Consider the following 111,168-nt stretch of genomic DNA (forward strand, 5'->3'; position numbering starts at 1 on the left):
GCGTGCCGCCTCGACGACGAGGGGGCACGCGGCGGGCGCCTGTGCGGCCAGATCGCGGGCCGCCTCGGCGCAGCCGGACGGCCCGAGGACCGTCGTGCGGGTCAGCGGCAGCGTCCCCGAGTCGACCACGGCCCAGTCCGCGAACCGCTCGTGCAGCACCCCGGCGGCCAGCGCAGGCACCGCCGTCCGGTCCCCGGCCGGGGCGCTCACCAGCGCGGTGGTCATCGCGTCCACCAGATCCATCAGCGCCGTGTGCCGCGTCGTCTCGGTGAGGGTCGGGATCGGGCCGGTCCCGCTGTCGCCCGACGGCACCCGGGTACCCGCAGGCGCCAGCACCACCAGGACGGCGTTGCGCTGCTCGCCACTGGGCCGCAGCGCGGCGAGCGTGGCCCGCACGGGCGAGGCGGGCCGCTGCTGGAGGTGGACCGTGAGGCTGCGGTCGCCCTCCCCGCGCGCGACCGCCGCGGCCTGGGAGCGGAACGCGGCCCGGTCGGCGTGCGCGAGGAACCCGGTCAGCGGACGCCCCGTCGCATACCCGGCGCGGACCCCGGTGAAGGAGGTCGCGGCGAAGTTCAGCCGACGTACGACCGTCTCGCGGTCCACCAGCGCCACCGGCACCGGCAGCCGCTGGAAGAGCGCCTTCAGCAGCTGCTGCTCCTGGCGGTCCTGGGGCGGGGAGACGCTGCCGGACGGACCGATCGAGGACAGCCGCTCGTACCACGGCCACAACTGGTCCGCCACATGGTCGAGTTCGAAGATCGCCGCGTCGAGCACGGTCGGGAGATCGTCGTTCGGTACGGACCGTGCGGCCTTGAGCTCTGCCACACGGCGCACGAAGTCCGCGAGTTCTTCACCGAATTCATCGGTCTGCGCCATGCGATGAACGTATCCCGAGCAGGGCATTCCCCGGGCGGCCGGGGTGGATCTCGTCGATGCCGTTTTCCGCGCTGTTTTCCGCGCAGGTGAAGGGGAAGGCGCATCCGGAAGGAGGAGTGAACCATGCCGGACACCCGACAACTCGGCCATCTGGGAACGCAGTCACCGGAATCAACCCTTCCAGTGAGGAGGCTGTCGGAACTCGCCCGACAGGCCGCCCGCTGCACCACCGACTGCTGCGGCGCCAGCAGCATGGTCGCGGGGAGCGAGGGCCCTGACGACCGGCCCGCCGCGGTGACCCACCCCGATCTGGCCGGGCTCGTCTCGGTCCAGCTCCGCTCCGGCGACGGACCCATCCCCAGCGCACTGGAACGCGGCGAGCCCGTCGAAGCGATGGACCTGCTGCGGGACGAGCGCTGGCCCGAGTACCGCGCCGTCGCGCTCGACTCGGGCGTGCGTTCCAGCATCACGATGCCCTTCCGACGCTCGGGCCTCACCGTGACCCTCAGCCTCTACAGCTTCCGGCCCGGCACCCTGGAGGACGTTGCGCACGGCCCGGCCCGCGCGCTCGGCGACCTCGCCGCGTCCTGTCTGGTCCGCGACCGCTCCTACCGCGCCGCGCTCACCGAGCTGGACCAGATGGAGGCCGCGCTGCGCTCACGGCCCATCGTCGACCAGGCGTGCGGCATGGTCATGCACGTCCTGGGCTGCGACGCGGACGAGGCGTTCGCGGTGCTGCGCAGGATCTCGCAGGGCACCAACCGCAAACTGTCCGACGTCGCCTGCGCCGTCGTGGACCGGCGCGGCCACGGCCTGAAGAAGGAACTGGTCTCCCTGCACAACTGACCCCGCTCCGCCCGTACGACCTCGGCCGGTGAACGGGCGGTGTCACCCGCTCGGGCGTCTGTGTCCCGCGAATGGTGCCCGGCCGCGCGCGCCGCGCCTCCGGGCGGGCTGTGATGGTCGGGGGAGTCGGACGGCTTCCCGCCGAGACCCCCGGGGCGCGACGGCCGTGCCCCTTGGCAGCGCCCGGCCGAAGGAGCCCAGCCCATGCGCCGTACCGCCCGTGTCCTGTCCGCCACCGCCCTGGCCGGTGCCGTCCTCGGCGTCGCCGCCCCGGCCGCGTCCGCGGATCCGGCCGCGGAGGTCAGGCCGAGCTCGGTCGCGCCGGGCGGTTCCGTCAGGGTCTCCGTCTCCTGCGACGCGACCGGCGGTGCCCCGCCCGACTTCATCGACGCCACCTCGCAGGGTTTCGCGGACGGCAAGGTCCGGCTGAACCGGGTGGCCGGCGACAACGGCACGGCGGGCGGGGCGTCGTACAGCGGCACCGCGCGGATTCCGCCCGGCGGACAGGACGTGGGCGCGGACGCGGGAGCGGACGGCGGGCCCGAAGCGGTGGGGCCGGACGCCGTGGGGCCCGACGCGGTGGGACCGGACGCGGTGGGGCCCGACGCGGTGGGGTCCGACGCGGGGCCGGACGGCGTCGGCCCCGAGGCCGTGGGGCCGGACGCGGTGGGGCCGGACGCCGTAGGGCCCGAAGCCGTGGGGCCCGGGGCCGAGTGGGGCGTCGACGGTGTCTGTCCCGTGGCGCCCGGCGGGAAGCCGAAGCAGTGGACCGCCTCGTACACCGTGGACCGCGGCTCAGGACCCTCTCGCGGCCCCGCGGAGCTTCCCGTGGAACCTCCCGTCGGCGTCCAGCACGGCGTCCGCGGCGGTGGGGGCGGCGCGTTCACACAGTCGCTCCCGGCGCTCATCACCGGAGGCGTCCTGGTGGCGGGCGCGTGCGGCGCCGCCGTGTACCGGGTACGGCGCAGGGGTCCCTCGGGCGACGGCTGACCCCGTGACGGGTACCACCCGGGCGGGCGCCCATGGCAGGGCGCATCGCGGGGTACTCGAAGCCCGAGAGCTTGATCGGCGCCGTACGACCCGGTGCGGACTCGGCACCGACAGCACGGTCGGCGGCACCGCCGGACACGCATGACAGGGCACGGCACCACGGACTGCGCGGAGGCGTGAATGCGGAGGACGGACAGCGAAGGGCACGGTCCGGTCCGCTACGGTCCCCCCTTCCCCGACCAGGGGCTGCCCGTCCTGCCCGACCTCGCCGCGGTGCTCGCCGCCACCGCGCACCGCACGGACCTCGCGCCCACCGGCGGCGGGTCCACGCTCCTCGACGCCGCCTGCGGCTACTGGGCCCGGCGCGGTCTGGCCGCCGAACCCGACCGCGTGGCCGCCGCGCCCGGCGCGCCCGTGCTGCTGCTCGCCCTGACCGGCGCCCTCGGGGGCGATGTCCTGGTGCCGCGCCCGTGCGCCGCGTGGTGGGCGCCGCAGGCACGCCTGTTGGGAAGATCCGTGTACCACGTGGCGACGCCCGCCGAGAGCGGCGGCATCCCGGACCCGTACGCCCTCCTGGAGACCGTCCGCCGGGTCCGCGCCGAGGGCGGCGACCCGCGTCTGCTCGTGCTCTCCGTCGCCGACGACCCCACCGCCACGGTCGCACCGCCCGAGCTGGTCCACGAGACGGTCGAGGTCGCCGCCGCCGAGGGGCTGCACCTGGTCAGTGACGAGACCTGGCGCGACACCCTGCACCGGCCGCACGACACCGTGCTGCTCAGCCCCGCCGAGATGCTCCCCGACCGGGTCACCGTCGTCACCGACCTCTCCGGGGCCTTCCTGCCGGCCGGCTGGCCCGCCGCGATCGCCCGCTTCCCCGCCACCGCGGACGGCACCCGGCTGCGCGCCCGCGTCCTCGACGTCCTCACCGTGCTCGGTGCCCGGCTCGCCGAGCCCGTCGCCGCGACCGCCGCGTACGCGCTCGACGAGCCCGACACGGTCACCGCGCGGCTCACGTCCGCCGTACGCCTGCACGCGCGCGTGGCCGACGCCGCGCACGGCGCGGTCCTCGCCGCGGGCGCTGTCGCCCGGCCCCCGCAGGCCGGGCGGCACCTCTACGTGGACCTCGGACCGCTGCGCCAGGCGCTCGCCGGGCACGGCGTCGGGGACGCGCAGGAACTGGAGGAGTTCCTCACCGCACGCCTGGGCATGCCCGCGCCAGGCGGCCACCGCTTCGGCGACGACCTGGAAGCGCTGCGGGTACGCCTGTCCACCGGCCCGCTGCTCGGCGACACGGCCGAGGAGCGGGCCGCATGCCTCGGTTCACCCGCACCGCTGGAACTGCCACATGCGCAACGCGCGTTGACCCTCTTGGGATCGGTCTTCGACGATCTCCGCGACGACGCTCGGCGATGGGAGCCTCCTCGATGACGCAGCAGTCCGAGTCGACCACGAGCACGACTACGAGCGCGAGCGCGAGCACGAGTACGAGCACGAGCACGAGTACGAGTACGAGTACGAGTACGAGTACGAGTACGAGTACGGGCATGAGCGGGGGTACGGCCACACGGGACGCCGACGATCCGGCGTTCTCGCCGGCCGCCCGCCTTCCCGCCCCTCGACCGCCTCGACCCGTTCGGCCCCGACACCGGGGTGGCCGAGCCCCGGCCGCTCGGTGAGCCCCGGCGGTGGCCGCGTTCGTTCGCCGGGCGGCTCACCGCACCGCTGCCCGGGGTCAAGGGCTTCGCGCGGTTCGCCCGGGAGGGCGCGGTGCGGCCGGGAGCCGAAGGGCTCGCCGACATCCCGCTGCTGCCCTTCGAGCCGGCGCCGCTGCCCCGGGTGGACGCGCGCACGGTTGCCGTCTCCTGGGCGGGGCACGCGAGCTGGGTGATCCGCATCGGCGGGCTCACCGTCCTCACCGACCCGGTGTGGTCGCGCCGGATCCTCGGCACACCGGCCCGGATCACCCCCGTGGGCGTGGCCTGGAGCGCGCTGCCGCGCGTCGACGCGGTCGTCATCAGCCACAACCACTACGACCACCTGGACGCGCCCACCCTGCGTCGACTCCCGCGCGACACCCCGGTGTTCGTGCCTGCCGGGCTCGCGCGCTGGTTCCGGCGGCGCCGCTTCACCCGGGTCACCGAGCTGGACTGGTGGGAGGGGGCCGAACTGGACGGCGTACGCCTGGACTTCGTTCCCGCGCACCACTGGTCCAAGCGGGGCCTCCTCGACACCTGCCGCACGCTGTGGGGCGGCTGGGTGCTGACCGCGCGCGACGGACAACGGGTGTACTTCGCGGGCGACACGGGCTACGGCCACTGGTTCTCGCGCATCGGCCGCCGGTACCCGGGGATCGACCTGGCGCTGCTGCCGATCGGCGCGTACGACCCGCGCTGGTGGCTCAGCGACGTGCACTGCGACCCCGAGGAGGCGGTCCGCGCCGCGCAGGACCTCGGCGCCCACCGGATGGCCCCCATGCACTGGGCCACGTTCGTGCTCTCCGCCGAGCCCGTGCTGGAACCGCTGATCCGGGTGCGGGCCGCCTGGGAGAAGGCGGGGCTCGCCCGCGAGGACCTGTGGGACCTGCCGGTGGGAGCGTCACGGATTCTGGAGTGAGGTGTTCCGGGCTCCTACGCGGCCGGCCTGCGCACCCTGCGCCACACGCTCGGCGCGATGCTGATCGCCAGGGTCAGCGCCACGGCCGCGACCACGCCCTCCCACGGCTCCTCGAAGAGGGAGCCGCCGAGGATGCCGATGAGCTGGTAGGTCACGGCCCAGGCCAGACAGGCGGGGACGTCGCCGCGGGCGAAGGTGCGCAGCGGCATCCTTGCCATCAGACAGGCCAGCATGACCGGGATACGGCCCGCGGGCACGAGCCGGGACAGCACGAGAACGGCGACGCCGTGGTCGCGCAGCTTGTCCTGCGCCTGGGTGAGCCGGTCCTCGGGCGCCCGGTCGCGAAGCCTCTCCAGCCAGCGCGAGCCGTTCCTGGACCGCATCCCGCGCTTCCCCAGCCAGTACAGGGTGACATCCCCGAGGAACGCGGCGAGCGAAGCGGTCGCAAAGACGAGCAGCAGAGAGAACGGCGCCGTCTGGTGAAACGCCACCACCGCCGCCGAACTGACCAGCGCCCCCGTCGGCACGACGGGCACCAGCGCCCCGATCAGCACCAGCACGAACAACGTCGGATACCCGATCGCCTGCTGAGTCGACTCCGGCGACACACTCGCCCCGGCGGCGGCCAGAAGATTCACCGGGCGGCCTCCGGACGGGCCGTCTCACCATGCGCGAGGCGGTGGACGGTGACCTCCGGGGCGTGTTCGGCGGCCAGGCGCACGAACTCGTCGCCCGGCGCGTGGAATTCGTGGGGGCGCACGGCGTCCATGCCGATCGGCCAGAACGTGCCGTAGTGCACCGGCACGGCGACGGCCGGCGCGAGTCGGGCGAGCGCCTGCGCGGCGCGGCCCGCGTCGAGGTGTCCCTCGCCGAGGTAGGGCCCCCACCCGCCCACCGGCAGCAGTGCCACGTCGACGGTCCCGACCTCCTCGGCCATCGACTCGAACAGCCCGGTGTCTCCGGCGAAGTACGTGCGCGCCTCGCCCTCGACGACGTACCCGAGGGCGGGTGAACGGTGCGGTCCGACCGGCAGCCGTCGCCCGTCGTGCCGCGCCGACACGGTGCGTACGACCAGGTCACCGACGTGTGTCCGGTCCCCGGGCGCCACCTCGGTGAACCGGAGATGCTCCAGCCGGCGCAGCCCCGGCACCGCGCGCAGGGCCCCGCGCGGCACCAGTACCCGGGTGCCCGGAGCGAGCTGTGCCAGTGACGGCAGATGCAGATGGTCGGCGTGCAGATGCGAGACGAGGGCGACATCGGCGACCGCGGCCTCGGGCGGGGGCGGCGCCCCCCGGCGCCGGCGCAGATGCGCGAGCCGGCGCGCGAAGAGCGGGTCCGTCAGCACGCGCGTGCCGGAGTCCTCGACCGTGCAGGTGGCGTGACCCCACCAGGTGATCTCCACCGGCACCTCTTTGCCTCCTTCGCGCGACTCCCCCCGAGCCTACGGGCAGGAGTAGGGTCGGCGGCGAAACCCGGAGGTGAGGGGGACGCCATGGGAAACGTGCGGAGTGCCTCCGGCATGCACAGCGCCGACTTCTCGGCCACGGTCGAAGCGGAGGGAGTCCCACCGGTGCGCGTCACGGCGATCGCCAGCCTGACGCCGCTGGAGGAGCTCGACGCCGACCCCTTCCTCGTCGACTCCCGCAGCCAGCACGCGATGTGCGCCCGCTGGGCCGCCGAGCGCGGCTACGTGATCACCCGGGAACTCCTCGTCCGGGGCCTGCGCCCCGACCACTGCGCCCTGTGGAACGACGTCGAGGCGGGTCTCGTCGACCTGTTCGTCGCGCCCAGCCGACGGGTCCTGGAGCGCGCCCTCGCCTCCGTCGACGAGTTCACCGCCGAGTGCGTACGCCGCGGCGTACGGATCGAGACGGTCGGCTCCGCGGAACCCTCGTACGACGCCCAGATGAAGGCCCGCGTCCACCGCCGTCTGTCGATGCCGACCGCGGGCTACGACGGCCGCTGAGCTCCCGTGCCGCCCCGGTGACGAAGGGCCTCGCCCACCCGTTGTGACAGGGTGGGAGCAGGCCGGACGGGCCGGGACGAGAGGTGTGCGGGGCGTGGGCGGAACGCGGTGGGGGACGATTCTGAGCGGGGTGTGGCGGAGCATCGCCGTGTGGGCGGTGTCCACGGTCACGATGCTCGTCCTCGCCGGCGCGCTGCCCGACTTCCAGATCCAGTCCGACGCCGGCGACAGCGCCACCCGCATCGCCGTCACGGCGGCGGCCGGCGCGGGTGTCTTCGGTCTGCTGTCCTCCCTGGTGTGGCCGCTCCTCGTCCGGGCCCTGCTCCTCGTACCGGCCCTGGTGCTCGGACTGCTCGTGTTCTTCCTCAACGGCTCCCTCCTGCTGATCGCCCTGCGCGTCAACCCGTCCGGCCGCGGTGAGGCCGCCCCCGAGACCGCCGTCGTGGTCGCCGCCGTCATGTCCGCCGTCGCCTCGGCCACCGGCGCCGCCCTGGCCGTACGGGACGACGACGCCTACCGGCGCAGGCTGTACCGGCTCGCGGACCGGCGGCGCAGACGCGACGCCGGGCGGCCCGGCCCCGCGACGCCGGGCGCCGTCTTCCTCCAGCTCGACGGCGTCGGCCACGACGTCCTGGAGGAGGCCGTGGCCAAGGGGCTGATGCCGACCGTGGCGGGCTGGCTGGAGGCGGGGCGCGACGGCGGCCGGGGGCCGACCCACCGGCTCACCCCCTGGCGCACCGACTGGTCCAGCCAGACCGGCGCGAGCCAGCTCGGCATCCTGCACGGCACCAACCACGACATCCCCGCCTTCCGCTGGTACGAGAAGGACACCCGGGAGGTCATGGTCTGCAACCGCCCCACCAGCGCAGCCGAACTGCAGCGCCGGGCCATCGAGCACACCGGCGACGGCGGCCTGCTCACCGTCGACGGCGCCAGCCGCGGCAACCTCTTCAGCGGCGGCGCCGACCAACTCGCCCTGGTGCTCTCCATCGCCGCGCGCAGGGGCCGGGAGAACCGCTCCCGGGCGGGCTACTTCGCGTACTTCTCCGACCCCGCCAACGCCGTGCGCACGGCCATGTCCTTCGTCGCGGAGGTCTTCCGGGAGATCGGCCAGTCCACCCGCTCCCGGCTCGGCAGACAGCGGCCGCGCATCAAACGCGGCGGCCTCTACCCCTTCATCAGGGCCTTCGCGACCGTCGTCGAGCGGGACGTCGTCGTCGCCGCGGTGATCGGGGACATGCTCGCTGGACGCAACGCCGTCTACGCCGACCTGGTCGCCTACGACGAGGTGGCGCACCACTCCGGGCCGCGCGGCCGGGACACCGAGAAGGTCCTCGAACGGCTCGACCGGTCGCTGGCACTGATCGCGAAGGTCGCCGAGCACGCCCCGCGCGCGTACCGGATCGTGGTGCTCTCCGACCACGGGCAGAGCCCCGGCGAGACCTTCCTGACCCGCTACGGACTGACCCTCGGCAACCTGGTCCGCGCGGGCTGCGGTCTGCCCGTGCCGCGCCGGGTGCGGCGCACCCACAGCGGCGCCGAGGCCCGCGCCGCGGTACGGGCCGCGCTGCGCAGGCCTGTCGAGGAGGGCGGCGAACACCACCGCCCCTCCCGCCGCAACTCGGAGCCCATCGTGCTGGCCTCCGGCAACCTCGGGCTCGTCTCCTTCCCCGACGTGCCGCACCGGATGAGCCGCGAGGAGATCGACCGGCGCCACCCCGCGCTGCTGACCACGCTCGCCAACCACCCCGGCGTCGGCTTCGTCCTCGTGCGCAGCGAGGAGCACGGCGGGCTCGTCCTCGGTGCGAACGGAGCGGAGGTGCCGGTGGACGAGGCGAGCGACGAACACCCGGGCCCGCTCGCCGACTTCGGGCCGGGCGCCGCCGACGCCGTACGCCGCACGCACGGCTTCCCGCACACCGCCGACATCATGGTCAACTCCTGGTACGACCCGGCGGAGGGCGAAGTCCTCGCCTTCGAGGAGCAGATCGGCTCGCACGGCGGGCTCGGCGGGGCGCAGGGGCGCCCCTTCCTGCTCTCCCCGGTGGCCTTCTCCGCGCCCGTCGAGGACGGCGCCGAACTGGCCGGAGCGGAGCAGGTGCACCGGGTGCTGCGGCGGTGGCTGCGCGAGTGCGACGGACCCCAGGTGCCGCTGGCGCCGCAGCTCCCGGACGAGAGCGAGCGGGCTGCCTGAGGAGGGGCCGCCCGAAAATCAGCTGCGCCCGCCGATCGTGACGCACACACTGTTCGCACCGGCCCCGCGCACCCGCGCGGCCTTCTCGAACACTGCGAACACTCCCAAGGAGCCCCTGCCTTGCAGGCTGCCGTCACCGTCACCCCCGCCCGTATACCGGAGCTGCTGCTCGGTCTCGCGACCGTGCGGCCGGTCTTCCTCTGGGGCGCCCCCGGCATCGGAAAGTCCTCCCTGGTCAGGGAGTTCGCCGAGTCGCTGGGCCTGGAGTGCGTGAGCCTGCTCGGGACGCAGCTGGCTCCCGAGGACCTCATCGGCGTCCCGCAGATCCGCGACGGGCGCTCGGTGTTCTGCCCGCCCGAGGCGATCGCCCGCGACGAGCCGTACTGCCTGTTCCTGGACGAGCTGAACGCGGCGACCCCGGATGTGCAGAAGGCGTTCTACTCGCTGATCCTGGACCGCCGCATCGGCAACTACGAGCTGCCGCACGGCTCGATCGTGATCGGCGCCGGCAACCGCGCGACGGACAACGCGCTGGCGCGCCCGATCGCCTCGGCGCTGGTCAACCGTCTCGCCCACGTCCACCTGGAGGCCTCGCCGACCGACTGGCTGGCCTGGGCCGGGGGCAACGGCATCCACCCCTGGATCACCGACTACCTCACCGACCGCCCCCACCACCTCTGGTCGAAGCCGCCCAAGACGGAGGAGCCCTTCTCCACGCCGCGCTCCTGGCACATGCTCTCCGACGCGCTGCACTCCTTCGGACCGACCCTCGACGAGGCGACCCTGAAGGTGATCGCGCACGGCACGCTGACCCCGGCGCACGCCGTGGCCTTCTGCGGCTACGTCAAGATCGTCCGCAGCCAGTACGGCATCGAGGCCATCCTCAAGGGCGACGCTCGCTGGCCGCACCGCGTCCAGGACCGCGACCTGCTCTACTACCTCGCCGAGTCCTTCCGCGGCCGCCTGGTCAAGGAGCTGCCCGCCGCCAAGGAGCACGCCTCGCCGTCCGTGCGGCAGACCGCGTACCGCGCCAAGTCGCTGCTGGTGCAGCTCGCCGAGATCTCCGTCGAGGTCGCCCAGACCGTCATCGCGGACGACCCCGACGGCAACCCGGTGCTGCCCGCCTGGTTCCTGATCGAGGCCGCCCGCGACATGCCGCGCCTGGTGGAAGCCCGCCAGTGAGCCGTACGAAGCACGGCAAGCAGGAGGCCAAGCCCGACCCGGCAACGGAGGCCTACCTCAAGGGACTTGCCATGGTGCACGGCAACCCCGCCCTCGACGCCCTGGAAGCCTCCTTCTGCCGCAACAGCTGCAAAACGGCGCCCCCGAACGGCTGGGCGTGCGTCGACTCCGACGGCTGGGTGCATGTCCACCCCACCCGCCGGGCCGAACCCGCCGAGTGGGCCTGGGCGTTGGCGCACTGCCTGCTCCACCTCGGCTTCGGACACGTCCCGGCGGCGAAGGGGCGCCGCACGCAGCCCGACCGCTTCGAACTCGCCGCCCGCTGCGTCGTCGTCCACCGCTTCCAGCAGACCTTCCCGGTCGGGCGCCCGCCGGACGGGCTGCCGCTCGCCTTCCCCGGCGGCGACGAGGAGCAACTGGCCGCGCGCTGGCGGCGCGACGGCATCCCGCCCGAGTACGAGCACTGCGGCGCCGGCGGCACCTCGACCGACCAGCTCCTGGAGCCGTGGCAGGAGTACCTCGGGCCGGTCAAGGACTGGCAGACCGTCTTCGCGCACGCCCTCACCCGCACCGTCTCGGCCGCCATGGACGTCGCGGGCGGCCGCCGCGAGGAACTCAAGGGCGCCCGAACGCAGTTGCGCCCCTGGGAGCGCGCCCTGAGCTGGTTCGTGTCCTCCTACCCGCTGCTCGGCGGCATCGCGGCCGGCATGACACTGGTCGCCGACGCCGAACTCGCCCGCGCCCACGACATCGCCGTGGCCGCCGTCAACGCCGAGGCGGGGGAGATCTACGTCAACCCGCTGCTGAGCCACACCGACGAGGAGTGGCGGTTCATCCTCGGCCACGAGATGCTGCACGCCGCGCTGCGGCACAGCGAGCGCCGCGGCCACCGTGACCCCTTCCTCTTCAACGTCGCAGCCGACTACGTGATCAACGGCTGGCTGCGCGAGATGCGAGTCGGCGAGATGCCCGAAGGGCTGCTGTACGACCCCGAGTTGAGCGGTCTGTCCACCGAGGAGGTCTACGACCGCATCGCCGGTGACCTGCGCCGGCAGCGCCGTCTCGCCACCCTGCGCGGCAAGGGCCGCGGCGACATTCTCGGCGAACCCCTGCCGCACAGCCGCGCCCCGGCCGGATACGTCGACCTCGACGAGTTCTACCGGCGCGGCCTGGTCCAGGGACAGGAGCTGCACTCCCGCCAGGACCGCGGCCTGCTGCCCGCCGGGCTGATCGAGGAGATCCGCGCCCTCGCCCACCCGCCCGTGCCGTGGGACGCCCAACTCGCGCGTTGGTTCGACGAGTTCGTGCCCCGCCCGGAGCCGGTGCGGACGTACGCGCGCCCGTCCCGCAGGCAGTCCTCCACCCCGGGCATCCCGCGCGCCGGACGGTACTTCCCGCCCGAGGAGATCGCCCGCTGCACGTTCGGCGTCGTCCTCGACACCTCCGGCTCCATGGGCCGGGTCCTGCTCGGCAAGGCGCTGGGCGCCATCGCCTCGTACGCCGAGGCACGTGACGTCCCGGCCGCGCGCGTCGTCTTCTGCGACGCCGCGCCGCACGACGCGGGCTATCTGCCGGTCACCGAGATCGCCGGACGCGTGCGGGTGCACGGGCGCGGCGGCACCGTCCTGCAGCCCGGCATCGACCTGCTGCTCCGCGCCGACGACTTCCCGCGCGGCGCACCCCTGCTGGTGATCACGGACGGTGACTGCGATGTGCTGCGGGTACGGCGCGAGCACGCCTATCTGATCCCGCAGGGCGCACGGCTGCCCTTCACCGCGCGTGGACCCGTCTTCCGGGTGCGCTGAGGCAAGGTGTGATCGGATGGGACCACGGACCCGGTCAACGGGCTCATACCGAAGGGATACATCGTGGCTACCACGCGCACCGCACACACGGTCTGGGAAGGCGAGCTCCTCAAGGGCAGCGGAACCGTCACCTTCGACTCCTCCGGCATCGGGTCGCAGCCGGTCTCGTGGCCCTCGCGAGCCGAGGCGGCGAACGGCAAGACCAGCCCCGAGGAGCTGATCGCGGGCGCCCACTCCAGCTGCTACTCCATGGCCCTGTCGCACGGCCTGACCGGTGCGGGCAACCCGCCGACCAGGCTGGAGACGAAGGCCGACGTCACCTTCCAGCCCGGCGAGGGCATCACCGGCATCCACCTCACCGTGCGCGGCGAGGTCCCCGGCCTGGACGCGGACGCCTTCCAGGCGGCGGCCGAGGACGCCAAGAAGAACTGCCCGGTGAGCCAGGCGCTCACCGGCACGACGATCACCCTCACGGCCGAGCTGGTCTGACGCCCGTAGGCGATCCGGTGCCGCGCCCCGCGGAAAGGGCGCGGCATCGTCATGTCCGGGCCCGCCGGGGGCACCCGTCCCATTGACAAGCAGGAACGCACGTTTTGTGCTGGAGAGCGGGAAGAGCCCTGGCGGAAGGGGACGGACATGGCACGTGCGGTCGGGATCGATCTCGGGACCACGAACTCGGTGGTGGCGGTCCTGGAAGGCGGTGACCCCACCGTCGTCGCCAACGCCGAGGGCGCGCGCACCACACCCTCCGTGGTCGCCTTCGCCAAGAACGGCGAGGTCCTCGTCGGTGAGGTCGCCAAACGGCAGGCCGTCACGAACATCGAGCGCACCGCCCGGTCCGTCAAGCGCCACATGGGCGACGGGCCCTGGCGCTTCCCCGAGGAGGGCTCGGTCGACGGCACGCGCTACCGCGCTCAGGAACTGTCGGCGCGGGTGCTGCAGAAGCTCAAGCGGGACGCCGAGTCGTACCTCGGCGAGGACGTCACGGACGCCGTGATCACCGTGCCCGCCTACTTCGACGACGCCCAGCGCCAGGCCACCAAGGAGGCCGGCGAGATCGCGGGCCTGAAGGTCCTCAGGATCATCAACGAGCCGACGGCCGCCGCCCTCGCCTACGGCCTCGACCGCGGCGAGGAGCAGACCGTGCTCGTCTTCGACCTGGGCGGCGGCACGTTCGACGTCTCGCTCCTGGAGATCGGCGACGGTGTCATCGAGGTCAAGGCGACCAACGGCGACACGCAACTCGGCGGCGACGACTGGGACCAGCGGATCGTCGACCACCTCGTGAAGGGCTTCAAGGGCTCGTACGGCATCGACCTCGCGGGCGACAAGATGGCGGTGCAGCGGCTGCGCGAGGGCGCCGAGAAGGCGAAGATCGAGCTGTCCAGCTCCTCCGAGACCACCGTCAACCTGCCCTACATCACCGCCACCGCCGAGGGCCCGCTGCACCTGGACGAGAAGCTGACGCGAGCTCAGTTCCAGGAGCTGACCCACGACTTGCTCGACCGCTGCAAGACCCCCTTCCACCAGGCGGTCAAGGACGCGGGCGTGAAGCTCTCCGACATCGACCATGTGATCCTGGTCGGCGGCTCCACCCGGATGCCCGCCGTCACCGAACTGGTGAAGGAACTCACCGGCAAGGACCCGCACAAGGGCGTGAACCCGGACGAGGTCGTGGCCGTCGGCGCGGCCCTCCAGGCGGGTGTCATCCGCGGAGACGTGAAGGACGTCCTGCTGCTCGACGTCACCCCGCTGTCCCTGGGCATCGAGACCAAGGGCGGCATCATGACGAAGCTCATCGAACGCAACACGACGATCCCGACCCGGCGTTCGGAGATCTTCACGACGGCCACCGACAACCAGCCCTCCGTCGGCATCCAGGTCTACCAGGGCGAGCGCGAGATCGCCGCGTACAACAAGAAGCTCGGCGTCTTCGACCTCACCGGGCTGCCGCCCGCCGCGCGCGGGGTGCCGCAGATCGAGGTCGCCTTCGACATCGACGCCAACGGGATCATGCATGTCTCGGCGAAGGACCTCGCGACCGGACGCGAGCAGAAGATGACCGTCACTGGCGGCTCGGCGCTGCCGAAGGACGACATCGACCGCATGATGCGGGAGGCCGAGCAGTACGCGGACGAGGACCGCAAACGCCGCGAGGCGGCCGAGACCCGCAACCAGGCCGAGCAACTCGTCTACCAGACCGAGAAGTTCGTCCGCGAGAACGGCGACAAGGTCGCACCGGAGACTAAGAGCGAGGTCGAGTCCGTCGTCGCCGGGCTGAAGACGCTCCTGGAGCAGAACGCCGAGACACCCGCCCTGCGCACCGGCGTCGACAAGCTGCTCTCCGTCAGCCAGCGGATGGGCCAGGAGATGTACGCCCAGGCACAGCAGTCACCCACGGCGGACGCCGGGCAGCACACCGCACCGCAGGACGAGCCGGCCGCCACCCCGCAGGACGAGGAGGGCGTCGTCGACGCGGAGATCGTCGACGACGACAAGGACGCGAAGGGCGGGGCGGCCTAGGACCCGGTCCGTTCCCAGCCCCGCCGCTCCGGCCGCGGCCCGAGCTGCTTCGGGTCGCGGCTGCGGTAGACCACGTACGGCCGGAACAGGTACTGCACGGGCGCGCTGAACATGTGCACCAGACGCGTGTACGGCACCAGCGCGATCAGCGCCATGCCGATCACCATGTGCACCTGGTAGAGCACGGGCACGCCGTCCATCAGCTCCGTCCTCGGACTGAGCCGAAAGAGGCTGCGGGCCCAAGGGGCGATGGAGTCACGGTAGTTGTAGCCGTCACCGGAGGCGTGTGTGAGCTTGGCGACCATGCCCATCACGATCGCGCCCACCAGCACCACGTACATGAGCTTGTCGTTGACCGTCGTCGCCCGGAACACCGGCGAGTTGGTCCGCCTGCGGTAGACGAGCAGCCCGATGCCGAGCACCGTGAGGACACCGGCCGCCGTGCCGCCGTACAGCGACAGCAGATGGTAGGCGTGCTCGCCGACACCGAGGGAGCGGGTCCACGACTCGGGGACGAACAGGCCGACCAGGTGGCCGGCGAGCACGAAGAGGAGACCGTAGTGGAAGGCGGGCGAGGCGATGTTCAGCAGCCTCGACTCGTAGATCTGCGAGGAGCGGGTGGTCCAGCCGAACTTGTCGTAGCGGCGGCGCCAGACGAGGCCCGCGACGAGCAGGGCGAGGGCGACGTACGGCAGGGCGCCCCACAGCAGTGTGCTCACGGCCGGTCTCCCGTCAGGGCGAAGGGTTCCAGGCCCACGTCCTCACGGGGCGGGCCGCTGCGGGCCAGCGCCAGTGCCTCGGCGCGGTCCTTCGGGGACGGACCGGGCAACGCCCCGCACACCACGTCCAGGACGCCGGCGTACGGCGTCCTGAAGTCGGTCAGCGCGAGCCGCAGCAGTTCGAGGCCGCCGCGGTGCTCCAGCAGGAGGCTCTGGTCGCCGCTCTGCGCGCAGAACTCCAGGACGGCCGGCAGGAAGTCCGGCAGCTCCTCGCCGGTGAACTCCAGGCCGTGCGCCCGGTACACCTCCTTGAAGCGGACCAGCGCCATCCCACGGCGCCGGGTGTCGCCGTCGCGCCACCAGCTCAGATAGAGGCTGTGCCGGTTCTTGAAGTCGAAGACCTGGACGTAGTGCGCGGCGAGGTCCGAAGGTTTCTGCGCGTCCGCGTGGTCGAGGAACTCCCGCAGTTCCGGGGCTGCTCGGCGCAGCAGGGGCAGCCGGGCGCGGAACTCCTCGTCCGGGTAGACGAGGCAGTGCGCGGCGGCCTGGAAGAGGACGTCGGGGTGCATCAGCCGTTCTCCTTCGTCTGGCGCTCGCGCAGCGCGTGAAAGGTCTCGACGGACACCAGCGGCAGCTGTCGGCGCCCCGAGTCCTGACCGAAGGGCCCGTCGCCGCCCATGCCGGGCCCGCCTTCGTGGTCGAGGCTGCACTCGTCGGGCAGCGCGGACTCCTCCAGTCGCCGGGCGTCGCCGACGGCGGCCGTCGGAATCACGTACCGGTCCTCGTACTTGGCGATGGCCAGCAGCCGGTACATCGCCTCGACCTCCGCGGCGTCCATGCCGACCGAGGCCGCGATCGCCGGGTCGGGCGGATCGCCGAGGTTGATCGCCCGCATGTGGGAGCGCATCGCGGCGAGCTTGGTGAGACAGTCGCGGACCGGCTCCACGTCACCCGCGGTGAACAGCTCCGCCAGGTACTCCAGCGGAATGCGCAGGGCGTCGATCGCGCCGAACAGGTTCTCCGCGTCCTCGCCGTCGAACCCGGTCTCCGTCAGCGCGTCCACCACCGGCGACAGCGGCGGGATGTACCAGACCATGGGCATCGTGCGGTACTCGGGATGCAGCGGCAGCGCCACCTTGTACTTGCTGATCAGCGCGTGCACGGGGGAGCGGCGTGCCGCCTCCATCCAGTCGTGCGGGATCCCGGCCTCCTCGGCCGCCCGCTGGACGGCGTGGTCCTCGGGGTCGAGGAAGACGCCCAACTGTGCCTCGTACAGGTCCTGTTCACCGGGTGTGGCGGCGGCCGCGGTCACCTTGTCGGCGTCGTAGAGGATGACACCGAGATAGCGCAGCCGGCCCACGCAGGTCTCCGAGCAGACGGTGGGCAGGCCCACCTCCAGGCGTGGATAGCACAGCGTGCACTTCTCGGCCTTGCCGGTGCGGTGGTTGAAGTAGACCTTCTTGTACGGGCATCCGGTCACGCACATCCGCCAGCCGCGGCAGGCGTCCTGGTCGACCAGCACGATGCCGTCCTCGGCCCGCTTGTACATCGCGCCGGAGGGGCAGGACGCCACGCACGCCGGGTTGAGGCAGTGCTCGCAGATCCGCGGCAGGTAGAACATGAAGGTCTGCTCGAACGCGAACTTCACCTTGTCGGCGGCCTGTCTGCGCGTTCGCTCGACCATGGGGTCGAGGTCGCCGTGCTCGGGGGCGCCCGCCAGGTTGTCGTCCCAGTTCGAGGACCACTCGATCTTCATCGGCTTTCCGGTGAGCTGCGAGACGGGTCGTGCCACCGGGAAGTCGTCGCCGAGCGGGGCGTCGGTGAGGTTCTTGTAGTCGTACGTCCAGGGCTCGTAGTAGTCCTTGATCTCCGGCAGCTTGGGGTTGGAGAAGATCCCGGCGAGCTTGCGGAAGCGCCCGCCGCCCTTGAGCTTCAGGGCACCCCGCTTGTTCAGCTCCCAGCCGCCGCGCCATTTCTCCTGGTCCTCGTAGCGGCGCGGATAGCCCTGGCCGGGCCGGGTCTCGACGTTGTTGAACCAGACGTATTCCATGCCGCTGCGGTTGGTCCACGCCTGCTTGCAGGTCACTGAACAGGTATGGCAGCCGATGCACTTGTCGAGGTTCATGACCATGGCGATCTGGGCCATCGGGCGCATCAGTACTCCACCTCCTGCGAGCGGCGGCGGATGACCGTCACCTCGTCGCGCTGGTTGCCCGTCGGGCCCAGGTAGTTGAACGCCCACGACAACTGGGCGTAGCCGCCGATGAGATGGGACGGTTTGAGGATGAGCCGGGTCAGCGAGTTGTGGATGCCGCCGCGCATTCCGGTCGTCTCCGCCTTCGGGACGTTCACCGTGCGCTCCTGGGCGTGGTGCATGTAGACCGTGCCCGCGGGCATCCGGTGCGAGACGACCGCCCGGGCGACCACCACGCCGTTGCGGTTGACCGCCTCGATCCAGTCGTTGTCCCTCACCTTGATCGCGTCCGCGTCCTCGGGGGACATCCAGATGTTCTGCCCTCCGCGGGACAGCGACAGCATGAACAGGTTGTCCTGGTACTCGGAGTGGATGGACCACTTGTTGTGCGGGGTCAGGTAACGGACCGTCACCTCCCGTTGCCCGTCCGGTCCGAGGCGCGGTTCGCCGAAGAGTCTGTTCATGTCGAGCGGCGGCCGGTAGACGGGCAGCGCCTCGCCCAGTTCATGGATCCAGTCGTGGTCGAGGAAGAAGTGCTGGCGCCCGGTGAGCGTGTGCCAGGGCTTGAGGTGCTCGGTGTTGAGGGTGAACGCGGTGTAGCGGCGCCCGCCCGACTCGCTGCCCGACCACTCCGGAGAGGTGATCACCGGCACCGGCGCGGCCTGCGTGTCCGCGTACGTGACCAGCTTGCCCTCGTGCTCGGCGGCCAGGTGGGCCATCTCCTGCCCGGTGCGCTCCTCCAGGGTGCGGAAACCCTGCGTCGCCAGGCGCCCGTTGGTGGTGCCCGACAGGGCGAGGATGGTGTTGGCGGCCTTCACCGCGGTGTCGAGCGCCGGACGCCCGTCGGCGGGACCGCCGCGCACCGCACCGTTGCGCTCACGGAGGGAATCGACCTCCACGTCGGGCCGCAGCGCGATCCCCTTGGCAGGCAGCCCGAGCTTTTCCACCAGCGGACCGAGCGCCGCGAACTTCGCCCCGATCGCCGTGTAGTCCCGCTCGACCACCGTCAGGTTCGGCAGCGTTGTGCCGGGCACGGGCGCGCAGTCGCCCCGCTTCCAGTCCAGGACGACACCGCCGGGCTGCGCGATCTCGCCCGGAGTGTCGTGCTGCAGGGCGGTGGCGACGAGGTCCTTGCGGACCCCGAGGTGCCCGACGGCGAGTTCGCTCAGCCGCTCGGCCAGCGCCTTGAAGGTGTCGAAGTCGGTGCGCGCCTGCCACGGCGGATCGACGGCCGGGGTGAAGGAGTGCACGTAGGGGTGCATGTCCGTGGTCGACAGATCGTGCTTCTCGTACCAGGTGGCGGCCGGCAGGACGACGTCCGACAGTAGCGTCGAGGAGGTCTGCCGGAAGTCCAGCGACAGCAGCAGGTCGAGCTTGCCCTCGGGCGCCTCCTCCCGCCAGGTCACGTCGCGCGGGCGCACCTCGGGTTCCGCCTCCTCGGCGCGCAGCGACGAGTGGGTGCCGAGGAGATGCTTGGTGAAGTACTCCGCGCCCTTCGCCGAGGAGCCGAGCAGATTGGCCCGCCACAGGGTCAGCACCCGTGGCCAGTTCTCCGGTGCGTCCGGGTCCTCGCACGCGAACTTCAGTGTCCCCGCCCGGAGTTCGGCCACCACCTTGGCGACGGGGTCGCCGAACGCCTCGCCCAGCTCCAGGGGGTTGCGGTCGAACGTCGGGTACGACGGCATCCATCCCGTCCGCGCCGACAGGGCCAGACAGTCCGCGCCCGTCATGCCCGCGAAGCGGCCCTCGCCCAGCGGTGAGGCGAGCACGTCGGCGGCGAAGCGGTCGTAGCGCCACTGGTCGGTGTTGAGGAACCAGTACGCGGTGCCGATCATCTGCCGTGGCGGCCGGCTCCAGTCGCCGGCGCCCGCGAGCGTCGCCCAGCCGGTGACCGGGCGGCACTTCTCCTGCCCGACGTAGTGCGCCCAGCCCCCGCCGTTGCGGCCCTGGCAGCCGGTGAGCTGAAGCAGGGCCAGGAAGGCGCGGTAGATCGTCTCGGAGTGGAACCAGTGGTTGGTCCCGGCGCCCATCAGGATCATGCAGCGGCCCCGCGACTTCTCCGCCGTCCGCGCGAACTCCCGGGCGATCTTCGTGCACGCGGCCGCGGGGACGGAGGTGTGCACCTGCTGCCAGGCGGGCGTGCCGGGCGCCTCGGCGTCGTCGTAGGAGGCGGGCCACTGCCCCGGGAGTCCGCCGCGTCCCACGCCGTACTGCGCGAGCAGCAGATCGAAGACGGTCGTCACCAGCGGTCCGTCCGCCCCGCCCGGACGCGTCGCCGGAACCCCACGTCGCAGGATGTCGCCGCGCCCCTGCCCGTGCTCCCCGCCCTCCGTGTCGAAGCGCGGCAGGAGCACCTCCACCCCGGCGGCGCCGTCACTGCCGTACAGGCTCAACCGCGGTTGTACGGCGCCGAGTTCGAGGTTCCACCTGCCCTTGCCCGATTCGGTCCAGCGGAAGCCCAGCGAGCCGTTGGGGACCACCGGGCGGCCGGTCGCGGAGTCCAGCACGACCGTCTTCCACTCCGCGCCCTCGCCGCCCTGGCCGAGATCGGACGCGCGCAGGAACTTGGCCGGGACGTACGCGCCGTCCCGCTCGGTGAGGGTCACCAGGAACGGCAGGTCGGTGAACCTGCGCACGTAGTCCGCGAAGAACGGGGTCTCGCGGTCGACGAAGAACTCCTTGAGGATCACGTGCCCCATCGCCAGGGCCAGCGCGCCGTCCGTGCCCGGGTGCGGATGCAGCCACTCGTCGGCGAACTTGGCGTTGTCCGCGTAGTCGGGGGCGACGACCACGACCTTCTGGCCGCGGTAGCGGGCCTCGGCCATCCAGTGCGCGTCCGGCGTCCGGGTCACCGGGACGTTCGAGCCCCACATCATCAGATACGCGGCGTCCCACCAGTCGCCCGACTCCGGCACGTCGGTCTGGTCGCCGAAGACCTGCGGTGAGGCGACCGGAAGGTCCGCGTACCAGTCGTAGAAGGAGAGCATCGGGGCGCCGATGAGCGAGTGGAAGCGCGCCCCGGCGGCGTGCGACACCATCGACATCGCCGGGATGGGTGAGAAGCCCGCGATCCGGTCGGGGCCGTACGCCTTGATGGTGTGGACATGGGCCGCGGCGACGATCTCGACCGCCTCGTCCCAGCTCGCCCGCACCAGTCCGCCCTTGCCGCGCGCCTGCTGGTAGCGGCGCCGCCGCTCCGGGTCGCTCTGCAGGTCCGCCCAGGCGAGCACCGGGTCGCCGAGCCGGTTGCGCGCCTCCCGGTACATCTCCAGGAGCACGCCCCTGATGTACGGGTAGCGGACCCGGGTCGGCGAGTACGTGTACCAGGAGAAGGCCGCCCCGCGCGGGCAGCCGCGGGGCTCGTACTCGGGACGGTCGGGGCCCACCGACGGGTAGTCCGTCTGCTGGGTCTCCCAGGTGATGATGCCGTCCTTGACGTACACCTTCCAGCGGCAGGAGCCCGTGCAGTTCACTCCGTGAGTGGAGTTCACGACCTTGTCGTGGCTCCAGCGGTCGCGGTAGAACGCGTCCGCCTCGCGCCCGCCGGTGAGGCCGATGCTGTGCAGGTCGGGCGCCGGTGTGCCGGGCCGGAAGAACCTTCCGGCGCGGAGCAGGGCGGCGCCCGGTTCGCTGGGGGGTGCCGGGGTGTCGGCCACGGTGCGCTCCCTTGCTTGCCCGTGGGTCGAACCTACGGGCGGGCGCGGGAGCGCACCCGTTCACGGCACCCGTCCGGGTCAGGCCTTGCGGGCCACGCCCGCGTACACGGGCACGATGCCCTCCAGCTGGGCCGCCACGTCCACCGGCTCCGGCCGCCAGCCGAAGACGGGGATGACGCCGGGCCCGAGCAGCTCCAGGCCGTCGAAGAAGCGCGTGAACTCGGTGACCGACCGGGGGTGGAAGGGGGTGCCGCTGCGCCGGAAGTTCTCGGCCGCCTTCTCGATGGCCTCCGGGCTGAGGTCCGGGGTGACCTGCGACAGGATCAGGTAGCTGCCGGGCGCGAGCACGTCGACGTACGTGCGGAGCAGGTCGTGGACGCCGTCGTCCAGGTAGTGCGTCAGCGCCACCAGCGACAGGGCGACCGGCTCGGCGAAGTCCAGGGACTCGGCGGCCAGCCGCAGGATGGTGTCGGGGTCGCGGACGTCGGCGTGCACATAGTCGGTGCGGCCCTCGGCGGACCCCTGCAGCAGCGCCTGGGCGTGCCGCAGGACGATCGGGTCGTTGTCCGCGTACACGACCTTGCACTCGGGCGCGACGTCCTGCGCCACCTGGTGCAGGTTGGGCTCCGTGGGGATGCCCGTCCCGATGTCCAGGAACTGCCGGATCCCGGCCTCGGCGACCGTGCGGACGGCACGGTGCATGAACCGGCGGTTGGCGCGCGCCCCGCGCAGCACGGAGCCGTCCACGGCGAGGATCCGGCGCGCGAGCTCCTCGTCGATGGGGTAGTTGTCCTTGCCGCCCAGCCACCAGTCGTAGACCCGGGCGGGGTGGGGCCGGCTGGTGTCGATGGCGGGCGCTGCTTCCCGTTCGGTCATGCACATGCTCCTAGACGTGGCAGTCCTCGCGGTACTTCCGGAGGATCCTCTTGGTGTCGTGCGCGGACGCGGCACGGGCCGTCAGGTGGTCGAGCACCTCCAGGTGCATGGCCACCTCGGCGCGCGAGTCGAGGTAGAGCGCACCGGTCAGGTACTCGCTGACGACCATGTCGGGCAGTTCGGGCTCCGCGAAGCGGAACAGGCAGAAGGGCGCGTACGTCGCCGGGTGCGGGCCCTGCGCGTACTCGGCGACCTGGAGCGTGACGTGGTCGCTGTCGGCGGCCTCCAGCAGCCGGTCCAGCTGGTCGCGCATGACGGCGCCGCGGATGCTCACCGGACGCCTGAGCACCGTCTCGTCCATGACCACCCACAGACGCGGGGGATGTTCGCGCGAGAGCAGCTTCTGCCGGGCCATCCGCAGCGACACATGTCCCTCGACCGCTCCCGGGCCCGCCTCCCCGACCGTCCCGGCCTCCAGGACCGCCCGCGCGTACTCCTCGGTCTGCAGCAGCCCGGGCACGAAGTGCGGCTCGTACGACCGGATCATGCGGGCCGCGCCCTCCAGGCTGACGTGCATGCTGAACCAGTCCGGCAGCACCTCGTGGAACCGCTGCCACCAGCCGGGCCGGTTCGCCTCCTCGGTGAGCGCCACGAACGCCGACGCGTCGTCCTCGGGCACGCCGTAGGCGCTCAACAGCATCTGCACGTAAGGGATCTTGAGCGCGACGTCGGCCGTCTCCATCCGCCGTACGGTCGCCGAGGTCACGCGCAGCACCCGCGCCGCCTCGTCCCGGCTCAGCCCGGCCGTCTCCCGCAACTCCTGCAGCCGCTTCCCGAGCACCACCTGCCCCACGGTGGGCGCGGCACGCCGCTCACTCACGCCACGCCTCCCCACGCGCCGAAGTATGCGTGCAGTGTGACATGTCCATCGTTCCGTCAGGGCACGAGTGACTGAAGGTATTTGACGGTCGCGGGGTCGGCCGGGAGGAACGTCTCGATGGCCAGTTCCGCGACCGTCACGTCCATGGGTGTGTTGAAGGTGGAGATCGACGAGATGAAGGAGAGGACCCGGCCCTCGTGCTCGACCTGCATCGGGAGCGCGAAGTAGGGGACGGGCTCGGTGAGTTCGACGTCCGCGTCGAGGTCCGGGACGGGATACGCGGCGACCTCCTCGTACAGCGCGCGCAGCGGCTCGGAGCGGTGCAGGGCGATCTGGCGGTCCATCTGCGCGAGGAGGTGGTCGCGCCATTCGCGGTGGTTGCGGATGCGCGGGGCGAGGCCCTCCGGGTGCAGGGTGAGGCGCATCGCGTTCAGCGGGGATGTCAGGAGGGACTCCGGGATGCCCTCCAGGAGCATGGCGATGCCCCGATTGGCCGCGAGCACGTTGTACATGGCGTCGACCACCAGCGCCGGGTAGGGCTCGTAGCCCTGGATCAGGCGCTCCATGCCCTGGCGCAGCGCGTCCATCGACGGGTCGTCGAGCGGGGTCTCCGGGTAGTGCGGCGCGTAACCGGCCGCCAGGAGCAGCGCGTTGCGCTCGCGGACCGGCACGTCCAGGTGCTCGGCCAGCCGCAGCACCATCTCCTCGCTCGGGCGCGAGCGGCCCGTCTCGATGAAACTGATGTGGCGGGCCGACGACCCGGCCCGCAGCGCCAGCTCCAGCTGGCTGACGCGACGCTGCTCGCGCCAGCCGCGCAGCAGCGGGCCGACCCCCTTGCCGGGAGCGGCTGCAGTAAGGGAGGCGGCCTCGGAGGCGAGAGTGCTCATACGACGACCGTATCGGTCGGCCGGCGCGGCAGCCGGGCCACGGTTCCTCCAGTAGTGTGCGGCCGCCGGGGGCGTACGGCGCCGACTTCGGGGGATTGTGGCAGTGTGAGACGCGTCCCCCTTGTGTGAGCCGTGTGAGAGGAGCGAGGCATGCCGGTCCAACCGCTGTCGCAGAAGGAGATCGAGGACCGGCTGGCGGAGCTGCCGGGCTGGTCGCTGGACGGGGACCGGATCGCCGGTTCCTACCGCCTCGCCTCCCATTTCGCCGCGACCGCGATGGTCGTGCACATCGCCCAGGTGCAGGAGGAACTCGACCACCACTCCGACCTGACCCTCGGCTACAACACCGTCTCCCTGACCGTGAACACGCACACCGTCGGCGGTATCACCGAGCGCGACTTCGAGCTCGCCCGCCGGGTGGCGGAACTGGCACCGGGGCACGGCGCGAGCTGACCCGCATGCTCGACTACGACAAGGAAGCCGACGCCTACGACGCCACGCGCGGCGGTGAGCCCCGGGCCGCCGCGGCCGCGGACGCGGTGCTGGGGCTGGTGCCCGAGGGAACACGGAGCCTGCTCGACGTCGCCTGCGGCACCGGGATCGTGACCCGACGGCTCGCGACCGCGCGGGGCGGGCTGCGGGTGACCGGCGCGGACGCCGCGTACGCCATGGCGCACATGGCCGCGGCCCGGCTGCCGGGCGCCGTGCTGCTGGCCGACAGCCGCCGACTGCCGTTTGCCGACGGAGTGTTCGACGCCGTGACCAGTGTGTGGCTGCTGCATCTCGTGGACGGGTCCGACGACGCCCAGGCCGTGGTCGCCGAGTGCGCGCGGGTGCTGCGCCCGGGCGGGGTGTACGTGACCACGGTCGACAAGGCCGCCGCCCACGACGTCGGCAGCGACATCGACGCCGTCCTCGCCCCGCGGCCGCGGCGCCCCGCGCAGGACCGGGCCGACCACATCGAGGCGTACGCCGTCGAGCACGGGCTGAGCCCGGTGGGACAGGCCCGCTTCCGGGGCCACGGCCAGGGGCGCAGCCCGCGCGGCACGGCGGCGGACCTGCGTCGCGGCTGGTACACCCAACTGCCTCCGGGCGAGCGGCTGACCGAGCAGTTCGCGGTGCGGCTCGAAGCGCTGCCCGATCAGGAAGTCCCGCGCCCGGATCCGGAGTTCACGCTGAGGGCGTTTCAGAAGCCGCCCGCGTGAACTCCATGACCCAGTTGGTCACCCACATCTTCTCCCCGTCCACCGAGAACGCCTGCTCCCAGCGGGCCGTGCCGGCGGAGATCCCCGACCACACGAACCGCACGCGTACGTCCTTGCCGTCGTGGGTGTCGTCGCCGTGGAACACGCCCTCGGTGCCCACGAATCGGCCCACCACCGGTGGGAACAGCCTGCCGCTGCGGCTGGACGACCAGTTCAGCGACCACTGCTGGCTCTCGCGGTCGAAGAGGCGCAGGGTCAGTCCCTTCCACCCCTGAACGGGTACGTCGAGTTCGTCGATGTTCGCGGCACCGTCGAACAGGCTCCAGCAGCGGCTGGTGGCCGGGAACTCCTCCCACCCGCTGTCGGCGTCCAGGAAGTCCACCAGGCGTCGGTGGAGGACGTCCCACTCGCCGTGGAAGAAGTCGAAGTCGTGCGCGGTGCTCATGTGCGGTCTCCAGTCGTTTTGGCGGGGAGCGAGTCCCCGATGTATCCGTCCAGGTCGGGAGTGTGGGGTGCGAGCATGTGCCGCACCCAGGCGTCGCGTTCGTGCAGGATCGGCGGCAGTTCCCAGACACACCCGATCCAGGGGCGGTCCGGGGCGATGAAGTGGGTGGGGTCCCGGTCCGGACAGCCCAGCACCGGCTGGCCCGCCGACGCGCCCCGGAAGTGCAGGACGTTGTCCCACACCCAGCTGTACGCGTTGAGGTAGGCGCCGTCGTCGCCTCCGCGGTGCAGCACGACGAAGGTCGCGGGCGGGGTGCCGTCCGGCTCCGGAAGCAGCTCGGGCAGCATCGCGTACGCCGCCTTCTCCACCTCGGGCGCGATGCCCGCCGGGTCCGCGGTGACGTGGTAGCGCTTGATGCGCCGGCCGGCCACCACGATGGGCGGTGGCACGGTCAGCAGTTTCTCGGTGAAGGCCATACGGGGAAGCTAGGCCCGCTTCACTGACACCTTCTGTCAGTGAAGTCTGGCAGGGTGGAAACGTGAAATCAGCGCGACTCGTCTCGATCCTGCTCCTGCTCCAGACCCGCGGCAGGATGACCGCCGCCGAGCTCGCCGCGGAGCTGGAGGTCTCGGTGCGCACGGTCTACCGGGATGTCGAGGCGCTGGGCGCGGCGGGCGTGCCGCTGTACGGGGACGCCGGTCACGCGGGCGGCTATCGGCTGCTCGACGGCTACCGCACCAGGCTGACCGGCCTCACCACCGACGAGGCCGAGGCCCTCTTCCTCGCGGGCGCCCCCGGCCCCGCAGCCGAGCTCGGCCTCGGTTCGGTTCTTGCCGCCGCCCAGCTGAAGGTGCGCGCCGCCCTCCCGCGCGAGCTGCGCGAGCACGCCGACCGGGTCAGCGGCCGCTTCCACCTGGACGCGCCCGGCTGGTACGCGGACGCCGCCGAGGCGCCGTACCTCCCGGCGGTGGCCGACGCGGTCTGGAACAGCCGCGTGCTGCACGTCCTGTACCGCCGCTGGGCCGAACCCACCGATGTGCAGCGCCGTCTGGAACCGTACGGACTGGTGCTGAAAGCGGGCCGCTGGTACGTCGTCGCGGGCCCCGGCCCGCGCACCTTCCGCGTCGACCAGATCCTCGAACTCGCCCCGTCCGACGAGGAGTTCACCCGCCCCGACGGCTTCGATCTGGCCGCGTACTGGACGCGGTACCAGCGTGACTTCCATGACCGGCTGTACCGCGGCGAGGCCCTGGTCAGGCTGGCGCCCGGGACGACGCTGCCCAGGGCGGTGCGGGTCGACGGACATGCGGACGAGGAGGGCTGGACCGTGGCCAGGGTGCCCATCGAGTCCGTCGAGCGCGCCCACGGCGAGTTCCTCGGCCTGGGCGCGGCCGTCGAGATCCTCGAACCGGCCCGGCTGCGCGCGATGATCGCCGCCACGGTGGCAGAACTGGCCGAAAGATACGGCAACTCCCGTGCGAGCGGCGGCGACTGAGGGAGCGGAACCCGTCCGTCCTCTCAGGAGGTACGTCACGTGCAGCACCCGCATCCGCACCAACGCCGCAGACGCCGGGCCGTCCTCTCGGCGATGACCGCCGCCGCGGCCCTCGTCGCCGCCGGCCTCACCACGCTCGCCGGCACCGGCACGGCCGAGGCCGCCACCGCCCGGCAGGTCGAGAAGCTCGACCGGGGCGTCGTCAGCGTCCGCACCGACAGCGGCAACCTGATCAGCTGGCGCTGGCTCGGCACCGACCCGAGCGATGTCTCCTTCAACGTCTACCGCGCCGGTACGAAGGTCAACTCGGCCCCGGTCACCGGCTCCACCAACTACTTCCACTCCGGTGCGCCCAACTCGGCCGACTACACGGTCCGCGCGATCGTGAACGGCACCGAGCAGGGCGACTCGGTGCACGCGATCCAGTTCCGCAGCGGCTACAAGGACGTGCCGATCACCCCGCCCGCGGGCGGCACGACCCCCGACGGCGCCGCGTACACCTACGAGGCCAACGACGCCTCGGTCGCCGACCTCGACGGCGACGGACAGCTCGACTTCGTCCTCAAGTGGCAGCCCACCAACGCCAAGGACAACTCCCAGTCCGGCTACACCGGCAACACGGTCCTCGACGGCGTCAAGCTCGACGGCACCCGCCTGTGGCGCATCGACCTGGGCCGCAACATCCGCTCGGGCGCGCACTACACGCAGTTCCAGGTCTACGACTACGACGGTGACGGCAAGGCCGAGGTCGCCATGAAGACGGCCGACGGCACGAAGGACGGCCAGGGCACGGTGATCGGCAACTCCGCGGCCGACTACCGCAATTCCAGCGGCTACGTCCTCTCCGGACCCGAGTACCTGACCATGTTCAACGGTCAGACGGGCAAGGCGATGGGCACCGTCGACTACGTTCCGGCCCGCGGCACCGTCTCGTCCTGGGGCGACTCCTACGGCAACCGAGTCGACCGGTTCCTCGCCGGGACCGCCTACCTGGACGGCGCAAGGCCCTCGCTGATCATGGCGCGCGGCTACTACACGCGCACCGTGATCGCCGCATGGGACTGGCGGGGCGGCGCCTTCACCCGGCGCTGGACGTTCGACACCAACTCCTCGACGAACAGCGGCAAGGGGTACGACGGCCAGGGCGACCACCAGTTGTCGGTGGCCGATGTCGACGGCGACGGCAAGGACGAGATCGTGTACGGCTCGATGGCCGTGGACGACAACGGCTCGGGGCTGTGGACCACGAAGAACGGGCACGGCGACGCCATGCACGTCGGCGACCTCGACCCCTCCCGGGCGGGCCTGGAGGAGTTCAAGGTCGACGAGGACTCCTCCAAGCCGTCCTCCTGGATGGCCGACGCGCGCACCGGGCAGATCCTGTGGTCCACGCCCGCCAACGGCGACAACGGGCGCGGCGTGTCCGGCGACGTGTGGGCCGGCAGCGCGGGCGCCGAGTCCTGGTCCTCCCACGCGGACGGTGTCCGCAATCCGAAGGGCACGGTGGTGGCGAGCCGCAAGCCGGGCAGCATCAACTTCCTGTCCTGGTGGGACGGCGACCCGGTCCGCGAACTCCTCGACGGCACCCACATCGACAAGTACGGCACGTCCGGCGACACCCGCCTGCTGACGGGCTCCTCGGTCCACTCCAACAACAGCACCAAGGCGACGCCGTCCCTGTCCGGCGACATCCTCGGCGACTGGCGCGAGGAGGTCGTCTGGCCGACGACCGACAACACGGCGCTCAGGATCTACTCCACGCCGTACGAGACGAACACGAAGATCACCACACTGCTCCACGACACCCAGTACCGCACGGCCCTGGCCTGGCAGAACACCGCCTACAACCAGCCGCCGCACCCGAGCTTCTTCATCGGCGACGGGATGGCGACGGCGCCGCGACCGGCGGTGTACACGCCGTAGGGCACCCTCCGGCCGGACGGGTGGGAGCGGCCAAGCAGGGCCGCTCCCACCGCTGTTGGGCGATCACTCGTCCTCTGTGTCCGGCTGGTCCGCCGCCGCGAGCTCGATACCTCGTACCCGGCGCAGCCGGCCGATCGCGTTGTACAGGACGATCCCACCGGCGGCGGTCCATTCGAGGCCGTCGGTGCACAGCCCGTAGAGGCCGTCGTGCATGCTGATCGCGACCACTTGGAGGCCGACACCGGAGGCGACGAAGGCGTTCGACCGCTGCTTGGTCGAGATCGTCCAGTCGATCGGTTTCCAGAAGCCGCCGAGGATGTCACTGAGACGCATACGTACGGCGGCCCGAACGAACCCCAGCGCAAAGCGCAGCTGCCGGACCGGGGAGAGCGTCACTCCGTGTTCCGGGTCTCCGGCGAGGACGGAGGCCCATTCCTCGACGTAGTGGGCGCGCCGTCGACCGGCGATCCTCCCGGCGACGCCCGCCGTGCGGGAGGGCACGCCCAGCGCTTCCAGGAGACTCGTGTCCCCCTTCATCCTGATCCCGATCGTCAGGAGCAGGAGACCCACGATCCCCGCAGCGCCGTACTTCCACTGCACGGTCTGCTCGATTCCGACAACGAACACGGCCGAAAGAAGGGCCAGCGCAGGCATGGTCAGCCCCCCTGTGGAGCGATGCCGAAGAACCCGGGGTACCGCGCGGCGCGTGCCTCCAGGGCGGAGTTGGCGTTGGTCCGGCCCGCCCCGGTCAGCTCGTAGTACGTGCGTGCGGGCCGGCCGGGGTGTTCGCCGTCCTCGCGTCGGCTGGTGATCCAGCCGGCTTTGAGGAGCCGTTCGAGGATGGGGTACACGGTTCCCGATCCCAGGCCCGCCTCCTGGCAGATGCGCAGGCCCCAGGCCGGGTTGTCGGGCGTGGACGTCAGCAGCACGGTGATCACGTCAAGTGTTGTGCTGGTCAAGCGAATTGAGCCCATGGCGGCAGTGTGGCAGCGCGCCGAGCGTATGTCGAGAACGAGATACGCTCACGCTGGGGTGAATCCGTAAAGGGGCGCGCACCGGCGTCGGTACGCGCCCCCTGGGGAAGGTCGGTCAGGTCGCCGTGCAGGTCTGGTCGCCCAGTTTGAAGGTGGTCGGTTTCGTGTTCGACCCCGACCAGCTGCCCGTGAACCCGAAGCTCACCGACGAGCCCGTCGCCACGTTCGCGTTCCAGTTCACGTTCTTCGCGGTCACCGCCGTACCCGACTGCGTGTAGTCGGCGTTCCACAGCTGGGTGATCTTCTGGCCGTCCGCGAAGGACCAGCCGAGCGACCAGCCGGACCAGGCGCTCGTCCCCGTGTTGGCGAGGGACACGTCCGCCTGGAAGCCGCCCGACCACTGGTTGGTGACCTTGTACGTCACCGTGCAGGCGCCCGTCGGGGTGGGAGTCGGGTCCGTGCCGCCCCCGCCCCCGCCGCCGGTGTCGGAGGAGTCGCCGTAGACGACCCCCCGACCGTTCGTCGAGACGTACACCCGCCCGTAGACCCGGGGGTCACCGGTGATCGCCTCGCCGGTGAAACCCCACTGGTGGGCGTCGTCGTTGATACGGGTCCAGCTCGCGCCCTTGTCGGTGGAGCGGAAGATACCGCGGACGCCGCCGATCCTGGCGCTCGTGTAGAGCGTCTGGTACGACGCGCCCGTGGCCGCCTTGCCGAAGCCGATGGTGTCGGCCTGGCCGACGTTCGACAGCTTGGTGAAGGTCGTGCCGCCGTCCGTCGAGTGCCACAGCCCGTACGCCCCGTCCGTGGCCCCACCTGCCAGCCAGACGTCACCCTTCGTGCCGGGCAGCGCCTTGAAGCGCACGCTGTCACCGCTCGGCAGGCCGCTCGCGACGGACGCCGTGAAGGTGGCCCCGCCGTCCGAACTCACGTAGAACTTGCCGGACTTGAAGCCGTAGAAGGTCTTCGGGTCGACCCGGTCCGACTCGACGCGCGCCCCGGCCGGGATCCCGCTCGACGCCGACCACGACGTACCGAACCCGGTCGCGTACTGCACACCCGTGCCCGCCGGGCTCCACACGAACCGGCTGCCGTCGGAGGCCGCCGCGACCGTACCGCCGCCGCTGACACCCGAAGGGTCCGTTCCCGCGAACCAGTTGGCGCCGTTGTCCGTCGAGAACGCGATGTGCGGCCCCGAGTCCAGGTTGCCGACCCGCACCACCGTGTTCGTGTTCGTCTCGGCGAAGTCCAGGCTCGTGGTCGTCGTGAAGTTCGGTGAAGTGAACATCATCGAGGGGACCTTGGTCAGGTCCGTGTGGCGGAAGCCGCCGATGTCGCCCAGGCCGCTGAAGAGCTGTGCCCCGCCCGACGGGGGAGCGGCCAGGTCCTGCACGGACGTCTCCTCCAGCCCCTGCACCATCGGCTTGATGGTGAACTGGCTCCCGCTGTCCCAGTTGGTGAGGTTCTCCGTGCCGTAGAGCGTCGCCCCCGTCCCGTACATCATCCGCGCGGAGTTGAACGGGTCGATCTCCAACGCCTCGGTCATCCAGCCGAGTTTGGGGCTCTGTTCGGGCGGCGAGGGGTTGGCGCCCCAGCTCAGCCACGGCGAGGAGGAGACATCCATCGTGTAGCGGTTCGCGCGGGTCGGGTACGAGGTGTAGTCCCAGGCCTTCGTCCAGGTGGAGCCGCTGTCCGTCGTACGGAAGATCTGCGTGTCCGGCCACCAGGAGCTGTACGCCGTCGCCATCACCGTGCCCGGATGCTGCCGGTCGACGGTCAGCCCGCTGAAGCCGTAGTAGGTGTCGGCCTCCGCGACCGGGCTGATGTTCGTCCAGGTGCCCGTCGCCGTCGCGTAGCGCCACAGTTGGCCCTTACCGCCGTCGTACGGGCCGCCCTTGTCGCTGTAGGCGAGGTAGAGATAGCCGTTCTTGGCGTCCAGCACGCCCTTGTGGGCCAGATAGCCGGTCGGCTGACCGGCCAGCCGGGTCCAGGTCGCGCCCGCGTCCGTCGAGCGGTAGACCGAGTTGTCCTTGTCGGCGACGCCCACGTAGACCGTCTTCGTCGCGCTGCCGGACGAGCCCGTCGACTCGTCGAAGGTGACCCAGACGATGCCCTGGTTGTCGGAGGCGTAGCCGCTGGTGTCCGTCGCATCCTGCACGTAGTTGCCGACGTTGGGGAAGTCGGTGACCTGGGACCAGCTCGCGCCCGAGTCCGTCGAGCGCCACAGGCCCTTGCCGCTGGGCGCGCCCAGGTACAGCACGCTGTTCTTGTTCGGGTCGATCGCGAGCCGCTCGCCCATACCGCGGCCGGGCATGTTTCCGCCCAGCTTGTAGGGCAGGTCCGCCTTCTGCCAGCTCGCGCCCCGGTCGGAGGACCTGAGCACGGCGCCGTTGCCGGGATCCCAGCTGTTCGTGTACGTGCCGACGGCCGCGTACACCTTGTTCGGGTCGACGGAGTCGGAGGCGAGGCTGACGACACCGGTGTGGCCCCAGTCGTCCCAGCCGACCGAGTCGAGCAGCGGCGTCCAGGTCTTCGACGACTCCTGCCAGCGATAGGCGCCGCCGATGTCGGTGCGGGCGTAGGCGAGGTTCTTCTCGGACCGGTTGAAGACGATGCCGGGGACGAAGCCGCCGCCGTCGATGCGCGCGTTCTTCCAGGTGTACGTGTCCGCGGCGAGCGTCGTCCGAGGGGCGGGGCTCGCGGCCAGCGCGGGCGGTGTGCCCGCGAGGAGGCCGGCCGCGAGGGCGAGCACGGCTGTGAGGATGCGGGTTCTTCGCACGGGGGGTCCTCTCCTGAAGGGGGGTGGAAAGGCGCGACGGCCGGGCGGCCCCCCGTGCGGGTGGGGACCGCCCGGCCCGAGCCCTGCCGACACGAGGTCGACAGGGCCAGGTACGCGGAGCCTTAGCGGGGACTTATTCGAGGAGCTCCGCGTACGAACCCATGGCGAGGGCAATGTCCGCCTGGGCCCAGAACCGGTGGTACGTGAACGAGGGCGCGGCGCCGCCCGCGAGATAGCTCTGGATCTTCGACCACGCCGGGTCGTTCTTGTAGAAGGACCTGAGCGAGGTGAAGGTCGAGGAGGAGTTGACCGTGTCGCCGTTCGGCATCTTGCCGCTCCAGCCGCTGGGCACGTACACCGTGTCGTCGAAGCGGTTGTAGTCGGCGCGGGTCTCCGGGACGGCCACACCGAGGCTGTCCTGGTAGTTGCCCCACATGCCGTCGAGCAGTGCCTTCGCCGTCGTCTTCGCCTGGGTGTTGCCGGACTTGGCGGCGTAGTACGACAGGGTCTTGGCATAGGCGGCCGCTACGCCCACGTCATTGGTGTAGTCGGCGACGGTGACGTGAAGTCCACTGTTGGCGCCGGGACTTGAGGCGTTCCAGGTGTCTGGCGCACCCGACCACTGAAGGGTGGACGGAATCTGGTAGGTGCCGTCCGGGTTGATCGTGGTCTTGGACAGCGCCCAGGAGACCCACTTGTCGAGCACCGCCTTGGCGCTCGCGTTCCCGGTCTGCTGGTAGTACTCGGCGACGCGTTCCATGGACCACGCCTGGAAGCCGAACCACTGGTTGGACGGCGGGTCGTGGTACACGGGCTGCTGGTCGTAGTACATGCCGTAGAAGGTCGGCGTCCCGGCCGGAGGAGTCGCGTAGCGGCCCGCCCAGCTGTTGGTCGCGCCGCCCGCGATGGCGCCCTCGTTCGACTGCAGCCAGCGGTAGAACTCCAGCTGCCGGGTGAGCGAGGTGTTCCAGTCGGCCGCGCCTGTCGCCGACTTGGGCTTCAGATCGGCGTACGAGCTGAGCGCGTAGGCGGCCAGGGGGTTCTGGTAGCCGCCGTGCACATGGCTGGAGCCGATGCGCCAGGCCCAGCCCGCCGAGGTGTCGGTGGCGCCGCCCCACGCGTAGTACCAGGACAGCAGGTAGGACGAGGCGTCCTTGCCGGTGCCGGCCGCGCAGGTCGACGGTCCGACGCAGTTGCCGATCTTCTTGAAGTACTTGTCGTACATGGAGTAGCGCAGGTAGTCGCCCATCTTCGCGGCCTTGCCGACGGTCGTGGAGACGTCACTGCCCTTGCCCTGCCCCTTGGCCCACACATCGGCCCAGTAGGCGGCCTGCACGGCCCGCGCGTCGGCGTCCGGCGCGTCGGTGTACTTCCACTGCTTGGCGTACGAGGAGTCGCCGGTGAAGAGGTCCAGGTAGCCGTTCGTGCCGCCGTACTTGAAGGCGTCACAGGTGGGCTGCGGGACCGTCTCCCAGACGGATTCCTGGGCGCCGCGCTGGAAGGTGTTGATGTACGACGGCCCGGTGGCGGTCGGCCCCGCCTCGCACTTGCCCGGTTCGTTGCCGTAGCCGTAGGTGTTGTCGACGTCCTGCAGCCAGTGCATGCCGTACACGTCGTCGGTGCCGTACGCGCTCTTCAGCTCGCCGGCGATCGGGTCCGAGCCGACAGAGACACCGGTGTCGAGCTTGGCCGGGTACTCGTTCGGGGTGTCCAGCTCGGGTGCGTACGTCGCCGGTTTCGAGGCGTTGTAGAAGGAGTTCGTCGGCTGGTCGGCGTGCGTGGGGATCATGTACTTTTCCATGGTCGTCCACGCGGCGTTGAACTTGGACCAGTCGCCGGTGACCTTCCCGTACATCGCCTGCAGCCAGATCAGATAGCTGTACGCCTCCGACGTCGTCTCATGGCCCTGGTCCGGCGCCTCGACGATCAGCGTCTCCACCGAGTGGTACGGAATGCCCTCGGGGGAGAAGTAGCCGTTCGCCGGGTTGGTGATCTTGCCGTAGAGGTCCAGGAAACGTGCGTCGTACGCCTTCGACGCGGCCAGCTCCGTCACGGTGACGGTGGCCTTGGCCTGACCGGTCGCGGACGCCGTGAAGGTCGCCGCCCCGGTGCCGGTGGCGTCGGCCGTGATGGTCACCTTCTGCGCCGTGTTCCAGTTGGACGGCGTGAACGTGAGCGACGATCCGCCGCTCACGGAGAGGCCCGTGTTGCCGTCCGTCCGGGCGGTGCTGACGGTGACGTTCGCCGAGGGCTGCGTCGACAGCTTCACGTCGAAGGTGCCCGTCTTGCCCTGCTGGACGCCCAGTTGGGTGGGCGAGGCGACCACCGCGGGACCCGAGGCGACCGTGATGCCGACCGGAGTGGAGTCGGCCGACGCGCCCAGGCTGTCGTACGCCTTCGCCACCAGGGAATGACTGCCCACGGTCAAGCCGGAGGCCGAGAGCGTGTACGGCGAGCTGGTGTCGGTGCCCAGCAGCGTGGTGTCGTCGTAGAACTCGACCTTGCTGATGGTCGCGTTGTCGGCCGCGGCGGCGGTCGCGGCGAGCGGTACCGCGTCCCCCTGCGTGTAGACGGCGCCCGCGGTGGGGCTGGTCAGCACGGTGATCGGCGGCTGGTGCGCACCGGTGCAGCTGGTGCCGTTGATCGCGAAGGACGTGGGCGCGGTGTTGGTGCCGCTGTACGTGAACTGTGCGCCGGTGGTGACGGCGGCCCCGGCGGCGATCGTTCCGTTCCAGCCGGCGTTCTTCGCCGTGACCGTCTTGCCGGACTGGGACCAGGTGCCGTTCCAGCCGTTGCTGAGGGTCTGGTTGCCCCCGTAGGCGTACGTCAGGGTCCAGCCGTTGATGGCGTCGGTACCCCGGTTGGTGAGGGTCAGGTCGGCGGTGAAGCCGGAGCCCCAGTCGTTGGTCTTGTAGTCGACGCTGCATTGAACTCCCGCGGCCTGGGCGGGAGTCGAACCGGTCGCGAGCGTCGTCAGCGGCAGGGCGAGGGCTGCCACCACGGCGGTCCACAGCCGCCGCACAGTACGGCCTCTCCGTCTGGAGTGCATGTGCTGGTTTCTCCTTGCGGCTCGGAAATTGGGGGGAGGAGCAACAAGCCTTGAACCAGTGGGAGCGCTCCCATATTGAGGAGGGGGGTGCAAGGGGTCAAGATGTTTGAAGAGTCGAAAAGATTCGACGAAGGTGTCGAGGAAAAGTCGAGCGACTCCTCTGTCCTTTACTGTCACTTGGCGCTACGTTCCTTCGCACCAGTGGGAGCGATTCCATCAGTCGACGCGTCCGTCACGACGCGCCAGATCTGTGAGGAGTCGCTCATGCGACACCCCCCGCGTTTACTTTTCTTAACTGTCGGCGCCGCCGCGACTGCCCTGGTGGGCACAGCGGTTGCTCCGGTTGTCACGGCTTCAGGGGCCGAACCCGCGTGCACGGTGGAGTACTCCGTCACCGGCCAGTGGGGCACCGGCTTCCAGGGCGCCGTGAAGATCACCAACAACACGGCGGCGCTGAGCAGTTGGAGTCTGACCTTCGGCTTCGCCGACGGACAGAAGGTCAGTCAGGGCTGGAACGCCAAGTGGTCCCAGTCCGGTTCGACCGTCACCGCGTCCAACGAGAGCTGGAACGGCTCGCTGGGCACGGGCGCCGCCGTCAGCGCGGGATTCATCGCGTCCTGGTCGGGGAGCAACACGGCACCGACCTCCTTCAAGCTCAACGGCACCACCTGCAACGTGGACGCGGATCCGTCACCGACGCCCCCGCCGAGCGATCCTCCGGCGGACGGCAAGGCGCCGGCCCTGCACGTGTCGGGGAACAAGCTCGTCGACGCGAACGGGGCCGGTCGGCGCCTGCTCGGCGTCAACCGCTCCGGCGGCGAGTTCATGTGCGTCCAGGGCCGCGGCATCTGGGACGGACCGGTCGACGACGCCGCCGTCAAGGCGATCGCCGACTGGAAGGCCAACACGGTCCGCATCCCGCTGAACGAGGAGTGCTGGCTCGGGCTGTCCAACATCAAGCCCGAGTACGCGGGCGCCAACTACATCGCCGCCGTCAAGGACCTGGTGGCGAAGGTCGAGGCGCACGGCATGACGCCGATCGTCGAACTGCACTGGTCCTACGGCCAGTACACCGGCAACTCGGCGGGCTGCTCCGACGTGCACGCCACCTGCCAGAAGCCGATGCCGGACGCGCAGTACAGTCCGTCGTTCTGGTCCTCGGTCGCCGGCACCTTCAAGAGTGACCCGGCCGTCGCGTTCGACCTGTTCAACGAGCCCTATCCGGACCGGGCAACCTCCACGACCACCCAGGCGTGGCAGTGCTGGCGGGACGGCGGGACCTGTCCCGGCATCTCCTACGAGGTCGCCGGTATGCAGGACCTGGTCGACGCGGTACGCGGCACCGGCGCCAAGAACGTCGTCCTTGCCGGCGGGCTCGCGTACTCCAACGACCTGAGCCAGTGGCTGACGTACAAGCCCAGTGATCCGACGGGCAATCTCGCCGCCGCCTACCACGTCTACAACTTCAACACCTGCTCCAGCGAGAGCTGCTGGAACTCGACGCTCTCCCCGGTGGCCGCCCAAGTGCCGCTCGTGGCCGGGGAGATCGGGGAGAACACCTGCTCCCACGCCTTCGTCGACACCGTCATGAAGTGGTTCGACGACCGGGGCCTCTCCTACCTCGGCTGGACGTGGAACACCTGGGACTGCTCCTCCGGGCCGTCCCTGATCTCGAACTACGACGGCACTCCCACGTCGTACGGCATCGGGCTGCGTGACCGTCTGCGCGCCCTCAACGGATAACTCCCGCACCAGGCAACTCCCGCAAGGGCACCACTCGCAAAGGACAACTCCCGCAAAGGACAAGGAAACCCGCACTCATGAGTCGTACCAGAACAGCGATACTCGCTGCCTTGGCGCTGGTCGCCGGGGCCTCCGGGACCGCGGCCGCCGTCGTCGCGCCCTCGGACGCCGGGGTGGCAGCGGCCCCCGCCTGCACCGTGGACTACAAGGTGCAGAACCAGTGGGACACCGGCTTCACCACCGCCGTCACCGTGACCAACAACAGTGCTGCCAAGAGCAGTTGGGCGGTGAAGTGGTCCTACGCCGGAAACCAGAAGGTCACCTCCGGCTGGAACGCGAAGATCACTCAGAGCGGTACGGCCGTCACCGCGGCCAATGAGACCTACAACGGCTCGCTGGCGAGCGGCGGTTCGGTCAGCTTCGGGTTCAACGGCTCCTACAGCGGTACCAACGCGGTGCCGACGACCTTCACCCTGGACGGCGTGACCTGCAACGTGGACGGCGGCGGTCCCACCGATCCTCCGACCGATCCCCCCACGGACCCGCCCACCGGAACCAAGGTCGACAACCCGTACGCCGGCGCCAAGGTGTACGTGAACCCCGAGTGGAAGGCGCACGCCGACGCCGAGACCGGCGGCAGCCGCATCTCCAGCCAGCCGACCGGTGTCTGGCTCGACCGCATCGCCGCCATCAACGGCACGAGCAGCAGCATGGGTCTGCGCGCCCACCTCGACGCGGCCCTCGCCCAGAAGGGCAGCAACGCAGAGGTCGTCCAGCTGGTCATCTACGACCTGCCCGGACGTGACTGCTCGGCCCTCGCCTCCAACGGTGAGCTCGGCCCGACGGAGATCGACAAGTACAAGACGCAGTTCATCGACCCGATCGCGGCGATCCTCGCCGACTCCAAGTACGCGGGTCTGCGGATCGTCACCACCGTCGAGATCGACTCGCTGCCGAACCTCGTCACCAACACCGGGGGCAAGGCCACCGCCACCCCGGCGTGCGACACGATGCTCGCCAACGGCAACTACGTGAAGGGCGTCGGCTACGCGCTGCACAAGCTCGGCGCGATTCCCAACGTCTACAACTACATCGACGCCGGACACCACGGCTGGCTGGGCTGGGACGACAACTTCGGCCCCTCCGCGACCATCATGAAGCAGGCGGCCACCGCCGAGGGCGCGACCGTGAACGACGTGCACGGCTTCATCACCAACACCGCCAACTACAGCGCCCTGAAGGAGAACAACTTCACCATCAACGACTCGGTGGCGGGCAAGTCCGTCCGCGAGTCCAAGTGGGTCGACTGGAACCGCTACGTCGACGAGCTGTCGTACGCCCAGGCCTTCCGCAACCAGCTCGTCTCGGTCGGCTTCAACTCCGGCATCGGCATGCTGATCGACACCTCCCGCAACGGCTGGGGCGGCACCGCACGGCCCACCGGCCCCGGAGCCACGACCAGCGTGGACACCTACGTCAACGGCGGCCGCTACGACCGCCGTATCCACGTCGGCAACTGGTGCAACCAGTCCGGGGCGGGCCTCGGTGAGCGTCCGCAGGCCGCACCCGCGGCGGGCATCGACGCGTACGTGTGGATGAAGCCCCCGGGTGAGTCCGACGGCTCCAGCTCGGCCATCTCGAACGACGAGGGCAAGGGCTTCGACCGGATGTGCGACCCGACGTACACGGGCAACCCCCGCAACGGCAACAGCATGTCCGGGGCGCTGCCCAACGCTCCGCTCTCCGGGCACTGGTTCTCCGCCCAGTTCCAGGAGCTCATGAAGAACGCGTACCCGGCGCTGTAGTGCGCTGCGGTGCGCTGTCACCGATGAAGTGAACCCGTGAAGTGATCCGCCGGGGTCAGGCCTTCTGGGCCAGACCCCGGCGGATCGCGAACTCCACCGCCGAGTAGTCCCCGTCGGACCGCTCCAGCTCGTAGGGCACCGCCGGGAGCAGCGGCGGCTGCGCCATGAACCGCGGCCGCGTCCCGTGGTGCGGCTGGGCGGCGTGCACCAGAAACGGGTGGCAGAGGTACACGTCGCCGGGCCGGCCGGTGGCGTACGCGAGCGGCCGGTGGGCCGAGGCCTCGACCAGCCGGGGAGCGATGTCCAGCCCCGAGACACCGTCCTCGCCGTAGGGCTCCAGAAGCGGTGGCACGTCCAGGTGCGAGCCCACCCGGATGCGGGTCGGGGCGTCCTCGGGGCCCACCTCGCTGAAGAGGAACAGCATGAGCAGGGCGCGCTCCTTCGACCGGAGGTTCGTGAAGTACCAGGTGGCGCCGGGCGGCAGATAGCTTCCCTCGATGTGCCAGCCCGCGTCGTCCGGCTCCTCCTCGTGCGGGAAGCGCAGCGGAAACGTGCCGAGGGAGTACCGCGGCTCCCAGCGGCCCTCGCCCACCAGCAGGTCGAACGCCTCATGCAGCACAGGGGAGTTGGCCGCGGCGGCGAACGGGCCCTGTGCCATGCCGGGCACCCGGTAAACCGGGTCCTTCCAGGTGCCGGGGTCCTCGGGGTCGTACCCCGTCTCCCGCCACAGCAGCCGGGCGCAGTCCGCGGCGACGCGCGGCGGGAAGGCGCCCTCGATCCTGACGAACCCGTCCTCGAGGAACCGCTCCACCACGTCGTCGTCCATCGGGCCATCCTGAGACACCGCCCGCGCGGTCGCACCTCAATTTCGGGTCACCCGTTTTGCCGTCCCGGCAACAGAAGTGGCCGTTCCCCGGTGCGGCGGCGCACTCTGTCAGCGACCCGGACGAGAGGCTCGCAGACATGGCACACCACCACGACAACCAGCACAACCACGCGCGCTCCCACGATCACGCCGACGTCGACTGGGCCGTGATGGCTCCGCTCCTGGAGGCACAGGCGGAGCTGTTCGCGCCGATGCAGGCGCAGGTCACGGCCTGGCTGCGCACCCACCAGCCGGAGCCGGGCCTGATCGTCGACGCCGGCAGCGGGCCCGGCGTCGTGTCCTGCGCCCTCGCCGACGCGTTCCCGGGCGCGCGGGTCGTCGCCGCCGACGCCTCGGGGCCCCTTCTGGAGCGGGCCACGGAGCGCGCGGACCGGCTCGGGGTTGCCGACCGTTTCAGCACCCTGGAAGCCGAACTCCCGGCCGGGCTCGCCGACTTGGAGTACCCCGTCGACCTGTTGTGGGCGAGCAGGAGCCTGCACCACCTCGGCGACCAGCGGGCAGCCCTCGTCGCGTTCGCGCAGCGCCTGGCCCCGGGCGGCACCCTCGCGCTCCTGGAGGGCGGCCTGCCCACACGCTTCCTTCCGCGCGACATCGGCATCGGGCGTCCGGGCCTGCAGTCCCGCATCGGCGCGGCCGAGGACATGTGGTTCAACGAGATGCGGGCCGCGCTGCCCGGGGTGGTCGCCGAGATCGAGGACTGGCCGGCACTGCTGACCTCGGCGGGCCTGCGCCACACCGGGACCCGCTCCTTCCTGCTCGACCTGCCGGCGCCCCTCTCGGACGAGGCCCGCGCCTACCTGGTGTCCTACCTCGGGCGCCTGCGCGACTCCCTCGCCGAGGCCCTCGACGCCGACGACGTCGCCACTCTCGACCGGCTGCTCGACCCGGACGACAAGGCGAGCGTGCACCACCGCCCCGACGTGTTCGTGCTGACGGCGCAGACGGTGTACACGGCGGAGAAGCCCGAGTGACCCGCGGCGGAGCCGCTGCGGGCTGCCCGGGTGGTTGACTTCGAGAGCGCTCCAAGTGATGAACTCCTGGCGTTCACCTAACACTTGGGGGTAGTCATGAGCGACTCTCGCGTCGCGCTCATCACCGGCGGCGGCAGCGGAATCGGGGCGGCGGTGGCCCGGCGTCTGCTCGACGCGGGTCACCGGGTGGCCGTCACCGGGCGCGGGGAGGAGCGGCTGCGCGCCTTCGCCGAGGAACTGGGCCGCCCCGAGGAATTGTTGACGCTCGTCGGCAACGCCGCCGAGTACGACCAGGTGCAGGCCGCGGTGGACGCGACCGTGAAGGAGTTCGGGCGGCTCGACACCGTCGTCGCCAACGCAGGCTTCGCCACGCACGACACCGTCGCCGCCGGCGACCCCGCCGGATGGCCGGACATGGTGCTGACCAACGTGCTGGGGCCGGCGCTTCTCATCAGGGCGTCCATCGAGGCACTGAAGGAGACCAAGGGGCGGATCGTGCTGATCGGCAGTGTCGCGGGGCACGTCTTCACTCCGGGCAATCTCTACGGGGCGACCAAGTGGGCCGTGACCGGGCTCGCCGAGAACGCACGGCGCGAGGTCACCGAGTTCGGGGTCGGTGTGACCCTGGTGTCGCCCGGGCGTGTGGAGACCCCGTTCTGGGACAGCTACGGCAGCCTCCCGCCCGGGCACCTGCTCACCGCCGACCAGCTCGCCGAGTCCATTGTCTGGGCCATTCGCCAGCCGGCCGGAGTCGACATCAACAGCGTGACCGTTCGGCCTATCGGGCAGCCCAACTAGGCTGCCCGGTGCAGGAGTTCGGCGCGGCATCGGACCAGCGCCGCGCCGAATCCCCTGCGGCGCTCAGTTGTTCTGGATGAACTGTTTGGCCAGCGAGTCGCCCAGCGACACGGCCTTGCTGTGGCTCTCGATCGGCGAGACCTGCGAGTTCTTGAACAGGATGTAGGTCACGCCGGAGTCCGTACCGCCCGTCTCCGGGTCCGGGTCGATCCCCAGGGACTTGGCCGTGGCGTACGAGGCCTCGCCGATGATCTTCGTGGGACCTGTGTCACCGACCACCGCGTACTCGACCTTGTTGTTGTAGATGACGGCGACCACGCCACCGCCCTTGATGCCGGAGCTCGAGTACTTCCAGATGCTGCTGGAGCTGGGCACGACGACGTACGGCAGCGAGTCCGCGCGCAACGGCTTGCCGTCGGACTGGTGGAAGGCGGTGTCGTCCTGGAACCAGGGGTCGGTGTCGCCGTTGCACTTGCCGGTGACCTGTCCGTCGCAGTCGACGTCCATGTCGGCCTTCCAGAACACCGCGCCGTTCTTGCCGCACACGGGAACGGTGGCCGAGGTCTCGTCGTCGGTCCGGTACTTGCCGTTCGATATCTGCGAACAGGACGTCACCTTGGCGAGCAGGTCGGCCGCGCTGACCGAACCCTCTTGCGCGGAACGGGGGTTGACGGTCTTCGAGGAGGTGCCCGACGCGCCGGCCGGGAGCGCCGCGGTGACGAGGAGGGCGGCTCCGGCGGCCGCCGCGAGGGTCAGTGTTCGAATGCGCACTGTGGGGGACCCTTCTGTTAGGAAACTTTCCTTACCGGGTTGCCGCACAATGTGGCCCTGTTCGCATGACCGCGTCAAGCCCTCGCTTCACTTTCCTTGCTCCCCGGTTCCGAAGAGTTGACCTTGCGGTTGCGTGACCGATGCGCGGGTACTCGGCTGGATCTTGGCTCCGATCCATGTCGAGGGGAGTGCCCCGTGCCGCGTCCCGCCACGACGACGGTGACCGCCCGGGCGTCGAGCCGTGCCTTCGACCTGCTGCCGCACGGGCCGCGTTGGGGGCAGGGGACGGCAGCGGTGGCGCTCTCCGTGTCGCCCGTCTGCCTCGATCTCTCGGGCACGGAAGCCGGTACGGCGTCGGTCTACCGCTGTCTGCTCGCGCTTCCGCTCCTGCTGCTTCTCGTCGTTCCCGAGTACCGTCGCGAGGGGCTCCCGTCGCGCCGCCAGGTGGGCTACGGCATCGTCTGCGGGGCGCTGTTCGCGGGGGACATGGTCCTGTGGACGCGGGCGATCGCCGAGGTCGGCGCGGGTCTGTCCACCGTGCTGGTCAATGTGCAGGTGGCCCTGGTGCCCCTGCTTGCCTGGGCCGTGGACGGCGAGCGGGTGGCACGCCGCTTCCTGCTCCGGCTGCCCGTCATGGTGGTGGGGGTCGTCCTCACCGGCGGACTGGTGGACAGCGGTGTCGGCGGCAGCGACCCCGCCGCGGGCATGATCCACGCCATCCTCGCGGCCCTGTGCTACTCCGGGTTCCTGTTCCTGTTGCGCCGCGGCGGGTTCCGGGGGCACATTCGCGCGGCCTACACGGTGGTGGTGTTCGCCTCCGCGGTCTTCTCCGCGCTGTTCGGCGCGGTCTGGGGCGTCCTCGACCTCGCGCCCTCCTGGCACGCCCTCGCCTGGCTCGCGCTCGCGGCCCTGACCAGCGGGGTGATCGGATGGCTGATGGTGGCCGTGTACTCGCCCAGGCTGTCGAGCCACGTCGGCGCCGTTCTGCTGCTGCTCACGCCGGTGGGCGCGGTCGGGCTCGGCGCCCTGGTCCTCGGTGAACGGCCGGGCCCTGCTCAGTGGCTCGGATGCGTGCTGATCCTCGTCAGCGCCTACCGCACGGTGCGTGCCGCGCCCCGGCGGGAACCGGAGCGCGGCACCCGGTCCGTCAGTGCGTACCGAACGTCGCCGGGTCGGGACCCAGGCGCCGGCCCTCGTTCAGGGCGCTGATCGCCGCGATGTCCTCGGCGTCCAGGCTGAAGTCGAAGACGTCGATGTTCTCCTTGATCCGCGAGGGGGTCACGGACTTGGGGATCACCACGTTGCCGAGCTGCAGGTGCCAGCGCAGCACGATCTGGGCCGGCGTCCGGCCGTGCTTCTGGGCGATGGCGACGATCGCCGGGACCTCCAGGAGGCCCTTGCCCGAGCCCAGCGGGGACCAGGCCTCGGTGGCGATGCCGTGCTCCGCGTGGAACTCCCGTGCGGCCTGCTGCTGGAGGTGCGGGTGCAGCTCGATCTGGTTGACGGCGGGGACGACGGACGTCTCGTCGAGCAGCGTTCGCAGGTGCTCCGGATGGAAGTTGGAGACTCCGACGGCCTTGGCGCGGCCGTCCGCGTGGATCTTCTCGAAGGCCTTGTACGAGTCGACGAACGTGCCACGGGCAGGCACCGGCCAGTGGATCAGGTACAGATCCACGTACTCCAGGCCGAGCTTGTCCAGGGACGCGTCGAAGGCGCGCAGGGTGCTGTCGTACCCCTGGTCGTTGTTCCAGAGCTTGGTGGTGACGAAGAGGTCCTCGCGGGCCACGCCGGAGGTGGCGATCGCCTTTCCGGTGCCCTCTTCGTTGCCGTAGATCGCCGCTGTGTCGATGCTGCGGTACCCGGCCTCCAGCGCGGTGGCGACGGCCCGCTCCGCCTCGCCGTCCGGCACCTGCCAGACACCGAAGCCCAGCTGGGGCATCTCGACGCCGTTGTTCAGGATGATCGGGGGGACCTTGCTCACGAGCTCTCGATCCTTCAGTCGTCGGGTGGTACTCCCATCGTCAACGATCACGGGCCGTGATGCATTCCTGACGTCGCTTTCGTCCGCCGACTCACAGCACCTTCACAGATTGGCCAGAAAAGGATCCGACCTTATTCGGTCCGGACCATTGACCGGGTCTCGTCATGCGGAGACTCTGTATCGCATCGTCGAACGTGTCGATGAACGCAATGCATGCATGTGAACGCCAGCACCTGCCTGGGCTCCCCACCCCCCACCCCTCAGGAAAGCGGGTATGCGCACATGAACGAAACGATCCCCGAGCTCCCTTACGTGGAACGGGCCATTCGGGAAACATCGGAGGAAAGAGGCTGGGAGACCCCGGGGTATCTGGTCGTCGAGACCGCCCTGGAGGTCACCGCCTACGCCCTCGGCGACCGCGCCTAACCCTCGGTGAGTACACCGTGACCGCGACTTCCGTGCGCGGCGACGGCGCCGCGGCCCCTTGGGGAACCGATGAGTTCACCGAGCGGCTGCGCGCCGTCGCCGAGGAGCGCTACCACGACCGGCATCCCTTCAACATCCGCATGCACCAAGGCGAGTTGACCCCCGCCGAGCTGCGCCGCTGGATCGCCAACCGCTTCCACTACCAGCGCCACATCCCCGTCAAGGACGCCCTGATCCTCGCCAAGTTCGACGATCCCGCACTGCGCAGGTCATGGCTGCGCCGCATCCGGGATCACGACGGGACGCGGGAGGGGGAAGGCGGCATCGAACGCTGGCTGCGGCTGGGCGAAGCCGCCGGCCTCGGCCGACCCGAACTGCGGGACGCCTCCCGGGTGCTGCCGGGCGTGCGGCTCGCGGTCGAGGGATACGTCAACTTCTGCCGGGTCCGTCCGGCACTCGACGCGGTCGCCGCGTCCCTGACCGAACTGTCGGCACCGGGCCTGATGCGCACCCGCATCGCCGCCTTCGAACGCCACTACCCGTGGATCGAGGCCGAGGGGCTCGCGTACTTCCGGACCCGGATCGGACAGGGCGGCCGCGACAGCGAGGAAGCCCTCGCGCTCGTACGGACCTGGGCCCGCACCCGCGAACGGCAGGAGCGGGCGGTGGCCGCGCTGACCTTCAAGTGCGACGTGCTCTGGTCGCTGCTGGACGCGGTGGAGCGGGGGGCGCCGGACGCGTCGCAGCGCGCGCCTCTGGAGGCGTCGGAGCGCCGCTTTCCGGATGCGCCGGAACGAGGAGCGTCATGACCTGGCGACCCGTACTGGCGCGCTCGGTGATGCTCCGTCATGACCGGGTCCGTGACATCGACCTGCTGCTCCTGCCCGAGCGGGTGGTCGTCCTACGGGGCGACGCGGGCAACGTCGTCCGGCTCTGTGACGGCCGTCGTGCGGTGCCCGAGATCGTCGCCGAGCTCGGTGCGCGGTTTCCCGGCGCCCCCGTCGCCCGTGAAGTCCCCGGATTTCTCTCGGCCTTACGAAGGGAGGGCTGGCTCAGGTGACCGATCCGCCCTGGGCGCTGCTCGCCGAACTCACCCACGGCTGCCCACTGCGCTGCGCCTACTGCTCCAACCCCATCGAACTGATCAGTCGGTCAGAAGAGCTGAACACCGGACAATGGGTCGATGTGCTGCAACAGGCCGCCGACCTGGGCGTCGTGCAAACACACCTCTCTGGCGGTGAACCGCTCCTGAGGCGCGACCTCACCGACATCGTCGCGGCAGCGGACTCGGCCGGCCTCTACACCCAGCTGGTCACCAGCGGTGTCGGACTGCACGAACGGCGCCTGGGCGACCTCGTCGACGCCGGCCTGCGCTGCGTCCAGCTCTCCGTGCAGCACGCCGAGCCGACCGCCGCCGAACTCATCGCGGGCGCACGCTCGTTCACGGCCAAGAAGCGCGCCGCCCGGCTGGTGAGCGAGGCCGGGCTCCCGCTCGGACTGAACGTCGTACTGCACCGCGCCAACATCGACGCGCTCGACGACCTGATCACGCTCGCCCTTGCCTGGGGCGCCGACCGGATCGAGCTCGCCCACACGCAGTTCTACGGCTGGGCGCTGCGCAACCGCGCCGCCCTGCTGCCGAGCCGCGAGCAGACCGAACGGGCCCGCGAAGCACTCGCCCGGTGGCGTGAACGCCTCGCGGGGGAACTGGAGTTGGTCTGGGTCGCCCCCGACTACCTCGACGGCACCGCGAAACCCTGCATGGGCGGCTGGGGTGCGGTCTCGCTCACGGTGGCCCCGGACGGCACGGTCCTGCCGTGTCCGGCCGCGGCCGTCCTCCCGGACCTCGACGCACCGAACGTGCGCGATCACCCGCTCGCCTGGATCTGGCACGCCTCGCACGCCTTCAACGCCTATCGCGGCGAGGCCTGGATGCAGGCCCCCTGCCGTACCTGCGCCCTTCGCACCACCGACTTCGGCGGCTGCCGCTGCCAGGCCCATGCGCTCACCGGCGACGCGACCCGTCCCGACCCGGCCTGCCGTCACGCCCCCGACCATCCGCTGGTCCGTGCCCTTGTCGACACGCCCGGCACGCCTGACCGCACCCCTGGCCGTGCCGATGCCCCCACCTACGCCTATCGCGAATACCGCGGAGGAGGAACATGAGACGTCCACATGTGCTGCCGGCGGCGGCCGCGCTCGCCGTCGCAAGCCTGATCGCCGTCCCCGCGGCCGTCCCGGCCGCCGCCGCTCCTGTCACCACCGGGCAGATCGCCACCGCTCCGGTCGCACCTCAGGCAGCCATCCCTCCGTTCGAGGCCGAGAGCGCCACGATCAGCCATGGCACGGTCGCCGCCGATCACCCCGGCTTCACCGGCACCGGCTTCGTCGACTACGACAACACCCCGGGGGGATACGTCGAGTTCACGGTCACCGCCGACCAGCAGGGCACCCAACCCCTCGCCCTCCGGTTCGCCAACGGCACCACCACCGACCGGCCGATGGACATCACCGTCAACGGCGTCGTCGTCGCCGATCACCTCTCCTTCCCGGGCAACGGCTCCTGGACCGGCTGGGAGACCCGGACCGTCGACGCGGCGCTCCGGCAGGGCGCCAACACCGTCCGGGCCACCGCCGTCACCGCGAACGGCGGCCCCAACCTCGACTCGCTGAGCGTGGGGCAGCCCGCGCCCGCCGAGGACTGGTCGGTGTCGATGATCGAGTCGACGACGGCACGCTACTCGCCGACCACGATCGGCGGCTGGTCGTACCCCGTCGGCCTGTATCTCTACGGCCAGTACCTCACGTACCAGCGCACCCACGACCCGCGCTACCTCTCGTACATCAAGAGCTACGTCGACCGTTTCGTGGCGAGTGACGGCGCGATCGGCCAGAGCTTCAACAACCTCGACAGCATGCAGGCCGGACGGCTGCTGACGATCCTGCACCACGAGACGGGCCAGGACCGCTACCGCATCGCGGCCAAGAAGATCCGCGACCGACTCGACACCTACCCGCGCACCTCGGACGGCGGCTTCTGGCACGCCGACTCCGACAGCCGTGCCCACCAACTCTGGGCGGACGGCGTCTACATGGTGAACCCGTTCCTCGTCGAGTACGGCAGGGAGTTCGGCGACGCGACGTACGCCGACGACGAAGCGGCCAAGCAGCTCTACGTCTACGGCAGCCATCTCCAGGTCGGGAACGGCCTGTTGAAGCATGCCTACGACGAGTCGCGCACCGCGAGCTGGTCCGACCCGGGCACCGGTCTGGCGCCCGAGCACTGGTGCCGGGCCGTCGGCTGGTACTCGATGGCGATCGTCAACGTCCTGGACGCATTGCCGAGTTCGCATCCCCGCCGCGCCGCCCTTGTGGCCCTCCTGAAGAAGCTGGCCGTGGGCCTGGAGCGCTACCAGGACCCGGCCACCGGACGCTGGTTCCAGGTCATGGACAAGGGCGACCGCGGTGACAACTGGACCGAGACATCCTGCTCCAGCATGTTCACGTACGCCCTCTCGCGCGGAGCCCAGAAGGGCTATCTCGACGCGCACTACGCGACCGTCGCCCAGCGCGGCTACCAGGGCGTCCTTGCGCGGATCTCCCTCGGTCAGGACGGCCGCACCAACCTCACGGACATCTCCATCGGCACGAACGTCGGCGACTACGCCTACTACGTGGGCCGCACCAGGGCGACCAACGACCTCCACGGTCTGGGCGCCTTCCTGATCATGAACGAACAACTCCGGGCGAGGTGAGGGAAGATGAGCGCACTGCACGGGCCGTACGAAGGGCCCTCCCGTCGGAAGGTGATCGGCGCCGCACTCGCCGGGACCGCGGCCGCCGCAGGGCTGCAGAGCCCCGCGCATGCGGCGAGCTGGCAGCTGAAGTGGTCGCCGACGGCGAGCGGCAACGGGCTCGGCGCCTTCGAGACGATCGAGGACGACCGCGCCGACTCGCACCCCGCCGGGCACCCGCACATCCACCCGGAGGGCGACAACTGGCGGTTCAACATGCACACGGTGGACCGCGACACCATGACCGACCGGCAACGCCAGGAGGTCACGGGCCTGCGCACCAGCAGCTCGAACTACCTGAAGTGGCTGCCGGGCCAGACCTGGCGGGTGACGTACTCGATGTACATCCCCAGCTCCCTCAAGGCGACCACCAGCTTCACCCACATCATGCAGATGAAGCAGCCGGGGACCGGAAGTTCGCCGATCGTCGTGCAGTCGCTGCGCAGGGTGAACGGCGCCCAGACGATCGAGCTGAAGCTCGCGATCTCCGACACCCTGATCGGCCGGACCAGCCTGGACCCGCTGCACGACAAGTGGACGGACGTCGACTTCCAGATCAAGGTCGGCGACGGCACCTCGGGTTCCGTGCGCTGGATCCTCAAGAGCGGCGGCACGACCGTCATCGACAAGTCGAAGTCAGGCGTGGACACCTTCCTCGGCGACCGGGTGCGGCCGAAGTGGGGCATCTACCGCTCCCTCGGTGACACCTCGGGCTCCCTGCAGAACTGCTATTTGCTCCTCACCAACCTCCGCGGTTACCAACTGGTGTGAGACGAGGCCGACATGAGAAGCACGGTACGCAGAGCACTCTCCCTGACCCTTCTCGGGTTCCTCGTCGTCCTCGGTCTGTCCCAGCCCCCGGCCGTCGCGAGTCCCCAGGCACCGACGGCGGGCACCGCCGTCTTCGACGTGCGCGACTACGGCGCCAAGGGCGACGGCTCCACCAATGACACGCCCGCCGTCCAGAAGGCGGTCGACGCAGCGAACGCGGCCGGCGGCGGCACCGTCCAACTCCCCTCACCCGGGACGTACAAGTCCAAGAACACGCTCCACATGAAGAGCAACGTGACGCTCAAGGTCGACACGGGCGCCACACTCCAGGGCTCCAGCGCGGACACGTACGACCCGCCCGAGTCCAACCCCTACGACCAGTACCAGGACTACGGGCACAGCCACTTCCACAACGCGATGATCTACGGCGACCGGCTGACCAACATCGCCTTCGTGGGTGGTGGCGTCATCGACGGTCAGGGCAACCTGATCACCGGCAACCCGTCCTCCGGCGAAGCCGACAAGATCATCTCGCTGACCCGCTGCAACGGCCTGCGCATCGGCGACGGTCTGACCCTGCGCCGCGGCGGCCACTTCGCGGCTCTCATCAACGGCTGTACGAACGTCACTTCGGACCACCTGACCATCGACACCGCGTCCGATCGTGACGGCTGGAACATCATCAGCACGACCGACGTCACCGTCACCAACGCGAACATCAAGGCCAACGACGACGCACTGGTCTTCAAGAGCGACTACGCGCTGGGCGCCAAACTGCCCAACGGCCCCGGCCGGGTGAGTGACTCGTACCTCTCGGCGGTGTGCTGCAACGCGCTCATGTTCGGCTCGGAGACCTGCGGCGACTTCACGGACTACCGCTTCGAGCACATCAGGATCGAGGGATCCAACAAATCGGGGCTCGGCATGGTCTCCATGGACGGTGCCAGGATCTCCGACATCCACTACCGCGACATCACCATGAAAGACGTCCACTCGCCGATCACGCAGAAGATCGGCACCCGCAAACGCTGCGGCAACAACCCGGGCGTCGGCTCCATCAGCAACGTCACCTACGACGACATCACCGCCACCGGCTCCAGCCCCTCCTTCAGCCCGACCCTGTGGGGCGAGTCGAGCCCGAACCACATCAGTGGCGTCACCTTCACCGACGTCGACCTCACCGTGCCCGGTGGCAACGGCACCATGTCCACCGCCGTGCCGAGCAACGACCCCACCAACTACAACCCGAACAGCATCGGCACCCGGCCCGCGTACGGCTGGTACCTGCACAACGCCGACCACGTCACCTTCACCGACAGCTCGGTGCGGTTCGCGGCGAACGACGGCCGCCCGGCGGTCATCGCCAATGCGGGCAGCTCGGTGAAGTTCACCCGGTTCACCGCGCAGAAGGGCAGCACCAGCCCCTTCGACATCGGCTTCCAGACCGTGTCGGGCCACTGCGTCGCCGACAGCCACAACACGACCGGCGGAGCGCTGCGGCTGTCCGCGTCGGGGTCGAGCCAGGACTGCGGCACCACACCGACGCCCGGTACGCGGCACGAGGCCGAGAGCGCCACGTACTCGACGGGCAGCACCGTCGACACCGACCACGCGGGCTACTCCGGCACCGGCTTCGTGAACACCGCCAACGCGGCCGGCGCATACGTGGAGTGGAACGTGAACGCGGCGAGCGCGGGAACGAAGACCGTCGCGATCGCCTACGCCAACGGCACCACCGCGGACCGGCCGATGGACATCACCGTCAACGGCCAGGTCGTGGCATCCGGCGTCTCCTTCCCGCCGGCGCCCGACTGGACGACCTGGCGCACGATCGGCGTCGCCGTCCCGCTCACGGCGGGCGCGAACACCGTCCGCGCGACGGCGACCACCGCGAACGGCTGCCCCAACATCGACTACCTGGAGGTGCCGGCATGACCGGAACCGGCAGACGACCGACCGGCGGACGACTGTCCAGCAGACGACTGACCGCCCGCCTGATCGCGGTGGTGGCGCTCCTCCTCGGCGCGCTGCTGCTGCCCTCGCCCGCACACGCGGACCTGCAGAACCCCCGCCAGGCCTTCCTGCGCGCCTCGACCGGCGGCCTCTTCCTGCACTGGGGCGAGCGCACCGCACCGCAGCACACCAGCTGCTCCGCCTGGGAGAACGACGTCACGAACGGCGGCTGGACCCCCGACTACTGGGTGCAGGAGGCCCAGAAACTGCACGTCCAGTACCTCGTCCTCGCCACCTTCCACAGCCGCCTCGGCTACGCCCGCCCCTGGCCCTCGGCGATCCCCGGCAGCTGCGCCAGCAAGCGCGACTTCCTCGGCGAACTCATCACCGCTGCCTCCGCAAAGGGCCTCAAGGTCATCCTCTACATGACCGACGACCCCCAGTGGCACAACGAGGGCGGCCACGAGTGGCTGGACTCGGCGGCGTACTCCGCCTACAAGGGCACGAACGTCGACCTCACCACCCGTGACGGGTTCGGCCGGTTCTCGTACGACAACTTCTTCGAGGTCATGGACCGCTACCCGACGCTCGGCGGCTTCTGGATCGACAACGACAACGCGTACTGGGAGAGCCACGACCTCTACGCGCAGATCTACCAGAAGCGCCCCAACTACACGATCAGCAACAACAACGAAGACACGCCGATCATGGACATGATCAGCAACGAGCAGAAGACGGGAATGACCCCGTCGTACGACTACCCGCAGGCGGTCTACACGGCCCAACCCCGGCTCACCGAGGCCGACTTCAAGCTGCCGTCCAGCGGAGCCTGGTGGTACGACGGCTCGAACCCGAGCGTCGACCGCATGCTCACCCTCGGCCGGCTCGTCACCAACGCGGGCTCGTCCGTGAAGGCGCTGATGGCGGAAACAGCCCAGGTCAACGGGAAGTTCCCGTCCAACCAGGAGTCCTTCAACAACTTCGCGAACTCCTACCTCGGTCCCATCTGGGAGTCCCTGCACGGAGTCGAGGGCGGCGGCTACATGTACGGCGGCCTCAAGCCCGGCTTCTGGAACGACGGCGCCCACGGAGTCACCACGATCAGCAAGGCCGACCCCGACCGGCAGTACGTCCATGTCCTCACCCCGCCGTCCACCGGCACCCTGCGCATCCGCGACAACGGCTACCGGATCGCGTCCGTGACCAACTTGCGGACAGGGGCGGCCATTTCCTGGTCCCAGTCCGGCGGCGTCCTCACTCTGAACGGGCTGGGCAGCTGGGACCCGTACGACACCGTCTTCAAGGTGACCACGGCCGGACGCCAGGGCATCCTGCCCGCCTCCTCGTACACGATGAGCGCAGCCGCGTCGGCGAGCGGGCACGGCGCCCCGGCCGCCGCGGACGGCAGCTACCTCAGCTACTGGGACAGCAACAAGACGCTGCCGGTCACCCTCACCTTCGACCTCGGCAGCTCGAAGCGGGTGCAGTACCTCGGCCTCAACCAGCGTGAGGACTCGGTCGCCTATGCGCGCTCCGACACCGAGCAGTCCGCGCGAATCAAGGACTACAAGGTGTTCCTCAGCAACGACGGCTCCACCTGGGGCAGTGCGGTCAAGAGCGGCCAACTGCCCAGCGCCCGCGGCATGAAGGGCATCGACATCACCGCGGCCAACGCGCGCTACGTACGGCTCGAAGTCGACTCGACCTGGGCGGCGTCCACCGACACCACCCGCTACAAGCGGCTGCGGATCGACGAGGCATGGATCGGCACGTCGTACGCGACGCCCGCACCGGGGGTGGCGAAGTGATGAGACACCTCAGAGCCGTACTCCTCGCGCTCGCGGGCGTGTTGATCGCCGGAGCGATCCCGCTGCTGACCGCCCCGCCCGCCGCCGCGTCCGGCAACGGTCAGTCCATCCGGCCGGCGATAGGCTGGAGCAGCTGGAGTTTCGTGCGCCGCTGGCCGACCGAGGACAAGATCGAGGCGCAGGCGGACGCCCTGGTGTCCAGTGGCCTCGACCGGCACGGCTTCGTGAATGTCAACCTCGACGACTTCTACCAGAAGTGCGACTCGAACGGCTTCGTCGTCGACTCCTACGGCCGCTGGACCGTCGACTCCGCCAAATTCCCCTCCGGCATCAAGGCGTTGGCGGACTACGTCCACTCCAAGGGCCTGAAGTTCGGCTTCTACGTCACCCCGGGCATCGCCAAGAACGCCGTCCTGAAGAACACCCCGATCGAGGGCACCTCCTACCACGCGGCGGACATCGCGGACACCTCGACCCTGGAGAAGAACTACAACTGCAAGAACATGTACTACATCGACTACGCGAAGCCCGGCGCCCAGGAATTCGTCAACTCCTGGGCCAGGCAGTTCGCTTCGTGGGGCGTCGACTATCTCAAGATCGACGGCGTCGGCAGCCAGGACATCCCCGACGTACGGGCCTGGGACAAGGCGCTGCGGGCCACGGGCCGTCCGATCAACTACGCCCTCTCCAACAACCTCGCCATCGCCGACGCCCCCACCTGGCGTTCCCTGGCCAACAGTTGGCGCACCCAGGGCGACGTCGAGTGCTACTGCGGATCGGGCCCCAACGGCAGCGGCTATCCGCTCACCGACTGGTCCCATGTCACGACCCGCTTCACCTCGGCCGCCAACTGGCAGCAGTACGCGGGCCCCGGCGGCTGGAACGACCTGGACTCCCTGGAGATCGGCAACGGTGACCAGGCCGGACTCACCGCAGACCAGCGGCGCTCGCAGTTCACCCTGTGGTCGATGGCCGGCGCGCCCCTGCTGCTCGGCACCGACCTGACCCAGCTGGACCCGGTCGACACGGCGATGCTCACCAACGACCGGTTGATCGCCGTCGACCAGGACGGATACGCGGCGGGGCGCATCGCCTCCAGCGGCGTCAACCAGGTCTGGAGCAAGCGCGAGGACACCGGGGACTTCGTGGTCGCGCTCTTCAACACCGGTACGTCCGGCTCCTCGACGGCGACGGTGAACTGGTCGCAGGTCGGATTCACCGGCTCCGGTCAGGTCACGGACCTCTGGTCGGGGGCCGACAAGGGCACGGTCGCCGACACCTACAGCGCCACCCTGCGGCCGGGCGAGGCCCGGCTGATCCGGGTGGCCCCGCTCGGCACCAGGACTGTGCGCTACCAGGCGGAGCAGGCGGGCACCACGTCCGGCTCGACCGTCGACACCGACCACCTCGGCTTCACCGGCACCGGCTTCGTGAACACGGCCAACGCGGCGGGCGCGTACGTCGAGTGGACCGTGGACTCGGCCACCTCCCGCAACGCCTCGGTGGCCATCAGGTACGCCAACGGGTCCACCGTGGGCCGCCCGATGGACGTCACCGTGAACGGCACCGTCGTCTCCGCGAACCGCGCCTTCAACGGCACGGGGAGCTGGGACACCTGGGCGGCCTCGACGCTCACGGTGCCGCTCAGGGCGGGCACGAACACGATCAGGGTGACGGCCACGACCACGAACGGCGCGCCCAACGTGGACGCTCTCGACCGGAGTTGAGGCCTGCCACCGACAGTCCCCGCACCTCCCCGCCCGCGCTCTCGCAGGCGGGGACGTGTGCCCATCAAAAGTTAGGAACCCTTCCTAACACCCCCACATTGCACCGCTTCCCCGTCCCTCGCACCGCACCGCTTCCCCGTCCCTCTCACCGCTCCTGGAGGTAGATCCACGTGCACCCCCTCGCACCCCCACGCCGTCTCGGCGTGGTCCTCGCCGCCCTGTTCGGGCTGCTGCTCTCCCTGCTGTTCGCCTCGCCCCCGTCGGCCCGCGCGGCGGCCGCGGCCACCGACTACCAGGCCGAGAGCGCCACGATCTCGCAGGGCGCGGTGGCCGGCAACCACACGGGCTTCACGGGCACGGGCTTCGTCGACTACACCAACATCACCGGCTCGTACGTCGAGTTCACGGCGGACGCGGCGGCCGCCGGTCAGACGACCCTGACCTTCCGCTACGCCAACGGCACGACCACCGACCGCCCGATGGACATCTCCGTGAACGGCACGGTCGTCGCCTCGAACGTGTCCTTCGCGCCCACCGCGAACTGGGACACCTGGGCCACCAAGTCGGTCACCGTCTCGCTGACCGCGGGCGCAGGCAAGGTCCGCGCCACCGCGACCACCGCCAACGGCGGACCCAACCTCGACGAACTGACGCTCGGCAGCACCCCCGTCGGCACCCCCGGCCTGGCGGTCGCGCCGTACGAGTACTTCGGCTGGGGCAACCCGCAGAGCCCGACCTCCGTGATGTCGGCGACCGGCGTCAAGTGGTTCACCCTCGCCTTCATCCTCTCCGACGGCTCCTGCAACCCCGCCTGGGACGGCTCGCGCCCGCTGACCGGCGGCGACGACCAGTCGAAGATCAACTCGATCCGGTCGGCCGGTGGTGACGTGATCGTCTCCTTCGGTGGCTGGAGCGGCGCGAAGCTCGGCGAGAAGTGCAGCAGTGCCTCTTCGCTCGCGGGCGCCTACCAGAAGGTCATCAACGCCTACCGCCTCAAGGTCATCGACATCGACATCGAGAACACCGAGTGGGGCAACGCCACCGTCCGGCAGCGTGTGATCGACGCGCTGAAGATCGTGAAGGCCGACAACTCCGGCCTCAAGACCATCATCACCTTCGGCACCACCACCAGCGGCCCCGACTCCACCGGCGTCGACATGATCAACCGTGGCGCCAACTCCGGTCTGGCCAACGACATCTGGTGCATCATGCCGTTCGACTTCGGCGGCGGCACGACCAACATGGGCACGCTGACCACCCAGGCCATGGAAGGCCTGAAGGGGCGTGTCAAGTCCGCGTACGGCTACAGCGACACGACGGCGTACGCGCACATCGGCCTCTCGTCGATGAACGGCAAGACCGACGACTCCGGCGAGCTCGTCCGCATCTCCGACTTCCGGACCATGCTCGCCTACGCCCAACAGCACCACATCGCACGCCTCACCTACTGGGCCGTCAACCGTGACCGGGCCTGCGGCTCCGGCTCCGACGGCGACGCGTGCAGCGGCGTCACCCAGCAGCCGTACGACTACCTCAGGGTCTTCGCCCAGTACACGGGCTGAGAAAGGGCGATCATGAAACTCACGCATCGCAGACGCGCCCTGACCTGGGGCACCGCCCTGGCCCTCGCACTGCCCCTGCTCGGCCTGACGACAGCCGGGACGGCAGCGGCGGCCACCGACTACCAGGCCGAGGACGCCACGATCTCGCAGGGCGCGGTGGCCACCAACCACACCGGTTTCACGGGCGCGGGCTTCGTCGACTACACCAACATCGCCGGCTCGTACGTCGAGTTCACGGTGACTCCGGACGCGGCGGGCAGCACCTCGATCGGTCTGCGCTACGCCAACGGCACCACCACCGACCGCCCGATGGACATCTCCGTGAACGGTACGGTCGTCGCCTCGAACGTGTCCTTCGCGCCGACCGGCAACTGGGACACCTGGGCCACCAAGTCGGTCACCGTCTCGCTGACCGCGGGCGCAGGCAAGGTCCGCGCCACCGCGACCACCGCCAACGGCGGACCCAACCTCGACAGGACCACCGTCGGTGCGCCCAGCACGAGCGGGCCCGCCGTCCCGTTCGGCAGCCACCAATTCCCGTACACGACAGGGACGTTGAAGCCCTCGGGCGGTCAGGCGACCCTCGACCAGGCGGTCGTCGGCAAGTACACCGCCTGGAAGTCCGCCTTCGTGCGGCAGAACTGCGGCAACGGCTGGTACGAGGTCATCTCGCCCGACGCAGACCACTCCTACGTCGCCGAGGGCCAGGGCTACGGCATGGTCGTCAGCGCGTTCATGGCCGGCGCCGACCCCGACGCGAAGAAGATCTTCGACGGCCTGGTCAAGTACATGCTGGCGCACCCGTCGGTGCACAACTCCAACCTGCTCGCGGCCGAGCAGGACTCCTCCTGCAAGTCCGTCGACGGCTCCGACTCGGCGACCGACGGCGACCTCGACGTGGCGTACGGACTGCTGCTCGCCGACAAGCAGTGGGGGAGTGCGGGCACGTACAACTACAAGGACCTGGCGACCAAGCACATCAACGCGATCAAGGCCAGTGAGGTCAACCCGAGCACGCATCTGACGAAGCTCGGCGACTGGTCCTCCTCGGGCGACCAGTACTACTACATGACGCGCTCGTCGGACTGGATGCTCGACCACTTCCGGGCCTTCCGCCGCGCCACAGGCGACACCGCCTGGGACACCATCCGCACCGCCCACCAGAACCTGATCACCCAGCAACAGGCCAACTACGCCTCCGGCACCGGCCTGTTGGCGGACTTCGTCGTGAACACGAACGGCACCCCGAAGCCCGCGAGCGGCGAGGTCCTGGAGAGCCCCAACGACGGCGACTACGGCTGGAACGCCTGCCGTGACCCGTGGCGGATCGGTGTCGACGCCGTCACCGGCGGCGACGCGGCGTCCCTCGCCTCGGCGCGCAAGCTCAACTCCTGGATCAAGGCGAAGACCGGCGGCAGCCCCGACAGCATCGTCACCGGCTACCACCTGAACGGCTCGGCGTTCGACAGCGGGCACGACATGGCGTTCACCGCGCCCTTCGTCGTCACGGCCATGACCGACTCCGGCTCGCAGTCCTGGCTGGACGCCCTCTGGAACAAGCTCGCCGGCACGGCGATCAACTCCTCGCTCTACTACGGCGGCAGCGTCCAGCTCCAGTCGATGATCGTGGCGTCCGGCAACTACTGGGCGCCCTGATCTCCCTCACTCACCTGCAACTCTCTCGGATCTGACGGAGGTTCAGATGCGCAGCGCCACCCCATCCAGAGGCCGGCTGAGGAGGATCGCCATCGGTGCGGTCGTGCTCCTTTGTGCCGGACTCGTCCAGGCAGTACCGCAGTCGGCCTCGGCAGCGCCCGCACGCTACGAGGCGGAGAGCGCCGCCTACACGTCGGGCTCCACCGTGGACAGCAACTACGCCGGATACTCCGGCGCCGGCTTCCTCAACACCCCCAACGCGGCAGGCAGTTACGTCGAGTTCACCGTCAACGCCACGTCCGCGGGCACCGCCACCGTGGCCCTGCGCTACGCCAACGGCACCACCGCCGACCGCCCGGCGGACATCGCGGTCAACGGCACGGTGGTGAAGGCCGGGTACTCCTTCCCGTCCACCACCACCTGGGACGCCTGGACCACCTCGACGCTGACCGTCCCGGTGAACGCGGGCAGCAACAAGATCCGCCTCACCGCCACCGGTTCGGGCGGTCTCCCCAACACCGACTACCTCGACTTCGAGCTCGCCGCGGCCACCACCGACCACCAGGCCGAGGACGCCACGATCTCCCAGGGCGCGGTGGCCACCAACCACACCGGTTTCACGGGCACGGGCTTCGTCGACTACACCAACATCGCCGGCTCGTATGTGGAGTTCACGGTGAGCGCCGCCTCGGCGGGCAGCGCGTCGCTCGCCTTGCGGTACGCCAACGGGACCACGACCGACCGTCCGATGGACATCTCGGTGAACGGCACGGTGGTCGCTTCGGGCGTCTCCTTCCCGGCCACCGCCGACTGGGACACCTGGGCGACCAAGACCCTCAACGCCCAGCTCAGCGCGGGCTCCAACAAGATCCGTGCCACCGCCACGACCGCGGCGGGTGGCCCCAACCTCGACAGACTGAGCGTCGGCGCGGCGGCCGACACCCAGGCACCCACCCGGCCCGGTCAGCCCAGCTGCTCGAACATCGGCGAGGACGCACTCACGCTGACCTGGGACGCCTCCACGGACAACGTCGGCGTGACGGCGTACGACCTCTACGAACACGGCAACAAGATCGGCGAGGCCGCCGGCGACGTGACCTCGAAGAACCTCACCGGTCTGACGCCGAACACCGCCTACAACCTCACCGTCATCGCCCGGGACGCGTCCGGCAACACCTCACCGGCCGGCCCGGCCGTCGACTGCACGACCAAGCCCAGCTCCGACACCACCCCGCCCACCAAGCCGGGCACACTGACCGCCGCCAACGTCACCGCCACCAGCGCCGACCTGAGCTGGGGCGCCTCCACGGACGACAAGGCGGTCGTCGGCTACGACGTGCGCAGCGGCACCACCGTCTACAAGTCCGTCACCGGCACGTCGACCACGCTGACCGGCCTCGCCTGCAACAGCCCGTACACCCTGAACGCGGTGGCGCGCGACGCCGCCGGGAACACCTCCCCGCAGAGCAACACCGTCACCTTCACCACCCAGGCCTGCTCGACCGACGGCGGCGTCCCGTCGTCCATCACCACCATCTCCACCGGCTTGACCATCCCGTGGGGCACCTACTGGATGCCCGACGGCCAGACCTCCCTGGTCACCGAGCGGGACGACTTCCGCGTCTGGAAGGTCGCCAAGGACGGCACGAAGACCCAGGTGGGCACCGTGCCCAACGCCGTGACGACCGACGGCGAAGGCGGTCTGCTGGGCGTGGCCGTCGACCCCGACTGGGCCACCAACCACTACGTCTACTTCATGCACACCGCCTCCGAGGGCAACCGCGTCGTCCGCATGACCTACAACGGCAGCTCCCTCAGCGGCTACACCGTCCTCCTCCAAGGCATCAAGAAGAACCGCTACCACAACGGCGGACGGCTCGCCTTCGGCCCCGACGGCTACCTGTACGTCTCCACCGGCGAGGCCCAGACCCCCGACCTCGCCCAGGACAAGAACTCCCTCAACGGCAAGATCCTGCGCATGACCACGGACGGCAAGGCCGCTCCCGGCAACCCCTTCGGCAACTACGTCTACAGCTACGGCCACCGCAACCCGCAGGGCCTCGCCTTCGACCGCAACGGCCGCCTCTGGGAAGCCGAGTTCGGCAACAGCTCCAAGGACGAACTCAACCTCATCAAGCCCGGCGCCAACTACGGCTGGCCGATCTGCGAAGGCACGTGCAGCACGGCCGGAATGACCAACCCCAAGAAGACCTGGAACGTCTCCGAAGCCTCACCCAGCGGCATCGCCATCGTCCGCAACGTCATCTACATGGCTTCCCTCCGCGGTGAACGCCTCTGGCGCATCCCCATCACCGGCGACACCGAAAGCGTCGGCACCCCCACCGCGTACTACGTCGGCACCTACGGCCGCCTGCGCACCGTCACCAAGGTGCCCGGCGCCGACCAGCTCTGGCTCTCCACCACCAACTGCGACAACAACGGAGGAGCGGCGGACGGCTCGGACAAGATTTTCCGGGTGAGCGTCAACTAGCGGGCGCGGCGCCGAGGTACGCGTCCCTGACCTTCGGGTCGGCGTGCACCTCGGCGGCCGTGCCCTCGGCGAGGACCCGGCCCAGGTCGAGGACGACGACGCGAGAGCACAGCCGCATGACGAAGGCGACGTTGTGCTCGACGAGGAGGACCGCGCAATCGTCCTCGGCTGCCAGCTGACGGATGACAGAGGACAGACGCCGGGTTTCGTCATCGGTCATTCCGGAGGTGGGTTCGTCCAGGAGCAGCACCCTGGGCGGATCCGCCACCGCGCGCGCCAGTTCCACCATCCGGGCCCGGCCCACCGGAAGAGCCGCGGCGTACACCTCGCCCAGTCCGTCGAGTCCGCAGTCGCGGAGCACGGCCGCCGCACGGTCGCGTCGCTTGCTCTCGCGTCGGCGCCGGGTGGGCGACGCCAGCAGGTCCGCGGCCAGGCCGCCACCGCCGCCGTGCCATTCCTGGGCCACGACCAGGTTGTCGGCCACGGTGAGTTGGCCGAACAGCTGCTGTCGTTGGAAGGTGCGGCGCATGCCGTGCCGGGCGCGCCAGACGGGGGAGCGGCGGGTGATGTCCGCGCCGTCGAGCAGGATCCGGCCCTCGTCGGGGCGGCGGATGCCCGAAAGGACGTCGAACAGGGTTGTCTTCCCGGCGCCGTTGGGCCCGATGAGTCCGCAGATCTCGCCCGGGCGCAGCGCGAGGCCGACGCCGTCGAGGGCGCGGATGCCGCCGAAGCGGACGCCGACCCCGACGGCCTCCAGTACGGGTGCGTCGCTCATGGACGGACCACCCCCTCGGCCGACGGCCCCTGTCGCTTCGCCGGCCCCGGCCGTCCTGCCCCGATGCCCAGATACGCCTCCGTCAGCCGGTCCGCCCGCACCTCGGCGCGCGGGCCGCACCAGGCCACCCGACCCTGCGCGAGATAGGCGACGGTGTCCGCGACCCCGAGGACCTCCGTCGCCTTCTCCTCGACCAGCAGGAGCGCCGTCCCGGCCTCCCTCAGCTCGACGAGCAGCCGGAACACCTCGTCGACCACGCGTGGGGCGAGCCCGAGCGACGGCTCGTCGACGACGAGCACCTTCGGCGGGCGCTGAAGGAGCGGCGCGAGCGCGAGCATCTGCTGTTCGCCGCCGGAGAGAGACCCGGCGGGAACGCTGCGCCGCGCGACGAGCCCGGGGAAGCGCTCGTACACGCCGTCCCGGTCGTCCTTCTCCCGCAGGTGCAGGGCGAGGTTCTCCTCGATCGTGAGGGCCGGGAAGATGCCGCGTCCCTCGGGGGCCAGCAGCACCCCGCCCCGGGACCGGCCGACGGCCCGTTCGCGGGTGGCGTCGCGCCCGGCGACGTACACCCGGCCCTCCAGCGGGCGCAGCAGCCCGGCGGCGACCTGACACGTGGTGGACTTGCCCGCGCCGTTGGGGCCGAGGAGGGCGAGGATCTCGCCCGGGCGTACGGCGAGGTCGACGCCGTGCAGGACGGGGGCGCCGTCGTATCCGGCACGGATGCCCCGGAGTTCGAGTGCGGCCTCGGGGGACGGGTTCGCGGCGGCGGGCTGTTCCGGTGCCGGGCGTGGGCTCGCCGCCGCGACTCGCCTTCGGTGCCGACGCGTCGGTACGGCGGCGCAGTACCCGTCCGGGTCGTTCGCCAGGGCGAGGCCCGCCAGACCGAAGAGGATCACCGGGAGGTGGACGGAGTCGGTCACGTAGTCGGAGACGAGGTGCGGTACGACGGCGTAGACGAGCCCGGCCACCACCGCGAACTGGGGGCGCCGCACACCCGCCGCCACGACCACCGCGAGCCAGATCAGGCCGGTCATCGCCGTGAAGTCCGTCGCCGTGACGCGGGTGCTGTACGACGCGTACAGCACACCGCCGAAGCCGGCGAGCCCGGCGGAGAGCGTGAAAAGCATCAGCTTGGTGCGGACGACGGAGACGCCGGAGGCCATCGCCGCGGCGGGCGCCGAGCGGACGGCCAGCATGGCCCGCCCGGACGGAGAGTTCCGCAACGCGCTGAGCGACGCCACCGCCAGGGCGACCAGAACGATCATCGCCAGGCCCATCGCCCGGTCGTCGTTCAGGTCCACCGGACCGAAGACGGGACGCGGGATCGCCCAGCCGGTGTCACCGTTCCTCAACCAGCTCATTTGGAAGAGGACTTGGTCGGCGAGGAAGGCGAGTGCGAGAGTGGCGAGCGCGAGGGAGCGGCCGCCGAGCCGCAGCGCCGGGAGGGCGACCAGCGCGCCGAGCAGCGCGGCCGCGCACGTGCCGACGGCCGCCGCGGCCACGAACGGCCAGCCGTGGCTCATCAGCAGCCCCGCGACCAGCGCCGCGCCCGTCACGAACGTGGCCTGCGCCAGCGACACCATCGCGCCGAGCCCCGTCACCACCGTGAAGGACACGAACACCAGGGAAAGGGCCAGGCCTTGGGCGAGCAGGCCGCTCCAGAACGGGGTCGTGACCGTGTAGAGGGCGACAGCGAGGAGCAGCCCGGCGGCCGTCCATGGGCCCCAGCGCCGGATCCAGGACCTGCCTGTCGGGGAGTCGGCCGGCGGCGCGTCCGTGGCAGCGGTCCCCGCCGTACGCCGGCGCCGTGTCAGCACGAGCAGCCCGGCGAAGAGGATCAGGAACGGGACGGCCGTACGGAATCCCGTGACGCGTTCGGCGAAGGTGGCGTACCCGGCGACGAGGTTCTGCAGCACCCCGAGCCCCAGGCCGCCCGCGAAGGCGAGCGGGATCGACGCGAAGCGGCCGAGCACGGCAGCCGTCGCCGACACGAAGAGGAAGAGGGTGAAGTCGTGGGCCGACAGGCCCAGCAGCGGGGTGGCCAGGACACCCGCCAGGCCGGCGAGTCCCGACGACAGCGTCCAGGCGATCGACGACAGCCGGTCGGCGCTGATCCCGCGCAGCTCCACGAGCGACCGGTTGTCCACCGCCGCACGGAGTTGCAGACCGAGCGGTGTGTGCCGCAGCAGGATCCACAGTCCGACGGCCACCACTGCCGTGGCCAGCCAGGTGATCAGCTGGTCGGAGTCGACGCCCACGCCGTCCATCAGCTGCCAGGACTTCGCAGGACTCGGTCCGACCCCGGGCAGCCCGAACTGGTTCTCGGCGGGCCGGACGGAAACGCCCGCGTCCTCCAGCAGCTCCACGACCCACAGCCCGAGCGCGGGCAGCGCCACCAACAGCCCGATGGTGGCGACGATCTGGGCGGTCTCGCCGACCCGCGCCAGCTTGCGGAACATCAGCCGGTCCAGGCCCCAGCCCAGCGCGGGCGCCATCCCGCACACGAGCAGCACAGCTGTCGGCACGGCGGGCCAGCCGAGGCCGGAGTGCAGCTCGTAGAAGGCGAGCGCGCACAGATAGGCGGTGGCACCGTGTGCGAAGTTGAACAGCCCCGAGGCCGAGCAGGAGAGCACGAGCCCCGTCGCCAGCAGGGCGTACAGCGCGCCCGAGACGAGTCCGCTGAGGACGAAAGCCAGCAGGTCCGACATGCCAAGTACCCTCGCCGGGCCAGCTACTTGAAGGGGATCGGCGGATAGCAGGTGAAGGGCGCCGATACGACGTACTTGCCGTCCTTCAGCTGCACCAGGGCCCCGCACCCGAACGACTCCTGCTGCCCCTTGGGCTCGGCGCGGTCGCCGACCATGGTGCCCGAGTCGGAGAATTTGCCGGCCGCCTTCTGGAAGGACGCCGGCGTGAGGTTCTTGCCGGCCTTCCTCGCGATGGCGAGGAAGAGGTCGGCCGACATATAGCCGGTCATCATGTGCATGTTCAACGGCACCTCCTTTCCGGCCGCCTTCCTGATGTCCGCCGTGAACTGCTTCATCGCCGCGTTCTCCTGCTCGAACGGCTGGAAGGACAGCAGGATGTGCACCCCGTCGAGCGCCTGCTTCGTGGCGCTCTTGGCGAGCAGCGAGGGGTCGTAGTCGGTCGGATCGGTCAGCACGCCCCGGTAGCCGCCGCGCTTGAGCGCGGTGAACAGCCCGATGTTGTACGGCGTCTGCATCACGGAGACCACCGCGTCCGGCGCCTTTCCGCCGTTGCTGCGCAGGATGTCCTTCGTGTACGCCGACCAGTCGCTCGGCACCGACGTGGCGGGCACCGACGGCTTCGCGTAGGTCACCTTGTAGCCCGCCGTCGCGAAGCTCTGCTTGTAGGTGCGGATGGCGAAGTTCCCGGCGTCGCTGTCATTGGCGAGGATCGCCACAGACTTGCCCTCGGCGCCGCCCGTGACGTGCTTGAGCCCCTCGGGCCAGGTCTGCGAGATCGTGCCGCCCGGCATCGGCACCATGCAGCCGCCGAATCCGTAGATGTACGTCTGCCCGCAGAAGGACGGCAGGGTGCCCCAGCCGAACGTCGGCACCTTCTGCTGCTGGAGGAAGTCCGCACCCGAGAAGGTCGTCGAGCTCATCGGTGCGATCGCGAACACCTTGTCCTGCTGCACGAGTTTGCGCGCGGCGGCCAGGTTCCTCGCCGGGTCCTGTCCGTCGTCCTGTGCCCCCAGATAGGCGATCTTCCGTCCGTTGACCCCGCCTTCGGCATTGGCCCGGTCGAACCGCGCCCTGGCCCCGAGATCGGTGTCCTTCTTCGAGTACCCGGTGGCGGTGGTCATCGAGACGATGCCCCCGACCTTGATGGAGTCACCGGTGACCCCGCGCACGGAACCACCGGCCCCCTTGCCCGAACTGCCGTCACTGGCAGCGGAGTTGCAGGCGCCTGCGAGCAGCAGCGCGGCCACGACGCCGGCGATGGTGCGGATCGGTCGCGACACGGTCGGTCCCCCTCCGTCGGGCCCTGCCTTCCGGGGGACACCCCCGGGCCTCGGCCCTGCGAAAGTGTCGGTTGGATCTGACGACCCGTCAATATCTGACGCACCATGAAATGACGGTCCGTCAGAGAAGGCCTGGCGGTCCGGTGTTCCAGGTCAGAGGTCTACGCCTGGTAGAGCGCCTGCACCTCGTCGGCGTAGGCCTTCTCGATCGCCTTCCGCTTCAGCTTCAGCGAGGGCGTCAGCAAGCCGTGCTCCTCGGTGAACTGATGGGCCAGGATCCGGAACGTACGGATCGACTCGGGCTGCGAGACCAGTGTGTTCGCGGCGACGACGGCGCGTCGCACCTCGGTCTCCAGGTCGGGGTCGCGCACCAGCTCCGACGGGGTCAGCTGCGGCTTGCCGTGCATCTGCAGCCAGTGTTCGACGGCCTCCGAGTCCAGGGTGACCAGCGCCGCGATGTAGGGCCGGTCGTTGCCGACCGCGATGCACTGGGCGACCAGCGGATGGTCGCGCACCCGCTCCTCCAGGATGCCCGGCGAGACGCTCTTGCCTCCGGAGGTCACCAGGATCTCCTTCTTGCGCCCGGTGATGGTGAGGTAGCCGTCCTCGTCGAGGGAGCCCAGGTCGCCGGTGGCGAGCCAGCCGTCGTGCAGGGTGGCGTCGGTGGCCTTGGGGTCGTTGAGGTAGCCCTGGAAGACGTTGCCGCCGCTCAGCCAGATCTCGCCGTCGTCCGCGATGTGCACGGTGGTGCCGGGCAGCGCCTGGCCGACGGTGCCGAACCGGGTGCGCTCGGGCGGGTTGGCGGTCGCGGCCGCCGTGGACTCCGTGAGGCCGTACCCCTCGAAGATGGTCACTCCGGCGCCGGCGAAGAAGAGCCCGAGCCGCCGGTCCATCGCCGAGCCGCCGGACATGGCGTGCTTCATCCGGCCGCCGAGAGCGGCGCGCACCTTGGAGTAGACGAGCTTGTCGAAGAACTGGTGCTGCATCCGCAGGCTTGCCGAGGGGCCGGGGCCGATGCCCCAGGCCTTCGACTCCACGGCGTCCGCGTAGCGCACCGCGACGTCGACGGCCTTCTCGAAGGGGCCCGAGCGGCCCTCTTTCTCGGCCTTGCGGCGGGAGGCGTTGAAGACCTTCTCGAAGATGTACGGCACGGCGAGGACGAACGTCGGCCGGAACGCGGCGAGGTCGGGCAGCAGGGCGGCCGCGTTGAGCTGCGGCTGGTGGCCGAACTTGACCTTGCCGCGGATCGCCGCGACCTGCACCATCCGCCCGAAGACATGGGCGAGCGGCAGGAACAGCAGGGTGGCCGCCTCGTCGCCGCGCTTGGAGTGGAAGACGGGCTCCCAGCGGTCGATGGCGGTGTCCGTCTCGAACATGAAGTTCGCGTGGGTGAGCACGCAGCCCTTGGGGCGCCCGGTGGTGCCGGACGTGTAGATGATCGTCGCGATCGACTCCGGGGTGACCGCCCGCCGGTGCCGGTGCACCACCTCGTCGTCGATGCCCGCGCCCGCCTCGTACAGCTCCTGGACGGCGCCCACGTCGAGCTGCCAGAGCTGGTGCAGGTGCGGGAGCCGGTCGACGACCGTGGCGACGGTCATCGCGTGGTCCTCGTGCTCGACCATGACCGCGGAGACCTGCGCGTCGTGCAGCATCCAGAAGACCTGCTCGGCGGAGGAGGTCGGGTAGATCGGCACGACCTGGGCGCCGATCGTCCAGAGCGCGTAGTCGAAGAGCGTCCACTCGTAGCGCGTACGGGACATGATCGCGACCCGGTCCGCGAACCGGATCCCGTGGGCGAGCAGCCCCTTGGCCAGGGCGAGGACCTCGTCGCGGAACTCGGCGGAGGTCACGTCGCGCCACTGGCCGCCCTCGTCCTTGCGGCCGAGGGCGATGTACAGCGGGTCTTCGAGGGCATGGTCGAACACGACGTCGGCCAGGCCGCCCACCGGCGGCGGCGACGCCAGTGGAGGGTTGGTGAACTCGCGCAAACCCGCTCCTAGTGGCGCTCAGCACAGCGCCGTGAAAGCTACCTCAACGGGCTGGCGTGCGGGAGGGGCGAAGGAGCGTCCGAACGTCCGGAATATGCACAGGTCAGCCGAGAAAATGCGCTCACATGGGGAAGGGCCGGACAGAATTACTTACGGTCGCGTATGTTTCGGTGGCGCAATCTCCACGGAATCTGCGCGACCCGATTACGGTGCGCGGCGCCCCGGATACCGGACGTGGAGATTCCACTTCCGGTTGCCGAGGCGCCCGACCTCTCAACGCGCCGCTGTCATCCGTGAGGCGCCGTCGCCTTCGCCGCCGACGTGTCCGACGCCCTCGACGTGTCCGACGCGGCCTCGGTGCCCGCCGGGCCCGCCGCGGCACGCGGTGTCCGCACCAACACCAGTACCAGCGCGCCGGCGATCATGCCCGTCACACCCGCGGCAACCGACGCCGTGTCGAGCCCCGACGCGAAGGCGGCCCGCAGCGCCTGCTCGGAGAACGTGCCGCGCAGGGCCCCGGCGCCACCGCCCGCGAGGGTGTGCGCCGCGCCCGGCGGGAGCGTGTCCTGCATGCGCGAGGTCAGCACCGTGCCGAAGACGGCCACACCCAGCGCGTACCCCAGTTGCCGGACCGTGTTGACCGCGCCGCCGGCCATCCCCGACCGCTCCTGCGGCACGGCGGCCAGCGCGGCGCCCGCGATCGACGGGGAGACGAACCCGGTGCCGATCCCCACCAGGACCATCCCCGGTACCAGCATCGTCCAGTTCGTGCCCGCGTCCAGCACGGCCTGGCAGAAGGCGCCCGCTCCGATCAGCAGCAGCCCGCCGCCTATGGTCAGCCGGGCCGGCACCCCGTGCAGCAGCTTGCCCGTGAGGATCGCGACCACGACCGCCGCGCCCGTCAGCGGGAGCAGCGTGAGCCCGCCGCGCACCGGGCTCATGCCCAGGACGGTCTGCATCCAGATGGACAGGTACGGGATCACACCGAACGCCGCCGCGTTGAACGCGAGCGCGCCCGCCATCACGCCCACGAACGCGGGCTTGCGCAGCAGCGACAGGTCGAGCAGCGGATGGGCCGCCCGGCGTTCGACGAGCACGAAGCCCGTCAGGCTCAGTGCCGCGAGCGCGAACGAGGCCGTCGTGACCGTCGACGTCCAGCCGTCGGATCCGGCCCGCACCACCCCGTACGTCAGCGCCCCCGCGAAGCCCGCGAACGTCGCCGTGCCGGCCCAGTCGATACGCATCCCGCGCGGCCCCTTCGACTCCGGCACCACGCGCAGCGTCAGCCAGATCGACGCCACGCTCACCGGCAGGTTCACGAAGAAGATCCACCGCCAGCCCGGCCCCTCGGTGAGCAGCCCGCCCAGGACCGGCCCGACCGCGGCCGCGGCGCCGCTGACGGCTCCCCAGATGCCGAGCGCCGCCGACCGCTGCCGCCCGTGGTAGACGGAACCGAGCAGCGGAAGCGTCGTCGCGAACATCGCCGCCGCGCCCACGCCCTGCAGTCCGCGCGCCGCCACCAGCAGCCCGGGCCCCGACGCGAAACCGCACAGCAGCGACGCCAGCGCGAACAGCGCCACGCCCGCCACGTGCATCGTGCGCCGGCCCAGAATGTCGGCCGCCGCACCGATCCCCAGCAGCAGCGCGGCGAGCGCGAGGGCGTACCCGTCGACCACCCACTGCAGATCGCTCAGCGACGCGTGCAACGACCGTGCCATGTCCGGCAGCGCGACGACCACGATCGTCACGTCCAGCAACAACATGAACGTCCCCAGGCACACCGCCGTGAGCGGCCCCCATGTACGCATGTCCTCAACTCCTTGTGCCGCGAATGCGTATAGCTCCGTAGGATGAGGTCGCAGCGGACGATCACCTCGGTGGTGCGCGATGATGTGACGGAAATCGATGAGGAATGGGTTGATGGAAACGGAATCCGACACCTTCGATGAACTCGACCTGCGACTGCTGTGCGCGTTGGAGGTCAACGCCCGGGCCCCCTTCAGCCGGATCGCGACGGTGCTCGGCGTCTCCGACCAGACGATCGCGCGGCGCTACCGCAGGCTGCGCGCCGAGGGTGGCCTGCGGGTCGTCGCTGTCCGCGACGCCCAGCGGCTCGGTCAGGACCAGTGGATGCTGCGGCTGCGCTGCGCGCCCGACGCGGCGGGGGCCATCGCGGACGCGCTCGCGAAGCGCCCCGACACCGCCTGGATCGGGCTCGCCTCCGGCGGCACGGAGGTGGTCTGCATGACCCGCCCGCGCAACCCCGGCGACCACGACGAACTGCTGCTCGGAAAACTGCCGCGCACCCCGAGCATCGTGGAGATCCGCGCCCACCAGCTCCTGCACCGCTTCTACGGCGGACCGCTGGGCTGGCTCGCCAAGCGCCCGGCGCTCACGCGGGAGGAGAGCGCCGCGCTGCACCCCGAGCCGCTGGACCCCGAGACGCCCGCCCGGATCGCCGCGGAGGACGAGCCGCTGGTCACCGCCCTGGAACGCGACGGACGCGCCACCTACCCGGAACTCCAACGGGCCACCGGCCGCTCCGAGTCGGCGGTCAAGCGCCGGCTCGCCGCACTGCTGGCCTCGGGCGCCGTGTACATCGACATCGAGTACGACACCGAGATCCTCGGCCACCCGATGGCCGCCAGTCTGTGGATCACGGCCGCCCCCGACGCCCTCCACGCCGTCGGCGAGGCCCTTGCCGGCCACGACGAGGTCGCCTTCGCCTCGGCGACCGCGGGCCCCTCCAACATCGTCGTGACCGCCGTCGTCCCCGACAGCGCGGGCCTGTACGCCTACCTGAGCGGAAGACTCGGCCGCCTGGAAGGCATCCGGCACGTCGAGACGACGCCGTACCTGCGCAAGGTCAAACAGCTCACCTATCCTCCGCCGTCGCGGTAGCGATCAGCCCCGGTTCAGCCGGTCCCCGCCCGCCAGGATCGCCGCCGCCAGCGCGTCCGCGGCGTCCTGTGCGGAGGCGCGGCGCCTGCCGTGCACCAGGACGAAGTCGACCGCGCCCAGCTCGGGCAGGCCCGCCCGGTCCGGCACCCGGACCAGTCCCGGAGGGACGAGTCCGCGGGAGTGGGCCATCACGCCGAGGCCCGCGCGGGCCGCCGCGATCAGGCCGTTCAGGCTGCCGCTGGTGCAGGCGACGCGCCACGGCCTGCCCTGGCGTTCCAGGGCCTCCATGGCCAGTGCGCGGGTGATGCCCGGCGGCGGGTAGACGATCAGCGGGACGGGCCGGTCGGGGTCCAGGCGCAGCCGCTCCGCGCCGATCCACACCAGCCGGTCGTGCCGGACCAGTTCGCCGCGCGGGTCCTGCGGCCGCCGCTTCGCGAGCACCAGGTCCAGCTTTCCGGCGGCCAGCTGCTCGTGCAGAGTGCCGGAGAGCTCGACCGTCAGCTCCAGGTCGACCTCGGGATGGTCGTACCGGAAGCCCTCCAGGATCTCCGGCAGCCGGGTCAGCACGAAGTCCTCCGAGGCGCCGAAGCGCAGCCGCCCCCGCAGTCGGGTCCCCGTGAAGAACGCCGCCGCCTGCTCCTGCACCTCCAGGATCCGGCGGGCGAAGCCGAGCATCGCCTCGCCGTCCTCCGTCAGCTCCACGGAGTGGGTGTCGCGGGAGAAGAGCTGCCTCCCGGTGGCGTCCTCCAGTCGGCGCACGTGCTGGCTCACCGTGGACTGCCGCAGCCCCAGCCGACGGGCGGCCCGGGTGAAGCTCAGGGTCTGCGCCACCGCGAGGAACGTACGCAACTGGGACGGGTCGTACATGCCGTCACGTTATCGCGGATCGTGATGACAGTCAGAGCGGTATGACGGATTCCCGATCGGGCCACGGAGGAGGACGATGGAGAGGTCACGACCCGACTCTGGACGACGGCGTACCAGGGATGACCGTCAGCACGAAGCGAACCGAGCAGTGGAGCACCGTGAAACGCCTGCAGTGGCCGAGTTGGATGCCGATCGATCCGTACATCCTGCTGTTGCTCGGGACAGTGGGGCTCGCGGCCCTGTTCCCGGCACGGGGCACGGGCGCCGACGTCGCGTCGGGCGCGTCCACCGCCGCGATCGCCTTCCTCTTCTTCCTCTACGGGGCGCGTCTGTCGACCCGTGAGGCGATGGACGGCCTGCGCCACTGGCGGCTGCACGGCACGGTCCTCGCCTGTACCTTCGTCGTCTTCCCGCTGCTGGGCCTCGCCGCCCGCGGTCTGGTGCCGGTGTTCCTCACTCACCCGCTCTACCAGGGACTGCTGTTCCTCACGCTCGTCCCCTCGACCATCCAGTCGTCGATCGCCTTCACGTCCATGGCGCGCGGCAACGTCCCCGCAGCGATCTGCGCGGGCTCCTTCTCCTCGCTGGCCGGCATCGTCGTCACCCCGCTGCTCGCGGCGGCTCTGCTCGGCAACAGCGGCGGCGGCTTCTCCGCGGACTCGCTCGTCAAGATCGTGCTGCAGCTGCTCGTGCCGTTCATGGCGGGGCAGCTGCTGCGGCGCTGGATCGGCGGGTTCATCGCACGGCACAAGAAGGTCCTCGGCCTCGTCGACCGCGGGTCGATCCTCCTCGTCGTCTACACCGCGTTCAGCGAGGGCATGGTGCAGGGGATCTGGCACCAGGTCAGCGCCGTCCGCCTCGCCGGACTGCTGGTCGTCGAGGCAGTGATCCTCGCCGTGATGCTCGCCCTCACCTGGTACGGCGCGAAGGCGCTCGGGTTCGACCGGGAGGACCGGATCGCGATCCAGTTCGCCGGGTCGAAGAAGTCCCTCGCCTCCGGACTCCCCATGGCGAGCGTCCTGTTCGGCGCCCACGCCTCGCTCGCCGTGCTGCCGCTGATGCTCTTCCACCAGATGCAGCTGATGGTGTGCGCGGTGATCGCCAAGCGCCGGGCCCGCGACCCGGAGCCCGCTACGACCCGCGCTCCAGCCGCAGGGTCACGAATCGAGGTCGGTACAGGGACACGTTCCGGCTGAGGTTGGCCTGCGCCGCGGCGCCCGTCGCGTCCAGCCAGTTGACGTCGTAGCTCAGCACCAGCCGCCCGTCGCCGCTCAGGGCCGGGTGCGCCTGCGGGTTGTACGCCGCCACCTCGCCCGCGGGCAGCGACGGACTGAAACTGCGGGTGGGCCCGCGCCAGGGACCGGTCGGCGAGCACGCCCAGTACGACGTGATCGTCGTCAGCCCCTCGGTCCCGGCGGCCATCGTGAACAGTACGTACGTGCCGCCGTCGCGCACCACCGTGAACGCACTGCCCACGCCCTTGCGCTGCCCGTCCCCGAGCACCGGCTCCGGGCGCGCCCGGACCGCCCACTGCGAGCCGTCCCAGTACTCCCAGGCGCCCGGCTCGGCGAGCCTGCCGCGTGGCACCCGGGCCACGTACGCCCGCGAGGCGGGACGGGAGGCGGCCTGGAGGTCGTCACCGCCGAAGACGTACGTCCACTGGCCCGCGTCGACCGCGGACGTCCCGAACAGCACACGCTGCGAGGCGTCGGCGACGGAACGCTGGTCGAGGACCGTCCGGATGCCCTCCAGCCGCAGATCGGGCAGCGAGAGCGTGGCGACCTCGGTGGCCGTGGGTACGCCGTAGATCCACGGCGCCCGGCCTGCCGTTCGGGTCCACAGCAGGACGCGTACGACCCGGTCCGCGGAGCCGGGCGCGCGCGGCTCGACCCGGGCCGCCACAGGCCAGCGCCACTGCTGCGGTCCCGGGTCGGGAAACACGGGCGCCGCGAGCGTGCGCTCCAGGCGGCCCGAGGCGGACATCACCACCGCCGAGTTGCGCACCAGCGGCGCCGAGGTGTCGCGCCACACGAACGACTCGCCGACCGGGTTCGGCGGAGGGTGCACCGGGCCGAGATAGGTGTCGGAGAACAGCCACAGCACCCGCCCGTCCGGCAGCCGCAGCGAGTGCGTGCCGTCGCCGCCGGTCCAGTCGTCCGTGCGCGTCGGGTCGTCGCCGTAGCGCGCGAACTCGCCCGTGAGTCCCGCGTCCGCGGACCAGGACCGCACCGTGCGCGCGGTGCACGTGCCGCCGCCCTCCCGGTCGTCGGGGAGGGCGGTGAGGAGCACGGCCGCGCAGACCAGGGCCAGGATGATCCCCAGCCCGGTCCCTGTCTGCCGTCGTGCGCGTGCGTCGTCGGGCACGGACGGGACGTTAGTGGCTGCCGCGCACCTGGTCCATGGGCAGCCACAGGACGGTGTCCCGCATCGACGCCCGGCTGCCGGCGCGCAGCCCGCCGATCTCCGCGTCGCTCAACGCCCGGTCCCAGACGTGCACTTCGTCGATCGCGCCGGTGAAGTACGCCCGGCTGTCCATCCGCTGACCGATGTGCACCCCGAACGGCGAGTTGCGGCTGACCGATCCGGGCACGTCCGCGGTGCCGGTCGCCGTACCGTCGACGAACAGCGTGAGCTGTCCGCCGCCGCGGCGCAGCGCCAGGTGGTGCCACTGGCCGTCGTTGTACGCGCCGGTGGTGCGCACGGAGGCGGAGGCCGGGGCCGCCGCGCCGTTGCGTGCCGTGATCAGCCCGGTGATCCGGTTCGACGCGGGCTCACCGCGCAGCCACACCTGCGGCTGCGTGTTGCCGATCCCGCCCATCCACAGCAGCGGTTGCTCGCCGGTCGTGGCGGTGTAGCGCAGCCACAGCGATGCCGTGAAGTCCTTTGTCCCGAGGGGGAGTCGGTCGCTGTCCGGCAGCCGTACGGCGTCGTCGGTGCCGTCGAAGGCGAGGGCGCCGCCGAACACGCCGTCCGTCCCGGCGGCGCCGCCGAGGACCGCGGCGCGCCGAGCGCCCGGCGCCAGGTCGGCGGTCGTCGGGTCCGGGCCGCGGCGTGGCTTCAGCCAGTCCTCGGTGAACCTCGCGAAGCGGATCTCGTCGCGCGCGTCGACCGCGCCGCCCTCGTACATCAGGCCCACGGTGTCACCGTCGGCCCGCACCATGTCCGAGTAACCGGACCAGTCCGTGGTCACGACCGTGCCGCGGTCCACGCTGTCCCAGGTGCGGCCGCCGTCGTAGGAGGAGCGGATCATCATCGTCCGGCGGCGGTCCGGGTCGCCCGGGCAGGACAGCAGGATGCGGTCGCCCAGGCGCAGGGAGGAGCCCTGGACCTGGGGCGCGTAGAGGTCCGGGAGGTCGCGGAAGGGGGCGACGAAGCTGTCGCCGCCGTCGCGGCTGATGGCCTGGGTGCGGTGACCGAGGTCGGTGCCGTCCTGCTCGCGGCCGCTGATGAGGACGGAACCGTCGGTGCGCTCCGTGAGCGTCACCTCGGACGGCTTCTGGCGGAACGTCCCGTCGTCGGCGATGGGCCACGAGTCCGTCGCGCCGATGTCCCAGTGGTCGCCGCCGTCGTCGCTGGTGATGAGCGCCGCGTGGTTGGCGGTGACCCTCCCCCAGCCTCCGGCCGGGGGGACCCCCACCTCGCTTCGCTCGCCGTTCCAGGTCTCGGTGTTGACGCCGAAGACGAGCCGACCCGCGTGCCGGCCCCGGGTGAGCTGGATGCCGTGCACCGGTCCGGTGGCGTACCAGGAGTTCCAGTCCGGCGGGAGGATCTCGTCGCTGAGATCGCGCGGCCGGGACCAGGTCTGCCCGTCGTCGTCGCTGTACTGGAGGTGCGGGGTGCGGTCGCAGGGGGTGGAGCAGCTCGCGCTGTCCGTACGGCCCGTGTTGTAGGTCTCCGCCAGCACGATCCTGCCGGTCCTGCGGTCCACGACGGGCGCCGGGTTGCCGTGCGTGTCGCCCGCGCCCTCGTTGACGACCTGGAGCGGGCCCCAGGTGCGCCCGCCGTCCTCGGACCGCTTGAGGACGATGTCGATGTCACCCGCGTCCCCGCAGTTGTCGACCCGGCCCTCGGAGAAGGCCAGCAGGGTGCCGTCGGCGCTCTTCACGACGGCGGGAATGCGGAAGCACGCGTAGCCGGGGTCCTGGGATGCCTTGAAGAGCACCTGTTGCTCGAACTCACCTGTTGCGGACGCCTGTTGGGCACCCGCGGGGCTCGGCAGGGCGAGGAGGGCCGCGGTGGTGAGACCGGCGGTGAGGAGGGATCTCAGACGTGCGCGGAGGCTTGACGGCATGGTGGGGCCTGCCCTTCATACGTCTTCATGCGTCGTCATACGTCTTCATACGTCTTCATACGTCTTCATACGTAGGGACATCCGGACGTCCCACATCCGACGTCCCACGTCCAACGTGCGAGCCACAGACGCTACTTGGGCTCTCAGGCACCCCACAAGAAGCGTGCACGGGTCACGTCCGGCGGCGGCCCGGACGTCCGGCTGCCGGACTTCAGGGGATCAGCACCACCTTGCCGAGGTTGCTTCGCGACTCGATCACCGCATGGGCCTTCGCGGCGTCCTCCAACGCGAACTCCCCGTGCACGGCGGGGCGCAGTGCGCCGTCCGCGTGCAGTCGCCACAGTTCCTGGCGCCACCGCTCGTACAACTCCGGGCGACGGCGGGCGATCAGTGCCATCTGGAAGCCGATCACGGACTTGGCGCCCACCAGCAGGTCGTACGCCTGGATCGTCCCGCCGCCCGAGCTGTACGCGACGAGCCGCCCGCCCGGCGCGAGTGCGGCGACGGCCGGAGTCAGCAGGCTGCCGCCGACCGCGTCGAGGGCGTAGTCGACCGGCTCGCCCCAGTCCGCGCAGTCGTACGTGACCACCTCGTCGGCCCCGAGGCCGCGCACGAAGTCGGCCTTGCCGGGGCCGGACACGGCGCCGGTGATACGCGACGCCCCGCGCAGTCGGGCGAGCTGGACGGCCAGATGCCCGACACCGCTCGCCGCCCCCGTCACGAGCGCCGACTCACCGGGCTCGGGGCGCGCCGCCTCCAGGGCGCCGAGGGCGACCAGTCCGCTGCGGACGAGGGCGACGGCGTCGACGGCGCTCGCGGCGTCCGGGATCCGTGACGTCATGGCCTCGTCGAGGAGTGCGAAGTCGGCGTACCCGTGCCCGAAGCAGAGGCCGGTGACGCGTTCGCCCACGGTGAAGCGGGAGGCACCCGCGCCCACGGCGACGACCTCCCCGGCGATCTCGCCGCCGAGCGCGATGGGCTCCGCGGCCTCGGTCACCTTGCGCACGACGGGCAGGGTCACGCCGATCGCCTCCACGCGCACGAGCAGCTCGCCGGGGCCGGCGGCGGCGACGGGCACCTCCTCCGTGAACAGCGGACCACCCGTGTGTTCGTACCGGACGCGACGCATCGCACCTCCAGAATTCGTTGGGAGTCCCAACGGTAGCCCGGGATTCATTGGGAAGTCCAACGATTTCTCGGTAGGGTGTGCCCATGTCCGACGCGCCCGCCCCGCCTCCCGCGCCCACCTCCGCTGCCGCGCTTCACGAGATCCGCACGCTCCCCAGCTGGCTCCTCGGCAGGGCCGCCGCCCGCGGTCGCGCTCTCGTCTCCGAGGCGCTGGCCGCCGAGGGACAGAAGATGTGGCACCACGTGGCGCTCAGCGCCGTCGGCGACCTCGGCCCCGTCGCCCAGGCCGAGCTGGGCCGCAGCATCCACCTCGACCCCAAGGACCTGGTCGGCGTCCTCAACGACCTCCAGGGCGCCGGCCTCGTCGTCCGCGAACCGGACCCGAAGGACCGTCGCAAGAACGCGGTGTCGCTCACCGAGGAGGGCGGGCGGCTGCTGAAGCGTTGCGAGAAGGCGGCGCGCGTGGCGAACGACGCGCTGCTCTCCTCCCTGTCCGCCGCTGAGCGGGAGCAGTTCATGGACCTGTTGATCCGGATTTCCGGTACGGACGGCTGACGCGGGCTAACGTTCCGTCATGACCGAACCCCGCCTCGCCCTCGACCCGGCCCGCACGGCCCTCGTCCTCGTCGACCTGATGGACCGCATCGTCGCGCTGCCCCTGGAACCCCACAAGGGCACCGAAGTCCTCACCGTGTCCGAGGAGTTGGCCACAGCGTTCCGCTCCGCGGGAGCGCCCGTCGTGCTCATCCGTGTCGAACGACCCGGGATCGTCGAGCAGCCACCCGGCAGCGGCCTCGCCGCCGGGCTCGCGGCGGCGGGCGACATCGAGATCGTGAAGCGGACCATCGGCGGGTTCCAGGGCACCGGCCTGGACGAGCGGCTGCGCGAACGCGGCGTCACCACCCTCGTGTTCGGTGGCATCGCCACCAACCTCGGTGTCGAGTCCACCGCCCGCGCCGCCGGCGACCTCGGCTACGACCTCGTCTTCGTCCAGGACGCGATGGCCGCCTTCACCGCCGCCGAACACGACGCGTCCGTACGGCTCGACTTCCCGCGCCTGGGCACGGTGGTGACGGCCGCCGAGGTGCACTTCACCAGGGGCTGAGCACGGTCGGCTTCCCGACACCGGCTTGAGGCGCCCCGGAGGCGACTGAGCAAAGGGAGGGGCCCCGAAGGCGCAGGGGGCGCTCCCCGCCGTTCGGGGCCCCGCCGTCGTGTCGCGGCGAGCCCGGTCAGCCCTGGGCGGCCGCGGCCCGCAGAGCGATGCGGTGCTCGCCCGCGTACACGTTCATGGAGGGGCCGCGCAGGAAGCCGACCAGCGTCAGACCCGTCTCGGCGGCCAGATCGACCGCCAGCGACGACGGCGCCGAGACCGCCGCCAGGACCGGGATGCCCGCCATGACCGCCTTCTGCGCCAGCTCGAAGGAGGCGCGGCCCGACACCAGCAGGACCGTGCGGGACAGCGGCAGCTGCCCGCTTTGCAGGGCCCGTCCGACGAGCTTGTCGACCGCGTTGTGCCGGCCCACGTCCTCCCGTACGTCGAGGAGCTCGCCGTCCTCCGTGAACAGGGCCGCCGCGTGCAGACCCCCGGTCCGGTCGAACACCCGCTGGGCCGCCCGCAGCCGGTCGGGGAGGCTCGCGAGCAGCTCGGGTTCCAGCCGCACCGGGGGAGTGGTGTCGCCGAGCGTGTCGTCGATCGCCCAGCGCGCCGTCGTACGGACCGCGTCCAGGCTCGCCTTGCCGCACAGCCCGCAGGACGACGTCGTGTACACGTTCCGCTCCAGCGTGATGTCCGGGATGACGACTCCCGGCGCCGTCCGCACGTCCACCACGTTGTACGAATTCGAGCCGTCCACCGTCGCTCCGGCGCAGTACACGATGCTCTGCAGCTCGTCCGCCGTGCCCAGCACACCCTCGCTGACCAGGAAGCCCGCGGCGAGCGCGAAGTCGTCGCCCGGCGTGCGCATGGTGATCGCGAGGGCCTTGCCGTTGAGACGTATCTCCAGGGGTTCCTCGGCGACGAGTGTGTCCGGGCGGGCGGAGACGGCCCCGTCGCGGATGCGGATCACCTTGCGTCGTTCCGTGACTCGTCCCATGTCCTGATCAGCCCCGGTTCTGTACGTGCTGGTAGCCGAAACGGCCCTTGATGCAGAGGTTGCCGTGGGTCACCGGGTTGTCGTGCGGCGAGGTGACCTTCACGATCTCATTGTCCTGCACGTGCAGAGTGAGGTTGCAGCCCACTCCGCAGTACGCGCACACGGTGGTCGTCTCGGTCTGCGCGGACTCCTCCCACGTACCCGCCGCGCGCATGTCGAACTCCGACTTGAACGACAGGGCGCCGGTCGGGCACACCTCGATGCAGTTCCCGCAGTACACGCACGCCGAGTCGGTCAGCGGGGCGTCGTGCTCGACGGCGATCCGGGCATCGAATCCGCGCCCGGAGACCGAGATCGCGAAGGTGTTCTGCCACTGGTCGCCGCAGGCGTCGACGCACTTGTAGCAGAGGATGCACTTGTCGTAGTCGCGCACGTACAGCTCGTTGTCGATCCTCGGCTCCTCATCGACACGGGCCGCGTCCGGGCCGAAGCGGTCCGGCTTCGCCTTGTACTCCTTGATCCACTCGGCCACCTGCGGCGTGGTCGACAAGTCGACCGAGGAGGCGAGCAGTTCGAGGACGACTTTGCGGCTGTGCCGGGCGCGCTCGGAGACGGTGCTCACCTCCATGCCCGGCTCCGCCTTGCGGGAGCAGGCCGGGACGAGGGTCCTGGCCCCCTCCACCTCGACCACGCAGACGCGGCACGCGTTCTTCGGGGTGAGGGTGTCGCCCTGGCAGAGGGTCGGGACGTCCTTCCCGGCGGCCCGGCAGGCGTCCAGGATCGTGGAGCCCTCGGGAACCCGGGCCCGCTCCCCGTCGAGGGTGAACTCGACGAGCCGGCGGGGGATCCCCAGCGGTATCGCGGTCATACGGCGGCCCCCGCGCGTTCGGTGCTGATCATTCGTACGCCCCCAGACGGTCGATGGCGGACTCCACGGCGTTCCACGCGGTCTGCCCGAGACCGCAGATCGAGGCGTCCCGCATGGCGCGTCCCACCTCGCGAAGAAGGGCGATGTCACCCGCGGCCTCGGCGCCCGTGCGCTCGGCGATCCGGTGCAGCGCCTCCTCCTGGCGTACGGTCCCGACCCGGCACGGCACGCACTGGCCGCACGACTCGTCGCGGAAGAACTCGGCGATCCGCAGCAGCAGCCTGGGGAGCGGAACGGTGTCGTCGAAGGCCATCACCACCCCCGAGCCGAGCGTCGTGCCCGCCTCCCGCGTGCCCTCGAAGGTGAGCGGGATGTCCAGCTCGTCGGGCCGGACGAAGCCGCCGGCCGCGCCTCCGAGGAGAACCGCGCGCAAACGCTTACGTACTCCTGCGAGCGTCAGCAGCTCACCGAGTGTCGCCCCGAACGGCAGCTCGTAGATGCCCGGCCGCTCCACGCTTCCCGACACGCAGAACAGCTTCGGCCCGGTGGACTTCTCCGTGCCGATGGCGGCGTACGCCCCCGCGCCCGTCGTCAGGATCGGCAGCACGTTCACCAGCGTCTCGACGTTGTTCTCCGCGGTGGGTTTGCCGAACAAACCCTTCTCCACGGGGAAGGGCGGCTTCGAACGGGGCTCTCCTCTGTAGCCCTCGATCGAGTTGAACAGGGCCGTCTCCTCCCCGCAGATGTACGCCCCCGCGCCCCGCCGTATCTCGATGTCGAAGGTGTATCCCTGCCCGAGCACGTCGTCCCCGAGCAGGCCACGCGCGCGTGCCTGCCCGATGGCGTGCTCCATGCGGTGCAGCGCGCGCGGGTACTCGCCGCGCAGATACAGGTATCCCTTGTGCGCCCCCACCGCGTACCCCGCGATCGTCATCGCCTCGACGAGCGCGTACGGGTCGGCCTCCATCAGCACCCGGTCCTTGAACGTGCCCGGCTCGGACTCGTCCGCGTTGCACACGAGATAGTGCGGATGGTCGGGCTGCGACGCCGTGGCCAGCCACTTGCGGCCGGTGGGGAAGGCGGCGCCGCCGCGCCCGACCAGGCCCGCGTCGGTGACCTCGCGGATGACGCCGGCGGGGCCGAGCGCGAAGGCCTGGCGCAGGGCGGTGCAGCCGCCGTGGGCTCGGTAGTCGTCGAGGGAGGCGGGATCGACGACACCGACGCGGGACAGCAGGACCAGGCCGCCCTGACCTGCCTGGGGGACCGCCATGGCGGCGGACGGCTCGGCGGGGGCGGTGTCGGGGGCGGTGGCGGCGAGGACGACGGTGTCGATATCGGCGGCGCCGACGACAGCGGTGGCTGCTTCCAGCCTGTCCGGCGTTTGAGGACGAGGCCGTTCAGGCCGATAAGGGGGTCTGGGGGCGGAGCCCCCGGTTTCGGGACGGGAAGGGGCGGCGGGGGCGACGCCCGCCGCAGGCGCACCCGGCCCCGCGGCGGCACCCGCCCGCACCACCAACGCGGCAGGCGCCCGCTCGCACAGCCCCAGACAAGGACTCCGCTCCACACTCACCCCGCTGCCGAGCCCGAGCCGCGCCTCGACCCCCGCACACAGCTCGGCCGCCCCGGCACCCGCGCAGGCGAGGTCCGTGCAGACGTGCAGCACCGTCGCGGGCCGCGGCTTGACGGAGAACAGGGAGTAGAACGTGGCGACCCCGTACGCCTCGGCCGGCGGGACGGTGAGGCGCCGGCAGAGGTAGTCGAGAGCCCCCTCGCTGATCCACCCGACGCGGTCGTTGAGGGCGTGCAGCCCCGGCAACAGCAGATCACGGCGCTCCCGGGCCTCCCGGCCACCGCGCGCCCACCGCAAATCGGCGTCCGACCTGTCGGCGCCTTCCCACGAGGACTCCGGAGGGCCGAGCAGCGCGTCGACCGCCGCCCGCTCCTCGTCCGTCGGTTTGCTGTCACCGAAGTGCAGGTCCACCACATCACCTCACTTGCATCGCAGCGGGCAGCTTCTCGATCCGGATGGCCGACGCCTTGAACTCCGCCGTGCCCGCGATCGGGCAGTTGGCCTCGATCGTCAGCTGGTTGGTGTCCACCTCGTCGGGAAAGTGCATGGTCATGAACGCGAGCCCGGGCCGCAGCGCCGTGTCGACCCACACGGGTGCCACCACGGCCCCGCGCCGGGACGAGACCCGGACCTCCTCGCCCACCGCGACCCCGTAGCGCTCGGCGTCCTCCGGGCACAGCTCGACGAACTCGCCGCGCCGCAGCGGGGAGGCGAAACCACCGCTCTGCACACCGGTGTTGTACGAGTCGAGGCGGCGCCCGGTGGTGAGCCGGATCGGGTACTGCTCGTCCGTGAGGTCGACGGGCGGATCGTGCGCGACGAGCCCGAAGGGTGCGAGAAGCCCCCTCTTCGCGGGATCCGCTTCCCACAACCGCCCGTGCAGATACGTCGGTTCGAGCCGGTCCGTCTGCGGGCAGGGCCACTGGATGCCCTGGTGTTCCTCAAGGCGCTCGTACGTCATCCCGTAGTGGTCCGGCGACACCGACCGCAGCTCGTTCCAGACGGTCTCGGAGTCCGCGTACTTCCACTCGTGCCCCAGGCGCGAGGCCAGGTCGCAGATGATGTCGACGTCCTCGCGCGCCTCGCCGGGCGGTGTGACGGCCCGGCGTACCCGCTGGACCCGCCGCTCGCTGTTGGTCGTCGTGCCCTCCGTCTCGGCCCACCCGGCGGTCGCGGGGAGCACGACGTCCGCCAACTCGGCCGTCTTCGTGAGGAAGATGTCCTGGACGACGAGGAAGTCGAGGTTGCGCAGCCGCTGCACCGCCTGCTCGCTGTCCGCCTCCGACTGGGCGGGGTTCTCGCCGATGCAGTAGACGGCCTTGAGGGCGCCCTCCTCCATGGCCTCGAACATCTCGGTCAGGTTCAGCCCGTAGCGGGGCTGGATGACGGTGTCCCAGGCGGACTCGAACCTCAGCCGGGCGTCGGGGTCGAGGATGTCGTGGAAGCCGGGCAGCCGGTTGGGGATGGCTCCCATGTCGCCGCCGCCCTGCACGTTGTTCTGGCCGCGCAGGGGCTGGAGCCCGGAGCCGTGGCGGCCCACGTGCCCGGTCAGCAGGGACAGGTTGATGAGTGCGCGGACGTTGTCGGTGCCGTTGTGGTGCTCGGTGATGCCGAGCGTCCAGCACAGCTGGGCCCGCTCGGCCCGTGCGTAGGCGTGCGCCAACTCCCGTATGGCTGCGGCCGGTACGCCCGTCACCTTCTCGGCGAGCGACAGCGTCCATGGCTCGACGAGTGCCCGGTACGCCTCGAAGCCGGACGTCGCCCGGTCGATGAACGCCTGGTTGGCGAGGCCCGCGTGGATGATCTCGCGGCCGATCGCGTGCGCCATCGGGATGTCGGTGCCGACGTTCAGCCCGAGCCAGCTCTCCGCCCACTCGGCGGTGCTCGTGCGGCGCGGATCGACCGCGTACATCCGCGCCCCGTTGCGGATCCCCTTCAGCACGTGCTGGAAGAAGATCGGGTGCGCGAAGCGGGCGTTGGAGCCCCACATCACGACGAGGTCGGTGTGCTCGACCTCCGCGTACGAGGAGGTGCCGCCGCCCGAGCCGAAGGCCGCCGTGAGACCGGCGACGCTCGGTGCGTGGCAGGTGCGGTTGCAGGAGTCCACGTTGTTCGTGCCCATCACGACCCGCGCGAACTTCTGCGCCACATAGTTCATTTCGTTGGTCGCGCGGGCGCAGGAGAACATCCCGAACGCGCCGCGCGCCGCGTCCAGGCCGGCGGCCGCACGGGTCAGCGCCTCGTCCCAGGTGGCGGGGCGGAAGGGTTCGTCGCGGGAGTCGCGGATCAAGGGATGCGTAAGTCGGTTGTAGGTCTTGGGAGTTCGGTCGCGTTTCCTCATGCGGCGGTCCTCAATGCGAGCAGGTCCGAGATGGCGTGGACGGTCCGCAGCGTCGGCACGGGGACGCCGGTGATGTCCGCCAGCTCGACGACGGCGGCGAGCAGGACGTCGAGTTCGAGCGGCTTGCCGCGCTCCAGGTCCTGGAGCGTGGAGGTGCGGTGGTCGCCGACGCGTTCGGCCCCGGCCAGCCGCCGTTCGATGGAGACGCCGACCTCACAGCCCAGCGCCTCGGCGACGGCGAGCGTCTCGGTCATCATGATCTCGATGACCTTGCGGGTGCCGCCGTGCAGGCACATCTGCCGCATCGTGGCGCGGGCCAGCGCGCTGATGGGGTTGAAGGAGATGTTGCCGAGCAGCTTGAGCCAGATGTCGTTGCGCAGGTCCGGTTCGACCGGGCACTTGAGTCCGCCCGCCCGCATGGCCTCGCTGAACGCCAGGCAGCGCTGCGAGATCGAGCGGTCGGGCTCGCCGACGGAGAACCGGGTGCCTTCGAGATGGCGTACGACTCCCGGCCCTGCCAGCTCGGTCGCGGCGTACACCACGCACCCGATGGCCCGTTCGGGCGCGATCACCGCACTGACCGCGCCGCCGGGGTCCACGCTCTCGACGCGGTGGCCGTCGTGCGGGCCGCCGTGCCGGTGGAAGTACCACCACGGGATGCCGTTCTGGGCGGCGATCACCGCGGTGGTGTCGTGCAGCAGGGGCTCGATCAGCGGCCCGCACGCCGCGTACGAGTTGGCCTTCAGGCCCAGCAGGACGAAGTCGACCGGGCCCACCTCGGCCGGGTCGTCGGTGGCATGGGCCCGCGCGGTGAAGTCGCCGCGTGGACTGCGGACCTGGACGCCGTCGCGCCTCATGGCCGCGAGATGCGGTCCACGGGCGATGAGATGCACATCGGCGCCCGCGCGGTGCAGCGCGGCGCCGACGTAGGCGCCGATCGCACCGGCGCCGAGAACTGCGACTTTCACGGTGGCTCGCTCCGTTCGGTCGAGGGTACCGAGGAACTGCCGAACACTGTCGACGAAATATTGTCTACAGTATGGAAGTTGGACCAGCAAGACTTCGCGCAGCACTGAACGCGGTCCCGGGCCCGTTGCCGGGCCCGTCTCGCTCCACCCGCGCCCCCCGCCGACCGTTCGCCGCTTCCTGCATACCGCTCACCGCATACGGTCGACGCGCAGGTTCTCAACTCCCTTGATCCTTCCTATCCTCCGGGATCATGAGCCCCCCTCTCGCACCGGCCGGCTGGAGCCGCTGGCTCGTTCCGCCCGCAGCCCTGTCGGTTCACCTCTCCATCGGCCAGGCCTACGCCTGGAGCGTGTTCAAGCCGCCGCTCGAATCCGCGCTCGGCCTCAGCGGCACCCAGAGCGCGCTGCCCTTCCAGCTCGGCATCGTCATGCTCGGCCTGTCCGCCGCGTTCGGCGGCACGCTCGTGGAGCGCAACGGGCCGCGCTGGGCGATGACCGTCGCCCTCGTCTGCTTCTCCTCCGGCTTCCTGATCGCCGCGCTCGGCGCCGCCACCGAGCAGTTCTGGCTGATTGTGTTCGGCTACGGCTTCGTGGGCGGCATCGGCCTCGGCATCGGCTACATCTCGCCCGTCTCGACGCTGATCAAGTGGTTCCCGGACCGGCCCGGCATGGCCACCGGGATCGCGATCATGGGCTTCGGCGGCGGTGCGCTGATCGCCTCGCCGTGGTCCGCACAGATGCTGAAGTCCTTCGGCTCCGACTCGCACGGCATCGCGCTCGCGTTCCTCGTGCACGGACTGACGTACGCCGTCTTCATGACCCTCGGTGTGCTGCTGGTGCGCGTACCGCGCAGCGAGAAGCCTGTCGAGAGCGCGCCGAGTGCGTTCGAGGGCGTCCAGGTCTCGGCCCGCAACGCCGTGCGCACCCCGCAGTTCTGGTGCCTGTGGGTCGTGCTGTGCATGAACGTGACCGCGGGCATCGGCATCCTGGAGAAGGCCGCCCCGATGATCACGGACTTCTTCGCGGACACCTCGACGCCGGTGTCGGCCTCCGCGGCGGCCGGATTCGTCGCGCTGCTCTCGGCGGCCAACATGGCGGGCCGTATCGGCTGGTCGTCGACGTCCGACCTGATCGGCCGCAAGAACATCTACCGCGTCTACCTCGGCGTGGGCGCCCTGATGTACGCGCTCATCGCGTGGTTCGGGGACTCCTCGAAGCCGCTGTTCATCGTGTGCGCGCTGGTGATCCTCTCCTTCTACGGCGGCGGGTTCGCGACCGTCCCCGCCTACCTGAAGGACCTCTTCGGCACCTACCAGGTCGGCGCGATCCACGGCCGGCTGCTCACCGCCTGGTCCACCGCCGGTGTGCTCGGCCCGCTGATCGTCAACTGGATCGCCGACCGGCAGGAGGACGAGGGCAAACACGGCTCGGCCCTCTACGGCCTCTCCTTCATGATCATGATCGGGCTGCTCGTCGTCGGCTTCGTCGCCAACGAGCTCGTCCGGCCCGTCCACACCCGTCACCACATCCCCGCACCGAGGGAGGCCGCCGATGTCCGGCGAGAGCAGTCCGAGTCCGCCTGACCGCCGTGGGCTGATCGCCTTCGCCTGGCTGTGGGTGGGCGCGCCGCTCTGCTACGGCCTGTACGAACTCGTACAGAAGGCGACTCAGTTGTTCACGGGGTAGCTGTTCGGGCCGTCCGAAGGGCTGACAGAAGCCGACAAGCCTGACGCGGTTTTCCTGTCCCTTCGCCTGCCGTCGTACCCGTGAGTCACTGATCAGACTGGTGGATCCCGCTACCCAAGGCAACGAGGGGGACCACCCATGAACGGCACGCGGATCGCCGCCGTCGGCCACTACCAGCCCGCCAAGGTACTCACCAACGAGGACCTGGCGGGCCTGGTCGACACCAGCGACGAGTGGATCACGAGCCGGGTGGGTATCCGCACGCGCCACATCGCCGGGCCCGACGAGCCGGTCGACGAGCTGGCCGCGCACGCGGCGGCCAAGGCGCTCGCGGCGGCGGGTCTGGACCCGGCCGACATCGACCTGGTCCTCGTCGCCACCTCCACGGCCGTCGACCGCTCGCCGAACATGGCCGCCCGGGTAGCCGCCCGTCTGGGGATCCCCTCCCCGGCCGCCATGGACGTCAACGTGGTCTGCGCGGGCTTCACGCACGCCCTCGCGACCGCCGACCACACCGTGCGGGCGGGCGCCGCCACCCGTGCGCTGGTCATCGGCGCCGACAAGATGTCGGACGTCGCGGACTGGACCGACCGTACGACCTGCGTCCTGGTCGGCGACGGCGCGGGCGCCGCCGTGGTCGAGGCGGTCCCCGACGGGGAGACGCCCGGCATCGGGCCGGTGCTGTGGGGATCGGTGCCCGAGATGGGCAACGCGGTGCGCATCGAGGGCACGCCCGCGCGGTTCGCGCAGGAGGGCCAGAGCGTCTACCGGTGGGCCACCACCAAGCTCCCGCCGATCGCGCGGCAGGCCTGCGAGCGCGCCGGTCTCGCACCCGAGGAGCTCGCCGGGGTCGTGCTGCACCAGGCGAACCTGCGCATCATCGAGCCCCTCGCCGGGAAGATCGGCGCGGTGAACGCCGTCGTCGCGCGCGATGTCGTCGACTCCGGGAACACCTCGGCCGCGAGCATCCCGCTCGCCTTCTCCAAGCTCGTGGAGCGCGGCGAGATCCGCAGCGGCGACCCCGTGCTGCTGTTCGGCTTCGGCGGAAACCTGTCGTACGCGGGACAGGTAGTCCGCTGCCCCTGACGTGTGGGTGCACTGCCCCTGAGGTGCGCGTACGGCCGCCCCTCATGTGTGCCTACGTCCGTGTGTGACGAGCCCGACTTCTCCTCCCCCTGGCCATTGTGCGCCGTAGACTGTAGACGAAAGACAATTCATACTGGCTTTCCGGATGCGGCGCCGCCGCCGTCGTCACCGCCACGGTCGACGGAGTCCCTGGCCCCGCTGCCCAGGAGGGGAACCGCGATGTTGTCGACAGGACTGCCGCAGGGGGCGGTGCCCAAGCTCGAACGGCCCGGCCCGCTGCGCGACCGCGTCTACGAGGCACTGCTCGAACTCATCACCACGCGTGCCCTCCAGCCGGGCCAGCACCTGGTCGAGAGCGAACTCGCCGGGCACCTCGGTGTCTCCCGGCAGCCTGTGCGCGAGGCGCTGCAGCGGCTGAACACCGAGGGCTGGGTCGATCTGCGGCCCGCCCAGGGCGCGTTCGTCCATGAGCCGACGGAGGCGGAGGCCGACCAGCTCCTCACCGTCCGTACGCTCCTGGAGGCCGAGGCCGCCCGGCTCGCCGCGGCGAGCGCGGGCACCGCCGGCATCACCGTGCTGGAGGAGCTGTGCACCGAGGGCGAGCGCGCCGTAGCCGCCGACGACGTGGACGCCGCGGTCGCCATGAACGCCCGCTTCCACGCGAAGGTCATGGAACTGGCGGGCAACACGGTCCTCGCCGAACTGGCCGCGCAGGTCGACCGCCGCGTCCGCTGGTACTACACACCGGTCGCCCGGCAGCGCGGCCGCCAGTCCTGGATCGAGCACCGCGACCTCATCGCGGCCATCGCCGACCGCGACGAGGCGCGCGCCACCCAGGTCATGCGAGCCCACACGGAGCACACGCGCAAGACGTACCACGAGCGCGAGAAGTAGCCGGCCGCACGGCACGCGCCGCACACGCCGGACGGGGCGCGCGCGTGGCCCGTGACGGTCAGGCGTCTTCCGCAGCCGTGTCCGCAGTTGTGCACGGAGCCCAGCGTGCCTCTGCCGCCAGCATCGCGACCAACACGGCCACCAGGGCCAGTAGTTCGGCGGCCGCGGAGAGGTGGACGCCGAGCAGCGCGGTGGCCAGGACCACGGGCACGGCTGCGGCGCGGTGGCTCACCGGGAGGAGCCGCAGGACCGTGCGGAAGGCCACGTCCCCGGCGAGGAACAGCGCGACCCCGCCCGCGAGGGCGAGCGCCGGGCCGGTGTGCAGGTGCTCGGTGAGGTGCCCCAGCGACTTCTTGACGCCCGCCGCGAGAGCGGCGATGCCCAGCAGCATCGGCAGGAAGGCGTAGTAGTAGGCGTTCATCGCCAGGCGCCAGCGCCGGTCCGGCGGCGTCGCCGTGAACACGGCCTCCGCCCGGTCCTCGTCGCGCACGAAGTACGTCCACCACAGCGCGCCCGCCAGGGCCAGCGAGAGGAACGCGCCGCCGAACAGGCCCGCGGTGAGCGGCTGATCGCCGATGCCGACTCCGATCGCGATGACGGACTCGCCGAAGGCGACGATCAGCAGCAGTCCGTGCCGCTCCACGAAGTGGGCCGGGTTCAGGCCGCCCAACTGGGCGCGCAGATAGGCGGCTTCGCGCCCGTCCCGGCGCCGTGGGCCGTGCTCGGCGAAGAACGGTGTGACGAACTGCAGCACGATCGCGAGCAGCCACAGCCCGTCCGCGGCCGGGCCGTCGAGGAGTCCGGCGGCCGTGACCGACAGCGCGGCCAGCGAGTTGGGCACCGCGTACCAGACGACGTCGCGGCCGTGGCTTCGGGTGTAGAGCGCGCTGTGCACGAGGACGACGCCCAGGAAGCCGAGCCCGAAGACCACGCCGCCGTCGTCGAACGCGCGGGGAATGGCCAGCGCGCACACCAGGAAGGCCGCCATGCCCAGCATCAGCAGGAGGCGTCGCGAAGGGCGGTCGGGCGGCACCTGGTTGGTGAGATACGCGTAGGCGCCGTACATCCAGAACAGTACGACGAAGATCAGCGCGACCCGCCCCGCCGTCGCGAACGACAGGTCGGCGGCGAGCAGCACGGTGATCTGCGTGAGCGTGAAGACGAAGACCAGATCGAAGAAGAGCTCCAGGGTGCTGACCCGTTGGGCCGTCCTGCCGGTGTCGGCCCCTGGTCGTGACTCCGTGGCGTGCTCGGTCATGCGTTCCCCCTGATGTGGTGTCGGCGTCACGACAGCAGGTCAGGGCGCGGCTGTCCAGCGGAATCCGAGATCCGGACGGTGTCCCCGAGCCGCACCGGGCCGGGCCGCAGGACCTGGGCGTAGACGCCGGCGCAGGGTTCCGGGGCCCGGCCCGGCAGCGCGGGGACGCGGTGGTGCTCGGCGAGCGTGCGCAGGGCGTGCGGGTCACGCGCCAGGGAGCCGTGCGCGAGGGTCGGCACCGCGCAGCGCGGCGTCGAGGCCACCACGCGCAGCGCGAGCCGGTCACCGATCCTCAACTCCCCGCCGAACCACCCGTGGTCCACGAATCCCACCCCGTCCGTGTCGATCACGACGTTGGGGCGGTAGCGCTGCACCTCCACGGCCCCGCGCGGATGCAGCGCGCCCACCCGGGTGAGGGTCGAGGTGCTCATCAGGTGGAGCGGCGCGAAGTCGAAGAACGTACCGGCGGGAGACGCCGAGCCGAACTGCACGACATCGGCGTCCACTTCGGCGTCCACGCCCGCACGCAGGACCTCCTCGGGCCGGGACCGGTCCAGCGTGCCCTGCGGCGGCGGTGTGCCGATCAGGGTGACCGCCCGGCCCACGATCGCCGAGAGCGCCTCGTCGACGTCAGTGTCGGTGCTCCGCACGACCGTGCCGTCGGGCGCGGTGATGCGTGTCGCGGACTCCTCCGGTGTCGCCGTGCAGGTGAGCAGGGTCCGCCACAGCCGGGGGTTCTTGGCGCTGGCGACCTTGCCCGTCTCCCGGTCCAGGAGGGCGAGGCGCCGGTCGCCGGCCAGTCCGCGATCGGTCACCTCGGCGGCCTGGATCCGCTGCCCCAGCATCGACTTGACCGGATGCCGCCACAGCGCACCCACGGTCCCCAACACCCTCTCCATGCCCACCCCGTCATCAACTCCGCACGTCAGTGGCCCCATTGTGCTGCCTGTGCACGAAGTCGCGACTCTCTACTTTGTCCTGAGAGTGGAGAAAGTTGAAAGCAATTCGTGCGTTACTTCTTCCCACCCCATGCAGCCGCTGCTACGTTCGCCTCGAAAGCAAGCCGGAGAATCGGCCGGAACCCGACGGGTGCAAGCCGTTCAACCGGGTGCGGGCCGACCGAGCGGGGAGGGGCACGTGAGACGTATGACGGCACGACCCGCCAACGCCCACCAGGCGCGGCTGCTACGGCTGTTGCGCGACGGCGGCCCCAACTCCCGTGCCCAGCTCGGTGATCAGATCGACCTCTCCCGGTCCAAGCTCGCCGTCGAGGTGGAACGGCTGCTGGAGACCGGGCTCGTGGTGGCCGACGGCCTCGCCGCATCCCGCGGTGGCCGCCGCTCCCACAACGTCCGCCTCGCCCCCGCACTCCGCTTCCTCGGCGTCGACATCGGGGCGACCTCGATCGATGTCGCCGTCACCAACGCCGAGCTGGAGATCCTGGGGCACATCAACCAGCCCATGGACGTCCGCGAGGGCCCGGTCGCCGTGTTCGAGCAAGTCCTCGCCATGGCCGCCAAGTTGAAGGCCTCCGGGCTCGCGGAGGGATTCGACGGCGCCGGCATCGGCGTCCCGGGTCCGGTCCGCTTCCCCGAGGGCGTGCCGGTCGCGCCGCCGATCATGCCCGGCTGGGACGGCTTCCCGGTGCGCGAGGCGCTCAGCCAGGACCTCGGCTGCCCGGTCATGGTCGACAACGACGTGAACCTGATGGCGATGGGGGAGCAGCACGCGGGCGTCGCCCGCTCCGTGGGCGACTTCCTCTGCGTCAAGATCGGCACGGGCATCGGCTGCGGCATCGTCGTCGGCGGCGAGGTCCACCGCGGTGTGACCGGCAGCGCCGGCGACATCGGACACATCCAGGCCGTGCCCGACGGCCGCCCCTGCGCCTGCGGCAACCGGGGCTGTCTGGAAGCCCACTTCAGCGGTGCCGCGCTTGCGCGCGACGCCACGGAGGCCGCTCAGCAGGGCCTCTCCCAGGACCTGGCGACGCGTCTGGAGGCGACCGGCAGCCTGAGCGCCGTCGACGTCGCCGCCGCGGCCGCCGCCGGCGACGCCACCGCACTCGCCCTGATCCGCGAGGGCGGCGACCGCACCGGCCAGGTCATCGCCGCGCTCGTCTCCTTCTTCAACCCCGGTCTGGTGGTGATCGGCGGCGGGGTGACGGGTCTCGGCCACACCCTGCTCGCCGCGATCCGCACCCAGGTCTACCGCCAGTCACTGCCGCTCGCGACCGGCAATCTGCCCATCGTGCTGGGCGAGTTGGGCCCCACCGCCGGAGTCATCGGCGCGGCCCGGCTCATCAGCGACCACCTGTTCTCGCCCGCGTAGCAACGCCTCCCCGACACCACCTCCCGCACGCCACCTCCCGTACGCAACATCCCGTACGACGTCACCCGCACAGCGCCCTGCTCCGCCACGCCCTGAACCTGCTTGCTCGTGTAAGCGCCCTGCCCTGGATCCGGCCCGCACGCCCGCCGAGGGGAACCGTCATGGCACCAGAACCACCCCTGCTCACCATGTCCGGCATCACCAAGTCGTTCCCCGGCGTCCGGGCCCTCGACGGCGTCGACCTCGACGTCCAGGCCGGCGAGGTGCACTGTCTGCTCGGCCAGAACGGGGCGGGCAAGTCCACCCTCATCAAGGTCCTCGCCGGCGCTCACCAGCCAGACGACGGAACGATCACCTGGCGCGGTGAACCGGCCGTGCTGAGGTCGCCCATCGCCGCCATGCGCCTCGGCATCGCCACCATCTACCAGGAACTCGACCTGGTGGAGGGACTGTCGGTGGCCGAGAACGTCCACCTCGGGCACGAGCCCACGGCCGCCGGGTTCGTCGTACGCGGAAAGGTGGCGAAGAGCTCGACAGCCGCCCTGCTCAAGCGGCTCGGGCACAGCGAGATCGACCCCGGACGCCTCGTCGGCGACCTCTCGGCCGCCCAGCAGCAGATCGTCTCCATGGCGCGGGCGCTCTCCCACGACGTACGTCTCATCGTCATGGACGAGCCGTCCGCCGCCCTCGACCCCGACGAGGTCGACAACCTCTTCCGCATCGTGGGCGATGTGACCGCGGACGGCGTCGCCGTCGTCTACATCTCGCACCGGCTGGAGGAGATCCGCCGCATCGGCGACCGGGTGACCGTCCTGAAGGACGGCCGGGCGGTGGCGGGCGGACTGCCCGCGAAGTCCACGCCCACCCGCGACGTCGTGGCGCTGATGACCGGACGCAACGTCGAGTACGTCTTCCCGCAACGGCCCGCGACCGCAGCCCCCGGCGAACCGGTGCTGACAGTGCAAGGCCTGGCCAGAGAGGGGGAGTTCGCGCCCCTCGACCTCCAGCTGCGTCCCGGCGAGATCGTCGGGCTGGCCGGGCTGGTCGGCTCCGGCCGCTCCGAGATCCTGGAGACCATCTACGGAGCGCGCAGGCCGAGCGCCGGTCAAGTCACCGTGGACGGACGCCCGTTGCGGCCCGGCAGCGTACGGGCCGCCGTCCGCGCAGGACTCGGGCTTGCTCCCGAGGAACGCAAGGCACAGGCCCTGCTGATGCTGGAGTCCGTGACCCGCAACGTGTCGGTGTCCTCCATGTCCCGCTTCTCGCACGGGGGTTGGATCGACCGGGGCGCCGAGCGCCGGGCCGCCCGCACCGCGACACGCGAGCTGTCCCTGCGCCCCGACAACCCGGCGGTACCCGTGCGCACCCTGTCCGGCGGCAACCAGCAGAAGGCGGTCCTGGCGCGCTGGTTGCTGCGCGGCTGCAAGGTGCTGCTGCTCGACGAACCGACCCGCGGCGTCGACGTCGGGGCCCGCGCCGAGCTGTACGCGGTCATCCGCCGCCTCGCCGACGAAGGCCTCGCCGTGCTGCTGGTCTCCAGCGAAGTGCCCGAGGTCCTCGGCCTCGCCGACCGTGTCCTGGTGCTCCGCGAGGGCAGCGTCGTCCACACGGCGCCCGCCCGCGAACTCGACGAACACCGCGTCCTCGACCTGGTCATGGAAGGAACCTCATGACGCAGCCCGCGTCCCCGCCCCGGGACCGTACCGACAAGGTGCCCTCGACGGCACCGCTCCCCGCGTGGCGGACGCTCGCGGCCCACGCCGACGTCCGCACCCTCTCCCTCCTCGGCGTGCTCGCCGCACTGATCGTCATCGGCGGCATCACCAAACCCGACGAGTTCCTCGACACCCGAAACCTCCAACTCGTCCTCACCCAGGCCTCGGTGATCGGCGTCGTCACGGTCGGCATGACCTTCGTCATCACCTCCGGCGGCATCGACCTCTCGGTCGGCGCGATCGTCGCGCTCTCCTCGGTGTGGGCGACGACGCTCGCCACCCAGGAGTACGGCTTCGCCGGCATCCTCTTCACCGCGGTGCTCGTGGGCGTGGGCTGCGGACTGGTCAACGGACTGCTGATCGCGTACGGCGCGATGGTGCCCTTCATCGCCACCCTCGCCATGCTCGCCTCGGCCCGCGGACTCGCCCTCCAGATCACCGACGGCAGGACCCAGATCGTCTCCGTGGAAGGGGTGTTGAAGCTCGGCGAGCGCGACGCGTACGTCCTCGGCATACCGCCGCTGGTCCTCGTCTTCGCCGTCGTCACGGTCATCGGCTGGCTGATTCTCAACCGCACCACGTTCGGCCGGCGCACGGTCGCCGTCGGAGGCAACGCCGAGGCGGCACGGCTCGCGGGCATCGACGTACGGCGCCAGCGGCTCTACCTCTACCTCCTGTCCGGACTGTGCTGCGGCATCGCCGCGTTCCTGCTGATCATCCTGTCCGGCTCGGGCCAGAACACCAACGGCAACCTCTACGAACTCGACGCCATCGCCGCCGCGATCATCGGCGGCACGCTGCTCACCGGCGGCCGGGGCACCATCACCGGCTCCGTGCTCGGCGTCCTGATCTTCACCACGATCACCAACATCTTCGCCCTGAACAACCTGCAGAGCGACGTCCAGCAGATCGCCAAGGGCGCGATCATCGTCGCCGCCGTGCTGGTCCAGCGCCGTACCGCGAGCACGACCTGAGGAAAGGGTTCACCGCCATGCCAGAGTCGATGCCATACCTGAGCCGGACAGCTGTCGCGAGCCGCAGGGGACTGCTCTTCGGAACCGCCGCCGTCTCGGCCGGCGCCCTCCTCACAGGCTGCACCAGCAACGACCCCAAGGACGAGAAGCCAGCCGCGGACGACCAGCCGGCTGCCGACGACAAGCCCGGCAAGCACGTCACCATCGGCTTCGCGGGCCCCCAGGCCGACCACGGCTGGCTCAACGCCATCAACGACAACGCCAAGAACCGCGCCAAGAAGTACTCGGACGTGTCGCTGGAGATCACCGAGGGCTCCAACGACACGGCAGCGCAGATCGGCCAGATCGAGACGCTGATCAACAAGAAGGTCGACGTCCTGGTGGTGCTCCCCGCCGACGGCAAGGCGCTCACCCAGGTCGGCCTCAAGGCCATGCGCGCCGGCATCCCCGTCGTCAACCTCGACCGCATCTTCAACTCCCCGCAGGCGTACCGCTGTTGGATAGGTGGCGACAACTACGGCATGGGTCTGAGTGCCGGCAGTTACATCGGCGAGAAGCTCAAGGACAAGAAGGACGCCCGGGTCATCGAACTGGCCGGGCTCGACAACCTCGAACTCACCAAACAGCGCACTCAGGGCTTCGACGCGGCCCTCAAGAACTACCCCAACATCAGGAAGGTGGCCCGTCAGGCCGCCGACTTCACCGTCGAGTCCGGCCAGGCCAAGATGGCCCAACTCCTGCAGGCGCAGCCGAAGTTCGACGCGGTGTGGAACCACGACGACGACCAGGGCGTGGGCGCGCTGCGCGCCATCAAGCAGGCCGGGCGCGACGACTTCCTGATGGTCGGCGGCGCGGGCGCCCTCTCCGCCTTCCAGGCCATCAAGGCCGACAACAGCGTGCTGAAGGCCACGGTGCTGTATCCGCCGACGATGGCCGCCTCCGCGATCGACCTGGCCCGCGCGCTCGGCCAGGGCAAGGGGATCGGAGGCCTCGCCGAGTTCGAGATCCCGGCGTCGCTCACCCTCTATTCCGCCGTCGTCGACAAGGACAACGTCGGCCAGTACATGGCCACCGGCTTCAGGTGATCCGCCCCGCCCGCACCCCCCACCGCGCCACGACGACGAGGAGGACATCAGCATGGGACAGCCGCACCAGCCCGACGAGGCCGAAGCGGACACAGGTGCCGGGAAGCCGGCACTCGGTGTGGGCATGGTCGGATACGCCTTCATGGGCGCCGCCCACTCCCAGGGCTGGCGCACCGTGGGCCGCGTCTTCGACCTGCCGAGCCGCCCGGTCCTCGCCGCCGTCTGCGGCCGCGACCGAGGAGCTGTCCGTGCCATGGCGGACCGGCACGGCTGGGCGGCCGTCGAGACCGACTGGCGCGCCCTGATCGCCCGGGACGACGTCGACGTCGTCGACATCTGCACCCCGGGCGACAGCCATGCCGAGATCGCCGTCGCGGCGCTGGCCGCGGGCAAGCACGTGCTGTGCGAGAAGCCCCTCGCGAACACGGTCGAGGAGGCGGAGGCGATGACGCGGGCAGCACATGAGGCCCACGCACGCGGCCAGATCTCCATGGTCGGCTTCAACTACCGCCGGGTGCCCGCCACTTCACTCGCCCGCGCCATGGTCGCGGAAGGACGCCTGGGCCTCTTGCGGCATGTTCGGGTGACGTACCTTCAGGACTGGCTGGTGGACCCGGAGTTCCCGCTCACCTGGCGGCTTCGCAGGGAACAGGCCGGGTCCGGGGCCCTCGGCGACCTGGGTGCGCACATCGTCGACCTCGCGCAGTACCTGGCGGGGGAGCCGCTGCTCGGCGTCTCCGCCCTCACGGAGACGTTCGTCCGTGAACGGCCCCTGCCGGCCGGAGCGACCAGCGGTCTGAGCGCGGCGGGCGGGTCCGCGAGAGGGCCCGTCACCGTGGACGACGCCGCCCTGTTCACCGGCCGGTTCGCCTCCGGTGCCCTCGCCTCCTTCGAGGCCACCAGGTTCGCGACCGGCCGCAAGAACGCCCTGCGCATCGAACTCAACGGCGAGCGCGGCTCGTTGGCCTTCGACCTGGAACGGCTCAACGAACTCTCCTACCACGACCACACCGAACCCGGCACGCACGCGGGCTTCCGCCGCATCCTCGTCACCGAGTCCGAACACCCCTACCTGGAGGCCTGGTGGCCGCCGGGTCACGGCCTCGGCTACGAGCACACCTTCGTCCACCAGGCCCGTGACCTGGTGCAGGCCATCGCGGCGGGCCGACCGCCCACGCCGTCGTTCGCCGACGGGCTGCAGGTGCAGCGCGTCCTCGCGGCCGTCGAGGAGAGCGCCGCGAAGAACTCCGTCTACACGCCCATCGCGGTCTGAGACCGCACACGCCGACCACGCCGGTCCGAGACCCGCACACACGGGCCACCGAGGTGGTCCGAGACCCGCACACACGGGCCACCGAGGTGGTCCGAGGAGGCTGACACGTGCCACGGAACTTCACACTCTTCACCGGCCAGTGGGCCGACCTGCCCCTCGAAGAGGTCTGCCGGCTCGCCCGCGACTTCGGCTACGACGGACTCGAACTGGCCTGCTGGGGCGACCACTTCGAGGTCGACAAGGCACTCGCCGACCCCGCCTACATCGACTCGCGCCACCAACTCCTCGACAAGTACGGCCTCAAGTGCTGGGCGATCTCCAACCATCTCGTCGGTCAGGCCGTCTGTGACGCCATCATCGACGAACGCCACCAGGCCATCCTGCCCGCCCGCATCTGGGGCGACGGCGAGCCCGAGGGCGTACGGCAGCGGGCCGCCGCCGAGATCGCGGACACCGCGCGCGCAGCGGCTGCCCTCGGCGTCGACACCGTCATCGGTTTCACGGGCTCGTCGATCTGGCACCTGGTGGCCATGTTCCCGCCCGCGCCGGAGTCGATGATCGAGCGCGGGTACGAGGACTTCGCGACCCGCTGGAACCCGATCCTGGACGTCTTCGACGCGCAGGGCGTGCGGTTCGCGCACGAGGTCCACCCGAGCGAGATCGCGTACGACTACTGGACAACTCACCGCGCACTGGAGGCCGTTGGCCACCGCCCGGCCTTCGGTCTCAACTTCGACCCGAGTCACTTCGTGTGGCAGGACCTCGACCCGGTCGGCTTCCTGTACGACTTCCGCGACCGCATCTACCACGTCGACTGCAAGGAAGCCCGCAAGCGGCTCGACGGCCGCAACGGCCGCCTCGGCTCGCACCTGCCCTGGGGCGACCCGCGGCGCGGCTGGGACTTCGTCTCCGCGGGCCACGGCGACGTCCCCTGGGAGGACGTCTTCCGGATGCTGCGTTCCATCGGCTACGACGGCCCCGTCTCGGTCGAGTGGGAGGACGCCGGCATGGACCGGCTCCAGGGCGCTCCCGAGGCACTGACCCGTCTCAAGGCCTACGACTTCGAGCCTCCGTCGGCCTCGTTCGACGCGGCGTTCGGCGGCAACTGACCGTATGACTCTCCGGGGTGACGGCGCACCCCGGCGTACCGCACACACCCGTACGACCAGCCCCTTCATGGAGGCATTCGTGCACGCGAACGGACACCACAGAGACAACCCCACTCCCCGCAGACGCCCGCGGCTCAGAGGCACCCTCGCCCTGCTCACCGGGGCGATGCTCGCAGCCGTGTCCCTCACCCTCACCGCACCCCCGGCCGGCGCAGCCGTCGCCGACCCGGGAAGCAAGTCCGGGCGCACCACGGCGGCCGGCTCCGGCTCGGCCGCGACCGCCGCCGCAGCCGAGGACTTCCAGCAAGTCACCCTGGCCAAGGGCGAACCGGAGGTCGGCGAGCCCATGTCCCTCGCCGTCCTCCCGGACCGCTCGGTCCTGCACACCTCGCGCGACGGCGAACTCCGCCTGACCGACGCGGCGGGCAACACCAAGCTCGCGGGAAAGCTCGACGTGTACGCACACGACGAGGAAGGCCTCCAAGGCATAGGCGTAGACCCCGACTTCACCGACAACCGCTTCATCTACCTCTACTACGCGCCCCCGTTGGACACACCCGCCGGTGATGCCCCGGAGACGGGCACCGCGGCCGACTTCGCCCCCTTCGACGGTGTCAACCGGCTCTCGCGGTTCGTCCTCAAAGCGGACGGCACGCTCGACGCGGCCAGCGAGAAGAAGATCCTCGACGTCCGGACCTCCCGCGGCATCTGCTGCCATGTCGGCGGCGACATCGACTTCGACGCGGCGGGCAACCTCTACCTCTCGACCGGGGACGACTCCAACCCCTTCCAGTCGGACGGCTTCACCCCCATCGACGAGCGCGCCGACCGCAACCCGGCCTTCGACGCCCAGCGTTCGGCCGGCAACACCAACGACCTGCGCGGCAAGATCCTGCGCGTCAAGGTGAACGCCGACGGCTCCTACTCCATCCCCGACGGCAACCTCTTCCCGCCGGGGACCGAAAAGACCCGCCCCGAGATCTACGCGATGGGCTTCCGCAACCCGTTCCGCTTCAGCGTCGACAAGGCCACCGGCATCGTCTACGTCGGCGACTACGGCCCCGACGCGGGCGCAGCCGACCCGGCCCGCGGACCCGGCGGCCAGGTCGAGTTCGCCCGAGTGACCAAGGCGGGCAACTTCGGCTGGCCGTACTGCACGGGAGCCAACGACGCCTACGTGGACTACGACTTCGCCACCAAGGCCTCCGGTGCGGCCTTCGACTGCGCAGCGCCGAAGAACACCTCGCCGCACAACACCGGCCTCACCGATCTGCCGCCCGCACAGTCAGCCTGGATTCCCTACGACGGCTCGTCCGTCCCGGAGTTCGGCGACGGCTCCGAGTCCCCGATGGGCGGCCCGGTCTACCACTACGACGCCTCGCTCGACTCGCCCGTCAAGTTCCCCGAGGCGTACGACGGGAACTTCTTCGCCGGGGAGTTCGGCCGTCGCTGGATCAAGCGGATCGTGACGGACGGCAGCGGCACCGTGCAGTCCATCAACGCGTTCCCGTGGACCGGCACCCAGGTGATGGACATGGCGTTCGGGCCGGACGGAGCCCTCTATGTCCTCGACTACGGCACCGCCTGGTTCGGCGGCGACGAGCACTCCGGCCTGTACCGCATCGAGAACGCCACCGACGGGCACTCACCGGTGGCGCAGGCTGCGGCGGACCGTACCTCCGGGCAGGCGCCGCTGAGGGTGCGGTTCTCCTCCGAGGGCACGAGTGACCAGGACGGTGACGCGCTCACCTACAGCTGGGACTTCGGGGACGGCGGCACGTCCACCGCGCTCGACCCGACGCACAAGTACAAGAAGAACGGCACCTACACGGCGACCCTGACCGTGAAGGACCCCAGCGGCCGCACCGGCAGCGCGAGCGTGCAGGTCGTGGTCGGCAACACCGCGCCGAAGGTGGTCCTCGAACTCCCGCAGGACGGGCAGCTGTTCACCTTCGGTGACGCGATCCCCTTCAAGGTGAAGGTCACCGACCCCGAGGACGGGACCGCCGTCGACTGCGCGAAGGTCAAGGTCACCTTCATCCTCGGCCACGACTCCCACGGTCACCCGCTCACCTCGGCCGACGGCTGCTCCGGCACCCTTCAGACCAGTGCGGACGGCGGTCACGACGACGACGCCAACATCTTCGGAGTCCTCGACGCCGAGTACACCGACGGCGGAGGCGGCGGCCAGGCCCCGCTCACCACGCACGACCGGAACGTCGCCCAGCCCCGGCACCGCCAGGCCGAGCACTTCGGCAACGCCTCCGGAGTCTCGGTGATCACCAAGGACACCGCGCACGGAGGAAAGACCGTCGGCGACATCAACAACGGAGACTGGATCTCCTTCACGCCGTACGTCCTGACCAACGCCAGGACGATCACGGCACGCATCGCATCCGGCGGCGCCGGCGGCACCCTCGAAATCCGCGCCGGTTCGCCGAAGGGCACCCTGCTCGGCAAGACGACGGTACCGGTCACCGGCGGCTGGGAGACCTTCCAGGACGTCACCGCGAACCTGTCCCGCGCGCCCCGCGGCACCACCACGCTCTACCTGGTCTTCAAGGGGAGCGGCAGCGGCGCCCTGTACGACGTCGACGACTTCGCCTTCACGACCGGCTGAGGGAGGTGCCTGATGCGCTCAACCATCCGACTGACAAGCGTGGTCGGCGGCGCCGTCCTGCTCCTGGGCTGCGTCTCCGGACCCGCCGCGTCCCACCCGTCCGACGGTTCCGGGAAACGGGTCCTGGTCTTCTCCAAGACGGCCGGCTTCCGGCACGACTCCATCCCGGACGGCGTCACGGCCGTGCAGCAGCTCGGTGAGACGGGCGGCTTCACCGTCGACGCGACCGAGGACGCGGCGGCCTTCACCTCGGCGAACCTGCGGCGCTACGACGCGGTCGTCTTCCTGTCCACGACGGGGGACGTCCTCGACCCCGCGCAACAGACCGCCTTCGAGGGCTACATCCGGCACGGCGGCGGCTACGTCGGCATCCACGCCGCCGCCGACACCGAGTACGACTGGGCGTTCTACGGCGGCCTCGTCGGCGCCTGGTTCCAGTCGCACCCGGCGATCCAGCCCGCCACGGTGAACGTCGAGGACCGCTCCCACCCCGCGACCTCGGGACTCTCCCGGACGTGGGACCGCACAGACGAGTGGTACAACTACCGCTCCAACCCCCGGGAACGAGTCCACGTCCTCGCCTCCCTCGACGAGTCGTCCTACACCGGCGGCACCATGAACGGCGACCACCCGATCGCCTGGTGCCAGAACTACCGGGGCGGCCGCGCCTTCTACACGGGCGCCGGCCACACCAAGGAGTCGTACGCCGACCCCGCCTTCCGGCAACACCTGTTGGGCGGCATCCGGTACGCCATCGGCGCCGCACAGGCCGACTGCCGCCCGGAGAACGGCTACCGCCCGCTCTTCGACGGCACGCCGCAGTCGCCGGCGGCATGGAAGCAGGCGGGACCGGGTTCCTTCGACCTGAGCGACGACGGCACGCTCACGTCGAACGGCGGACTGGGAATGCTCTGGTACGCCGAGTCGGACTTCGCCTCCTACTCGCTGAAACTCGACTGGAAGATGTCCGGCCCTTCCGGAGACGACAACTCCGGTGTGTTCGTGGGGTTCCCGGCCTCCGACGACCCCTGGTCGGCCGTGAACAACGGCTATGAGATCCAGATCGACGCGACCGACACCCCCGATCGCACCACCGGTGCCGTGTACAGCTTCCAGTCCGCCGACATCAGGAAGCGCGACCGTGCGCTGAACCCGCCGGGGGAGTGGAACACGTACGAGATCCGCGTGGAGGGCGAGCGACTCCGCGTCCGGCTCAACGGCGTGCAGATCAACGACTTCACCAACACCGATCCGGCCCGCAGCCTGCGTGACGGACACCTCGGTATCCAGAACCACGGAACCGGCGACCAGGTGTCCTTCCGCAATGTGCGGATCAAGGAACTGCCCGCGCGTTCGGCCGCGCCGGGCAACTGAACGGCGGCGGGCGGGAGACGCCGTACTCCCGCCCGCCGTCTTCCCCACCTGTCCTGACGGGGTTCGCGTACGACCTGCGCGTACGACCTGCGCGTACGACCAGCGCGTACGACGTGCGCGTCGACAAGGAGCTGCCCATGTCCGCGTCCCTTTCCCGAGCCCGAGTGGGCGTGTGGCTGATCGGAGCGCGCGGCTCCGTCGCCACCACCGTCGTCGCGGGCTGCGCCGCCGTGACCGCCGGCCTGCACCCGCCCACAGGCATGATCAGCGAGACTCCGGCGTTCGCCGACTGCCGCTTGCCCGCCCTCTCGTCTCTAGTCTTCGGCGGCCACGACACCGTGGACTGCCCCCTGCCCAAGCGCGCCGAAGCGCTGGCGGCCGGCGGTGTCCTGCCGGCCGGCCTGCCCGCCGCCGTCGCCGCCGAACTGGCCGCCGCCGACCGGGAGATCAGACCCGGTGGACCGGCCCCCGGCGACACCCGCGACGAGACGGAGCTGATCGACACCTTCGCCGCGGACCTCCGGGACTTCGTCCGCCGGTGCGACCTGGAACGGGCCGTGGTGGTCAACGTCGCCTCCACCGAACCGGCGCCGACCGGCACCGAACTCCCCGCCAGCTCCCTCTACGCGGCGGCCGCCCTGCGCGCGGACTGCCCGTATGTGAACTTCACCCCCTCGACCGGCCTGCACCACCCGTCGCTCGCGGCGCCGGCGGCGGCGAGCGGACTGCCGTACGCGGGCCGTGACGGCAAGACCGGTCAGACCCTGCTGCGCTCGGTCCTGGGCCCGATGTTCACGCAGCGCGCCCTGGCCGTGCGTGCCTGGTCCGGCACCAACCTGCTGGGCGGCGGCGACGGGGCGTCCCTCGCCGACCCGGCCGCCGCGGCTGCGAAGAACGCCGGCAAGGAACGCGTCCTCGCCGACACCCTCGGCACGACCCCCGAGGGCGAGGTCCACATCGACGACGTCCCCGCCCTCGGCGACTGGAAGACCGCCTGGGACCACATCGCCTTCGACGGCTTCCTCGGCACCCGAATGATCCTTCAGACAACCTGGCAGGGCTGCGACTCATCCCTCGCCGCGCCTCTCGTCCTCGACCTGGCGCGCCTGGCCGCGCGCGCCCACGAGGCCGGCCTCGCGGGACCGTTGAGCGAGCTCGGCTTCTACTTCAAGGACCCGGTGGGCGAGGGGCCCTCTGCCCTGGGGGAGCAGTACGCGGCACTCGTCGGCTTCGCGCAGCGGCTGCGGGGGAGCGTCCGATGAGCCCACGAGCGGACGCGACCCCCGATGCCGCGCTGCATGCCGGCGCGCGTGCCTGGGTGGAACTCCTGCGCATGCCCGCCCTGTTCACCGTCCCCGGCGATGCACTCGCCGGCGCGGCGGCAGTCGCGGCCCGCCCCGACTCCCGAACCCTCCTTGCAGTCGGCTGCTCCCTGTGCCTGTACGAGGCGGGCATGGCCCTCAACGACTGGGCCGACCGCGACGAGGACGCCGTGGACCGCCCGCACCGGCCGCTTCCCTCCGGCCGCATCGGCTCGCCCGCCGCCCTCACCGCGGCCATGGCCCTCACAGCCGCCGGTCTGGCCCTCGCCGCCCGCGCCGGCCGGCCCGCACTCGCGGTGGCCGTGCCCCTTGCGGCAACCGTCTGGGCGTACGACCTGGCCCTGAAACACACCCCCGGGGGCCCGGCGACGATGGCCGCGGCCAGGGGACTGGACCTGCTCCTCGGCGCCGCGGCAACCTCCGGCCGCACCCGCGAAGCCCTCCTCCCCGCCGCTCTCCTCGGCACCCACACCCTCGCTGTGACTGCCGTGTCCCGCCAGGAGACCCGGGGCGGCTCACCCCTGGCCCCGTTGGCGGCCCTGGGCACGACAGGCCTGCTCACCCTGCTCCTGACCCACCGCCGGGGCGGGCCCCACACCACGGACGACACCTTCCGCACAGCCCTGGCCGCCGCCTACGCCGCAACCGCAGCCCGCCCCTACCTCCACGCCGCCCTGAACCCCTCACCCCCGCTCACCCAGCGAGCTGTCGCCGGCGGCATCCGCGCCATGATCCCCCTCCAGGCCGCCCTCGCCGCCCGCTCCGGCGCCCGCACCACCGCACTGCTCACCGCCGCCCTCGCCCCGGTCGCCCGGGGACTCGCGAGGAAGGTGAGCGTGACATGAGCCCCGCGCACGCCCTGCGCTTCGGCTACGGCACCAACGGCCTCACCGACCTCCGCCTGTCCGATGCCCTCGCCCTGCTCGCCGACCTCGGCTACGACGGTGTGGGGCTGACCCTCGACCACATGCACCTCGACCCGCTGGCCCCGCAACTCGCCGCGCGCACACGGCAGGTGGCCCGCAGACTGGAGACGCTCGGCCTCGGCGTCACCGTGGAGACCGGCGCCCGCTATGTCCTCGACGCGCGGCGCAAGCACGGACCCTCGCTCCTGGACCCGGACAGGGACGACCGCGCCCGGCGTGCGGACCTGCTGATCAGGGCCGTGCGCGTCGCCGCGGACCTCGGCGCCCACGCCGTGCACTGCTTCAGCGGAGCGACCCCGTCCGCCACGGACGACGACACCGCGTGGAAGCGCCTGACCGAGGCACTCGCCCCGGTAGTGGAGGCCGCCACCGCCGAGGGCGTCCCCCTCGCCGTCGAACCCGAACCCGGGCACCTGCTCGCCACGCTCGCCGACTTCCACCGTCTGCGCCGCGCCCTCGACAGCCCGGACGCACTCGGACTCACCCTGGACATCGGCCACTGCCAGTGCCTCGAACCCCTTCCGCCCGTCGACTGCGTACGCGCCGCCGCACCCTGGCTGCGCCATGTGCAGATCGAGGACATGCGCCGCGGCATTCATGAACACCTCCCGTTCGGGGACGGGGAGATCGACTTCCCGCCCGTACTCCAAGCCCTGGCCGAGACCGGCTACCGGGCGCTGACCGTCGTGGAACTGCCCCGCCACTCCCACGCGGGCCCCCACCTCGCCGAACACTCGCTCTCCTTCCTCCACCGAGCGGCCGGGGCGATCCCCCGCGTCCCCCAAGGGAGAACCCCATGAACCACCCTCACCGCACCCAAGGCGACGTCAGCCCTGGCGACCGCACCCAGGGCGACGGCTCCCACGGTGACCAGCCCCATGGCGACCGCGCAGGCCAGGCCACCTCGACCGGCATCTCCGCTCTCCACGCCCATCTCACCGGCCGGCTCGACCCGGCCGCGCGTGCCTGGCTCGACCAGGCCCTCGACGAGGCCGCCGACCGCCCCGGCACCCGCGGACCCATCTCCGCCTGGGAGCTGCGGATCGCCGAGGCAGGCCGGCGGTGCGGACCAGAACACGCCGACGACGCCCGTGTCCTGCTCCTGCACGCGGCCCGCGCCGCGCCGGACACCCTCGCCCGTGTGTACCGCCAGGGCACCGCCGCCGAACGCCGGGCCGTCCTGCACGCGCTGCCCCACCTGGTGCCCGGTCCTGAGGCCGTGCCCCTGGTCGAGGACGCCCTGCGCACCAACGACACCCGGCTCGTCGCCGCCGCCGTCGGCCCGTACGCCGCCCGGCATCTGGACGCCCACCCCTGGCGGCACGCCGTCCTGAAGTGCCTGTTCACCGGAGTCCCCGTGGACGCTGTGGCCGACCTGCCCCGGCGCGCCCACGCCGATGCCGAACTCGCCCGCATGCTCGGCGACTACGCCGACGAACGCAGCGCCGCGGGTCGTCCCGTGCCGGACGACCTCTACCGCGCTCTGGCACTGACCGCCCCCGCGGCCACCTCGTCCGGCAGCTCCGGCAGCTCAGGCAGTCCCGGCACGTCCGCCTCGTCCGGCAAGGAGTGCTGATGCGCATCTTCGACCCCCACATCCACATGACGTCACGGACCACCGACGACTACGAGGCCATGTACGCCGCGGGCGTCCGCGCCGTCGTCGAGCCCTCCTTCTGGCTCGGCCAGCCCCGCACCTCACCCGACTCCTTCTTCGACTACTTCGACTCCCTCCTCGGCTGGGAACCCTTCCGCGCCGCCCAGTACGGCATCGCCCACCACTGCACGCTCGCCCTCAACCCCAAGGAGGCGAACGACCCCCGCTGTGTTCCCGTCCTCGACGAGCTGCCCCGCTATCTCGTCAAGGACCAGGTCGTGGCCGTCGGCGAGATCGGCTACGACTCGATGACGCCCGCCGAGGACACCGCCCTGGCGGTCCAGCTGCAACTCGCCGCCGACCACGGCCTGCCCGCCCTCGTCCACACCCCGCACCGCGACAAGCTCATCGGCCTGCGCCGCACCCTCGACGTGGTCCGGGAGTCCGCACTGCTCCCGGACCACGTCCTGGTCGACCACCTGAACGAGACCACCGTCAAGGAGGCGAAGGACAGCGGCTGCTGGATGGGTTTCTCCGTCTATCCGGACACCAAGATGGACGAGGAACGGATGGTCGCCGTCCTGCGGACCTACGGCCCCGAAAAGGTCCTGGTCAACTCGGCGGCCGACTGGGGCCGAAGCGACCCGCTCAAGACCCGCGGTGTCGGCGACGCCCTGCTGGCAGCCGGCTTCACCGAGGACGACGTCGACCTGGTGCTGTGGCGCAACCCCGTCGCCTTCTACGGGATCGGCGGCCGCCTGAACCTCGACGTCGCCGGCACCGACACCACACACGAGGGAAACTCCATCCTGCGCGGCGGGGAGTGACCCATGCGCTTCCGGCACCCCGACGGCTCCACCGTCCACCTCGCCTACTGCACCAACGTGCACCCGGCCGAGACCCTCGACGGCGTCCTCGCCCAACTCCGCGACCACTGCGAACCCGTGCGCAGGAGGCTCGGCCGCGACCGCCTCGGCATCGGCCTGTGGCTGGCCAAGGAGGCCGCACGCGCCCTGGTCACCGACCCGTCCGCGTTGCGCGGTCTGCGCACCGAACTCGACCGCCGGGGCCTCGAAGTCGTCACCCTCAACGGCTTCCCGTACGAAGGCTTCGGCTCCGGGGAGGTCAAGTACCGTGTGTACAGGCCGGACTGGGCCGACCCGGCGCGACTCGAGTACACCACCGCCCTCGCCCGCGTCCTCGGCCGGCTGCTGCCGGAGGACGTCACCGAAGGCAGCATCTCCACCCTGCCCCTGGCTTGGCGTACGGCGCACACCGACGAGCGAGCCGAGACCGCCCGCACCGCCCTCACCACACTCGGCGAACGCCTCGACGCCCTGGCGGAGCTGACCGGCCGCTCCATCCGCGTCGGTCTGGAACCGGAACCCGGCTGCACCGTCGAGACCACGCACGACGCCCTCGCCCCGCTCGCCGCGATCGGCCACGACCGCATCGGCATCTGCGTCGACACCTGCCACCTCGCCACCTCCTTCGAAGACCCGCAATCCGCCCTGGACGCGCTCGCCCGCGCCCGCGTTCCCGTGGTCAAGTCCCAGCTCTCAGCCGCCCTGCACGCCGAACACCCCCATCTCCCCGAAGTCCGCGCGGCCCTCGCCGCCTTCGACGAACCCCGCTTCCTGCACCAGACCCGCACGGACACCGCCGCCGGCCTGCGCGGCACCGACGACCTCGGTGCGGCACTCAACGGCGATGCCCTGCCCGACGCCCGCCCCTGGCGCGCCCACTTCCACGTCCCGCTGCACGCCGCCCCCGCGGCGCCCCTCACCTCCACACTCCCGGTCCTGCGGGCCGCACTGGCCCGTCTCGTCGGCGGCCCGCGTCCGCTCACCCGCCATCTGGAGGTCGAGACCTACACCTGGCAGGCCCTGCCGCCCGAGCTGCGCCCCCGCGGCCGCGCTCAACTCGCCGACGGCATCGCCGCCGAACTCACCCTCGCCCGCGACCTCCTGACGGACCTCGGCCTGAAGGAACTCCCATGAGCGCACCCACCGACGCACCCATGAGCGACCCCACGACCACCCCGTCGAGCACACCGCAGACACAGGGCACACCGCAGACCCGTCCCGGCCGCCCCACCCCTCTCCTCGTCCTGGACGTCGTCGGCCTCACCCCCCGTCTCCTCGATCACATGCCCCGCCTCAAGGCCCTCGGCCGGACCGGCTCCCGCGCCCACCTCGGCACCGTCCTGCCCGCCGTCACCTGCGCCGCACAGTCGACCTTCCTCACCGGCGCCCACCCAAGCGAGCACGGCATCGTCGGCAACGGCTGGTACTTCCGCGAGCTCGGCGACGTACTGCTGTGGCGCCAGCACAACGGCCTGGTCTCCGGCGACAAACTGTGGGACGCCGCCCGGCGCGCGTATCCCGGCTACACCGTCGCCAACATCTGCTGGTGGTACGCCATGGGCGCCGACACCGACATCACCGTCACCCCCCGTCCCGTCTACTACGCCGACGGCCGCAAGGAACCCGACTGCTACACCCGGCCCCCGGCCCTGCACGACGAACTCACCGAGAAACTCGGCACGTTCCCGCTCTTCCACTTCTGGGGGCCAGGCGCCGACCTCGTCTCCAGCCGGTGGATCATCGACGCGACCCGCCACATCAACCGCACCCGCCACCCCGACCTGACCCTCTGCTACCTCCCTCACCTCGACTACGACCTGCAGCGCTTCGGCCCCGACGACCCACGCTCCCTCCGGGCGGCCACCGACCTCGACGCCGCCCTGGCCCCGCTGCTCGACGACGCGCGGGCGGAGGGCCGTACCGTCGTCGCACTCTCCGAATACGGCATCACCCGCGCCGACCGCCCCGTCGACATCAACCGCGCCCTGCGCCGCGCCGGACTCCTCGAAGTGCACACACAGGACGGCATGGAGTACCTGGACCCGATGGCGTCACGTGCCTTCGCGGTCGCCGACCACCAGATCGCGCACGTCTATGTGCGACGCCCCGAGGACCTGTCGGCCACGAAGGCCGCGCTTGCCGGGCTGCCCGGCATCGCCCAACTCCTCGACGACGAGGGCAAGAAGACCCACCATCTCGACCACCCGCGCTCCGGCGAACTCGTCGCCGTCGCGGAGCCGGACGCCTGGTTCACGTACTACTACTGGCTCGACGACGCCCGCGCCCCCGACTTCGCGCGACTCGTCGAGATCCACCGCAAACCCGGCTACGACCCGGTCGAACTCTTCATGGATCCGCTCGACCCCTACATCAAGGTGAAGGCGGCGGGCGCTCTCGCCCGCAAGAAGCTCGGCATGCGCTACCGCATGGCGGTCGTGCCGCTGGACCCCTCACCTATTCGCGGCAGCCACGGCCGCCTTCCCCTGAGCGACGACGAAGGTCCGCTCATCATCTGCTCCACCCCCCGCGCTGTGGACGGCCGCGTCGCGGCCACCGAAGTGAAATCCCTGCTCCTCGGCCTGGCAGGACTCGGGTGACGAGAACCCACCAGGCGTGACGAGCGATTACGGAAAGTGAAACACGCGCCACTGACAACGCGTTCGGCCTGTGGACAAACCGCAGACGGACCAGACCACATCAGCCACGCCCACCAGCCACCGCCACCGCCACCAGCCGTCCGGCACCCGTAGAGCCGGACCACGACCCGAAAGAGAAGAGAGTGACCGTGACCGCGTTCAACGACGAATCCGCAACCGGCGACGCCCTGCGCCGCACCCTCGGCGTCAGCCGCCGCAGTTTCCTCAGCACCTGCACAGCCGCCGCGACCGCGGCCATCGCCGCGCCCGTGCTCGGCGCCTCACCCGCCCTGGCCCAGGACGCGGGCAGAGGCGGCGACCACGGCGGCAGCGTCCTGATTCCCGCGAACAGGCGCGGCATCATCCTCTACACCGTCCGCGACGCAGTGGGCCGCGACCCGCTCGCCGGCGATCTGCCCTCCGGGTTCCGCGAGGTCTTCCAGCAGCTCTCGCGGTTCGGCTACCGCCAGGTGGAGTTCGCCGGATACGGCCAGCACGCCAACGCACCGGGCGGCGCGAACCTGGAGTCCGTCGAGGGCGCCAGGCTGCTGCGCTCCTGGCTCGACGCCTACGGACTGCGGGCGCAGGGCAACCACGGCTTCATACCGCCCTCCTGGCCGCTGACGGCTCCCGACCTGGACACCTTCAAGAAGCACCTGGAGATCGCCAACATCCTCGGCATGGACCACATGGGCACCGGCGGCGACCCCACCGGCAGCGCCTACCGGGCCGACTGGGACGTGGCCGCCGACAAGTGGAACGCCCTTGGTGAGATCGCCCGCCGCGAAGGCATCAAGCTCTACACCCACAACCACGACGCGGCCTACGCCTTCCTGCTCGACGGGGGCCCGGCGGACGACCAGGGCCGCCCCACCCGCAGCTCCGGCATCCGCAAGCTGGAGTACTTCCTCAAGAACACCGACCCCAGGGCCGTCTGGCTGGAGATGGACATCTTCTGGGCGCATGTGGCCCAGTACAAGTTCCACACCTACACGGCCCACGACGGCTCGACCCAGGAGAAGGTCTTCGACCCCGCCGGGCTCGTCGCGTGCAACAACAAGCGCTACCCGCTGTTCCACGCCAAGGACGGCATCGTCAACACCACCAACGGCATGGGATACGACATGGTGCCCTTCGGTACCGGCGTCATCGACTACACCAGGTTCTTCACGCGCGTCGGTGCGCGGAACTACCACAACCCCATGGTCGAGCAGGACAACGCTCCCAGCGCAACCGACCCCGGGCAGTCGCTGAAGCACGCGAAGATCGGCTACGACAACCTCGCGGCCCTCCGGAAGAAGCGCCACTAGCACGCACCGACGACCAGGGCGGGGGGGGGGGGGGGGGGGGGGGGGGGGGGGGGGGGGGGGGGGGGGGGGGGGGGGGGGGGGGGGGGGGGGGGGGGGGGGGGGGGGGGG

At 70.8% G+C, this 111,168-nt stretch carries 90 protein-coding genes; 55 read left to right on the top strand and 35 right to left on the bottom strand.

Features of this window, described 5'->3' with window-relative positions; translation table 11 throughout:
• On the bottom strand, nucleotides 1-876 hold an 876-nt coding region (locus tag ACN6LB_RS18205), incomplete at its 3' end, for a PAS domain-containing protein (RefSeq protein ID WP_445026822.1).
• A gap of 123 nt (nucleotides 877-999) precedes the next feature.
• On the opposite strand from ACN6LB_RS18205, the gene ACN6LB_RS18210 reads away from it, so the two are divergent.
• From ACN6LB_RS18210 to ACN6LB_RS18225, 4 genes are all read left to right on the top strand, one after another.
• Nucleotides 1,000-1,722, top strand: coding sequence for an ANTAR domain-containing response regulator (locus ACN6LB_RS18210; protein WP_356146910.1), 723 nt, complete (start codon nucleotides 1,000-1,002; stop codon nucleotides 1,720-1,722).
• 204 nt (nucleotides 1,723-1,926) lie between these two features.
• Nucleotides 1,927-2,712 carry a hypothetical protein gene (locus ACN6LB_RS18215; RefSeq protein WP_445026823.1) on the top strand — a complete coding sequence of 262 codons (786 nt, stop codon included), beginning with the start codon at nucleotides 1,927-1,929 and terminating at the stop codon, nucleotides 2,710-2,712.
• A gap of 180 nt (nucleotides 2,713-2,892) precedes the next feature.
• Entirely contained in the window at nucleotides 2,893-4,140 is a 1,248-nt protein-coding gene (locus ACN6LB_RS18220; protein ID WP_445026824.1) for an aminotransferase class I/II-fold pyridoxal phosphate-dependent enzyme, read from the top strand.
• Nucleotides 4,141-4,362: 222 nt separating this feature from the next.
• A complete protein-coding gene (locus ACN6LB_RS18225; RefSeq protein WP_445026825.1) occupies nucleotides 4,363-5,325 on the top strand; it encodes an MBL fold metallo-hydrolase in 963 nt (320 codons plus the stop codon).
• 14 nt (nucleotides 5,326-5,339) lie between these two features.
• Here ACN6LB_RS18225 and ACN6LB_RS18230 read toward each other — a convergent pair whose 3' ends face one another.
• Nucleotides 5,340-5,963: a DedA family protein gene (locus ACN6LB_RS18230; RefSeq protein WP_445026826.1), complete on the bottom strand. Its 624-nt coding sequence runs from the start codon at nucleotides 5,961-5,963 to the stop codon at nucleotides 5,340-5,342.
• Nucleotides 5,960-6,733: an MBL fold metallo-hydrolase gene (locus ACN6LB_RS18235; protein WP_445026827.1), complete on the bottom strand. Its 774-nt coding sequence runs from the start codon at nucleotides 6,731-6,733 to the stop codon at nucleotides 5,960-5,962. The genes ACN6LB_RS18230 and ACN6LB_RS18235 overlap by 4 nt, the downstream gene beginning before the upstream one ends.
• 111 nt (nucleotides 6,734-6,844) lie before the next feature.
• On the opposite strand from ACN6LB_RS18235, the gene ACN6LB_RS18240 reads away from it, so the two are divergent.
• From ACN6LB_RS18240 to dnaK, 6 genes are all read left to right on the top strand, one after another.
• A complete protein-coding gene (locus tag ACN6LB_RS18240) occupies nucleotides 6,845-7,291 on the top strand; it encodes a hypothetical protein (RefSeq protein WP_445026893.1) in 447 nt (148 codons plus the stop codon).
• Nucleotides 7,292-7,385: 94 nt separating this feature from the next.
• On the top strand, nucleotides 7,386-9,485 hold the full coding sequence (locus ACN6LB_RS18245; RefSeq protein WP_445026828.1) for a phage holin family protein: 2,100 nt from the start codon (nucleotides 7,386-7,388) through the stop codon (nucleotides 9,483-9,485).
• Nucleotides 9,486-9,605: 120 nt separating this feature from the next.
• Nucleotides 9,606-10,667 (top strand): ATP-binding protein, encoded by a 1,062-nt coding sequence (locus ACN6LB_RS18250; RefSeq protein WP_445026829.1) that lies wholly within the window; start codon nucleotides 9,606-9,608, stop codon nucleotides 10,665-10,667.
• Nucleotides 10,664-12,472 (top strand): vWA domain-containing protein, encoded by a 1,809-nt coding sequence (locus ACN6LB_RS18255; RefSeq protein WP_445026830.1) that lies wholly within the window; start codon nucleotides 10,664-10,666, stop codon nucleotides 12,470-12,472. The genes ACN6LB_RS18250 and ACN6LB_RS18255 overlap by 4 nt, the downstream gene beginning before the upstream one ends.
• Nucleotides 12,473-12,535: 63 nt before the next feature.
• Nucleotides 12,536-12,961, top strand: coding sequence for an OsmC family protein (locus tag ACN6LB_RS18260; protein ID WP_356146939.1), 426 nt, complete (start codon nucleotides 12,536-12,538; stop codon nucleotides 12,959-12,961).
• Nucleotides 12,962-13,108: 147 nt separating this feature from the next.
• A complete protein-coding gene (gene dnaK / locus ACN6LB_RS18265; protein ID WP_445026831.1) occupies nucleotides 13,109-14,995 on the top strand; it encodes a molecular chaperone DnaK in 1,887 nt (628 codons plus the stop codon).
• Here the strand turns inward: dnaK and narI are convergent.
• From narI to ACN6LB_RS18300, 7 genes are all read right to left on the bottom strand, one after another.
• Nucleotides 14,992-15,714 (bottom strand): respiratory nitrate reductase subunit gamma, encoded by a 723-nt coding sequence (gene narI, locus ACN6LB_RS18270; protein ID WP_445026832.1) that lies wholly within the window; start codon nucleotides 15,712-15,714, stop codon nucleotides 14,992-14,994. The genes dnaK and narI overlap by 4 nt on opposite strands.
• Entirely contained in the window at nucleotides 15,711-16,283 is a 573-nt protein-coding gene (narJ, locus tag ACN6LB_RS18275; protein ID WP_445026833.1) for a nitrate reductase molybdenum cofactor assembly chaperone, read from the bottom strand. The genes narI and narJ overlap by 4 nt, the downstream gene beginning before the upstream one ends.
• Nucleotides 16,283-17,869 carry a nitrate reductase subunit beta gene (gene narH, locus ACN6LB_RS18280; protein WP_445026834.1) on the bottom strand — a complete coding sequence of 529 codons (1,587 nt, stop codon included), beginning with the start codon at nucleotides 17,867-17,869 and terminating at the stop codon, nucleotides 16,283-16,285. Before narH ends, narJ begins: the two co-directional genes overlap by 1 nt.
• Complete coding sequence (locus ACN6LB_RS18285; protein WP_445026835.1) at nucleotides 17,869-21,564, bottom strand: nitrate reductase subunit alpha; 3,696 nt, start codon at nucleotides 21,562-21,564, stop codon at nucleotides 17,869-17,871. The genes narH and ACN6LB_RS18285 overlap by 1 nt, the downstream gene beginning before the upstream one ends.
• Before the next feature lie 78 nt (nucleotides 21,565-21,642).
• On the bottom strand, nucleotides 21,643-22,440 hold the full coding sequence (locus tag ACN6LB_RS18290; protein WP_445026836.1) for an SAM-dependent methyltransferase: 798 nt from the start codon (nucleotides 22,438-22,440) through the stop codon (nucleotides 21,643-21,645).
• A gap of 10 nt (nucleotides 22,441-22,450) precedes the next feature.
• Entirely contained in the window at nucleotides 22,451-23,320 is an 870-nt protein-coding gene (locus ACN6LB_RS18295) for a helix-turn-helix domain-containing protein (RefSeq protein WP_445026837.1), read from the bottom strand.
• Between the two features lie 56 nt (nucleotides 23,321-23,376).
• Nucleotides 23,377-24,207 carry a helix-turn-helix domain-containing protein gene (locus ACN6LB_RS18300; protein WP_445026838.1) on the bottom strand — a complete coding sequence of 277 codons (831 nt, stop codon included), beginning with the start codon at nucleotides 24,205-24,207 and terminating at the stop codon, nucleotides 23,377-23,379.
• 150 nt (nucleotides 24,208-24,357) lie between these two features.
• Between ACN6LB_RS18300 and ACN6LB_RS18305 the strand changes: the two genes are divergently transcribed.
• Together ACN6LB_RS18305 and ACN6LB_RS18310 are read left to right on the top strand one after the other, a co-directional pair.
• Entirely contained in the window at nucleotides 24,358-24,660 is a 303-nt protein-coding gene (locus tag ACN6LB_RS18305) for a 4a-hydroxytetrahydrobiopterin dehydratase (protein ID WP_445026839.1), read from the top strand.
• A 5-nt stretch (nucleotides 24,661-24,665) separates the two neighbouring features.
• The gene (locus ACN6LB_RS18310; protein ID WP_445026840.1) at nucleotides 24,666-25,412 is read left to right on the top strand and encodes a class I SAM-dependent methyltransferase; all 747 of its coding nucleotides are present in this window, start codon (nucleotides 24,666-24,668) and stop codon (nucleotides 25,410-25,412) included.
• Here ACN6LB_RS18310 and ACN6LB_RS18315 read toward each other — a convergent pair.
• Together ACN6LB_RS18315 and ACN6LB_RS18320 are read right to left on the bottom strand one after the other, a co-directional pair.
• A complete protein-coding gene (locus tag ACN6LB_RS18315) occupies nucleotides 25,378-25,857 on the bottom strand; it encodes a hypothetical protein (RefSeq protein ID WP_445026841.1) in 480 nt (159 codons plus the stop codon). The genes ACN6LB_RS18310 and ACN6LB_RS18315 overlap by 35 nt on opposite strands.
• A complete protein-coding gene (locus ACN6LB_RS18320) occupies nucleotides 25,854-26,333 on the bottom strand; it encodes a hypothetical protein (RefSeq protein ID WP_445026842.1) in 480 nt (159 codons plus the stop codon). Before ACN6LB_RS18320 ends, ACN6LB_RS18315 begins: the two co-directional genes overlap by 4 nt.
• A gap of 62 nt (nucleotides 26,334-26,395) precedes the next feature.
• Here ACN6LB_RS18320 and ACN6LB_RS18325 point away from each other — a divergent pair, with 62 nt between their 5' ends.
• Both ACN6LB_RS18325 and ACN6LB_RS18330 read left to right on the top strand, forming a co-directional pair.
• The gene (locus ACN6LB_RS18325) at nucleotides 26,396-27,352 is read left to right on the top strand and encodes a helix-turn-helix transcriptional regulator (RefSeq protein ID WP_445026843.1); all 957 of its coding nucleotides are present in this window, start codon (nucleotides 26,396-26,398) and stop codon (nucleotides 27,350-27,352) included.
• A gap of 93 nt (nucleotides 27,353-27,445) precedes the next feature.
• Nucleotides 27,446-29,275, top strand: coding sequence for a rhamnogalacturonan lyase (locus ACN6LB_RS18330; protein WP_445026894.1), 1,830 nt, complete (start codon nucleotides 27,446-27,448; stop codon nucleotides 29,273-29,275).
• Nucleotides 29,276-29,338: 63 nt separating this feature from the next.
• Here ACN6LB_RS18330 and ACN6LB_RS18335 read toward each other — a convergent pair whose 3' ends face one another.
• The 4 genes from ACN6LB_RS18335 to ACN6LB_RS18350 all read right to left on the bottom strand — a co-directional run bounded on the left by ACN6LB_RS18335 (nucleotide 29,339) and on the right by ACN6LB_RS18350 (nucleotide 36,077).
• Nucleotides 29,339-29,902 carry a hypothetical protein gene (locus ACN6LB_RS18335; protein ID WP_445026899.1) on the bottom strand — a complete coding sequence of 188 codons (564 nt, stop codon included), beginning with the start codon at nucleotides 29,900-29,902 and terminating at the stop codon, nucleotides 29,339-29,341.
• Nucleotides 29,903-29,931: 29 nt separating this feature from the next.
• Nucleotides 29,932-30,249 carry a PadR family transcriptional regulator gene (locus tag ACN6LB_RS18340; protein ID WP_445026844.1) on the bottom strand — a complete coding sequence of 106 codons (318 nt, stop codon included), beginning with the start codon at nucleotides 30,247-30,249 and terminating at the stop codon, nucleotides 29,932-29,934.
• Nucleotides 30,250-30,364: 115 nt separating this feature from the next.
• Entirely contained in the window at nucleotides 30,365-33,028 is a 2,664-nt protein-coding gene (locus tag ACN6LB_RS18345; RefSeq protein ID WP_445026845.1) for a cellulose binding domain-containing protein, read from the bottom strand.
• A gap of 133 nt (nucleotides 33,029-33,161) precedes the next feature.
• On the bottom strand, nucleotides 33,162-36,077 hold the full coding sequence (locus ACN6LB_RS18350; protein WP_445026846.1) for a glycoside hydrolase family 48 protein: 2,916 nt from the start codon (nucleotides 36,075-36,077) through the stop codon (nucleotides 33,162-33,164).
• A 264-nt stretch (nucleotides 36,078-36,341) separates the two neighbouring features.
• Between ACN6LB_RS18350 and ACN6LB_RS18355 the strand changes: the two genes are divergently transcribed.
• The gene (locus tag ACN6LB_RS18355; RefSeq protein WP_445026847.1) at nucleotides 36,342-37,820 is read left to right on the top strand and encodes a cellulase family glycosylhydrolase; all 1,479 of its coding nucleotides are present in this window, start codon (nucleotides 36,342-36,344) and stop codon (nucleotides 37,818-37,820) included.
• A 77-nt stretch (nucleotides 37,821-37,897) separates the two neighbouring features.
• Nucleotides 37,898-39,625 (top strand): glycoside hydrolase family 6 protein, encoded by a 1,728-nt coding sequence (locus ACN6LB_RS18360; RefSeq protein ID WP_445026848.1) that lies wholly within the window; start codon nucleotides 37,898-37,900, stop codon nucleotides 39,623-39,625.
• A gap of 55 nt (nucleotides 39,626-39,680) precedes the next feature.
• On the opposite strand, the gene ACN6LB_RS18365 is transcribed toward ACN6LB_RS18360, so the two are convergent.
• The gene (locus ACN6LB_RS18365; protein ID WP_445026849.1) at nucleotides 39,681-40,451 is read right to left on the bottom strand and encodes a phytanoyl-CoA dioxygenase family protein; all 771 of its coding nucleotides are present in this window, start codon (nucleotides 40,449-40,451) and stop codon (nucleotides 39,681-39,683) included.
• Nucleotides 40,452-40,588: 137 nt separating this feature from the next.
• On the opposite strand from ACN6LB_RS18365, the gene ACN6LB_RS18370 reads away from it, so the two are divergent.
• On the top strand, nucleotides 40,589-41,482 hold the full coding sequence (locus ACN6LB_RS18370; protein WP_445026850.1) for a class I SAM-dependent methyltransferase: 894 nt from the start codon (nucleotides 40,589-40,591) through the stop codon (nucleotides 41,480-41,482).
• Nucleotides 41,483-41,578: 96 nt separating this feature from the next.
• On the top strand, nucleotides 41,579-42,280 hold the full coding sequence (locus ACN6LB_RS18375; protein WP_445026851.1) for an SDR family oxidoreductase: 702 nt from the start codon (nucleotides 41,579-41,581) through the stop codon (nucleotides 42,278-42,280).
• A 63-nt stretch (nucleotides 42,281-42,343) separates the two neighbouring features.
• Here the strand turns inward: ACN6LB_RS18375 and ACN6LB_RS18380 are convergent, their stop codons facing one another.
• Complete coding sequence (locus tag ACN6LB_RS18380) at nucleotides 42,344-43,051, bottom strand: glycoside hydrolase family 75 protein (RefSeq protein WP_445026852.1); 708 nt, start codon at nucleotides 43,049-43,051, stop codon at nucleotides 42,344-42,346.
• A gap of 195 nt (nucleotides 43,052-43,246) precedes the next feature.
• Here ACN6LB_RS18380 and ACN6LB_RS18385 point away from each other — a divergent pair, with 195 nt between their 5' ends.
• The gene (locus tag ACN6LB_RS18385) at nucleotides 43,247-44,260 is read left to right on the top strand and encodes a DMT family transporter (protein ID WP_445026853.1); all 1,014 of its coding nucleotides are present in this window, start codon (nucleotides 43,247-43,249) and stop codon (nucleotides 44,258-44,260) included.
• On the opposite strand, the gene ACN6LB_RS18390 is transcribed toward ACN6LB_RS18385, so the two are convergent.
• Entirely contained in the window at nucleotides 44,199-44,990 is a 792-nt protein-coding gene (locus tag ACN6LB_RS18390) for an aldo/keto reductase (protein ID WP_445026895.1), read from the bottom strand. The two genes, ACN6LB_RS18385 and ACN6LB_RS18390, sit on opposite strands and share 62 nt — an antisense overlap.
• Before the next feature lie 324 nt (nucleotides 44,991-45,314).
• Between ACN6LB_RS18390 and ACN6LB_RS18395 the strand changes: the two genes are divergently transcribed.
• From ACN6LB_RS18395 to ACN6LB_RS18450, 12 genes are all read left to right on the top strand, one after another.
• Nucleotides 45,315-45,458 (top strand): pyrroloquinoline quinone precursor peptide PqqA, encoded by a 144-nt coding sequence (locus tag ACN6LB_RS18395; protein WP_356138413.1) that lies wholly within the window; start codon nucleotides 45,315-45,317, stop codon nucleotides 45,456-45,458.
• Between the two features lie 17 nt (nucleotides 45,459-45,475).
• Nucleotides 45,476-46,267 carry a pyrroloquinoline-quinone synthase PqqC gene (gene pqqC / locus ACN6LB_RS18400; RefSeq protein WP_445026854.1) on the top strand — a complete coding sequence of 264 codons (792 nt, stop codon included), beginning with the start codon at nucleotides 45,476-45,478 and terminating at the stop codon, nucleotides 46,265-46,267.
• On the top strand, nucleotides 46,264-46,518 hold the full coding sequence (gene pqqD / locus ACN6LB_RS18405) for a pyrroloquinoline quinone biosynthesis peptide chaperone PqqD (RefSeq protein WP_445026855.1): 255 nt from the start codon (nucleotides 46,264-46,266) through the stop codon (nucleotides 46,516-46,518). The genes pqqC and pqqD overlap by 4 nt, the downstream gene beginning before the upstream one ends.
• A complete protein-coding gene (gene pqqE / locus ACN6LB_RS18410) occupies nucleotides 46,515-47,624 on the top strand; it encodes a pyrroloquinoline quinone biosynthesis protein PqqE (RefSeq protein ID WP_445026856.1) in 1,110 nt (369 codons plus the stop codon). The genes pqqD and pqqE overlap by 4 nt, the downstream gene beginning before the upstream one ends.
• A complete protein-coding gene (locus ACN6LB_RS18415; protein WP_445026857.1) occupies nucleotides 47,621-49,213 on the top strand; it encodes a glycoside hydrolase family 88 protein in 1,593 nt (530 codons plus the stop codon). The genes pqqE and ACN6LB_RS18415 overlap by 4 nt, the downstream gene beginning before the upstream one ends.
• Before the next feature lie 6 nt (nucleotides 49,214-49,219).
• The gene (locus tag ACN6LB_RS18420) at nucleotides 49,220-50,023 is read left to right on the top strand and encodes a Tat pathway signal sequence domain protein (RefSeq protein WP_445026858.1); all 804 of its coding nucleotides are present in this window, start codon (nucleotides 49,220-49,222) and stop codon (nucleotides 50,021-50,023) included.
• Between the two features lie 12 nt (nucleotides 50,024-50,035).
• Nucleotides 50,036-51,958 carry a glycosyl hydrolase family 28 protein gene (locus tag ACN6LB_RS18425; RefSeq protein WP_445026859.1) on the top strand — a complete coding sequence of 641 codons (1,923 nt, stop codon included), beginning with the start codon at nucleotides 50,036-50,038 and terminating at the stop codon, nucleotides 51,956-51,958.
• Entirely contained in the window at nucleotides 51,955-53,784 is a 1,830-nt protein-coding gene (locus ACN6LB_RS18430) for a galactose-binding domain-containing protein (RefSeq protein WP_445026860.1), read from the top strand. Before ACN6LB_RS18425 ends, ACN6LB_RS18430 begins: the two co-directional genes overlap by 4 nt.
• Complete coding sequence (locus ACN6LB_RS18435; RefSeq protein WP_445026861.1) at nucleotides 53,784-55,511, top strand: carbohydrate-binding protein; 1,728 nt, start codon at nucleotides 53,784-53,786, stop codon at nucleotides 55,509-55,511. Before ACN6LB_RS18430 ends, ACN6LB_RS18435 begins: the two co-directional genes overlap by 1 nt.
• 170 nt (nucleotides 55,512-55,681) lie before the next feature.
• On the top strand, nucleotides 55,682-57,073 hold the full coding sequence (locus ACN6LB_RS18440) for a carbohydrate-binding protein (RefSeq protein ID WP_445026862.1): 1,392 nt from the start codon (nucleotides 55,682-55,684) through the stop codon (nucleotides 57,071-57,073).
• Nucleotides 57,074-57,085: 12 nt separating this feature from the next.
• Complete coding sequence (locus tag ACN6LB_RS18445; protein WP_445026863.1) at nucleotides 57,086-58,729, top strand: glycosyl hydrolase family 8; 1,644 nt, start codon at nucleotides 57,086-57,088, stop codon at nucleotides 58,727-58,729.
• Nucleotides 58,730-58,775: 46 nt separating this feature from the next.
• Nucleotides 58,776-61,220, top strand: a complete 2,445-nt coding sequence (locus ACN6LB_RS18450) for a PQQ-dependent sugar dehydrogenase (RefSeq protein WP_445026864.1) — start codon at nucleotides 58,776-58,778, stop codon at nucleotides 61,218-61,220.
• On the opposite strand, the gene ACN6LB_RS18455 is transcribed toward ACN6LB_RS18450, so the two are convergent.
• The 5 genes from ACN6LB_RS18455 to ACN6LB_RS18475 all read right to left on the bottom strand — a co-directional run bounded on the left by ACN6LB_RS18455 (nucleotide 61,213) and on the right by ACN6LB_RS18475 (nucleotide 69,779).
• Complete coding sequence (locus tag ACN6LB_RS18455; protein ID WP_445026865.1) at nucleotides 61,213-61,995, bottom strand: ABC transporter ATP-binding protein; 783 nt, start codon at nucleotides 61,993-61,995, stop codon at nucleotides 61,213-61,215. The two genes, ACN6LB_RS18450 and ACN6LB_RS18455, sit on opposite strands and share 8 nt — an antisense overlap.
• Nucleotides 61,992-64,703 (bottom strand): ABC transporter permease subunit, encoded by a 2,712-nt coding sequence (locus tag ACN6LB_RS18460; protein WP_445026866.1) that lies wholly within the window; start codon nucleotides 64,701-64,703, stop codon nucleotides 61,992-61,994. The genes ACN6LB_RS18455 and ACN6LB_RS18460 overlap by 4 nt, the downstream gene beginning before the upstream one ends.
• Before the next feature lie 23 nt (nucleotides 64,704-64,726).
• A complete protein-coding gene (locus tag ACN6LB_RS18465) occupies nucleotides 64,727-65,983 on the bottom strand; it encodes an ABC transporter substrate-binding protein (protein ID WP_445026867.1) in 1,257 nt (418 codons plus the stop codon).
• 161 nt (nucleotides 65,984-66,144) lie between these two features.
• Nucleotides 66,145-67,971, bottom strand: coding sequence for an AMP-dependent synthetase/ligase (locus ACN6LB_RS18470; RefSeq protein WP_356138387.1), 1,827 nt, complete (start codon nucleotides 67,969-67,971; stop codon nucleotides 66,145-66,147).
• 287 nt (nucleotides 67,972-68,258) lie between these two features.
• The gene (locus ACN6LB_RS18475; protein WP_445026868.1) at nucleotides 68,259-69,779 is read right to left on the bottom strand and encodes an MFS transporter; all 1,521 of its coding nucleotides are present in this window, start codon (nucleotides 69,777-69,779) and stop codon (nucleotides 68,259-68,261) included.
• Nucleotides 69,780-69,891: 112 nt separating this feature from the next.
• Here ACN6LB_RS18475 and ACN6LB_RS18480 point away from each other — a divergent pair, with 112 nt between their 5' ends.
• Nucleotides 69,892-70,872, top strand: coding sequence for an Lrp/AsnC family transcriptional regulator (locus ACN6LB_RS18480; protein ID WP_445026869.1), 981 nt, complete (start codon nucleotides 69,892-69,894; stop codon nucleotides 70,870-70,872).
• 3 nt (nucleotides 70,873-70,875) lie between these two features.
• On the opposite strand, the gene ACN6LB_RS18485 is transcribed toward ACN6LB_RS18480, so the two are convergent.
• A complete protein-coding gene (locus tag ACN6LB_RS18485; protein ID WP_356138381.1) occupies nucleotides 70,876-71,739 on the bottom strand; it encodes a LysR substrate-binding domain-containing protein in 864 nt (287 codons plus the stop codon).
• A 185-nt stretch (nucleotides 71,740-71,924) separates the two neighbouring features.
• On the opposite strand from ACN6LB_RS18485, the gene ACN6LB_RS18490 reads away from it, so the two are divergent.
• Complete coding sequence (locus tag ACN6LB_RS18490) at nucleotides 71,925-72,935, top strand: bile acid:sodium symporter family protein (RefSeq protein WP_356138470.1); 1,011 nt, start codon at nucleotides 71,925-71,927, stop codon at nucleotides 72,933-72,935.
• Here the strand turns inward: ACN6LB_RS18490 and ACN6LB_RS18495 are convergent.
• From ACN6LB_RS18495 to ACN6LB_RS18505, 3 genes are all read right to left on the bottom strand, one after another.
• Nucleotides 72,871-74,103, bottom strand: a complete 1,233-nt coding sequence (locus ACN6LB_RS18495; protein WP_445026870.1) for a hypothetical protein — start codon at nucleotides 74,101-74,103, stop codon at nucleotides 72,871-72,873. The two genes, ACN6LB_RS18490 and ACN6LB_RS18495, sit on opposite strands and share 65 nt — an antisense overlap.
• A 10-nt stretch (nucleotides 74,104-74,113) precedes the next feature.
• Nucleotides 74,114-76,030 carry a LamG-like jellyroll fold domain-containing protein gene (locus ACN6LB_RS18500; RefSeq protein ID WP_445026871.1) on the bottom strand — a complete coding sequence of 639 codons (1,917 nt, stop codon included), beginning with the start codon at nucleotides 76,028-76,030 and terminating at the stop codon, nucleotides 74,114-74,116.
• A gap of 211 nt (nucleotides 76,031-76,241) precedes the next feature.
• Nucleotides 76,242-77,159 carry a quinone oxidoreductase family protein gene (locus tag ACN6LB_RS18505; RefSeq protein WP_445026872.1) on the bottom strand — a complete coding sequence of 306 codons (918 nt, stop codon included), beginning with the start codon at nucleotides 77,157-77,159 and terminating at the stop codon, nucleotides 76,242-76,244.
• An 83-nt stretch (nucleotides 77,160-77,242) separates the two neighbouring features.
• Between ACN6LB_RS18505 and ACN6LB_RS18510 the strand changes: the two genes are divergently transcribed.
• Together ACN6LB_RS18510 and ACN6LB_RS18515 are read left to right on the top strand one after the other, a co-directional pair.
• Nucleotides 77,243-77,713: a MarR family winged helix-turn-helix transcriptional regulator gene (locus ACN6LB_RS18510; protein WP_356141401.1), complete on the top strand. Its 471-nt coding sequence runs from the start codon at nucleotides 77,243-77,245 to the stop codon at nucleotides 77,711-77,713.
• Between the two features lie 19 nt (nucleotides 77,714-77,732).
• Nucleotides 77,733-78,263 carry an isochorismatase family protein gene (locus ACN6LB_RS18515; RefSeq protein ID WP_356141399.1) on the top strand — a complete coding sequence of 177 codons (531 nt, stop codon included), beginning with the start codon at nucleotides 77,733-77,735 and terminating at the stop codon, nucleotides 78,261-78,263.
• Nucleotides 78,264-78,390: 127 nt separating this feature from the next.
• On the opposite strand, the gene fdhD is transcribed toward ACN6LB_RS18515, so the two are convergent.
• The 5 genes from fdhD to ACN6LB_RS18540 are packed head-to-tail and all read right to left on the bottom strand — an operon-like array spanning nucleotide 78,391 to nucleotide 85,001.
• Nucleotides 78,391-79,254: a formate dehydrogenase accessory sulfurtransferase FdhD gene (gene fdhD / locus ACN6LB_RS18520; RefSeq protein ID WP_445026873.1), complete on the bottom strand. Its 864-nt coding sequence runs from the start codon at nucleotides 79,252-79,254 to the stop codon at nucleotides 78,391-78,393.
• A gap of 7 nt (nucleotides 79,255-79,261) precedes the next feature.
• Entirely contained in the window at nucleotides 79,262-80,122 is an 861-nt protein-coding gene (locus ACN6LB_RS18525; RefSeq protein ID WP_445026874.1) for a 2Fe-2S iron-sulfur cluster-binding protein, read from the bottom strand.
• 28 nt (nucleotides 80,123-80,150) lie between these two features.
• Entirely contained in the window at nucleotides 80,151-82,103 is a 1,953-nt protein-coding gene (locus ACN6LB_RS18530) for an NADH-ubiquinone oxidoreductase-F iron-sulfur binding region domain-containing protein (protein WP_445026875.1), read from the bottom strand.
• Nucleotides 82,104-82,107: 4 nt separating this feature from the next.
• Nucleotides 82,108-84,033, bottom strand: a complete 1,926-nt coding sequence (locus tag ACN6LB_RS18535) for a molybdopterin oxidoreductase family protein (RefSeq protein WP_445026876.1) — start codon at nucleotides 84,031-84,033, stop codon at nucleotides 82,108-82,110.
• A complete protein-coding gene (locus ACN6LB_RS18540; RefSeq protein WP_445026877.1) occupies nucleotides 84,030-85,001 on the bottom strand; it encodes a 2-dehydropantoate 2-reductase in 972 nt (323 codons plus the stop codon). The genes ACN6LB_RS18535 and ACN6LB_RS18540 overlap by 4 nt, the downstream gene beginning before the upstream one ends.
• Nucleotides 85,002-85,252: 251 nt before the next feature.
• On the opposite strand from ACN6LB_RS18540, the gene ACN6LB_RS18545 reads away from it, so the two are divergent.
• The 4 genes from ACN6LB_RS18545 to ACN6LB_RS18560 all read left to right on the top strand — a co-directional run bounded on the left by ACN6LB_RS18545 (nucleotide 85,253) and on the right by ACN6LB_RS18560 (nucleotide 88,667).
• Entirely contained in the window at nucleotides 85,253-86,584 is a 1,332-nt protein-coding gene (locus ACN6LB_RS18545; RefSeq protein ID WP_356141387.1) for an OFA family MFS transporter, read from the top strand.
• Entirely contained in the window at nucleotides 86,553-86,687 is a 135-nt protein-coding gene (locus tag ACN6LB_RS18550) for an MFS transporter small subunit (protein ID WP_445026878.1), read from the top strand. Before ACN6LB_RS18545 ends, ACN6LB_RS18550 begins: the two co-directional genes overlap by 32 nt.
• 138 nt (nucleotides 86,688-86,825) lie before the next feature.
• Complete coding sequence (locus ACN6LB_RS18555; RefSeq protein ID WP_356141383.1) at nucleotides 86,826-87,773, top strand: beta-ketoacyl-ACP synthase III; 948 nt, start codon at nucleotides 86,826-86,828, stop codon at nucleotides 87,771-87,773.
• Between the two features lie 219 nt (nucleotides 87,774-87,992).
• Nucleotides 87,993-88,667, top strand: coding sequence for a GntR family transcriptional regulator (locus ACN6LB_RS18560; protein WP_445026879.1), 675 nt, complete (start codon nucleotides 87,993-87,995; stop codon nucleotides 88,665-88,667).
• A 58-nt stretch (nucleotides 88,668-88,725) separates the two neighbouring features.
• Here the strand turns inward: ACN6LB_RS18560 and ACN6LB_RS18565 are convergent, their stop codons facing one another.
• Nucleotides 88,726-89,925, bottom strand: coding sequence for a low temperature requirement protein A (locus tag ACN6LB_RS18565; RefSeq protein WP_445026880.1), 1,200 nt, complete (start codon nucleotides 89,923-89,925; stop codon nucleotides 88,726-88,728).
• A gap of 26 nt (nucleotides 89,926-89,951) precedes the next feature.
• On the bottom strand, nucleotides 89,952-90,815 hold the full coding sequence (locus ACN6LB_RS18570) for an MOSC domain-containing protein (RefSeq protein WP_445026896.1): 864 nt from the start codon (nucleotides 90,813-90,815) through the stop codon (nucleotides 89,952-89,954).
• Between the two features lie 256 nt (nucleotides 90,816-91,071).
• On the opposite strand from ACN6LB_RS18570, the gene ACN6LB_RS18575 reads away from it, so the two are divergent.
• The 16 genes from ACN6LB_RS18575 (at nucleotide 91,072) to ACN6LB_RS18650 (ending at nucleotide 111,060) form a co-directional block, all read left to right on the top strand.
• Entirely contained in the window at nucleotides 91,072-92,253 is a 1,182-nt protein-coding gene (locus ACN6LB_RS18575; RefSeq protein ID WP_445026881.1) for an ROK family protein, read from the top strand.
• A gap of 161 nt (nucleotides 92,254-92,414) precedes the next feature.
• Entirely contained in the window at nucleotides 92,415-93,926 is a 1,512-nt protein-coding gene (locus tag ACN6LB_RS18580) for a sugar ABC transporter ATP-binding protein (RefSeq protein ID WP_445026882.1), read from the top strand.
• Nucleotides 93,923-94,942: an ABC transporter permease gene (locus ACN6LB_RS18585; protein ID WP_356141371.1), complete on the top strand. Its 1,020-nt coding sequence runs from the start codon at nucleotides 93,923-93,925 to the stop codon at nucleotides 94,940-94,942. Before ACN6LB_RS18580 ends, ACN6LB_RS18585 begins: the two co-directional genes overlap by 4 nt.
• 29 nt (nucleotides 94,943-94,971) lie before the next feature.
• On the top strand, nucleotides 94,972-96,027 hold the full coding sequence (locus ACN6LB_RS18590) for a substrate-binding domain-containing protein (protein ID WP_356141369.1): 1,056 nt from the start codon (nucleotides 94,972-94,974) through the stop codon (nucleotides 96,025-96,027).
• 52 nt (nucleotides 96,028-96,079) lie between these two features.
• A complete protein-coding gene (locus tag ACN6LB_RS18595) occupies nucleotides 96,080-97,300 on the top strand; it encodes a Gfo/Idh/MocA family protein (protein WP_445026883.1) in 1,221 nt (406 codons plus the stop codon).
• A gap of 107 nt (nucleotides 97,301-97,407) precedes the next feature.
• Nucleotides 97,408-98,409 (top strand): sugar phosphate isomerase/epimerase family protein, encoded by a 1,002-nt coding sequence (locus tag ACN6LB_RS18600; RefSeq protein WP_445026884.1) that lies wholly within the window; start codon nucleotides 97,408-97,410, stop codon nucleotides 98,407-98,409.
• Between the two features lie 79 nt (nucleotides 98,410-98,488).
• Nucleotides 98,489-101,029 carry a PQQ-dependent sugar dehydrogenase gene (locus ACN6LB_RS18605; protein WP_445026885.1) on the top strand — a complete coding sequence of 847 codons (2,541 nt, stop codon included), beginning with the start codon at nucleotides 98,489-98,491 and terminating at the stop codon, nucleotides 101,027-101,029.
• Between the two features lie 12 nt (nucleotides 101,030-101,041).
• On the top strand, nucleotides 101,042-102,403 hold the full coding sequence (locus ACN6LB_RS18610) for a ThuA domain-containing protein (protein WP_445026886.1): 1,362 nt from the start codon (nucleotides 101,042-101,044) through the stop codon (nucleotides 102,401-102,403).
• 137 nt (nucleotides 102,404-102,540) lie between these two features.
• Nucleotides 102,541-103,665 (top strand): inositol-3-phosphate synthase, encoded by a 1,125-nt coding sequence (locus ACN6LB_RS18615; protein WP_445026887.1) that lies wholly within the window; start codon nucleotides 102,541-102,543, stop codon nucleotides 103,663-103,665.
• The gene (locus tag ACN6LB_RS18620) at nucleotides 103,662-104,570 is read left to right on the top strand and encodes an SCO3242 family prenyltransferase (RefSeq protein WP_445026888.1); all 909 of its coding nucleotides are present in this window, start codon (nucleotides 103,662-103,664) and stop codon (nucleotides 104,568-104,570) included. The genes ACN6LB_RS18615 and ACN6LB_RS18620 overlap by 4 nt, the downstream gene beginning before the upstream one ends.
• Entirely contained in the window at nucleotides 104,567-105,451 is an 885-nt protein-coding gene (locus ACN6LB_RS18625; protein WP_445026889.1) for a sugar phosphate isomerase/epimerase family protein, read from the top strand. The genes ACN6LB_RS18620 and ACN6LB_RS18625 overlap by 4 nt, the downstream gene beginning before the upstream one ends.
• A complete protein-coding gene (locus ACN6LB_RS18630; RefSeq protein WP_445026890.1) occupies nucleotides 105,448-106,227 on the top strand; it encodes an EboA domain-containing protein in 780 nt (259 codons plus the stop codon). The genes ACN6LB_RS18625 and ACN6LB_RS18630 overlap by 4 nt, the downstream gene beginning before the upstream one ends.
• Nucleotides 106,227-107,075 (top strand): TatD family hydrolase, encoded by an 849-nt coding sequence (locus ACN6LB_RS18635; RefSeq protein WP_445026891.1) that lies wholly within the window; start codon nucleotides 106,227-106,229, stop codon nucleotides 107,073-107,075. Before ACN6LB_RS18630 ends, ACN6LB_RS18635 begins: the two co-directional genes overlap by 1 nt.
• Nucleotides 107,076-107,078: 3 nt before the next feature.
• Nucleotides 107,079-108,248 (top strand): metabolite traffic protein EboE, encoded by a 1,170-nt coding sequence (gene eboE / locus ACN6LB_RS18640; RefSeq protein ID WP_445026892.1) that lies wholly within the window; start codon nucleotides 107,079-107,081, stop codon nucleotides 108,246-108,248.
• A gap of 20 nt (nucleotides 108,249-108,268) precedes the next feature.
• Nucleotides 108,269-109,711, top strand: a complete 1,443-nt coding sequence (locus ACN6LB_RS18645) for an alkaline phosphatase family protein (RefSeq protein ID WP_445026897.1) — start codon at nucleotides 108,269-108,271, stop codon at nucleotides 109,709-109,711.
• A 188-nt stretch (nucleotides 109,712-109,899) separates the two neighbouring features.
• Nucleotides 109,900-111,060, top strand: coding sequence for a sugar phosphate isomerase/epimerase family protein (locus ACN6LB_RS18650; protein WP_445026898.1), 1,161 nt, complete (start codon nucleotides 109,900-109,902; stop codon nucleotides 111,058-111,060).
• Nucleotides 111,061-111,168: the final 108 nt, after the last annotated feature.

This window comes from Streptomyces sp. SAS_270 (assembly GCF_052543295.1).

Excerpts from the sequence above, each read along its gene's own strand:
- ACN6LB_RS18445 (WP_445026863.1), top strand. The coding sequence starts at position 57,086 with ATGAAACTCACGCATCGCAGACGCGCCCTGACCTGGGGCACCGCCCTG.
- ACN6LB_RS18305 (WP_445026839.1), top strand. The coding sequence starts at position 24,358 with ATGCCGGTCCAACCGCTGTCGCAGAAGGAGATCGAGGACCGGCTGGCG.
- ACN6LB_RS18360 (WP_445026848.1), top strand. The coding sequence starts at position 37,898 with ATGAGTCGTACCAGAACAGCGATACTCGCTGCCTTGGCGCTGGTCGCC.
- ACN6LB_RS18395 (WP_356138413.1), top strand. The coding sequence starts at position 45,315 with ATGAACGAAACGATCCCCGAGCTCCCTTACGTGGAACGGGCCATTCGG.
- narJ (WP_445026833.1), bottom strand. The coding sequence starts at position 16,283 with ATGCACCCCGACGTCCTCTTCCAGGCCGCCGCGCACTGCCTCGTCTAC.
- ACN6LB_RS18555 (WP_356141383.1), top strand. The coding sequence starts at position 86,826 with ATGAACGGCACGCGGATCGCCGCCGTCGGCCACTACCAGCCCGCCAAG.
- ACN6LB_RS18525 (WP_445026874.1), bottom strand. The coding sequence starts at position 80,122 with ATGACCGCGATACCGCTGGGGATCCCCCGCCGGCTCGTCGAGTTCACC.
- ACN6LB_RS18460 (WP_445026866.1), bottom strand. The coding sequence starts at position 64,703 with ATGTCGGACCTGCTGGCTTTCGTCCTCAGCGGACTCGTCTCGGGCGCG.
- narH (WP_445026834.1), bottom strand. The coding sequence starts at position 17,869 with ATGCGCCCGATGGCCCAGATCGCCATGGTCATGAACCTCGACAAGTGC.
- ACN6LB_RS18610 (WP_445026886.1), top strand. The coding sequence starts at position 101,042 with ATGCGCTCAACCATCCGACTGACAAGCGTGGTCGGCGGCGCCGTCCTG.
- ACN6LB_RS18420 (WP_445026858.1), top strand. The coding sequence starts at position 49,220 with ATGAGCGCACTGCACGGGCCGTACGAAGGGCCCTCCCGTCGGAAGGTG.
- ACN6LB_RS18585 (WP_356141371.1), top strand. The coding sequence starts at position 93,923 with ATGACGCAGCCCGCGTCCCCGCCCCGGGACCGTACCGACAAGGTGCCC.
- ACN6LB_RS18350 (WP_445026846.1), bottom strand. The coding sequence starts at position 36,077 with ATGCACTCCAGACGGAGAGGCCGTACTGTGCGGCGGCTGTGGACCGCC.
- ACN6LB_RS18240 (WP_445026893.1), top strand. The coding sequence starts at position 6,845 with ATGCACAGCGCCGACTTCTCGGCCACGGTCGAAGCGGAGGGAGTCCCA.
- ACN6LB_RS18620 (WP_445026888.1), top strand. The coding sequence starts at position 103,662 with ATGAGCCCACGAGCGGACGCGACCCCCGATGCCGCGCTGCATGCCGGC.
- ACN6LB_RS18390 (WP_445026895.1), bottom strand. The coding sequence starts at position 44,990 with ATGCCCCAGCTGGGCTTCGGTGTCTGGCAGGTGCCGGACGGCGAGGCG.
- ACN6LB_RS18545 (WP_356141387.1), top strand. The coding sequence starts at position 85,253 with ATGAGCCCCCCTCTCGCACCGGCCGGCTGGAGCCGCTGGCTCGTTCCG.
- ACN6LB_RS18590 (WP_356141369.1), top strand. The coding sequence starts at position 94,972 with ATGCCATACCTGAGCCGGACAGCTGTCGCGAGCCGCAGGGGACTGCTC.
- ACN6LB_RS18595 (WP_445026883.1), top strand. The coding sequence starts at position 96,080 with ATGGGACAGCCGCACCAGCCCGACGAGGCCGAAGCGGACACAGGTGCC.
- ACN6LB_RS18370 (WP_445026850.1), top strand. The coding sequence starts at position 40,589 with ATGGCACACCACCACGACAACCAGCACAACCACGCGCGCTCCCACGAT.
- ACN6LB_RS18435 (WP_445026861.1), top strand. The coding sequence starts at position 53,784 with ATGAGACACCTCAGAGCCGTACTCCTCGCGCTCGCGGGCGTGTTGATC.
- ACN6LB_RS18635 (WP_445026891.1), top strand. The coding sequence starts at position 106,227 with ATGCGCATCTTCGACCCCCACATCCACATGACGTCACGGACCACCGAC.
- ACN6LB_RS18330 (WP_445026894.1), top strand. The coding sequence starts at position 27,446 with ATGACCGCCGCCGCGGCCCTCGTCGCCGCCGGCCTCACCACGCTCGCC.
- ACN6LB_RS18340 (WP_445026844.1), bottom strand. The coding sequence starts at position 30,249 with ATGGGCTCAATTCGCTTGACCAGCACAACACTTGACGTGATCACCGTG.
- ACN6LB_RS18215 (WP_445026823.1), top strand. The coding sequence starts at position 1,927 with ATGCGCCGTACCGCCCGTGTCCTGTCCGCCACCGCCCTGGCCGGTGCC.
- ACN6LB_RS18315 (WP_445026841.1), bottom strand. The coding sequence starts at position 25,857 with ATGAGCACCGCGCACGACTTCGACTTCTTCCACGGCGAGTGGGACGTC.
- ACN6LB_RS18580 (WP_445026882.1), top strand. The coding sequence starts at position 92,415 with ATGGCACCAGAACCACCCCTGCTCACCATGTCCGGCATCACCAAGTCG.
- ACN6LB_RS18375 (WP_445026851.1), top strand. The coding sequence starts at position 41,579 with ATGAGCGACTCTCGCGTCGCGCTCATCACCGGCGGCGGCAGCGGAATC.
- ACN6LB_RS18210 (WP_356146910.1), top strand. The coding sequence starts at position 1,000 with ATGCCGGACACCCGACAACTCGGCCATCTGGGAACGCAGTCACCGGAA.
- ACN6LB_RS18485 (WP_356138381.1), bottom strand. The coding sequence starts at position 71,739 with ATGTACGACCCGTCCCAGTTGCGTACGTTCCTCGCGGTGGCGCAGACC.
- ACN6LB_RS18475 (WP_445026868.1), bottom strand. The coding sequence starts at position 69,779 with ATGCGTACATGGGGGCCGCTCACGGCGGTGTGCCTGGGGACGTTCATG.
- ACN6LB_RS18490 (WP_356138470.1), top strand. The coding sequence starts at position 71,925 with ATGCCGATCGATCCGTACATCCTGCTGTTGCTCGGGACAGTGGGGCTC.
- dnaK (WP_445026831.1), top strand. The coding sequence starts at position 13,109 with ATGGCACGTGCGGTCGGGATCGATCTCGGGACCACGAACTCGGTGGTG.
- ACN6LB_RS18310 (WP_445026840.1), top strand. The coding sequence starts at position 24,666 with ATGCTCGACTACGACAAGGAAGCCGACGCCTACGACGCCACGCGCGGC.
- pqqD (WP_445026855.1), top strand. The coding sequence starts at position 46,264 with ATGACCTGGCGACCCGTACTGGCGCGCTCGGTGATGCTCCGTCATGAC.
- ACN6LB_RS18425 (WP_445026859.1), top strand. The coding sequence starts at position 50,036 with ATGAGAAGCACGGTACGCAGAGCACTCTCCCTGACCCTTCTCGGGTTC.
- ACN6LB_RS18365 (WP_445026849.1), bottom strand. The coding sequence starts at position 40,451 with ATGGACGACGACGTGGTGGAGCGGTTCCTCGAGGACGGGTTCGTCAGG.
- ACN6LB_RS18560 (WP_445026879.1), top strand. The coding sequence starts at position 87,993 with ATGTTGTCGACAGGACTGCCGCAGGGGGCGGTGCCCAAGCTCGAACGG.
- ACN6LB_RS18535 (WP_445026876.1), bottom strand. The coding sequence starts at position 84,033 with ATGAGGAAACGCGACCGAACTCCCAAGACCTACAACCGACTTACGCAT.
- ACN6LB_RS18430 (WP_445026860.1), top strand. The coding sequence starts at position 51,955 with ATGACCGGAACCGGCAGACGACCGACCGGCGGACGACTGTCCAGCAGA.
- ACN6LB_RS18290 (WP_445026836.1), bottom strand. The coding sequence starts at position 22,440 with ATGACCGAACGGGAAGCAGCGCCCGCCATCGACACCAGCCGGCCCCAC.
- ACN6LB_RS18565 (WP_445026880.1), bottom strand. The coding sequence starts at position 89,925 with ATGACCGAGCACGCCACGGAGTCACGACCAGGGGCCGACACCGGCAGG.
- ACN6LB_RS18645 (WP_445026897.1), top strand. The coding sequence starts at position 108,269 with ATGAGCGACCCCACGACCACCCCGTCGAGCACACCGCAGACACAGGGC.
- ACN6LB_RS18320 (WP_445026842.1), bottom strand. The coding sequence starts at position 26,333 with ATGGCCTTCACCGAGAAACTGCTGACCGTGCCACCGCCCATCGTGGTG.
- ACN6LB_RS18615 (WP_445026887.1), top strand. The coding sequence starts at position 102,541 with ATGTCCGCGTCCCTTTCCCGAGCCCGAGTGGGCGTGTGGCTGATCGGA.
- ACN6LB_RS18630 (WP_445026890.1), top strand. The coding sequence starts at position 105,448 with ATGAACCACCCTCACCGCACCCAAGGCGACGTCAGCCCTGGCGACCGC.
- ACN6LB_RS18550 (WP_445026878.1), top strand. The coding sequence starts at position 86,553 with ATGTCCGGCGAGAGCAGTCCGAGTCCGCCTGACCGCCGTGGGCTGATC.
- ACN6LB_RS18415 (WP_445026857.1), top strand. The coding sequence starts at position 47,621 with ATGAGACGTCCACATGTGCTGCCGGCGGCGGCCGCGCTCGCCGTCGCA.
- ACN6LB_RS18510 (WP_356141401.1), top strand. The coding sequence starts at position 77,243 with ATGTCCGACGCGCCCGCCCCGCCTCCCGCGCCCACCTCCGCTGCCGCG.
- ACN6LB_RS18450 (WP_445026864.1), top strand. The coding sequence starts at position 58,776 with ATGCGCAGCGCCACCCCATCCAGAGGCCGGCTGAGGAGGATCGCCATC.
- ACN6LB_RS18220 (WP_445026824.1), top strand. The coding sequence starts at position 2,893 with ATGCGGAGGACGGACAGCGAAGGGCACGGTCCGGTCCGCTACGGTCCC.
- ACN6LB_RS18625 (WP_445026889.1), top strand. The coding sequence starts at position 104,567 with ATGAGCCCCGCGCACGCCCTGCGCTTCGGCTACGGCACCAACGGCCTC.
- eboE (WP_445026892.1), top strand. The coding sequence starts at position 107,079 with ATGCGCTTCCGGCACCCCGACGGCTCCACCGTCCACCTCGCCTACTGC.
- ACN6LB_RS18505 (WP_445026872.1), bottom strand. The coding sequence starts at position 77,159 with ATGCGTCGCGTCCGGTACGAACACACGGGTGGTCCGCTGTTCACGGAG.
- ACN6LB_RS18300 (WP_445026838.1), bottom strand. The coding sequence starts at position 24,207 with ATGAGCACTCTCGCCTCCGAGGCCGCCTCCCTTACTGCAGCCGCTCCC.
- ACN6LB_RS18515 (WP_356141399.1), top strand. The coding sequence starts at position 77,733 with ATGACCGAACCCCGCCTCGCCCTCGACCCGGCCCGCACGGCCCTCGTC.
- ACN6LB_RS18355 (WP_445026847.1), top strand. The coding sequence starts at position 36,342 with ATGCGACACCCCCCGCGTTTACTTTTCTTAACTGTCGGCGCCGCCGCG.
- ACN6LB_RS18575 (WP_445026881.1), top strand. The coding sequence starts at position 91,072 with ATGACGGCACGACCCGCCAACGCCCACCAGGCGCGGCTGCTACGGCTG.
- ACN6LB_RS18455 (WP_445026865.1), bottom strand. The coding sequence starts at position 61,995 with ATGAGCGACGCACCCGTACTGGAGGCCGTCGGGGTCGGCGTCCGCTTC.
- fdhD (WP_445026873.1), bottom strand. The coding sequence starts at position 79,254 with ATGGGACGAGTCACGGAACGACGCAAGGTGATCCGCATCCGCGACGGG.
- ACN6LB_RS18480 (WP_445026869.1), top strand. The coding sequence starts at position 69,892 with ATGGAAACGGAATCCGACACCTTCGATGAACTCGACCTGCGACTGCTG.
- ACN6LB_RS18500 (WP_445026871.1), bottom strand. The coding sequence starts at position 76,030 with ATGCCGTCAAGCCTCCGCGCACGTCTGAGATCCCTCCTCACCGCCGGT.